Origin of the sequence: Serratia sp. EWG9, from assembly GCF_019913725.1 — a bacterium.
In the GTDB taxonomy this organism is placed as follows: domain Bacteria; phylum Pseudomonadota; class Gammaproteobacteria; order Enterobacterales; family Enterobacteriaceae; genus Serratia; species Serratia ureilytica.
The window spans coordinates 1,018,628-1,109,589 of the sequence record NZ_JADNRO010000001.1 but is presented as its reverse complement, the minus strand read 5'-3'; the positions used below and the strand labels follow the sequence as shown (position 1 = coordinate 1,109,589).

Annotated in this window: 90 protein-coding genes, 6 tRNA genes and 2 pseudogenes (1 of these 98 cut by a window edge); 46 read left to right on the top strand and 52 right to left on the bottom strand. The window is 57.5% G+C overall.

Features of this window, described 5'->3' with window-relative positions; all coding sequences use genetic code 11:
- Both ITX55_RS05455 and rmf read left to right on the top strand, forming a co-directional pair.
- Nucleotides 1–160, top strand: a 160-nt coding sequence (locus ITX55_RS05455) for an ABC-type transport auxiliary lipoprotein family protein (RefSeq protein WP_223084872.1), incomplete at its 5' end; no start/stop codon positions are given.
- Between the two features lie 270 nt (nt 161–430).
- Nucleotides 431–601 (top strand): ribosome modulation factor, encoded by a 171-nt coding sequence (gene rmf, locus ITX55_RS05450; RefSeq protein ID WP_004928150.1) that lies wholly within the window; start codon nt 431–433, stop codon nt 599–601.
- 64 nt (nt 602–665) lie between these two features.
- Here rmf and fabF read toward each other — a convergent pair whose 3' ends face one another.
- The 4 genes from fabF to ITX55_RS05430 form a co-directional block, all read right to left on the bottom strand.
- Complete coding sequence (fabF, locus tag ITX55_RS05445) at nt 666–1,943, bottom strand: beta-ketoacyl-ACP synthase II (protein WP_182073915.1); 1,278 nt, start codon at nt 1,941–1,943, stop codon at nt 666–668.
- Nucleotides 1,940–2,467 carry a helix-turn-helix domain-containing protein gene (locus ITX55_RS05440; RefSeq protein ID WP_033650691.1) on the bottom strand — a complete coding sequence of 176 codons (528 nt, stop codon included), beginning with the start codon at nt 2,465–2,467 and terminating at the stop codon, nt 1,940–1,942. Before ITX55_RS05440 ends, fabF begins: the two co-directional genes overlap by 4 nt.
- Before the next feature lie 466 nt (nt 2,468–2,933).
- Nucleotides 2,934–3,452 (bottom strand): bifunctional 3-hydroxydecanoyl-ACP dehydratase/trans-2-decenoyl-ACP isomerase, encoded by a 519-nt coding sequence (fabA, locus tag ITX55_RS05435; protein WP_004928144.1) that lies wholly within the window; start codon nt 3,450–3,452, stop codon nt 2,934–2,936.
- A gap of 68 nt (nt 3,453–3,520) precedes the next feature.
- Nucleotides 3,521–5,269, bottom strand: a complete 1,749-nt coding sequence (locus tag ITX55_RS05430) for a Lon protease family protein (RefSeq protein WP_182073916.1) — start codon at nt 5,267–5,269, stop codon at nt 3,521–3,523.
- A gap of 210 nt (nt 5,270–5,479) precedes the next feature.
- Between ITX55_RS05430 and matP the strand changes: the two genes are divergently transcribed.
- Entirely contained in the window at nt 5,480–5,938 is a 459-nt protein-coding gene (matP, locus tag ITX55_RS05425) for a macrodomain Ter protein MatP (RefSeq protein WP_033642591.1), read from the top strand.
- A 101-nt stretch (nt 5,939–6,039) separates the two neighbouring features.
- Here the strand turns inward: matP and ompA are convergent, their stop codons facing one another.
- Both ompA and sulA read right to left on the bottom strand, forming a co-directional pair.
- Nucleotides 6,040–7,119: a porin OmpA gene (gene ompA, locus ITX55_RS05420; RefSeq protein WP_046899347.1), complete on the bottom strand. Its 1,080-nt coding sequence runs from the start codon at nt 7,117–7,119 to the stop codon at nt 6,040–6,042.
- Between the two features lie 357 nt (nt 7,120–7,476).
- On the bottom strand, nt 7,477–7,983 hold the full coding sequence (gene sulA, locus ITX55_RS05415) for an SOS-induced cell division inhibitor SulA (RefSeq protein ID WP_033642592.1): 507 nt from the start codon (nt 7,981–7,983) through the stop codon (nt 7,477–7,479).
- A 243-nt stretch (nt 7,984–8,226) separates the two neighbouring features.
- Between sulA and ITX55_RS05410 the strand changes: the two are divergent.
- A pseudogene (locus ITX55_RS05410) lies at nt 8,227–8,882 on the top strand (TfoX/Sxy family DNA transformation protein).
- 4 nt (nt 8,883–8,886) lie between these two features.
- On the opposite strand, the gene yccS reads toward ITX55_RS05410, so the two are convergent.
- Together yccS and ITX55_RS05400 are read right to left on the bottom strand one after the other, a co-directional pair.
- On the bottom strand, nt 8,887–11,022 hold the full coding sequence (gene yccS, locus ITX55_RS05405; protein WP_042784133.1) for a YccS family putative transporter: 2,136 nt from the start codon (nt 11,020–11,022) through the stop codon (nt 8,887–8,889).
- Between the two features lie 26 nt (nt 11,023–11,048).
- A complete protein-coding gene (locus ITX55_RS05400) occupies nt 11,049–11,501 on the bottom strand; it encodes a YccF domain-containing protein (protein WP_025302313.1) in 453 nt (150 codons plus the stop codon).
- A 166-nt stretch (nt 11,502–11,667) separates the two neighbouring features.
- Here ITX55_RS05400 and helD point away from each other — a divergent pair, with 166 nt between their 5' ends.
- Nucleotides 11,668–13,722 carry a DNA helicase IV gene (gene helD / locus ITX55_RS05395; protein ID WP_108680408.1) on the top strand — a complete coding sequence of 685 codons (2,055 nt, stop codon included), beginning with the start codon at nt 11,668–11,670 and terminating at the stop codon, nt 13,720–13,722.
- A gap of 33 nt (nt 13,723–13,755) precedes the next feature.
- Here helD and ITX55_RS05390 read toward each other — a convergent pair whose 3' ends face one another.
- Nucleotides 13,756–14,214 carry a methylglyoxal synthase gene (locus tag ITX55_RS05390; protein WP_042784134.1) on the bottom strand — a complete coding sequence of 153 codons (459 nt, stop codon included), beginning with the start codon at nt 14,212–14,214 and terminating at the stop codon, nt 13,756–13,758.
- Nucleotides 14,215–14,335: 121 nt separating this feature from the next.
- Complete coding sequence (locus ITX55_RS05385; protein WP_108680409.1) at nt 14,336–15,001, bottom strand: DUF2057 family protein; 666 nt, start codon at nt 14,999–15,001, stop codon at nt 14,336–14,338.
- A gap of 256 nt (nt 15,002–15,257) precedes the next feature.
- Between ITX55_RS05385 and ITX55_RS05380 the strand changes: the two genes are divergently transcribed.
- Nucleotides 15,258–15,671, top strand: coding sequence for a CoA-binding protein (locus tag ITX55_RS05380; RefSeq protein WP_033642598.1), 414 nt, complete (start codon nt 15,258–15,260; stop codon nt 15,669–15,671).
- 58 nt (nt 15,672–15,729) lie between these two features.
- Here ITX55_RS05380 and hspQ read toward each other — a convergent pair whose 3' ends face one another.
- Together hspQ and rlmI are read right to left on the bottom strand one after the other, a co-directional pair.
- The gene (gene hspQ / locus ITX55_RS05375) at nt 15,730–16,047 is read right to left on the bottom strand and encodes a heat shock protein HspQ (protein WP_004928104.1); all 318 of its coding nucleotides are present in this window, start codon (nt 16,045–16,047) and stop codon (nt 15,730–15,732) included.
- Nucleotides 16,048–16,107: 60 nt separating this feature from the next.
- Nucleotides 16,108–17,298, bottom strand: a complete 1,191-nt coding sequence (gene rlmI, locus ITX55_RS05370; protein ID WP_072627929.1) for a 23S rRNA (cytosine(1962)-C(5))-methyltransferase RlmI — start codon at nt 17,296–17,298, stop codon at nt 16,108–16,110.
- 93 nt (nt 17,299–17,391) lie between these two features.
- On the opposite strand from rlmI, the gene yccX reads away from it, so the two are divergent.
- The gene (gene yccX / locus ITX55_RS05365) at nt 17,392–17,670 is read left to right on the top strand and encodes an acylphosphatase (RefSeq protein WP_042784138.1); all 279 of its coding nucleotides are present in this window, start codon (nt 17,392–17,394) and stop codon (nt 17,668–17,670) included.
- Nucleotides 17,671–17,704: 34 nt separating this feature from the next.
- Here yccX and tusE read toward each other — a convergent pair whose 3' ends face one another.
- A complete protein-coding gene (gene tusE / locus ITX55_RS05360) occupies nt 17,705–18,034 on the bottom strand; it encodes a sulfurtransferase TusE (RefSeq protein ID WP_033642601.1) in 330 nt (109 codons plus the stop codon).
- Between the two features lie 110 nt (nt 18,035–18,144).
- Nucleotides 18,145–18,804 carry an FtsH protease modulator YccA gene (gene yccA, locus ITX55_RS05355; protein ID WP_033642602.1) on the bottom strand — a complete coding sequence of 220 codons (660 nt, stop codon included), beginning with the start codon at nt 18,802–18,804 and terminating at the stop codon, nt 18,145–18,147.
- 229 nt (nt 18,805–19,033) lie between these two features.
- On the opposite strand from yccA, the gene ITX55_RS05350 reads away from it, so the two are divergent.
- From ITX55_RS05350 to ITX55_RS05315, 8 genes are all read left to right on the top strand, one after another.
- Nucleotides 19,034–19,120, top strand: a tRNA-OTHER gene (locus ITX55_RS05350).
- A 227-nt stretch (nt 19,121–19,347) separates the two neighbouring features.
- Entirely contained in the window at nt 19,348–19,560 is a 213-nt protein-coding gene (locus tag ITX55_RS05345) for a hypothetical protein (protein WP_004928089.1), read from the top strand.
- A gap of 820 nt (nt 19,561–20,380) precedes the next feature.
- Nucleotides 20,381–20,977, top strand: a complete 597-nt coding sequence (locus ITX55_RS05340) for a fimbrial protein (protein WP_369795919.1) — start codon at nt 20,381–20,383, stop codon at nt 20,975–20,977.
- Between the two features lie 54 nt (nt 20,978–21,031).
- A complete protein-coding gene (locus ITX55_RS05335) occupies nt 21,032–21,727 on the top strand; it encodes a molecular chaperone (protein WP_042785679.1) in 696 nt (231 codons plus the stop codon).
- 14 nt (nt 21,728–21,741) lie between these two features.
- Nucleotides 21,742–24,237, top strand: a complete 2,496-nt coding sequence (locus tag ITX55_RS05330) for a fimbria/pilus outer membrane usher protein (RefSeq protein WP_042784141.1) — start codon at nt 21,742–21,744, stop codon at nt 24,235–24,237.
- A gap of 15 nt (nt 24,238–24,252) precedes the next feature.
- Nucleotides 24,253–25,317, top strand: coding sequence for a fimbrial protein (locus ITX55_RS05325; RefSeq protein WP_089191480.1), 1,065 nt, complete (start codon nt 24,253–24,255; stop codon nt 25,315–25,317).
- A 136-nt stretch (nt 25,318–25,453) separates the two neighbouring features.
- Nucleotides 25,454–25,978, top strand: coding sequence for a hypothetical protein (locus ITX55_RS05320; protein WP_049866670.1), 525 nt, complete (start codon nt 25,454–25,456; stop codon nt 25,976–25,978).
- 169 nt (nt 25,979–26,147) lie between these two features.
- Nucleotides 26,148–26,585: a helix-turn-helix transcriptional regulator gene (locus ITX55_RS05315; RefSeq protein ID WP_197751833.1), complete on the top strand. Its 438-nt coding sequence runs from the start codon at nt 26,148–26,150 to the stop codon at nt 26,583–26,585.
- Nucleotides 26,586–26,658: 73 nt separating this feature from the next.
- Here the strand turns inward: ITX55_RS05315 and ITX55_RS05310 are convergent, their stop codons facing one another.
- The 4 genes from ITX55_RS05310 to ITX55_RS05295 form a co-directional block, all read right to left on the bottom strand.
- A complete protein-coding gene (locus ITX55_RS05310; RefSeq protein ID WP_033650698.1) occupies nt 26,659–27,459 on the bottom strand; it encodes a DNA/RNA non-specific endonuclease in 801 nt (266 codons plus the stop codon).
- A gap of 187 nt (nt 27,460–27,646) precedes the next feature.
- Nucleotides 27,647–27,961, bottom strand: a complete 315-nt coding sequence (locus ITX55_RS05305; protein WP_016928271.1) for a hypothetical protein — start codon at nt 27,959–27,961, stop codon at nt 27,647–27,649.
- A 236-nt stretch (nt 27,962–28,197) separates the two neighbouring features.
- A complete protein-coding gene (gene wrbA, locus ITX55_RS05300) occupies nt 28,198–28,797 on the bottom strand; it encodes an NAD(P)H:quinone oxidoreductase (RefSeq protein WP_033650699.1) in 600 nt (199 codons plus the stop codon).
- A 78-nt stretch (nt 28,798–28,875) separates the two neighbouring features.
- Nucleotides 28,876–29,493: a LysE family translocator gene (locus tag ITX55_RS05295; protein WP_047024927.1), complete on the bottom strand. Its 618-nt coding sequence runs from the start codon at nt 29,491–29,493 to the stop codon at nt 28,876–28,878.
- A gap of 68 nt (nt 29,494–29,561) precedes the next feature.
- On the opposite strand from ITX55_RS05295, the gene ITX55_RS05290 reads away from it, so the two are divergent.
- Nucleotides 29,562–30,485, top strand: coding sequence for a LysR family transcriptional regulator (locus tag ITX55_RS05290; protein WP_108680410.1), 924 nt, complete (start codon nt 29,562–29,564; stop codon nt 30,483–30,485).
- Here the strand turns inward: ITX55_RS05290 and ITX55_RS05285 are convergent.
- The gene (locus ITX55_RS05285) at nt 30,469–30,936 is read right to left on the bottom strand and encodes a helix-turn-helix domain-containing protein (RefSeq protein WP_033650701.1); all 468 of its coding nucleotides are present in this window, start codon (nt 30,934–30,936) and stop codon (nt 30,469–30,471) included. The genes ITX55_RS05290 and ITX55_RS05285 overlap by 17 nt on opposite strands.
- Before the next feature lie 117 nt (nt 30,937–31,053).
- A complete protein-coding gene (locus ITX55_RS05280; protein ID WP_033642611.1) occupies nt 31,054–31,629 on the bottom strand; it encodes a helix-turn-helix domain-containing protein in 576 nt (191 codons plus the stop codon).
- A 67-nt stretch (nt 31,630–31,696) separates the two neighbouring features.
- Here ITX55_RS05280 and ITX55_RS05275 point away from each other — a divergent pair, with 67 nt between their 5' ends.
- On the top strand, nt 31,697–32,620 hold the full coding sequence (locus ITX55_RS05275; RefSeq protein ID WP_046686797.1) for a DMT family transporter: 924 nt from the start codon (nt 31,697–31,699) through the stop codon (nt 32,618–32,620).
- A gap of 50 nt (nt 32,621–32,670) precedes the next feature.
- On the opposite strand, the gene cycA is transcribed toward ITX55_RS05275, so the two are convergent.
- Entirely contained in the window at nt 32,671–34,071 is a 1,401-nt protein-coding gene (cycA, locus tag ITX55_RS05270; protein ID WP_033642613.1) for a D-serine/D-alanine/glycine transporter, read from the bottom strand.
- Nucleotides 34,072–34,421: 350 nt separating this feature from the next.
- Here cycA and ITX55_RS05265 point away from each other — a divergent pair.
- Nucleotides 34,422–34,497, top strand: a tRNA-Arg gene (locus ITX55_RS05265).
- 220 nt (nt 34,498–34,717) lie between these two features.
- Here ITX55_RS05265 and ITX55_RS05260 read toward each other — a convergent pair.
- Together ITX55_RS05260 and ITX55_RS05255 are read right to left on the bottom strand one after the other, a co-directional pair.
- Entirely contained in the window at nt 34,718–35,221 is a 504-nt protein-coding gene (locus tag ITX55_RS05260; RefSeq protein WP_108680411.1) for a DedA family protein, read from the bottom strand.
- A gap of 74 nt (nt 35,222–35,295) precedes the next feature.
- Nucleotides 35,296–36,609, bottom strand: coding sequence for an MFS transporter (locus ITX55_RS05255; protein ID WP_108680412.1), 1,314 nt, complete (start codon nt 36,607–36,609; stop codon nt 35,296–35,298).
- 384 nt (nt 36,610–36,993) lie between these two features.
- On the opposite strand from ITX55_RS05255, the gene ITX55_RS05250 reads away from it, so the two are divergent.
- A complete protein-coding gene (locus ITX55_RS05250) occupies nt 36,994–37,296 on the top strand; it encodes a putative quinol monooxygenase (RefSeq protein ID WP_033633403.1) in 303 nt (100 codons plus the stop codon).
- Between the two features lie 111 nt (nt 37,297–37,407).
- On the opposite strand, the gene ITX55_RS05245 is transcribed toward ITX55_RS05250, so the two are convergent.
- The 7 genes from ITX55_RS05245 to ITX55_RS05215 form a co-directional block, all read right to left on the bottom strand.
- Complete coding sequence (locus ITX55_RS05245) at nt 37,408–37,977, bottom strand: hypothetical protein (protein WP_226772991.1); 570 nt, start codon at nt 37,975–37,977, stop codon at nt 37,408–37,410.
- Nucleotides 37,952–38,518 (bottom strand): GNAT family N-acetyltransferase, encoded by a 567-nt coding sequence (locus ITX55_RS05240; RefSeq protein ID WP_108680413.1) that lies wholly within the window; start codon nt 38,516–38,518, stop codon nt 37,952–37,954. The genes ITX55_RS05245 and ITX55_RS05240 overlap by 26 nt, the downstream gene beginning before the upstream one ends.
- Before the next feature lie 135 nt (nt 38,519–38,653).
- Nucleotides 38,654–39,373 (bottom strand): enoyl-CoA hydratase-related protein, encoded by a 720-nt coding sequence (locus ITX55_RS05235; RefSeq protein ID WP_108680414.1) that lies wholly within the window; start codon nt 39,371–39,373, stop codon nt 38,654–38,656.
- Nucleotides 39,366–40,538, bottom strand: a complete 1,173-nt coding sequence (locus tag ITX55_RS05230; RefSeq protein WP_223084856.1) for an MFS transporter — start codon at nt 40,536–40,538, stop codon at nt 39,366–39,368. The genes ITX55_RS05235 and ITX55_RS05230 overlap by 8 nt, the downstream gene beginning before the upstream one ends.
- Nucleotides 40,535–41,746 carry a 5-aminolevulinate synthase gene (hemA, locus tag ITX55_RS05225; protein WP_042784152.1) on the bottom strand — a complete coding sequence of 404 codons (1,212 nt, stop codon included), beginning with the start codon at nt 41,744–41,746 and terminating at the stop codon, nt 40,535–40,537. The genes ITX55_RS05230 and hemA overlap by 4 nt, the downstream gene beginning before the upstream one ends.
- A gap of 15 nt (nt 41,747–41,761) precedes the next feature.
- A complete protein-coding gene (locus ITX55_RS05220; RefSeq protein WP_108680416.1) occupies nt 41,762–42,973 on the bottom strand; it encodes an acetyl-CoA C-acyltransferase in 1,212 nt (403 codons plus the stop codon).
- A 9-nt stretch (nt 42,974–42,982) separates the two neighbouring features.
- Nucleotides 42,983–44,512, bottom strand: a complete 1,530-nt coding sequence (locus tag ITX55_RS05215) for a 3-hydroxyacyl-CoA dehydrogenase NAD-binding domain-containing protein (protein ID WP_108680417.1) — start codon at nt 44,510–44,512, stop codon at nt 42,983–42,985.
- Nucleotides 44,513–44,859: 347 nt separating this feature from the next.
- Between ITX55_RS05215 and ITX55_RS05210 the strand changes: the two genes are divergently transcribed.
- The 3 genes from ITX55_RS05210 (at nt 44,860) to ITX55_RS05200 (ending at nt 47,042) form a co-directional block, all read left to right on the top strand.
- On the top strand, nt 44,860–45,576 hold the full coding sequence (locus ITX55_RS05210) for an autoinducer binding domain-containing protein (protein WP_033642622.1): 717 nt from the start codon (nt 44,860–44,862) through the stop codon (nt 45,574–45,576).
- Between the two features lie 179 nt (nt 45,577–45,755).
- On the top strand, nt 45,756–46,184 hold the full coding sequence (locus tag ITX55_RS05205; RefSeq protein WP_033642623.1) for a universal stress protein: 429 nt from the start codon (nt 45,756–45,758) through the stop codon (nt 46,182–46,184).
- A gap of 177 nt (nt 46,185–46,361) precedes the next feature.
- Nucleotides 46,362–47,042 carry a hypothetical protein gene (locus tag ITX55_RS05200; protein ID WP_033642624.1) on the top strand — a complete coding sequence of 227 codons (681 nt, stop codon included), beginning with the start codon at nt 46,362–46,364 and terminating at the stop codon, nt 47,040–47,042.
- Nucleotides 47,043–47,088: 46 nt separating this feature from the next.
- Here ITX55_RS05200 and ITX55_RS05195 read toward each other — a convergent pair whose 3' ends face one another.
- The 5 genes from ITX55_RS05195 to ITX55_RS05175 form a co-directional block, all read right to left on the bottom strand.
- Nucleotides 47,089–48,102, bottom strand: a complete 1,014-nt coding sequence (locus ITX55_RS05195) for an Ldh family oxidoreductase (protein WP_033642625.1) — start codon at nt 48,100–48,102, stop codon at nt 47,089–47,091.
- A gap of 18 nt (nt 48,103–48,120) precedes the next feature.
- On the bottom strand, nt 48,121–49,686 hold the full coding sequence (locus ITX55_RS05190) for an APC family permease (protein ID WP_033642626.1): 1,566 nt from the start codon (nt 49,684–49,686) through the stop codon (nt 48,121–48,123).
- A gap of 44 nt (nt 49,687–49,730) precedes the next feature.
- On the bottom strand, nt 49,731–51,347 hold the full coding sequence (locus ITX55_RS05185) for an aldehyde dehydrogenase (NADP(+)) (protein WP_108680418.1): 1,617 nt from the start codon (nt 51,345–51,347) through the stop codon (nt 49,731–49,733).
- A 54-nt stretch (nt 51,348–51,401) separates the two neighbouring features.
- Nucleotides 51,402–52,322 (bottom strand): dihydrodipicolinate synthase family protein, encoded by a 921-nt coding sequence (locus ITX55_RS05180; RefSeq protein WP_103101166.1) that lies wholly within the window; start codon nt 52,320–52,322, stop codon nt 51,402–51,404.
- A 207-nt stretch (nt 52,323–52,529) separates the two neighbouring features.
- Entirely contained in the window at nt 52,530–53,384 is an 855-nt protein-coding gene (locus ITX55_RS05175) for an AraC family transcriptional regulator (RefSeq protein WP_033642629.1), read from the bottom strand.
- A gap of 386 nt (nt 53,385–53,770) precedes the next feature.
- Between ITX55_RS05175 and ITX55_RS05170 the strand changes: the two genes are divergently transcribed.
- The 4 genes from ITX55_RS05170 to ITX55_RS05155 are packed head-to-tail and all read left to right on the top strand — an operon-like array spanning nt 53,771 to nt 57,360.
- Nucleotides 53,771–54,718: a 4-hydroxyproline epimerase gene (locus ITX55_RS05170; RefSeq protein ID WP_108680419.1), complete on the top strand. Its 948-nt coding sequence runs from the start codon at nt 53,771–53,773 to the stop codon at nt 54,716–54,718.
- Complete coding sequence (locus tag ITX55_RS05165; RefSeq protein ID WP_108680420.1) at nt 54,718–55,842, top strand: FAD-binding oxidoreductase; 1,125 nt, start codon at nt 54,718–54,720, stop codon at nt 55,840–55,842. Before ITX55_RS05170 ends, ITX55_RS05165 begins: the two co-directional genes overlap by 1 nt.
- On the top strand, nt 55,839–56,099 hold the full coding sequence (locus ITX55_RS05160; protein ID WP_197756014.1) for a (2Fe-2S)-binding protein: 261 nt from the start codon (nt 55,839–55,841) through the stop codon (nt 56,097–56,099). The genes ITX55_RS05165 and ITX55_RS05160 overlap by 4 nt, the downstream gene beginning before the upstream one ends.
- Complete coding sequence (locus tag ITX55_RS05155) at nt 56,092–57,360, top strand: FAD/NAD(P)-binding oxidoreductase (protein WP_197756013.1); 1,269 nt, start codon at nt 56,092–56,094, stop codon at nt 57,358–57,360. The genes ITX55_RS05160 and ITX55_RS05155 overlap by 8 nt, the downstream gene beginning before the upstream one ends.
- A gap of 47 nt (nt 57,361–57,407) precedes the next feature.
- Here the strand turns inward: ITX55_RS05155 and ITX55_RS05150 are convergent, their stop codons facing one another.
- Nucleotides 57,408–57,767: a hypothetical protein gene (locus tag ITX55_RS05150; protein ID WP_033642634.1), complete on the bottom strand. Its 360-nt coding sequence runs from the start codon at nt 57,765–57,767 to the stop codon at nt 57,408–57,410.
- 542 nt (nt 57,768–58,309) lie between these two features.
- Here ITX55_RS05150 and ITX55_RS05145 point away from each other — a divergent pair.
- Nucleotides 58,310–58,624, top strand: coding sequence for a hypothetical protein (locus ITX55_RS05145; RefSeq protein WP_033642635.1), 315 nt, complete (start codon nt 58,310–58,312; stop codon nt 58,622–58,624).
- A gap of 174 nt (nt 58,625–58,798) precedes the next feature.
- Nucleotides 58,799–59,230, top strand: coding sequence for a hypothetical protein (locus tag ITX55_RS05140; protein WP_033642636.1), 432 nt, complete (start codon nt 58,799–58,801; stop codon nt 59,228–59,230).
- A 17-nt stretch (nt 59,231–59,247) separates the two neighbouring features.
- Here the strand turns inward: ITX55_RS05140 and ITX55_RS05135 are convergent, their stop codons facing one another.
- Nucleotides 59,248–59,589, bottom strand: a complete 342-nt coding sequence (locus ITX55_RS05135; protein ID WP_025302360.1) for a GlpM family protein — start codon at nt 59,587–59,589, stop codon at nt 59,248–59,250.
- Between the two features lie 136 nt (nt 59,590–59,725).
- Nucleotides 59,726–59,950: a DUF2594 family protein gene (locus ITX55_RS05130; protein WP_004927950.1), complete on the bottom strand. Its 225-nt coding sequence runs from the start codon at nt 59,948–59,950 to the stop codon at nt 59,726–59,728.
- Nucleotides 59,951–60,644: 694 nt separating this feature from the next.
- Here ITX55_RS05130 and uvrY point away from each other — a divergent pair.
- From uvrY to ITX55_RS05095, 7 genes are all read left to right on the top strand, one after another.
- Nucleotides 60,645–61,301: a UvrY/SirA/GacA family response regulator transcription factor gene (gene uvrY / locus ITX55_RS05125; RefSeq protein WP_004927947.1), complete on the top strand. Its 657-nt coding sequence runs from the start codon at nt 60,645–60,647 to the stop codon at nt 61,299–61,301.
- A complete protein-coding gene (gene uvrC / locus ITX55_RS05120) occupies nt 61,294–63,126 on the top strand; it encodes an excinuclease ABC subunit UvrC (RefSeq protein ID WP_071845073.1) in 1,833 nt (610 codons plus the stop codon). The genes uvrY and uvrC overlap by 8 nt, the downstream gene beginning before the upstream one ends.
- A 58-nt stretch (nt 63,127–63,184) precedes the next feature.
- Nucleotides 63,185–63,733: a CDP-diacylglycerol--glycerol-3-phosphate 3-phosphatidyltransferase gene (pgsA, locus tag ITX55_RS05115; RefSeq protein WP_033642639.1), complete on the top strand. Its 549-nt coding sequence runs from the start codon at nt 63,185–63,187 to the stop codon at nt 63,731–63,733.
- Nucleotides 63,734–63,877: 144 nt separating this feature from the next.
- Nucleotides 63,878–63,953 (top strand) — tRNA-Gly (locus tag ITX55_RS05110).
- A gap of 359 nt (nt 63,954–64,312) precedes the next feature.
- On the top strand, nt 64,313–64,765 hold the full coding sequence (locus tag ITX55_RS05105; protein ID WP_197756012.1) for a hypothetical protein: 453 nt from the start codon (nt 64,313–64,315) through the stop codon (nt 64,763–64,765).
- 351 nt (nt 64,766–65,116) lie between these two features.
- Nucleotides 65,117–65,190: transfer RNA gene (locus ITX55_RS05100), tRNA-Cys, on the top strand.
- A 10-nt stretch (nt 65,191–65,200) separates the two neighbouring features.
- Nucleotides 65,201–65,286, top strand: a tRNA-Leu gene (locus tag ITX55_RS05095).
- A gap of 164 nt (nt 65,287–65,450) precedes the next feature.
- Here the strand turns inward: ITX55_RS05095 and ITX55_RS05090 are convergent.
- Nucleotides 65,451–66,791, bottom strand: a complete 1,341-nt coding sequence (locus ITX55_RS05090) for an anaerobic C4-dicarboxylate transporter (protein ID WP_033642641.1) — start codon at nt 66,789–66,791, stop codon at nt 65,451–65,453.
- A gap of 120 nt (nt 66,792–66,911) precedes the next feature.
- Between ITX55_RS05090 and ITX55_RS05085 the strand changes: the two genes are divergently transcribed.
- The 3 genes from ITX55_RS05085 to ITX55_RS05075 all read left to right on the top strand — a co-directional run bounded on the left by ITX55_RS05085 (nt 66,912) and on the right by ITX55_RS05075 (nt 68,422).
- Nucleotides 66,912–67,481 carry a PaaI family thioesterase gene (locus ITX55_RS05085; RefSeq protein ID WP_232094299.1) on the top strand — a complete coding sequence of 190 codons (570 nt, stop codon included), beginning with the start codon at nt 66,912–66,914 and terminating at the stop codon, nt 67,479–67,481.
- Between the two features lie 142 nt (nt 67,482–67,623).
- Nucleotides 67,624–67,905 carry a hypothetical protein gene (locus ITX55_RS05080; protein ID WP_033642643.1) on the top strand — a complete coding sequence of 94 codons (282 nt, stop codon included), beginning with the start codon at nt 67,624–67,626 and terminating at the stop codon, nt 67,903–67,905.
- Nucleotides 67,871–68,422 carry a hypothetical protein gene (locus ITX55_RS05075; protein WP_033642644.1) on the top strand — a complete coding sequence of 184 codons (552 nt, stop codon included), beginning with the start codon at nt 67,871–67,873 and terminating at the stop codon, nt 68,420–68,422. Before ITX55_RS05080 ends, ITX55_RS05075 begins: the two co-directional genes overlap by 35 nt.
- A gap of 57 nt (nt 68,423–68,479) precedes the next feature.
- Here the strand turns inward: ITX55_RS05075 and ITX55_RS05070 are convergent, their stop codons facing one another.
- The 8 genes and pseudogenes from ITX55_RS05070 to ITX55_RS05035 all read right to left on the bottom strand — a co-directional run bounded on the left by ITX55_RS05070 (nt 68,480) and on the right by ITX55_RS05035 (nt 78,332).
- The gene (locus tag ITX55_RS05070; protein WP_033642645.1) at nt 68,480–68,749 is read right to left on the bottom strand and encodes a hypothetical protein; all 270 of its coding nucleotides are present in this window, start codon (nt 68,747–68,749) and stop codon (nt 68,480–68,482) included.
- A gap of 102 nt (nt 68,750–68,851) precedes the next feature.
- Nucleotides 68,852–69,019, bottom strand: coding sequence for a hypothetical protein (locus ITX55_RS05065; protein ID WP_159085273.1), 168 nt, complete (start codon nt 69,017–69,019; stop codon nt 68,852–68,854).
- 129 nt (nt 69,020–69,148) lie between these two features.
- Entirely contained in the window at nt 69,149–70,774 is a 1,626-nt protein-coding gene (locus ITX55_RS05060; RefSeq protein WP_108680429.1) for a GMC family oxidoreductase, read from the bottom strand.
- A gap of 108 nt (nt 70,775–70,882) precedes the next feature.
- Nucleotides 70,883–71,809: a LysR family transcriptional regulator gene (locus tag ITX55_RS05055; protein ID WP_108680431.1), complete on the bottom strand. Its 927-nt coding sequence runs from the start codon at nt 71,807–71,809 to the stop codon at nt 70,883–70,885.
- A gap of 96 nt (nt 71,810–71,905) precedes the next feature.
- Nucleotides 71,906–73,408, bottom strand: coding sequence for a glycine betaine/L-proline transporter ProP (gene proP / locus ITX55_RS05050; protein WP_025302375.1), 1,503 nt, complete (start codon nt 73,406–73,408; stop codon nt 71,906–71,908).
- Between the two features lie 414 nt (nt 73,409–73,822).
- Nucleotides 73,823–75,190, bottom strand: coding sequence for a TolC family protein (locus ITX55_RS05045; RefSeq protein ID WP_108680433.1), 1,368 nt, complete (start codon nt 75,188–75,190; stop codon nt 73,823–73,825).
- A gap of 3 nt (nt 75,191–75,193) precedes the next feature.
- Nucleotides 75,194–77,130: pseudogene (locus ITX55_RS05040) on the bottom strand (MacB family efflux pump subunit).
- On the bottom strand, nt 77,127–78,332 hold the full coding sequence (locus tag ITX55_RS05035) for an efflux RND transporter periplasmic adaptor subunit (protein WP_080280844.1): 1,206 nt from the start codon (nt 78,330–78,332) through the stop codon (nt 77,127–77,129). The pseudogene ITX55_RS05040 and the gene ITX55_RS05035 overlap by 4 nt, the downstream one beginning before the upstream one ends.
- A gap of 216 nt (nt 78,333–78,548) precedes the next feature.
- Between ITX55_RS05035 and cho the strand changes: the two genes are divergently transcribed.
- The 5 genes from cho (at nt 78,549) to ITX55_RS24005 (ending at nt 80,920) form a co-directional block, all read left to right on the top strand.
- Nucleotides 78,549–79,397 carry an excinuclease Cho gene (gene cho, locus ITX55_RS05030; protein ID WP_072627902.1) on the top strand — a complete coding sequence of 283 codons (849 nt, stop codon included), beginning with the start codon at nt 78,549–78,551 and terminating at the stop codon, nt 79,395–79,397.
- Nucleotides 79,398–79,509: 112 nt separating this feature from the next.
- A tRNA-OTHER gene (locus ITX55_RS05025) sits at nt 79,510–79,606 on the top strand.
- A gap of 186 nt (nt 79,607–79,792) precedes the next feature.
- A complete protein-coding gene (locus ITX55_RS05020; RefSeq protein WP_033642650.1) occupies nt 79,793–80,092 on the top strand; it encodes a sigma-S stabilization anti-adapter protein IraP in 300 nt (99 codons plus the stop codon).
- A gap of 123 nt (nt 80,093–80,215) precedes the next feature.
- On the top strand, nt 80,216–80,719 hold the full coding sequence (locus tag ITX55_RS05015; RefSeq protein ID WP_108680435.1) for a YlaC family protein: 504 nt from the start codon (nt 80,216–80,218) through the stop codon (nt 80,717–80,719).
- Between the two features lie 69 nt (nt 80,720–80,788).
- Complete coding sequence (locus ITX55_RS24005; protein ID WP_015377413.1) at nt 80,789–80,920, top strand: hypothetical protein; 132 nt, start codon at nt 80,789–80,791, stop codon at nt 80,918–80,920.
- Between the two features lie 59 nt (nt 80,921–80,979).
- Here ITX55_RS24005 and ITX55_RS24000 read toward each other — a convergent pair whose 3' ends face one another.
- From ITX55_RS24000 to mdoC, 5 genes are all read right to left on the bottom strand, one after another.
- On the bottom strand, nt 80,980–81,108 hold the full coding sequence (locus ITX55_RS24000; protein ID WP_033642652.1) for a hypothetical protein: 129 nt from the start codon (nt 81,106–81,108) through the stop codon (nt 80,980–80,982).
- A 242-nt stretch (nt 81,109–81,350) separates the two neighbouring features.
- Complete coding sequence (locus tag ITX55_RS05010; RefSeq protein ID WP_108680437.1) at nt 81,351–83,072, bottom strand: potassium/proton antiporter; 1,722 nt, start codon at nt 83,070–83,072, stop codon at nt 81,351–81,353.
- 283 nt (nt 83,073–83,355) lie between these two features.
- Entirely contained in the window at nt 83,356–83,580 is a 225-nt protein-coding gene (locus tag ITX55_RS05005; protein ID WP_216473516.1) for a hypothetical protein, read from the bottom strand.
- 302 nt (nt 83,581–83,882) lie between these two features.
- Nucleotides 83,883–84,899, bottom strand: coding sequence for an acyltransferase (locus tag ITX55_RS05000; RefSeq protein WP_108680439.1), 1,017 nt, complete (start codon nt 84,897–84,899; stop codon nt 83,883–83,885).
- 217 nt (nt 84,900–85,116) lie between these two features.
- Nucleotides 85,117–86,247, bottom strand: a complete 1,131-nt coding sequence (gene mdoC, locus ITX55_RS04995; RefSeq protein WP_042784177.1) for a glucans biosynthesis protein MdoC — start codon at nt 86,245–86,247, stop codon at nt 85,117–85,119.
- Nucleotides 86,248–86,506: 259 nt separating this feature from the next.
- Between mdoC and mdoG the strand changes: the two genes are divergently transcribed.
- From mdoG to ITX55_RS04980, 3 genes are all read left to right on the top strand, one after another.
- Nucleotides 86,507–88,075: a glucans biosynthesis protein MdoG gene (gene mdoG / locus ITX55_RS04990; RefSeq protein WP_169539530.1), complete on the top strand. Its 1,569-nt coding sequence runs from the start codon at nt 86,507–86,509 to the stop codon at nt 88,073–88,075.
- Entirely contained in the window at nt 88,068–90,626 is a 2,559-nt protein-coding gene (gene mdoH / locus ITX55_RS04985; RefSeq protein WP_033650723.1) for a glucans biosynthesis glucosyltransferase MdoH, read from the top strand. The genes mdoG and mdoH overlap by 8 nt, the downstream gene beginning before the upstream one ends.
- A gap of 164 nt (nt 90,627–90,790) precedes the next feature.
- Nucleotides 90,791–90,962, top strand: partial view of a YceK/YidQ family lipoprotein gene (locus ITX55_RS04980; RefSeq protein ID WP_033642658.1) — the 5' portion only. 74 nt of this gene lie beyond the right edge of the window; 172 of the gene's 246 nt are visible here — the first part of the coding sequence; its start codon is at nt 90,791–90,793; its stop codon lies off the right edge, out of view.

The following is a 90,962-nucleotide window of genomic DNA, read 5'->3' as shown; positions in this document are numbered from 1 at the left end:
CGGCGAGTGGGTGCTGAACCGCCAGGGGCGTTTGATCAAAAGGCCTTTCAACCTGGAGCTGAAACAGGGTGAAGACGGCTATGATGCCCTGGTGCGCACTCTGGCGCAGGGGTGGCAGCAGGAAGCCCAGGCTATCGCAGCACAGATGGGCGGCATTTAGTCATAATTTGGTCTAAAATCGTCTAATCCCTGTCGGCGTGAAAAGTCGTTTTTTCTCGCTGGCAGGGATTTCTATTTTATTTCAATTGGTTAACCCCTTCCCCTGCAGATCAGCCACTTAGCATTTTCCTCGGGCGTAGCTCACAAATATGACATTGGCGTGAATTTTGCGCATTGATCTTCTCTTCTTTTAGCGCTATTGATTACTCGTGGCTGCGCAAAAAGCAGCCATTGTTTTCTTTCCACCAGACCAAAATGAGGGAAACGAGGCATGAAGAGACAGAAACGCGATCGTCTGGAAAGGGCGCATTCGAGAGGGTATCAGGCAGGTATTTTAGGGCGTTCCAGGGAACATTGTCCCTACCAATCATCAGTGGACGCCCGGTCTCAATGGCTGGGAGGTTGGCGAGAAGCCATGGAAGACAGGGCTGTGACCGCTTAAGCGGCTCCCTGTCAAATAAAAGGAATAACCTCCGCCCCTTGGCGGAGGTTTTTGTTTCAGGCGCTTATTCATCCCGCCAGCGTTTCAACAAAATACTCGCATTCACGCCGCCAAAGCCGAAGCCGTTTGATAAGGCGTAGATCATGTTCATCGATTCCGCCTGTTTCGCGACCAGATGCAAACCTGCCGCCGCCGGGTCGGGGTTATCCAGATTTAGCGTGGCAGGGGCTATCTGATCGCGCAGAGCCAAGGCGGTAAAGATGGTTTCCAGCCCGCCGGCGGCGCCCAGCAGGTGCCCGGTCGCTGATTTTGTTGAGGTCACGGCGACAGTCCCGGCCGTGCCAAACAGGTGTTTGATGGCGTTGATTTCGCCCAAATCCCCTACGGGTGTCGACGTCGCGTGAGCATTTAAATGCTGTACCTCCTCGGGAACGACGTTCGCCTGCTTCAACGCGATTTTCATCGCCCGATAGGCGCCGTTACCGTCTTCAGCGCCGGATGTCATATGGTAGGCGTCGGCGCTGGTGCCATAGCCGACGATTTCCGCGAGCGGGGTGGCGCCGCGCGCCAGCGCGTGTTCCAGCGTTTCAATGACCAGCATGCCGGCGCCTTCCCCCATGACAAATCCGTCCCGGGCGCTGTCGAAGGGCCGAGAGGCCTGTTGCGCCAATTCGGCCGGAGCGGTGGACATGGCGCGCGCGGCGGCGAACCCGCCCAGGCTGACGGTATCTATCGCGGCTTCGGTACCGCCGCACACGGCGATATCGGCTTCATCATTGCGGATCATACGCACTGCGTCGCCAATGGCTTGCACGCCGGCGGCACAGGCGGTGACCGGCGCGCCAATCGGCCCCTTGAAGTGGTGTTTGATTGAAACGTGGCCGGCCGCCAGATTGACTAGGAATGAGGGGATGGTGAACGGCGACAGCCGCTTGGCGCCGCGGCTGTCGGTTGTGCGCACCGCCTGGGCAATCGCCGGGAAACCGCCAATACCCGAGGCAATGACGGTGGCTGTGCGCTCTTGTTTTTCGTCCGTATCGGCTATCCAGCCGGCCTGACGAATGGCTTCGTCCGCCGCCGCCATAGCAAACAGGATAAAGCGGTCCATTTTCTTTTGGTCCTTGGGGGCGACGGAGGCGTCGGGGTTGAAGCCCGCTTCAGCATCTTGCGCCAGCGCCGGGACCTGCCCTCCGACCTTGACCGGTAAATCTGCAACGATCTCGTCAGGCAACGCTCGAATGCCGGATTCTCCTCTTAACAAACGCTGCCAGATGGCTTCAACACCGCACCCTAGCGGTGAAACGGCGCCCATGCCGGTAATGACGATACGACGATTGCTCATGATGGCTCCTTGGTAAATTCGGGTAAATCGGCGAGGCGCCGCTGCCGCATCAGTTCGGCGCGTTGATGTATGCCGTCGCTTGCCGCCGGCCCTGGCGCCAGCGTAATGAACTGCGGCGGCACCGGCTGTTGGGTATCACGATTGACCAACTGGACTTGGATCGGCCGATCGTTGCGTCCGTCGACCAACAGGGCGCTGACGTCCCCGTCGGTCAGATGATTGTTGCCCCATTGTGAGAGCGCCGCCAACACCGGGAGAAAATCGTTGCCGCGCTCAGTAAGCAGGTAGTGATAGCGCGCCGGCCGCGTTTGATAACGTTCTTTATACAGAATGCCGTGGGCCACCAAATCCTTCAGGCGACGCGCCAGTAGCGTGGGTGACATCCCCAGACTTTGTTGGAATTCGTCGAACCGGGACAACCCCTGAAAAGCATCGCGAAGGATCAGGATGCTCCACCATTCCCCCACGCGATCCAATGCACGCGCTACGGGGCAAGGCGCGTCGCTAAAGCGGGTTTTTTGCATACCTTTCTCACTAAGTACAATAATTGTAGTTACTATGCTAGTCATGTTAGAGGATCTTGAGGGGCAAGAGAATAACCGGACGCAAAAAAACCGCTATCGCACTGATGCGGGTATTGAGGGAGGCCGCCTTTCAGGCTGCCTGTTGCTTTGGCCGCTTCGGGTAAGCATAGGGCAGAGAGCGGTGGGGGAAGACATTTCGGTGTCGGGCGATGAAATAAGGAGCACCCAGCGTCAATGCCAGCGTGATGCGATATTTCATATCGCCCGATAGCGCATCTTTGCTATCGGCCCTAATCCTCTTTGATGAGAACTGAATAATAAGATGATGCTAACGGCGGCTAAAAAGAGGGGCGGGAGTCTTTGAAAGGCCGGGAAAAGATAAGAGAAAGAAATGCCATCACGTCGAACATGACGGCATGCGAAGAACGTTAGAGAGAAGGCAGTGGCCGCCTTCTCGTCAGCGTGATTAGAACGCGGTGGTATCTTTGAACAGGCCCACTTTCAGATCGGTGGCGGTATAGATCACTTCACCGTCAACCAGCACTTCGCCATCGGCGACGCCCATGATCAGCTTGCGGGTGATGACGCGTTTGAAGTTAATACGATAGGTTACCTTCTTCGCGGTTGGCAGCACCTGGCCGGTGAACTTGACTTCACCGACGCCCAGCGCGCGGCCTTTGCCTTCGCCACCCAGCCAACCGAGGTAGAAACCGACCAGTTGCCACATCGCATCCAGGCCCAGGCAGCCCGGCATGACCGGATCGCCGATAAAGTGGCAACCGAAGAACCATAGGTCCGGATTAATATCCAGCTCCGCTTCCACATAACCTTTGTTGTGAGTCCCGCCGTCTTCGGTCATTTTGACCACGCGGTCCATCATCAACATGTTACCCGCCGGCAACGGTGGGCCACCGGCGCCGAACAGCTCGCCGCGGCCGGATGCTTCGAGGTCTTCTTTCGTATAGGAATCGCGTTTATCTACCATGTTCTCAGTAAGCCTTATTTTAATGAAGGACGCAGGTTAGCTAACACGTGTACGCTGAACAAGTCCGATCAGCCGTGGTTGAACCAGTTGAGCCAGCGTAGCGGCCATGGACGGCGGCGTTCCTGCAGGCTCACCTGCGCAATCCGTTCCTGAATGGCCGCCAACAAATTCGGCTGTTGTTCGTCAGAGTAGAGGCAACCGGTGAGCAAAGGCAAGGCTTCCGCCGCGCTCTCTACCGCCCACAGGTGGAATTGCCCCTCGCGCACTGCGTCAACGACATCCTGACGCAGGCACAGGTGGCGCACGTTGGTCACGGGCAGTATGACGCCCTGTTTGCCCGTCAGGCCGCGGCGTAAACAAACCTCGAAGAAACCTTCGACCTTTTCGTTAACGCCCCCTATCGGCTGTACGTTGCCGAATTGGTCAACGGAGCCGGTGACGGCGATCTGTTGTGTGATCGGCTGCTGTGACAGGGCGCTGATCAGGGCGCACAGTTCAGCCAGCGAGGCGCTGTCGCCGTCCACTTCACCGTAAGATTGTTCAAAGACGATCGAGGCGGAGAAGGGCAGCTGCTGATCCAGGTCCAGTTCGGCGATCACGAACGCTTGCATGATCATCATGCCTTTAGCGTGCAGGTTGCCGCCCAGCTCGGCCTTGCGTTCGACGTCGGTAAATTCGCCGTCGCCGAGATGCACAACGCAACTGATGCGCGACGGTTCGCCGAAGCTGCGTGGGTGGCCGGGATAATCCAGGACTGACAGGCCGTTGATTTGCCCAACCACTTCACCCTCGGTCTCGATCAGGATCTGACCCAGTTCGATCTCATCCTGCATACGCTCGGCGAGATAGCTTTCACGCCATTCGCGGGCATTCAATGCCGCTTCAAACGCTTTGGCCGTAATGCGGTCTTCTTCGGCATACAGTGCCGCTTCGGACAACTGCTGCCCAAGCCAAACCGGCGAGAGTGGCAGGATGCCCTGATCGCCACTATAACGCACCGCCTGAACGATCAGCGGCAGCCAGGCATCGGCCGCCAACATCGGTAACTGCCGCTCGGCGATCACACCGTTGACGTAGCCGCACCACTGCGCCATATCATCAACTTCAGTCAGTTGCAGATCGTCTTCATATTCGCCATAGACCGCTTGTTCACTCAGTTCTGGCTCGATATCGTGGAAATCGGCCAGGCCGTGGCGGTCGCCGACTACAATCAGCCGCAGATCCAGCGGCATCGGCGGAATAGCGACCGGCAGCGGGCGGGTTTCGTCAGGCGAAACCCAATGGAACTGACGCTGGCCGATCATTTGCTTCAACCGCAGCCATAGCAACGGCTGGGCCAGCAGCGCCCGGGCTGACAGGATCAGAATACCGCCGTTGGCCTGGTGCACCAGGCCGGGCTGCAGAGTGATGTCGCCATTGTGGATCCGCACGCAACCAAACAGCTGCTCCGGTTCAATCCACTCTTCGAACACGCAGGCACCGCCGGCAGCGAAAGGTTCATCGCCATGGCTGGCAGGCTCTACGCTGACCTTGCCATCCTGAATGACATAGTGGCTGCCGAGGCATGCCGTGTTTTGCGGCAGCAGTGGTTTGACGGCGTTAGCGATCAGTTCCAGGTATTCTCGCGTTTCTTGCGCTTTCAACAGCATGAATCGCGGTGGCGATTGGGGGTGACAAAATAGCGTCAGGGCATTTTCCAGCCGAGGCTGAATGGCGGAAAAGGGCACGGGTGCCAACTGAGCGGCGGTATCAAATATCGCCTGATAAGGCGTTACGTCCGGCAATAAAGATTGCCATTCAAGTCGGTTATTGGTCAAAGTGTTAGATGCAATCGTTAAAAAGGGAAAGGGCGATTATACAAGAATAACGGCAGCTTGATACATGTGGAGTGCCAGTTGGCATCAGGGAGTTTGACATCGCGCGATGACTGTGCAAAAAACAGTCTAAAAGACGGCTTAATTGCCGGGGAAATTCGGCGTAAAGCTGTTATGCTTATTTGAAGTTACGCGGTCACTGAAGAGCTCAAGATGAAATATCAGCAACTGGAAAATCTGGAGAGCGGTTGGAAATGGAAGTACCTGGTGAAGAAGCACCGGGAAGGGGAACTCATTACCCGCTACATTGAAAACAGCGCTGCTCAGGAAGCGGTTAACGAGCTGCTGAAGCTGGAAAATGAGCCGGTAAAGGTACTTGCATGGATTGCCGCTCATATGAATCCGGATCTGGATAACCGGATGAAACAAACGATCCGCGCCCGCCGCAAACGTCATTTTAACGCAGAACACCAGCATACGCGTAAAAAATCTATCGATCTGGAGTTTTTGGTTTGGCAACGCTTGGCTGCCCTGGCGCGTCGTCGCGGTGTGACGCTGTCGGAAACCGTCGTGCAGCTTATCGAAGATGCTGAGCGCAAAGAGAAGTATGCGAATCAGATGTCGTCGTTGAAAGAAGACCTGAAGGCGATTCTCGGCAAAGAACCTAAGTAAACGGGGCAGAGCGCCTTCGTTGCACCAGGTCTTGAATGCTCTGACAAAAAAAGGACGAAAAAAAACCCCGCATTGCGGGGTTTTTTATTAGGCGAGTAAACTTAGCCCTGAGGCTGAGTTACAACGTCTTTGATACCTTTAACTTCGATCTCTACGCGACGATCTGGTGCCAGGCATTCGATCTGAGCTTTGGTAGCGCGACCAGCTTTGTAGCCACAGGTGTTGCCAGTAACTGGATCAGCTTTGCCCATGCCACGTGCAGAGATTTTGTCTGACGGGATGCCTTTGGAGACCAGGTAGTCAACAACGCTTTGTGCGCGTTTTTCAGACAGTTTCTGGTTGTACTGAGCGGAACCTACTGCATCGGTGTAACCCAGAACAACTACGGAACCGTCTTTAGGATCCATGGAGCTCAGCTGGGTGTACAGCTGATCCAGAGCCTGCTGACCTTGTGGCTTCAGAGTTGCTTTGTTGAAGTTGAACAGCACGTCAGACTTCAGAGTGAAACGCTTGGTTTCAACAACTGGAGCCGGAGCTGGAGCTGGAGCAACTGGAGCAACTACGTCATCCTGACCGAAGCGGTAAGAAACGCCCAGGCTCAGCATGGTGTTGTCTGGACGCGCGCCAACGGTACCTGCGTCACCGATGTTGCTTACGAACTGGTAGTCCAGGCGAGTAGCCCAGTTTTTGGTCAGTGCGTATTCAACACCAACAGCAGCCAGCGGAGAAACGCCGGTGTCGTGGTCGCTCAGGCGAGTGCCGTTGCCGTAGTTAGCTTTGGAGTCTGCGCGCCATACCATACCACCCAGACGAGTGTAGATGTCCAGATCGTCAGCAATTGGGTAGCTCAGTTTAGCGGCCAGTTGAACGCCCTGCGCTTTGAAAGCACCGTTGTTCACGCTGCCTTTGTAAGGCATACGGCCAAGCCAGTCATAGCCCAGTTCGAAGCCCAGGTATTGGTTTGCCTGGTAGCCCAGGAACGCGCCTGCACCCAGCTGATCTTTGTGGGTTGGGCCGTTGCCGATACCGTTCTGGTAACCGTTGCCGTAGAAGCCAACGTCATGGTACTGGGACCAACCCAGTTTAGCACCGGTGTACCAGGTGTTATCTTTTGGAGCGGCTTGCGCTACGGTAGCGAAACCTGCCAGTGCCACTGCTAATGCGATAGCTGTCTTTTTCATTTTGCGCCTCGTTATCATCCAAATAGGCAATGAGCTTTAAAGCTGTTTTAAGCCCTTGGTTAAATTCCTTCGCCAAGGTTTAAGCCCTCGTTTGTTACTCGCCAGTTTTTCTGACGTTATAGAGCAACCTTGGCGATGTAAAGTCTACAACGTGGCGCGAAAGTTACAAGTGTGATGTGATAAGGCTCTAAAAAAAAACGCAGAATCGTACATATTTGCTAACATTCTCAGCTCAAAAAAACGGCGATCAACAGGGCATTTTCCCTTGCCAAACCGCGGCTGGACTAGCTTTTTGCCTTATCCCGCAAAGGTTCCCTTTACGGGGTGCGAAAATGATGGGAAAAATCCTAAATTTACTTAATGATACAAAGAAGAGTGAATTTTTAGGGTAGAACACTGTCCGTGAGTCGGGCTAATGTCACGTTGTGGACGCATGATAAACCCGTATGCGTTACCCAATTCTGCCGCACGTCTTAATTTTAGACGATCCTCCTCCGTTAGCTCGGGCAACCAGCCGAGAACCACGCTGTAATTCCCCGTTTGCAGCGCTTTTTCCATTGCCTCAACCGTATTCACCGGGCTGATCTGGCTCAATTGCACCACTTTATCCACCGGCAGGCCGGATTGCTGCAGCCATTGTTTGCTTAATTTTTGCTGCGGCGTGAGCCACAGAAGCCAGCGAGACTGCTTGCCCAGTTGCTGCAGCAGGGGCAACAGCAGTTGAGCCACTGCGGGTTGGCGTTCGTTGTAAACAAGTTCACTGATCAAGCCATTCTCTTTGCCGACATCCGTGTTCTTCGCAACATTGCGCGTTGTATAAGAGCCATGGCCGAAATGAGGTTGGTAGAGTGATTGAGTACGCATAAAGTTCCCGCCCGTCGTGTTACTGTATGTTTATACAGTATCCCTGATTTAGGATAAGATCAACCCAAATTTTCGTAGCGGCTCGCATAATTGCGATCATTTTTTGTACCGGCGGTTTTTGTGATTGGCAGGCGGACGGATAGTGCGTATTTTTCTAATTAGTTGTTCACGTTACTTTTTTCATTGATGAGAGAAATAATACGGCCAGAACCTAAAGGCCAGAACCTAAAAAGGAGGAACGCTATGAAAAGGATGTCGACGAGAAGAATCGCGCAGGCTAAAAATTGCTTTGCGGCATTGGGGGCCATCACGACTCGGTCGCAGTTCGGCGGTTACGGTCTGCTGGCTGAGGGCGTCATGTTTGCGGTGATAGCGGAGGGTGAGCTGTATTTGCGAGCTACGGCAAGCATGGAACCCGCCTTTCGCGCCCGCGGAATGGTCAATATGGTCTATTCCAAACGCGGTGTGCCCATTACCTTGCGTTATTACTGGGTTGACGAGTCGCTGTGGCGGGAACGCAACGAGCTGGTGGGGCTGGCCTGGCAAGCTGTCAGGGAGCGCGCCGGGAGCAGCGGCTTAAGGCTGGCGATCACGGCCGACTGAAGGCATTGCCGAATATTGACGTCAATATGGAACGTCTGCTGTGGCGAGCGGGCATTCGCAACGCTTATGACCTGCGGCTGCATGGCGCCAAACGCAGCTATCTCCGTTTATTGAAACAGCAGACTAATTTGGGGCTACGAGTGCTGCTGTCGTTGGGCGGGGCGATAGCCGGTTATCATCAGGCGGCGTTGCCGGCCGAATTACGCAGCGAGTTAGTGCGTTGGTTCGATCATACGATGGCGATGCGCCGTCATGGGCATGAGCCGGTTATTCAGGGCCCATCGAACGGGCCCTGAATAGTTAGGCTGCCTTATTGATTTGGGCATGCAGCGCGGTGAGCTCCGGCAGCAGTTCGAGCACCAATCCCACCTGCTGCAAGACCAATTGTTCTTTGCTTTCAGGTTCCGGAACGGCTTTGCTGATGCGCTCCGCCAGCTGTTCCAACGCCTGCGCAATGCGCTGGCTGTTCCGTTCTTCCTGATGCAGGGCGCCGTCCACGTAACACACGGCGTCATTGAGCAGATCGAGCGTGGCCGGGGTGTTCAGCCGCTCGCGGTGCGCCCCCAATGCGGAGATATAGCTCAGGAGCGTGTGGTTCAGACAGAGCAAGCGGAAGGCGGCTTCCTGCAGCGCTTTGTCGGCCTTGGGATCGGCTGACATGTTGGAGATGACCGAAGCCAGTTCCGCATCGCTGTTATGGGCATCTCGTCGTGCGATGCGGTAAGCGAGGCCGTTATCCTTACCTTGATGATATTGCACCAAAATGGCGTCCAGATAGCGGCAGTTGGCATTCAGCGTTTTATCCACCACCGCCGGCAGTTGGCGGAACTTCCAGTCTGGCCAGATGAAGCTGACGGCCGCCCAGGCGATGGCGCAGCCCAGCAAGGTATCGTAAACGCGCGGGGCGGCCACTTCGAATCCTTCACCCAACAGGTTGAAGCACAGCAACACCAGCAGCGTGATGAACATCGTCGCGTGGGCATATTGCACGGTGCGGAAAGCGAAGAACAGGACGCCGGTGATGACGATCAACACCAGTTGCCCTTCTACGGAAGGCACGAAATAGAGGATTGGCAGGCCGATCAGGATACCTGCCAGAGTGCCGATGATGCGCAGTGCCAGGCGCCGGCGGGTGGCGTTGTAGTTCGGTTGGCAGACGAACAGGCTGGTCAGCAGGATCCAGTAACCGTGCTGCATACCGGTGAACTGGATAAAGGCGTAACCGACGCACAGCACCGCCGACATGCGGATCGCATGGCGGAACAGGGCCGACTGCGGCGTTAAATGGCGGCTGATGCGCAGCCGGATGTCGCTCCAACCGGTCAAACGATCGTCGGCCAGGCTGTTCTCTTCCGCTTGTCCGCTCGCCAGCGTTTGCTCGGACTCGATATTGGCCAACTGCGCATCTATCGCATGCAGGTTTTTCAGCAGATGCGCCAGCGCCTTGGTCTGTTCGCTATTGCCCTGGGTTTCGGCGATGCGCGCCAACGCCTCCTGAATGCGGCTGAAAGCCGGCTCAAAACGCGGGTTGTGCTGGTACTTTTGCCGCAGCAGGATAGATTGCGCCAGCTGGCGGCAGGCGCGCGCCTGCATACTCAGCAAACGCTGGAAGCGGAACAAAATGTCGCTGTGACGGAATTGCCGGCTGAGCGCAGGGTATTGAACGTGAGAAGAACTGGCGCGTTCGTGGATATCCTGCGCGACAAAATAGTAGTGCAAGGTGCGACGGGTGCCGCGCTGGCCGCGATCGCCTTTCAGGCGTGTCAATAACGAGGCTTTGGTCTGGTTGAGTAACGCGACCAACGCGCTGTTGGCCATTGCGACGTCCATCCATGGCAGATCGGCGTCGCGTTCGGCGTCGGGATCGAACAGGTTGGCTTTGGCGTCCAGATAATTGGCCAGTTGATCGTAACAGCGCGCCAGGTTTTCTTGCAGCGGTCGGATCGGGAACAGCAGGTGGCCCGCCAGCGTCAGCAGGTTGTACCACAATGCACCGATCACCAGCAGCAGCGGTTGCTGATACCAGGCATCGTACATGGAAGTGCCGAGCATGGTGTAAACCGCGATCAGCAGCGCACCGAAGGCGATGGTGGCGTAACGTTGCCCCAAGGCGCCCAGCAGGATAAAACCGCAGGTCGAGGTGGTTAAGCCAAGCGCGAACAACCAAGGGTAGGGAAACAGCAGCTCAATCGAGGCGGAAGCAATAAAGAAGCATACCAACGTGATCAGCAGATTGCGTAATCTGCCGGCCAGGCGGTCGTCCAAATCAGTCAGGGCGGCTGCCACCACGCCCAGCGTTAACGGGATAGTCAGCTTGGGAATGCCGAGCCACCAGGGAACGGCGGTGGTGCCGATCAGCGCAATGAGGATGCGCAAGTGATACAGCAGGTTGCTGTTGTAAGTATAACGACGAACTGCGGGTGCAAAAGAGAGCACGAAAAACTCCTCAAACGGAGAAAAAATTAACGCTGTTGATAGTGGCGGCGAGCATTCTCAATACGGGCTTGCTGAGCCATTTCTACCGAGACGACGCGGCGTCCCACCGGCCACAGCGCGATGGCGGCTATTTTGAAATTGGCGATGCCGACCGGAATGCCGATGATTGAAACGCATTGCACGATACCGGCGGCGATGTGTGACAGACACAGCCACCAGCCGAACAGCACCAGCCAGATAATGTTGAGCAGTGAGCCGCCGGCGGAGAGCAGCGCATTGCTTTTTTCCGGATACAGTTCATCGACGTGTATCGCTTCGTTGCCGAACGGCACCAGCGACAGCTTAGTGATTTCCCAACAGGAGCGGGTAAGCGGCAGTGTGATGACAAGCAGCACGCTGAACACCGTAGCAATAAGCCAGCCTAGCGTGGTGAAGAAACCGCCCAACACAAAATTAAGAATATTCAGTACAGTACGCATAGACGTCATTCTGCTCTAATGATAGCCAAACCGCGATGCGGGCGTATTCACGATAAAAACGCAAAATCTATTCTACCCTTTTTTTAGCGCTAGAGTGCCACTGCTTATCGCAGGTAAACTGGCAGATATCCGTTATTTAATCTCAACATAGTCATGGCGCGACGATATGGAACTTAAAGCGACATCGCTGGGGAAACACCTGGCTCAGCACCCTTATAACCGCGTGCGGTTGCTGCACGCCGGCGTTGAGGTGAGCGGGGAAAAACATGAATATCTGATCCCCTTCAATCAACTGATTCAGGTCAGGTGCAAGCGTGGCATCGTCTGGGGCGAGCTGGAATTTGAATTACCGGACGAAAAAGTGGTGCGGCTGCACGGCACCGAATGGCAGGAAACGCAGCGTTTTTATCACTTTCTGCAGCAGGCGTGGCAGCAGTGGAGCGCCGAAATGAGTGACGTCAGCGCCGGCGTGTTGCAACAGCAGGTGGCGCAGATTAAGCGCATTGAGCAACAAGATAAATGGTTCAAAAAGTCTGAGCTGGGCAAGCTGCAGCAGCAAATTCGCGAGGCTTTCTCCGCGCTACCGATGCCGGTGGCGCGCCTGGAGGAATTCGATAACTGCCGGGCTGATTACCATCTGTGTTTGCAATGGTTGCAGCAGGGGGCGCGCAGCATCGAGCAACGCAACCGGCAGTGGACCGAGCGCATGCTGGAGCAACACCATGATTTCTTCCAGACCGTCGAGAGTTCGCCGCTCAACGACGCCCAGAGCCGGGCGGTGGTCAATGGCGAGGATTCCGTGCTGGTGTTGGCCGGCGCCGGCAGCGGCAAAACGTCGGTGCTGGTGGCGCGCGCCGGCTGGCTGCTGCGTCGTCAGGAGGCTGAGCCGGGTCAAATCTTGCTGTTGGCGTTCGGCCGTCAGGCCGCCGGCGAGATGAACGACCGCATCAAAGAACGTTTGGGGGATGTCGGCATTCAGGCCAAGACCTTCCATGCCTTGGCGCTGCAAATCATTCAACAAGGCAGCCGCAAAGCGCCGGCCATCAGCCGGTTGGAAACCGATGCCAAAGCGCGCAAAGAGCTGCTGATCACCCATTGGCGCCAACAGTGCGCGGAGAAGAAAGCGCAGGCCAAGGGGTGGCGTCAATGGTTGACCGAAGAGCTGGAATGGGAAGTGCCGGAAGGCGACTTCTGGCAGGATAAGCGCCTGGCGGATCGCCTGGCAAGCCGGTTGGAACGCTGGTTGGGGCTGATGCGCATGCATGGCGGCAGCCAGGCGGAAATGATCGAGCAGGCGGATGAAGAAATCCGCGATCTGTTTTCAAAACGCATCAGGCTGATGGTGCCGCTGCTGAAAGCCTGGAAAAGCGCCTTGAAAGAGGAAGGGGCGGTGGACTTCTCCGGCCTTATCCATCAGGCGGTCAACATTCTCGACAAGGGGCGCTTCGTCAGCCCGTGGAAACATATTCTGGTCGACGAGTTTCAGGATATCTCACCGCAGCGTGCACTGTTGCTGGCGGCATTGCGCCGACAGAACAAGCAGACCTGCCTGTTTGCTGTAGGGGATGACTGGCAGGCGATTTATCGCTTCAGCGGCGCAGAACTGACGTTAACCACGGCCTTCGCCACGAACTTCGGCGAAGGCGCGCAGTGCGCACTGGATACCACCTATCGTTTCAATGAACGTATCGGCGAGGTGGCCAACCGGTTCGTGCAGCAGAACCCGCACCAGCTGAAAAAACCGCTCAATAGCCTGAGCAAGGGCAATAAAAAGTCGGTGACGATCCTGCCGCACGAGCAGTTGGAGCCGCTACTGGACAAGCTGAGCGGCTACGCCAAGCCGGATGAGCGCATCCTGGTGCTGGCGCGTTACCACCATCTGAAACCGGAAGCGCTGGCGAAAGCGGCCACCCGCTGGCCAAAGCTGGATCTGGAGTTTATGACCATCCACGCCAGCAAGGGGCAGCAGGCGGAATACGTCATCATCGCCGGTTTGCATGAGGGGCGCGACGGCTTCCCCGCCGTGGCGCGCGAGTCGGTGTTGGAAGAGGTGTTACTGCCGCAGCCGGAGGACTTTCCGGATGCTGAAGAGCGCCGTCTGCTGTATGTCGCGTTGACTCGCGCCAAACATCAGGTATGGCTGTTGCAGGATCGTGAACGTCCTTCGGTGTTTGTCGACCACCTGCGTGAGCTTGGCGTTCCGGTGCAGAAAAAACCGTAAGCAGCTGGCCTGGCGGTAGCCAGGCCGAAAGGACTATTTCAGGCGGTCTTGCAGGTAACGCTGATAGTCGGGGATGGCGATCTCCACCTCGCTTTTGAACAGCGGAGAGTCAATCAGAAAATCAGCGGTCGAACGGTTGGTCGCTACCGGAATATTCCAGACGGTCGCCAGCCGCAGCAGGGCCTTCACGTCCGGATCGTGCGGAACCGCGTTCAGCGGATCCCAGAAGAAGATCAGCATGTCTATCTTGCCTTCCGCAATCAGTGCGCCGACTTGCTGATCGCCCCCCATTGGGCCGCTCAGCATGCTGGTGACGGGAATGCCGCTGGCACGCTGGATCAGGTTGCCGGTGGTGCCGGTGGCGTACAACTGGTGCTGCGCCAGAATGGTCTTGTGGCTTTCAACCCACTCCAGCAGGGCCTGTTTGCGGTGATCGTGCGCCACCAGCGCAATGTGTTTGCGCTCGGCGATAGTGCGGGTGGTCAATTCCATCTCAGTGTCCTTCGCTAATCGGTGATGTGCGACAGATTACTGAAACTGTTTTTCACTGCCTAGCGTTTGCAGCTGAAAATGCGAAGAAAAGGCGCCTTCGCGGCTAAGGCGCCGGGAGGGATCAGCGAACCGGTTGTTTGTTGGCCCAGTGCAGGAAGCGCTTCTGGGTTTCCTTGTCCGCCTGTTGGAACCAGTATTGCAGCATCTGTTCCGACACGTTTTCACCTTTCAGCGTCACCGTCGGGGCATTCACCGGTGCGCCGGCCGGCAGGGAGGCTGTTGTGTTGCCTGCGTTCGGCTGGACGAAAAGCGGGACGGAAGCCGGGCGGCTTTGGCGATTGTAATCCGTCATCACCTTTTCCAAATCGGCATTGAAGGTGACGCTGTCGGGATGCAGCACATCATGCTGGAACGGCAGGGCATTACCCTCTTTATCCACCACCCGATAGTTCAGCGTTTTATCGAAGCGTTGCGCGTCACGATCGTTCTCGATGCGCGGCAGTTCGATCGCCACCTGACTGATCTTTTGCGTATTGAAGGTGGCAACCAGCGGCAGGGACGCATAGGCCTGCGTATGCTGGCCGGAACGTACGGTTTTGGTCACTTTAAACAGCAGCTGGTGCTGTCCGCCATCCAGTTCAAGGCTGTCGGCGCCTTTTAACAACGAACCTGTCATTTTCTTGCCGTCGACCACCAGCAGATCGATGTCCGGGGAGAGTTTCAGGGTCGTAGCCGCGGCAGGCATGCTGATGCTGAGCAACGCCGCAACCACCAGACCAAATTTCATCATTATCTCCTTATAAAGTGACGTAGCTCTAAGTGTTGAACATGGCATAGGTTGTGTCAAAATTTTTCAATTGGGTATTTTATTTACATTTTTACATATTTATTTGTAATTAGACACGTCTGTGCGTGGCTGAACCGCGACAGCCTCAGACCATAAGATTACGCTGAAGTTTCCTGCGCGTAGCGTTTAGCCGCGCGAATGCCGATCGGTTACACTCGAAACGGAAGAGTGACGCAGTGATAAACGGGAGTTGAAGATGCAAGATCAAGAGATTGTTGAGTTATTGCAGCAGGTGAAAACCATCGCGCTGGTGGGCGCCAGCGATAACCCGTCGCGGCCCAGCTATGGGGTGATGGCTTATCTGTTGTCGCAGGGATATCAGGTGATCCCGGTGAGCCCAAAACTGGCGGGGCAGACGCTGTTGGGGCAGCCGGTTTATGCCACGCTGGCCGCCATCCCGCAGCCGGTCGATATGGTCGACGTTTTTCGCAATTCGGAGGCAGCCTACGGCGTGGCGCAAGAGGCGATAGCGATCGGCGCCAAGGCGCTGTGGTTGCAGATCGGCGTGATTAATGATCAGGCGGCAGTGCTGGCGCAACAGGCCGGGCTGCAGGTGGTGATGGATCGCTGCCCGAAAATCGAAATCCCGCGTTTGGGGCTGGAACGCTAAATAAAAAGAGCCCGGCGCGATGCCGGGCCCTTTCAGGGTTTCTCAGGTCTTGGCGCGGTCAATTGCGCAAGCGTGGCGCCTGTAACTGGTGACGGATGGATTCCGCCAGTTCATCCAGCGATGGTTGCTCGGGATGCGCTTCCTGGGGCTCGCCATCCAGCTGCGCTTCCGCCAGATAGGTATGCACCGGTTGGCCTTCCTCGTCTTCCATCACCACGTGGTACCAAGGAGCGGAACGCAGTTCATCGTTCGCCGCTATCTCGTCAGCTTTGGGTTGTTCCAAAGAGTATTCAGGGTCGATATCGATAACGACGCCCAAATACCCCAGCAGTTTATGCCTAACCTGTTGTCCGATACCGAATTTGCTGGCAATCATGATGACCTCCTGAGAAACAATGCCTTGCTCATATATGGGGGCAAGGCAGCGCATTTCAAGTTACATCACCCGACAAGCGAAGCCTTTCAGATACAGCCCCTCAGGGTACGTGGCGATCACCGGGTGATCGGCAGCCTGGCGGAACTGTTCTATAAATTGTACATCACGTCCGGCATCTACAGCGGCGTCGGCCAAAATTTTCTGGAACAGATCGGTCGGCATCAGCCCGGAGCAAGAGAAGCTGAGCAGAATGCCGCCCGGGTTCAGCAGCTGCAGCGCCAGCATGTTGATGTCTTTGTAGCCACGGCAGGCGCTGGCCAGCTGGTTTTTGTTCTCGACGAACTTCGGCGGATCCATGATGATCAGATCGAATTTCTCGCCCTGGGCGCGGTAGTTGCGCAGCAGTTGGAACACGTCATCGCGAACGAACTCTGCCTTGTTCAGCTCCAACTTGTTGAGCTCGACGTTCTGTCTGGCGATATCCAGCGCCGCCTGCGAGGTATCCACACTGATCACCTGCGCGCAGCCGCCCATCAGAGCGGAAACGGCGAAGGCGCCGGTGTAGGAGAAGCAGTTCAGCACCCGGCGGCCGGCAGAGTAGTTACGCGCCGCCAGGCGGCTGTCGCGCTGATCGAGATAGAAACCGGTCTTGTGCCCTTGCTGAATGTCCACCAGCAGTTTCATGCCGTGTTCGGTGATCGGCAGCAGCTCCGGCGGCAGATCGCCCAGCACCGGGCCTTGCGCCAGCGGCAGGCCTTCTTTTTTACGCACCGCCACGTCGGAACGGTCGTAAATTGAACATTCCGGGTAACAATGCTGCAGAGCGGAAAGCAGAGCCGGGCGCTGATATTCGGCGCCGGCGGACAGCAGCTGCAGCACCAGGAAATTCTGGAAGCGATCGATAGTGATGCCCGGTAGGCCGTCGGACTCGCCGGCGATCAGGCGGTATCCGTCCAGGCCGTCGCGCTGCGCGACCCAATCACGCCAGCTTTGCGCTTGCTGCAGGCGGCGAATGAAGAAATCGATGTTAATCTCTTCATCCTGCTGGAAAGTCCAGACGCGTGCGCGGATCTGCGACTCGGGCGAATAGGCGCCGCGAGCCAGCCATTTGCCCTGGCTGTCGAGAATATCGATGGTTTCACCGGAGAGCGCTTTGCCCTCGACGCGTTGAACGGCGCCGGAGAATACCCAAGGGTGACGACGGAGTAAGGACTTTTCACGTCCTTTGGCGAGAAACAGGCGTACGGTCATAATTAATAATGCTGCCAGCTAGGATAGAAAGAGTGACACGGCGGTGCAAAGGCACGGCAATGCCATAACGAAAACTGAATTAAGGGGGCGATTATGACACAAGTTTGCATTGCTGCGTATGTGTATGGCGTGGTGCAGGGGGTAGGGTTTCGCTATTCCACTCAGCGGCAGGCTGAGGCGCTGGGGGTGACGGGCTATGCGCGCAACCTTGATGACGGCAGCGTTCAGGTGGTGGCCTGCGGCACACAGGCGCAGGTGGACTCGCTGGTCGCATGGCTGAAGCAGGGCGGCCCGCGCAGCGCGCGCGTCGAACGCGTGCTGGTGGAGCCGCAGGGCGTGACCGACTACGACGGGTTCGGCATTCGCTATTAAGTGCTCGCCTGCAGCGGCGCTGCGGGCGGAGCGGTCAGATGCATTTTACCGGTTTGGGCAATCCGGCGATCTTGGTGGCCTGTTTGGCCGGCCCTTTCGGGAACAGGCGGTACAGATAGCGGCTGTTGCCTTTTTCTTCGCCGTATTTCTGCGCCATGGCTTTGACCAGCATGCGAATAGCCGGTGAGGTATTGAATTCCTGATAGAAGTCGCGCACAAAGCGCACCACTTCCCAGTGTGCTTCGGTGAGCACGATCTCTTCCTGCGCGGCCAGCAGCGGCGCCAGGCCTTCATGCCAGTCGGCGCTGTTTTTCAGATAGCCCTGCGCGTCAGTGTCGATAACCCGACCTTCAAACTCCAACATACTGCCTCGATAACGGATAATTCGGAACGGCCGCCAGTTTAGCAAATTTTTTCAGCCGCAAAAAATAAAGCCCCGCCGGAGCGGGGCCTGGAAGGCGGGGTAACACGCGATCAGTTGCTGCGGGCGAAGCCCAGGATGCTCAACAGGCTGATGAACATGTTGTACAGCGATACGTACAGGCTGACGGTGGCGCGAATGTAGTTGGTCTCGCCGCCGTGAATGATGTTGCTGGTTTCCCACAAGATCGCGCCGGCGGAGAACAGAATGAACAGCGCGCTGATCGCCAGGTGCAGAGCAGGGATCTGCAGGAACAGGTTGGCGATCACCGCCACCAGCAGCACCACAAAACCGGCCATCATCATGCCGGACAGGAACGACATGTCTTTACGGGTGGTCAGCACATACGCCGAGCAGCAGAAGAACACCGCGGCGGTGCCGCCCAGCGCCAGCATGATCAGATCGCCCGCGCCGGCGTTCAGGAACGAGCTGAGGATCGGGCCGAGGGCATACCCCATGAAACCGGTCAACGCGAACGCCGCCAGAATGCCTGCCGGGCTGTTGGCCAGTTTATGCGTCAGGAACATCAGGCCGTAGAAGCCAACCAGCATCAGCAGCAAGCCCGGCGCAGGCAGGCCCAGCAGGGTACTGGCGGTTGCGGTCAGCGCCGAGAAAGCCAGCGTCAGGGATAACAGGAAATAGGTGTTGCGCAGGACTTTATGCGTGCTGAGCAGGGAGTCGCGCGAGGAAGACGAGACGACAATGCGGTCCATAATGATCTCTCTTATCAGGCCATCACAAAATAATCCCGATGATAGGCAGCGCAAGCGCTTGATTAAAGTTTGTTTACCAATCTTTACCCTTAGTTATCATTGTTGCAACAGCGGGGGGAGCGGCCACGCGTTTGTTCGCCGGCTTGCATCATTCCGTCGATTTTTCGCGCGGTTGAACGCGCCTGGGCTTTACAAGCGAATAAGCTCTGTTTATAGTGCGCGTCGTTGCGGAGGGGTGGCCGAGTGGCTGAAGGCAACGGTCTTGAAAACGTCGACGGGAAACCGTTCCAGAGTTCGAATCTCTGCTCCTCCGCCATACATTCTGACCCCGCGCTCTTAGAGCGCGGGGTTTTTTGCTTTTGCGTGCTGAGAACTTGACGGTCGCCCGCAGGAAACGCGAACGGCTATTGATAAGGGCTACGCATCGGTGAGATTATGCGGTCATCAAGGCAGGCTGCTCGGATGCCTGCTGCTGTCAGGCGTGACCGGCACGATAATTAACGCCGCCTTATCGATTTTGCTTAATACTCTTAGGAGACAGAGATGAACTGGTATCAAGTCGCCCTATGGACCATGATTTTTCTCAAGTCCGGCGCTTTCCTGGTGTTCGTATGGTGGTGGATGTTCAAACGTGCGACCAAACCCTATGAGCGTCCGAAAGACGTTGTGGTCGACGAGACGCCGTATGACGATAGCCTTACGATGGAAGAGGTGATGAAGAATCACGGCATCGTACGGACTGAAAAGCCGCTCTGATCGTCGAATGTCTGTGTTGCTATCAACCCGAGCCTGTGGCGCTCGGGTTTTTTATTCCCGCCGTTACTCGCGATGCATCCCTTTTCCCCAATCTTGTTTGACCCCTGTAGCGATTTATTTAAATGAATTATCTTTCAGTATATTTTTTAATATACTTTAAAGGTGGGTTTTATATTGATAGGGAAAGATATATTTTTCTCTGAAAAATTCATCCTTATCGACTGAGTAAAGAAAAATTCGCACGCTGTTTCTTGTGTGTCTGAATATTCATGTGCAGAGAGTATCGCATTTCCGGGCTACTCCTATAGCGGTAGGTCGGATAATTTTTAAGGTAGGGGAAAAGTAAACCTTACGTGGAGGGATGAGGAGGGTTAAGGAATCTAAGATTTTTCTTTGTGTGTTTTTTCTTTTTATATCAATGGCTTTTTGTTTTTTATGCCACAAGCGCTTTTATGAGGAAATGGCGGCCCTCATTTGACCCGCGCAGTAAGCAGCCTGCCGTACTCACTCTTTTAAGGCACACATCCTTCCGGTCATTGCTCGATTCATTTTTTTTATTGTCATGAAAATTATTTGATTCGATGTTGCAATTTTTTTGTCTTTGGAATTAATATGTCCTGCATCTGGCGGTGAATGAGATTTTTCCCATTGTCGGATATCTTTTAGAATACACTTGGATATATATAAATATATACCGTCGCATATAAACTTTTAGATGGCAGGATGCTGTCAATACTCTGCTATTGCCTAAGCTTCGTTAGCCTCTAAACGGTTTAATGGTGTAGGTCATTTTATATATGCTCTCTCAGCGAAGAAAGTAATGGGGTTTATTATGATTAAGCAAGGCATCTCTTTGGCGGTATTGGCTGCCGCGTTAACATCTGTGGGCGCAACGGCGGCAGATAATTCCGCCGGTGGCGTTATTTCGTTTAGCGGTGCCGTTACGGATACCACTTGTACCATCAATGGCGGGAAAAGCGCCGATTTTACCGTTGCGCTCAGCCCGATTTCCGTGACTGATGCGGGCACCGTGGTCGGCCCCATCACCAAAAACAAGAAATCTTTCTCGCTGACGTTCTCCGGCTGCACGCCGGCGGCGGGAACGGCCGGTACGCCGCTGAAGATCTACTTCTCTTCGGCGAATAATATCTCTACCGACGGGAAATATCTGCTGAACAGCTCCGTGAATGAAAGCGACGCCGCCGTAGCGAAAAACGTCGGTTTTTCTCTGGCTGAGCCGGGTTCATCCACGCCGATTCCGTTGAACGTGCCTTATGTCACCAAGATCAAAGGCGATAAAACGGCGCCGGATGCCGAAACGCTGACGCTGGACGCCTATTACTACAAGACCAATGCATTGGCGGCAAAAGTGGGGGAATTGAGTTCCAACGTGACTTACACCATTTCTTACCTGTAATTGCAATTAAGCCAGGCCTGCGCCCAAGGCAAAGGCCTGGCTTCTGGGGTGACTATGAAACAGTGCTTAATCTTTGCTGGATTGTTTCTCAGCAGCTTTTGCGCCGATGCCAATATTGTAATTAATGGAACGCGCGTTATTTATCCGGAAAAAAACAAGGATGTTATCGTTCAGTTAGTCAACAATGGTGACGATCCGGCACTGGTGCAGGCATGGATTGATGACGGTGATATAAATTCGACGCCTGAAACGGCAACCGTGCCGTTCTTGTTATCCCCGCCGGTTGTGAAAGTTGCCGGAAATAATGGCCAGCAATTACGCATACAAAAAATGAACGCGGCGCTTCCCGGCGATCGTGAGTCGGTATTTTATTTGAATGTGCTGGATATCCCGCCTACGCCGGAGAATTTGCAGGGCGTCAATACGCTGCAATTAGCCATCAAATCACGCATCAAGCTATTTTATCGCCCGGCAGGGTTAACCGGCAGTGTCAATAACATCACCGACTTCATTGAACTCCAGGCGGCGGGGAAGGGATTTAAGGTTATCAACAAAGGCCCTTACTATTTTACGTTGGCCAATGTTGATCAGAAAGGCAAAAAGAATCTGTTGGTCGATTCAGTGATGGTCGGGCCATATTCCAGCCTCTTTGCCCCGACCAAAGTTGGCGTGAGCCGGAATATTCCCTACACCCTGCTCTATATCGACGACCTGGGGGCTTATAAATCTAAAGCCATTACAGCCCGCTAACGTGAAGAACGGCCATGAAGCTTAAACTAAAATTGCTTTCGATACTGACCGCATCTGTATTCATACCGTTAAATAAAGCATCGGCGATGAAATTCGACACTTCTCTATTGGCCGGTGCGTCCAGCGAATCCGATCTGTCGCGTTTTTACCTCAATAATGACATGCCGGCAGGCACGCAAACGGTCGACGTGTATGTCAACCAGAGTTGGAAAGGGCGGTTCTCGTTGCAGTTCGGCGAACATAAAGGCGATATTCGCATCGCCCATCGTGACGCCGCCCTGTTGGGCATCGATATGAGTCGTTTGTCCATCGGGGTGGACAAGGGGCCGATCCCCGTCCAAACGTTAGTGCAAGGAGGAAGGGCGGACTTCGATGTGGGGACGTTGAGCCTTAAGCTGACGGTGCCCCAGTCGCGAGTGATTCGCGCAGAGGCCGGCTATGTTGACGCCAAATTTTGGGATCGCGGCGTGCCTGCGTTGCTGCTGGCCTATAACGCCACCTATTACCACGTGCAGTCGTTGCAGGGCGACAAGGCGTCAAACGACGATTTCTATACCGGTTTGGAATCGGGGATCAATCTGGCGGGTTGGCAATTCAGAGACAGCAGCAATTTCCGCAGCAGTTCGCGGCAAGGCAGCGATTGGCAAAATAATACTCGCTATGTGCAGCGTGGCTTCGCCGCCATCAAATCGAACCTGACGATGGGCGATTTCTATTCGCCGGGTGATTTGTTCGACTCGATTCGGGTGCGGGGCGGCGCTTTAGCCTCGGATATCAACATGCGGCCCAATTCGCAGCAGGGCTTTTCGCCGATAGTACGGGGCGTGGCGCAGAGCAATGCCCTGGTGAAAGTATTGCAAAACGGCAACCTCATCTATCAGGAGAACGTGCCGCCGGGCGCCTTTACGCTGGACAATATATTGCCGACCGGTTCTGCGGGGGATCTGTTGGTCGTGGTCAGGGAAGCCGACGGGCGGGAACAATCCTTTACCGTGCCGTTTTCCGCCGTTCCCAACATGTTGAAGCAGGGCGTCAGCAAATATGGCCTGGTGGCCGGTAAGGTCAATCAGGCGGATACCGACTATGCGCCCGCTTTCGTGCAGGGCACGCTGCAGTACGGCTTCAATAATCTGGTCACCGGTTATGCCGGTACGATCCTCAGCGAGGACTATCGCGCCTGGCTGCTGGGCAGTGGCTGGAATCTGCCGTTCGGCGCGGTATCCGTCGATGTGACTCAGGCCTCGACGCATTTGCAGGATCGCAACGAGAATGGGCAAAGTTTTCGGATCGCCTACAGCAAGTTTTTGGACGCTACCGCAACCAACTTCACGCTGGCGGCTTACCGTTATTCGACCAAAGGTTATTACAGTTTCAACGATGCCATCTACACCCATCAAGGCTACCGCGAGCGTGACAAGCGCTTTCACGATTATTGGAACGATCGGGATGACGATGAGCTTGCCCCGCTGGATTTGAATACCTGGGACGCCGTTCGCGCCGCTCGTCCGCGCAATACCTTCAATTTGAACCTGAATCAGAGGCTCGCAGACGGGTGGGGCACGCTCTATTTCTCCGGCACCCAGCGCGACTATTGGTCGGATACGAATAAAAGCCGGGAATACCAGCTCGGGTATTCAAACGCCTTCGCGCGCGTCAGTTACAACATTTCCGCGAGTCGCGTGAGAAATTCCGATCGCAAAGAAGAGACGCGGTTTTATCTCTCTTTGAGCGTGCCGTTGTCGATGTTCGACAACAATGCCTATCTCAGCACCAGCTTATCCGCCACCGATTCGCACTATCAGCAAAGCTCGCTGAGCCTGAGCGGCAATGCGCTGGAATCAAACCGTCTGAGTTATGCGCTTGCCGGCAGCAATCAAAGCGGCGGCAACAGCATGGCGAGCGTGAATGCCGCCTATCGCGCCAACGCGACGACCGTCGGCGGCTCCTACAGTGAATCATCAGACTATCGACAGTTGGGCATGAGCGCCCGCGGCAGCCTGGTGGCGATCCCTTGGCATTTGCTGGCGTCCAACGAAATGGGCAACACCATGATGGTGGTGGACGCGCCCAAGGCCAAAGGGCTGATGGTGAACGGCGACGAGAGCATCGTCACTAACGACGAAGGGCTGGCTTTGGTGCCTTACGCCACACCTTACCGGCAAAACTCCGTGACATTGTCGGATACCGGCAACAGTTCCGGCGCCGAGATCGTCGGCAATATCGCCAACAGCGTGCCCTATGCCGGCGCCGTCAACTATTTGAGATTCGAAACCGATCGGCGTCGGCCTTATACGCTGCGCGCCTTTAAGCGCGGCAATAAGCCCCTGCCATTTGGTGCGGAGGTGGCGGATCAAAGCGGGCATGCCATTGGCTTCGTCGGGCAGGCCAGCGTCCTGTATCTGCGGGTGGAGCAGCAGCCAACGTCGCTGGAGGTCAGGCTGAATGACGGTGTCTGCAAGATTGAACGCCCGAAAATCTCGATGGACAGCGCAGCCAACACATGTCGATAAAAGGATAATTACACCATGCTCAGGATACTCGCACTGACCCTGTCCCTGTTGTTCAGCGGTTACAGTTACGCTTCATGCTACGGCAACGGCATCCAATATGCGCCGCCTATCTACGTCGATTTGTCGGATAAGCTCAGCGATAAAACCCCGGTCTGGGAAGGCAGTTTTTATACGCAATACAGCGGTTCATTCAGTTGTTCAACCTCGAGCAGCGAATTCGGCTATACGCGCATCCTGTCAACCGACAGCACAAAGGCGACCATTCTGGGATTCAACAACGGTAAATATTGGATACGCGCGGAAATAACCAACGACATCGCCAACAAAAAACTTAGCGGTTGGGGATCGCACTCCGCTTCGGAATTGAATCAGCCGATGAATATTCGTTTCAGTCTGGTCAGCAAGACGGGCACATCGATACCCGGCGACACGGTTAGCCTTAAGGACGTGATGTTCGTGACCGATCTGAGCGGGATGTCCTTGCTGGAGATCATTTTGTGGCCCGCCAAGCAGTTGGTGAAGATTTTGACCTGGCTGCTCAACGGTTTCAATTGGCCTTACGATCAGCGCGACATGTACGGGCAGCCGATGACCATCAAGTATGCGCCCAAGATGACGACCTGCACTTTCGACAATGCCGGCCTGGCGGTGAAGTTGCCGACGCTGGGGATATCGCAGATTACTCAGGGGGCGCAAAATGGCCTGACGCCCTTTACGCTGAATTTCAGCTGCCAGAATCGGCAAAGTGGCGGCACGGCCGATCGGGATATCAATATGTTTTTATCCAGCAATAATCTGTTGTCTTCGGATAATACGGTTTTGATTGATAAAAGCCCTGAGGCGGCAAAAGGCATTGGCATCCGGCTGGTCAAGACGGCTTCGCCGAATAATCCCGTCACGCTGTCGCTTTCCAGCGTGACGCCAGGCGCGGCGACTTCATTATTTCACGTGGGAACCGGCAATGCCTTGGATGCGCAATTTTCCATCGGCATGGCGGCCTATTATTATCCTTACAGCCCCACCGCAATGAGCAGCGGGGGAATTAACACATCGGCTACGCTTAACATTATATATAAATAATTCTTTTGTTATTTTTAATAATAAAAAACAGGTTGCCACATATAAGAAAAATCTTAACATGGTAATTGGTGGCGAATATTATTTGCTTGAATAATATTGGTGTTTAATCCGGATCTCTATGTTGAGGATGAATTGTATGACGGAACAAATCCAGATCGGTGTCAAAGTGGAAAAATCGCTAAAAGATGAGGTTGACGTCATTCTTCGCGGTTTGGATATTAAGCCGACGACGGCGATAAATGGGCTTTATCAATATATCTCGCAGCATGGAGAGCTCCCTTTTGTCATATCAACCAGCGTGAAAACACCGAAGGATATCGCCGGCGGGTTGTTCAAGAACCTGTTTTCCTTACAAAGCACGCTCAGCGTTTTCCTGGATAAAGTGCAAATGAAGCGGTGTGTCAGCAGGGAGGAAGTATTGATTGTGCTCGATATATTGCGCGATTTTATCGTTGGTTTTCGCCAAAGCGCGCAATATCTCGGCGCTTCGCCTTTCGGTCGGCGCGTAGTTTGGAAGGATGCCGTATGCGCCGTCGAGAGTATTCATGAAATTCTAGATAATAACGTGAAATACAGTGAAGATGGCATTATGAATTTGGATGAAAAATATCTTTCATCGCTGTCCGCATTGCTGATCTCATTATGTTCTTCACTTAAGTAAGTCGAGCCAATAAATTTAATTGACATGACTGCCATGGGGGCGTTGTTAAAAACGCGCCCATGATAAATAGCAATGGGGTGATCCTGTGCGAGTGGCTATATTTTCTGATGATTACTATTTATTCTATGGCATATCGCAGATCTTAATGTCGTTGGAGGGCGTTGAAGTTATGGGTCTGCATTCATCTGCACGCCGTGGATTACATGCCATGTATTGTCATGCAGAAGTGGTCATCGTCTCTTTCTCGTCTATCTGTCGGGTTATGAATTTCTTATCGCATATTATCGACAGGCCTGACAATACGATCGTCTTAACCGGCGTGGAAACGCCGCGACTGGCGAATTTTAACTGTCTGAAAAAAAACATCGGTCTTACGACGTTCGTTGAGGCAATAAAAATGTTCACCGCGAGCTGCAAAGGGCAGAGCCTGTCGCCGCGCGAGCTTTCGGTGTTGGCCATGCTGCTGGCGGGAAAACCGAATACCGGCGTCGCTAAGGCGTTGGGCATTTCCGAGAAAACCGTCAGCCAGCATAAAATGAACGCCATGCGTAAATTGGAAATCGAACGTTTTCACCAATTTATTGTTGCGGCGGATGAGCGAGTGTAAGCGTGATGCCGTTGGCGGAGTGAGCGCCGTCTGATGCCCGAGTAAAATAAACCCGCCGAAGCGGGTTTTTCCGTCAGTTTTTGCAGCCCATCAACTCCGGCAGAACGCCGGGCTTGTTCTTCAGCGAAGCCTGTACGTCGTCAGGCAGACCAGCCCAGATGATCAGGCCGGTGCGTTTCTCGATCTCGTCCACCGTCACGCGGAATTGGCAAAAATCGGCGCCCTTCGGCGTGTTTTGATCGAACAGGAAAGCGGCATAGTGGTTCACCGCCGGGCTGTTGTTGATGAAAATCACCTTCCAGTAGGCACTGGGGATGGTGTGCGCTTTCTGGGTGCCCGGCAGTTTGCCCATATCGCGTTCATACAGCGGCCCGGTCACGGTATAGACCGAAGAGATGTCCGCGCGATCGATAAGCTTGCGCTCCTGATCTTCCAACCGCGCCCAGGCGCCCTGGTTCAGGTCGGACTTTTGCGGCGTGATGTTGGACAGGTAGTTCAGCGATTCCCAGTCGGAAACGCCGGCCAACGAGGCCAGCGGCGCCTGATGGCCGCGATCGACCTTCAACGCCGCGTTGGCGCCGGTGTAATCGGCAGGGGCCAGGGTATCTGCCGGATTGAGCGCCGGGTCGGTTTTCCAGTTGCGCGTCTTGCCGCTGGCCGGCGTGTCTTTGGTGATGTGATAGGCCACCCAGTTGGCGAATTTGGTGGTGCTGTTATTGTTCAACGTATAAGCATGACGCACGATCGACACATTGCTGCTGCCGCCGGTCGGGCAGCCAACCGCGCAGTTGTCGATAGATTCGAGCGTCTCGGCCGACGCCTGTGCGGCGAACAGCAGGGCGGCCAGGGCCAACATCTTGTTGTTAAAGCGCATATTCATATCCTCAATAAGTTAAAAAATACTGTATATATTTACAGTAAATTAAACTTATCGCAGTGAAACGAATACAACAATGCAACACATTCATGTTGTGAATGTGTCAGTCATGGTACAGCGATACCGCACGTTAAAGTCGGTAGAAATAAAAACGGCGTCCAACAGACGCCGTTTCAAAAGGGGGTTATTCCAGCAGGTCGTTGACCGTGCGGCGAACGTAGTGCGTCATCTGCGCCAGATCGTCCGGTGATACCGGCCCGCCGCCGGCGCGCACCACCTGCTGCTCAATTTGGGCGATCTCTTGCTCGACCTTGTTGGCGATCTGCACTTTGACTATCTTGTCCACCGAAGACAGCAGCACCTTCAATACCACTTTCAACGCGATGTTTTCGCAGAACGAGTCGTAGTGATGAACCGGCGGCGGCGGGGCCGGAGCCGGCTCGGGCGCGCGCGGAGCCAGAGCTTTGAAGCTGTCTACATTTTCAATAATAAGATCCATGTCTCTTATTAGTTCATCAAAATCTTTAGACACTGACTTATTCCCTTCGCTGTGCGCAAAAAACAGAACGCCCGTCCTCGGGCTGAAAGCCGATGAGCGACGGGCAGAACGAATTCGGGCCTGGCCTTCAGACGCTGAATGGCCGGGGGAGGGGCATTCTAACCTTGCGGCGGGTCGGCAACAAGATGGGGCCGTGCGAATGCGCGGCCCTTTGAATCACGGGTGCAGGAGGGCGATTAACTTTTCAGCTTGGCGGTGATTTTCGCCACGTGCTCGCCCTGATAGCGGGCAATGGTCAGCTCTTCGTTGCTCGGCTGTCGCGAACCGTCGGCGCCGGCGATGGTGGTCGCGCCATAGGGGGTGCCCCCGCGCACCTGCGAAACGTCAAACAGCTCCGGCGTCGCATAGCCGATCGGCACGATGATGAAGCCGTGGTGCGCCAGCGTGGTCCAGGTCGAACTGATGGTTTGCTCCTGGCCGCCGCCGGTGCCGGTGGAGGAGAAGACGCTGCCCACCTTGCCGTACAGCGCGCCGGAAGCCCACAGGCCGCCGGTCTGATCGAGGAAGGTGCGCATCTGTCCGGCCATGTTGCCGAAGCGGGTCGGCGTACCGAAGATAATGCCATCATAGTCCGCCAGCTCTTGCGGGGTGGCGACCGGCGCCTGCTGGTGTTGCTTGCCCCCGGCTTTGGCGAAGGCTTCCGGCGTCATGGTTTCCGGCACGCGTTTGACCGTTACGTCCACGTTATCGACCCGATTCGCCCCTTCGGCCACCGCCTGCGCCAGGCGTTCGATGTGGCCGTACATTGAGTAATAAAGCACCAACAGTTTCGTCATGTTTCGTACTCCCGCTCAGATGATTAACAAAAACCCCTGATAAGCATAGAAGCGAATGACGAACTTGGCGTCGTGGCGTTACCTGATGCCGGCGATCGCCAACAGGGCGCCAAAGACAATCAGCAGCCCGCCAAAGGTGCGATCGATGCCGCGGCGCAAACGCAAAAAGCGCGCATTGACGCCCGGCGCGGAAAACAGCAGCGCGACGGCGGCGAACCAGAATACATGGACGGCGGCGATAAAGAGGCCATAGCCGATCTGTACGCCGAGCACGGTGTGGGGAGAGACCACCTGCATGAACAGACTGACGATAAAGATGGTGGTTTTCGGATTTAACGCGTTGGTGAGAAAGCCGGTTTTCAGGGCGGCGAGATCGCTGATGGCGGCCGGCGTCGTGGTGGGCGCGGCGTCGTGATGGGTTGCGTTGCGCAGCAGCGTAAAGCCGAGGTAGATCAGGTAGGCGGCGCCGATGCCTTTGAGCAGGTTAAACAACCAGGGCGACTGTTGGATCAACATGCCGACGCCAATCAGCGTATAGCTGACATGGATCAGTACGCCGGCGCCAATGCCGCAGGCGGTGAAGATGCCGGCGCGGCGGGAGAGCAGCAGGCTGTTGCGCGAGACCATGGCGAAATCCGGCCCGGGGCTGATTACAGCGAGTAAAGTAATGGTGACGACAGCGATGAGTTCAGTCATAGTTATCCTTGCGATGTTTATCAATAGAGTGACTGATTTATAAGAGTAATTTTTCTCGGTGACAAACGATGAATAGTGACGATATCGGTGAGAAAAACTCACGCAATAGAGCCAGGCCATTGCCGTTGGGCGGGCTGCGCTGCTTCGAGGCCGCCGCACGGCTGGAAAGTTTCACCCAGGCGGCGCAGGGGCTGAATTTGACGCATGGCGCCATCAGCCGGGCGGTGAGGGCGCTGGAAGAGGAATTGGGCGTGGCGTTGTTTGAGCGCCGCCATAGGCGAGTACTGCTCACGGCGGCGGGCCGCAAGCTGTTTCAGGCGACACAGCAGGCCTTCGGCATTCTGGACCATACCGCGCTGGAGCTGCGCCAGCAGGCGCTCAATGCGCCGCTGATCTTGTCCTGTGAACCGACCTTATTGATGCGTTGGCTGATCCCGCGTTTGCCGGCTTTTCAGCGGGCGCACCCGGACATCAACTTACAGCTGGTGGCGGGCGGCGGTCCGTTTTCGTTCCATGACGGCATCACGGCGGCGATCCGGCGCAATGACTTCGATTGGGGAAAGCAGGCGCATAGCCTGGCGCTGTTCAATGAAAAGGTCGGGCCGGTGTGCCAACCCGAGGCGCTGACGAGGCTGACGGCCTCTGTGGACGGACGGCGGCTTTTGCTGCCGGGCGCCAAACTGCTGCATGCCGCGACCCGGCCGGATGCCTGGCGGCACTGGGCGCATCAGCAGGGGGTGATATTGGCGGGGCATCCGGAACAGCGCTTTGACCATTTCTATTTCAGCCTGCAGGCCGCGGTAGCCGGCCTTGGTATCGCAATCGGCCCATGGCTGCAGGTGCGAGACGATCTGGCCGCCGGCTTGTTGAGCGCGCCGTTCGGTTTTACGCCCGACGGCAGCGGCTATTACCTGCTGTCGCCGCAGCCTATCGTGCCGGGCAGCGCGTTGGCCCGGCTGGCCGAGTGGCTAACGCTCACGGCAGGCGCCTGAGTTTTTGCGCCAGCCGCTGTTCCTGCCAACGGCTGAAGACGTTGCGCAGCAGCAGGGTGCGCACCGCCCGCATGATCAGCGCGAGGCTCATGCCGCCGATCGCCCATAGCGCCCAGAGATAGTGCGGGTGGGTAAAGACGTTGACAGCGAGCAATATCGCGCCGATGACGGCGAAACGCACCGCCATGCTCAGCAGTTTACCCTCTGCCGCAACCTGGCGACGAAGGCGCTGCGCCTCAGGCGTCTCCTCCTGCGGTGCCTGCGGCGGCGCGTTGAGATCGCTGACCTGCACGCCCAGCGCGGCGGCGATTGCGGTCAAGGTTTCCAGGCTGGCCTGTTCGCCGTTTTCAATCCGCTGTACGGTGCGGGTGCTGAGGCCGGCGATGGCCGCCAACTGCTCCTGCGACCAGCCTTTTTCCAGGCGTAATGGTCTGATGCGGTACTTTTGCATGGTGCACTCCCGAGTTCGCTGTCACTGTCATCCAGTGTAGGAGGCGCGGGGTAGCGGCGCCACGACAGCGGCACGACAGCGACACGACATCCGCCGCCGGTGCGGGCCGGCGGGCAGTCAGAAGGCGACGTTGCGGATAAAGCGCAGCGGGAGATCGCCGTGGTTGGCGTAAGCGTAGCGCTGATCGCTGTTGAAGGTTTGCGTGGCGCCGGCGCTGAGCGTCAGCGTGCCTTGTTCCAGTTCCAGCGTCAGGGTGCCGGCAATCACGTAGATCATTTCGCTCCAGCCTTCGGCGTCCGGCGCCGAGTCGTAGCGCTCGCCCGGCATCAGCGTCCATTCCCACAGCTCGGCCCGTTGGCGTGCCGGCACGCTGGCGGCAAACAGCGCCTGGCTGCCCGGCTGTGCGCCTTGCCAGGCCAACTCGCCTACCAGATGGCTGCCGCGAGCCTCTGGCGCCTGAATCAGATCGGTGAACGAAATCGCCAGGGCGGCGGCGATCTTGTCGAGCACCGCCAGACTGACGTTGCGATCGCCGGCCTCGATGCCCGCCAGCATGCGGCGGCTGACGCCGGAAAGTTCGGCCAGCGCCATCTGGCTCAGGCCCGCCTGTTGGCGGTAGCCGCGCAGATTGCTGCTCAGGTACTGCAGCACTTTGGGGGGATCGGTTTTCGCGTTATGCGCCGTATTGCTCATCGCCGGACTTTATCTCATACTGGCAGGATCTGTGCATTATATTGCACTCAGCAGGAAGGGCAAGCCGGTGTCAGCAGCAAAAAAATCCTTTATTTCCGCCGTGGTTCCGCAAATCAGGTTGCCGGAAGCGGTGTTGATTTTCATCACCATGATCTGGGGCGGCACCTTTTTGGCCGTGCATCACGCGATGCAAGTCAGCGGGCCGTTCTTTTTCGTCGGTCTGCGTTTCGCCACCGCCACGCTGGCGTTGACGCTGTTTTCGCTGCGCGTGCTGCGCGGCCTGACCCTGTATGAACTGAAGGCGGGCGTACTTATCGGGCTGGCGATCATGTTCGGCTACAGCATGCAAACCGTCGGTCTGCAGACGATTACCAGCAGCCAATCGGCGTTCATCACCGCCATGTACGTGCCGATCGTGCCGCTGTTGCAATGGCTGGTGCTGGGGCGGTTCCCCGGCATCATGTCGTGGATCGGTATTCTGCTGGCCTTTACCGGCCTGATGCTGCTGGCGGCGCCGAGCAGCACGGACATGTCGCTGAGCCTCGGCGAAATTCTGACGCTGGCCGGCACGCTGGGCATGGCGGCAGAGATCATTCTAATCGGCGCCTTTGCCGGCAAGGTGAATATCCGCCGGGTGACCATTGTGCAGCTGGCGACCGCCTCGCTGGCCTCATTTTTGATGATGGTGCCGACCGGCGAATCGCCGCCGCCGTATTCGGATTACCTGCTGTACAGCGCCATTGGGCTGGGGCTGGCCAGCGCGTTGATTCAGCTGACCATGAACTGGGCGCAGCGCAGCGTTTCACCCACGCGCGCTACGGTGATCTACGCCGGCGAACCGGTCTGGGCGGGCATCGTCGGGCGGCTCGCCGGTGAGCGTTTGCCGGGCGTGGCGTTGTTGGGGGGCGCGTTGATTGTGATCGGGGTGGTGGTCAGCGAGCTGCGCGTACGGCGCAAGGGGAAAGCGGCGGTGGCGACGGAAGCGGATTAGCGCAGAGGCAAAAAAGAGCAAAGGGGCGGAGATATCCGCCCCTTTTTGCATCACGCGGTTTTCTTCTTGCGCAGGAACACGTAAGACAGGCCGAGCAGGATGAACCACAGCGGGGTAACGATCAGCGCCTGGCGGGTGTCTTCGCGCAGCGACAACAGCACCAACACGAACACGAAGAACGCCATGCACACCCAGCACATCAGTTTGCCGGCCGGCATTTTGTAGATCGATTTCTGGTGCAGCGCCGGGCGCCGTTTGCGGTAGACCAGATACGAACACAGGATGATGGTCCAGACGAACATGAACAGAATCGCCGACACGGTGGTCACCAGGGTGAAGACCGTCATCACGTTCGGGATCAGGTAAATCAGCACCACGCCGCCCAGCAGGCAGATGCAGGAGAAGGTGAGGCCGTTGGCCGGCACCGCGCGCTTGGACAGGTTGGCGAACGATTTCGGCGCGTCGCCTTCCTGCGCCAGCCCGAACAGCATGCGGCTGGTGGAGAACACCCCACTGTTGGCGGAGGAGGCGGCGGAGGTCAGCACCACGAAGTTGATCACGCTGGCCGCGGCCGGCAGGCCAATCAGCACGAACAATTCAACGAACGGGCTCTTGTCCGGCACTACGGAGCTCCACGGCGTCACCGACATGATGACGATCAGGGCGAACACGTAGAACATGATGATGCGGATCGGAATCGAGTTGATGGCGCGCGGCAGTGACTTCTCCGGATCCTTGGTTTCCGCCGCGGTGGTGCCCACCAGTTCAATGCCGACGAAGGCGAATACCGCGATCTGGAAGCCGGCGAAGAAACCGCTGATGCCTTTCGGGAACATGCCGCCGTCATTCCACAGATGGGTGAACGAAGCTACGGTACCGGTCGGCGACTGGAACTGCATGGCGATCATCACCAACCCGGCGACGATCAGCCCGACGATGGCGACGATTTTGATCATCGCAAACCAAAACTCCATTTCGCCGAACATCTTCACCGTCGCCAGATTAAGGCCGAGCAGCAACAGCACGCACAGCAGCGAAGCGATCCACTGCGACAGTTCAGGGAACCAGAACTGGGCGTAGGCGGTGATCGCCACGACGTCGGCGATGCCGGTGACCACCCAGCAGAACCAGTAGGTCCAGCCGGTGAAGAAGCCGGCCCACGGGCCGAGCAGATCCGCGGCGAAATCGCTGAACGATTTGTATTCCAGGTTGGACAGCAGCAGCTCGCCCATGGCGCGCATCACGAAGAACAGCATAAAGCCGATGATCATGTACACGAAGATGATCGAAGGGCCTGCCAGGCTGATGGTTTTACCGGAACCCATAAACAGACCGGTGCCGATGGCGCCGCCGATGGCGATCAGTTGAATATGTCGGTTAGTGAGGTTTCGCCGTAGATGATCTTCTGAAGCGGGCGTCGCGTCAGTCGCTATTTTAGAGTGATCTACCATCTGATGATGTCCTGTTTTACCTGTCATTAGTGAAGTCGTGAGCTCTGAAGTGGCTCTTTTTTATACATTTATCCGGTTGGTCCGGCTTTAGTAAGGTAGTGCAATAACGCCACCTTTGTGCAACATGTTTACAACATTTATACGCGGGATAAAAGTCGATCAATCTTTACACGAGAGGAGGCAAATCGGACGTTCAGGGAGCGGAAGATTACTCTTCAAACGGTGGGATTAACAGACCTTATGCGGCTTATCTCGTTGATTAAACAAAGGGTTGTAAAATTCGCATGAGAAAAAGTAATGGGTGTAAACGTTCGACAGCGAGGCTGACAAGAAGGGCGATTTATCTCGTTGGGCCGTTAGCTCAGGCGGATGAGCCGTTGACGCCTAATCAACGAGACAGAGGTTCGCCCCCTGTACGGCCCGCCAACCAAATCAGCGTGTTACGCTCAGACATTTCTTTGATTGTGCCCTCATGGCGCCGTTTTAAGCGCGTATTCTGCAAAAAAATTCGCATTTTTCGACTGATGTTCAGAAAGGTGATCTGGCGCAAACTGCGATGTTGCACCGTACTTTATACGGCAAGGGAGGCTGTGCGCTGGCGCAACGTCGGCGCAGGGATGGGGCATTTGCCCAAGAATCTTTCAGGTCAAGAAACGGGGAACACATGCGCGGCCGACATCAAGAGCAGTGCCCAAACGGCGGCTGAGAGTGCGGCGGTGGCATAGACGTGCCTCGCCGGCAGTTGCAGCATGCCGGCCATCAGCGGCACGGTGTAACGCATCACCGCCAGAAAACGCGAGGCGAACAGCAGCGGCAGCCCGCGCTTTTGCAAGGAACGTTGCGCTTTGCGCAGTGGGGCGTGAAAGCGTGCCGGCAGCCGGCGGGCAAGATCGCGACGGCAGAGCAGTGCGCCGCAGTGGAAAGACAGGATTGAGCCCAACGCCGCGCCAAGGGCGATGGCCGCCCAAACCGCGCCGATCGGCAGCGCATGTTTGCCCGCAAGGATGCCCATCAGCAGCGTCACCGAGGCAGGCGGCAGGACGGAGGACACCACGATCACGGATTTTCCCAGCGCGAACAGGAAAATCAGCAGCAGCAACATCTCCGGTTCCGGGCTGTATTTGGCGATAATGTGCGTTAATTCATCCATTTAACACCTGTGGGCGAGAGGGCTGACTGTCAGTGTCCCATCCGCAGGTTCAATAATGGCTAAATAACGCGTCGCTATCCGGTTATCTCTGCGTCTTGCTTGCGTACCTCAGCATGCCGATGTCTGAGCGCCCCTAACAGCACGGCGCACAGCAGCGAAAAGGCGGCCAGCACCAGCGGCCCGGCATGCGGGCTGTGAAAACGCTGTTCCGCCTCAGTGCGGATCAGCGGGGCTAAAAAGCTGAATGCGGCGCCGAGCGTGGTGCAAAAACCGATGCCGGCCGCCAGCGCCGGACCGGTGAGCAGCTGAGCGGGAAACGTCCAGAAAATGGGTTGTACCGCCAGAAAACTGACTGCGCAACAGCTCAGGGCGACGATAGCGAGCAACGGGCCGGCATAGGAAGAGACGACCAACCCCAGCGCTGCCGCGACCATGCAGCCAACGGCGATCGGCAATCTTCTGGCGGTTTTTCTGTCGGCATAGCGCGGCAGGAAATAGACGCCAAGCGCGGAGCATGCCCAGGGAATGGCGGCCACCAACGAGGCCTTGAAGCCGAGATGGGTGCCCATCAGCGAGGCGATCTGCGACGGCAGAAAAAACATCAGGCCGTATACGCCGATTTGCAGGGTGCCGTAGATCAACGCCAGATGCCAAACTTTGCCGCTTCTCATCGCCGCTTTAACGCTGCTGGTTTCGGTACCCTGCTGTTCAGCGGCCAGCTGTGTGACCAGCGCATTACGTTCTTCCTCGGTCAGAAATCGGGCCTGCCCTGGGCTATCGTCGAGATAGAAAAAGGCGAAGACGCCGAGGACGACGGCCGGCAACCCTTCCAGCACGAACATCCAGAACCAGCCGGGCTTGCCCAACACGCCGTGCATCTCCAGCAATGCCCCCGACAGCGGTGAGCCGAGCGTCAGGGCCGCCGGTACGCCAAGCACGAAAATGCCAATGACCGAGGCGCGCACCTTATTGGGAAAATAGATCGACGCCAGCAGCAGGATGCCGGGGTAAAAGCCGGCTTCGGCGATCCCCAGCAGAAAGCGCAGGACAATAAATTGCTGCTCGTTGGCCACCAGCCCGGTACAGGCCGACAATGCCCCCCACAGCGCGGTGGTGGCGCTGAGCCAGCGTTTGGCGCCCCAGTGATTCATCAACAGGTTGGCCGGAATGCCGAACAGCGCATAGGCGGCAAAGAATATCCCCGCGCCCAGCGCAAAGGCGGATTGCGACAGCGCGATATCGATGGCCATCGCGTCTTTGGCAAAGCCGACGTTGACCCTGTCGATAAACGCAATGAAGTACATGGCGAACATCAATGGCACCAGTCTGCGCCAGGTTTTGCGGATGGCGGCGTTGAGCGCTGGAGCGGCATAGGTGGCGTGATTCACTGGCGGTAACCTCTCTTCTGAGAATGATAAACGTCGGTCATAAGGACCGTCCTGGCGCCGTGGCCCATCATGCGGCGATGACATGGCTTTTCTGCGTGAGCCGTAAAGGTCTAAAGGACTAATGGTCAGGCCTTTAGGGGCGAAAAAAACGCCGCGTATTGCGTCGGCATATCGGTACAGATATCACCATGGTGAATGGTGTGTTGCTTTTTTGTTAATTGAAAGTTCACACAGGGCCAGGACGCGTTCAAGCGCTTTGATCGAGATCTGTGTGCGCTATCACCGAATTGGGAACCCGATGACAGACACGGGAGAGTGGCACTTTCATCTCGCGAGGGAGGGCGATAAGGTGAAGCGCGGCACAACAGAACGCAGGAGCGCAACATGCTGAAGGTCATTGCTGAAGATTTCATTCACCCGGAACACATTGACACCGTTATGCCGTGGTATCGCGAGCTGGTGGAGAAAACCCGGCAGGAGCCGCTGTGCATCAGTTATGAACTGTGCATCGACCAGCAGGATCCCGGGCACTTTATTTTTATCGAAAGCTGGCCGGATCGCGCGGCTCTCGAAGTGCATTGTCAGACCGAGCATTTCACCCGGCTGGTGCCGCAGATCAATCAGTATCAGCGCAAGCCTTGCACCTTCCTGTTTATGCAGGCGTTCCCTGAAACAGGCGATAAATAGGCGAAAAAATCCCCGCAGGGGGCGGGGTTAATGGCTTCTCAACACTATCTTGTTGTGATTAAAAAATAGGCTGATAATGATTTTCATTCCCTAGGAATGCTCTTAAATTAATCAATCTGGTGAATGATTTGCCGTCTGCTTTTCGCTGGCGGTTTTAATGGCGCGCAGCATGCGGCGTCTTATCAACCCACTGACCAGGCGAATTGCATACCAGTAGGGGGTAAACCGCCGCCGGCTGGCGCTGTCGGGGCAGAAGATGCGCGTTTCCGTTACCAAGCGGCAGCGCCCACCCTCCAGCGGGCTCGCGGCATACCCCAGCGCCAGTTTGGCGACGCCGGGCTGAGCGAAGGCCTGAAAGTCCGCCCCGTCAGCGACCTTCACCAAACCGTATTCGGCCTGCCAAAACCGGCCGATCAGGCCATAGACCAACGCGGTTTCATCCTGCTCAAGCAGGCAAAAGTTATGCAGGCCAAACGGCGGAGGACGAGGCTTATCGCGTGGCATCAGCCGCGCGGGCAATTCGCGCAGCGCTATCATGCTGCGGAAAAAACGATCGCGCTTGGGATCGTAAGCGGCCACGGCGTCCAACACCCGCGATTGCGGCGCGGTGATGACGATCGTATGCCGCTCAGAGAACTGGTATTGCCCAAGGTATTTATTCAACAGCGTCATGTTGTTCATGCTCCCGCCATTCACTTTGCAGCAGGGCGAAACCGAATTCATCACCCCATGCGCCTTTGAAAAACACGTTTTGCCGCCAACAGGCCTCACGGCGAAAGCCCAGCTTGCTGAACAACGCGGCGGCGCGAAGATTACGCGCGTCTACCACGGCGGTAATGCGGTGTTTCGCCAGCGGCCCGAACAGCAGGGCGATGACGGCGCTTAGCGCCTCGCGCGCCTGTCCTTGCCGCTGATGAACCGGATCGAAGGTCACGCCCAGTTCAGCCTGACGCCCTTCATCGAAAAAATGCACCGCGACATCGCCCAGCAACGCGCCGTCCTCGCGGCGCTCGACCGCCAGTTGAAACCAGCTGTCATTACGGTTAAACGCGAGCCGCTGTTGCTGTGCGAAAAAGGCCTGCGCCTGTGCGGCGCTGTAGTCGCTCCAGCTCTGGTAGCGCGCAACGTCAGGATGGTTGCGGTAGGCGGTAAAGTGGGGCAGATCGTCGGCGGTGAACGGGCGCAAGATCAGTCTGGGGGTCAGCAGAGGCAAGTGGCGCATTATTTTTCCTTATCAGCGCATGAGGGCTACCGGCAGTGTAGCCCAGCGCCGAGAGGCGGGCTGCGTAAAATGAGCTGTGGCGGGGAGGCGCAGCGGGAAATGCCGGCTCAGGCAAGCCGGCAAGCAATAAGGGGGTTAACGACGAGCGGCCGCCTGACGCAGGCGTTCGACCGGCGCCTGCTGAAAATCGAACGATGGCGCCTCGCGCTGCGTCAGCCCCTGGCGCACGATGGCCTTCACGGCCAGGCTGGCGGCGAGATCCTTCCCGGCGATCTGCTCGGCGATGCGCAGCGCTTCCTCGCGGGCCGAGCCCTCGCTGATACGGGAAATGGCGCCGTGTGACAGGGCCTCCCGCGCACCGACGGTTCTGCCGGTCAGCAGCCAGTCAAGGGCGACATAGGGAGAAACTCGCGCCGGCAAGCGCGCACATCCGCCTTGCGCGGCGACCAATCCGAGCCCGGTTTCGGGGAAGCTGAAGCGTGCGTTCTGGCCGGCGACGATCAGATCGCAAGCCAGGGCGAGCTCAAAGCCGCCCCCGTAAGCGATGCCGTCAACGGCGGCGATGATCACCTTGGCGATCTGCGCATGGATCAGTCCCCCGAATCCCTCTGGCGTGACGATGGGCAGTTCGCCCTGTCGGAACGCGTTAATATCCATGCCGGCGGAAAATACCGCCGGCTGACCGGCCAGGACGATCGCGCGTATCGTATCGTCATTATCCGCCTGCCGCAGGTAACTGCGGATCAACTCGGCCATCTGCAGGTTGATGGCGTTCTTTTTCTCCGGCCGATTGAGGGTGATGACCGCAACCTGCGCGCCATAACGTTCGTAAAGCACCGGCGGTGATTCACTCATCGCTGGCCTCCCCGCGGAAAAAGATCAGCGTCAGCAGCAGGGCGATGGCGCCGAGCGGCAGCGAAAACAGCGGTAAATAGTGGGCCGGCAACGCGTAGAGCGTCAGGCCGCCCAGCATGCCGCCCGCCGCGATGCCGGCGTACAGCACCGAGCTGTTGAGCGACACGGTCAGCGCGCCAAAACGCTTCGACAGCGACAACAGGTGATGTTGGATTGGCACCAGATACATCCAGCCGGTGATGCCCCAGATAATAAAGATGGCCAATACCCACCACGGCGAGGTGACGTAAAAGGCCAGCAGGAACAGGGACAGCGTCTGGATCGCCACCGAAAACAGCAGCACGAATTTGCTGCCCAGGGCGTCGGTCAGCGCGCCGGAGGCAAAATTGCCGATCACCGCGCCAATGCCGAACACCAGCAGCGCCAAAGGCAGAATGGCCTCCGGGCCGAACTGGGTGTTTTTCAACAGCACGCTGACGTAGCTGTAAACAATGTGTTCCGAGCACACGGCGAAAAAGGTGATCAGCAGCGTGGTCAGCACCGCCTTTTGCCGCAGCGGGGCGAGCCGTTCTTTCAACGAATGTTTGCCTGGCGCCGCAATAGCGCGCAGCGCCAGCGACAGGCCGAGCAGCGCCACCGCCCCCAGCAGGGCGATGAACAGAAAGATGTCGCGCCAGCCGATCAGTTTGGCCAGAAAGGTGCCGAACGGAATGCCGAGCGCGATGGCCAGCGTCATGCCGCCATAGACGATGGAAATAGCCAGGCCGCGGCGTTTTTCCGCCACCAGCCCCACCGCGGCGGCGGCGGCCTGCGGGGTGTAACAGGCCGCGCCCAATGCCGCCAGCACTCGGCCGAACGATATCTGCAGATAGCTGGTGGCCCAGGCGCAGGCCAGGTTGCCGGCGATGAACAGCACCAGCGCCAACTGCAGGATGTGCTTGCGGTTGACGTTGCCCAGCAGCCAGGCGGTCAGAGGCGCAAACAGCATGTAGGCCAGCGCGAATACCGATATCAACTGCCCCGCTTGCGCGGGGCTGACGGCAAATGTCGCGGAAATGTCGCTGAGCACGCCGGCGACGATAAAGGCGTCGGTGCCGATGGCGAAGGTGCCGGTCGCCATCAGACACAGCGTGACCAGATGGCCGTTATAATCCGCTAACTTCATCCCGCCCTCCGCAGATCGTTTACCGCCCAGACCCGGCTCAACGCCGCCAGGAAGGTCTCCACGTCGGCATGGGAATGCGCCGAGGTCGGCGTCACCCGCAGCCGCTCGCTGCCCGCAGGCACCGTCGGGGCATTGACCGGTTGCACGTAAATATCGTGCTCATCGAGCAGCACTTTACTGATGTGTTTGTTGCGATGGGGATCGCCGACCCGCAGCGGCAGGATATGGCTATCTGCCGACACCAGCGGGATGCCGGCGGCGCGCAGACCGGTCTTCAGGTGATCGACGATCGCCAGCAGGTGCTTGCGTTGGGTGTCGTGCTCGAGGTTGTATTTAAAGCTGGCCAACGCGGCGGCCACCACCGGCGCCGGCGACGAGGTGCTGAAGACGAATGCCGGCGCCCAGCTGCGCACGGCTTCCACCACCGAACGGGGCGCGGCGATATAGCCGCCCGCCGCACCGTAAGACTTGCCGAACCCGCCCTGGATAATGGTGATTTTATCCAACAGGCCCAGCTGTTCGGCATAGCCCAGCCCCCGTTCGCCATACACGCCGGCCGAATGAATTTCGTCGAGATAGGTCAGCGCCTGATACTGTTCCGCCAGCGCCACAATCTGCGCCAGGGGAGCAAAGTCACCGTCCATGGAATACAGCGACTCAAAGGCGATCAGCTTTGGCCGCGCCGGATCGGCGGCCTGCAGCAGCTCGGCGAGGTGCGCCACGTCGTTATGGCGGAAGATTTTTTTCTCCGCCTTGCTGTAGCGAATCCCGTAAATCATCGAGGCGTGATTCAGTTCGTCAGAGAACACGATCAGATCGGGAATGGCGTCGCACAGGGTGGACAAGGTGGCGTCGTTGGCGCCGAAGCCGGTGGTGAACAGCAGCGCCGACTCTTTGCCGTAGGCGCTGGCCAGCAGCGTTTCCAGTTCAGTGTGATAGACCGAGGTGCCGGAAATGCTGCGGGCGCCGCAGGTACCTAACCCGACTCGGTTAACCGCGTCGGTGGTGGCCAGCAGCACTTTGGGGTGGTGGCTCATGGCCAGATAGTCGTTTGAGCACCAGACGTTGAGACGGCGCTCGCCTTGCTGCCCGTGGCTGGTGGCCCAGGGTTTGTCCTGCACGCCGCGTTCAAGGTTGAGGAACTCGCGAAAACGCCCCTGTTTTTTGGTTTCCGCCAACTTTTCTTCAAGAATGTTCAGTACGCTCATAGCATGTTCCTTGTGTTAAACGGCTTTAAGGTTTAATGACAGCCCCTGACCGACGCCGACGCACATTGTGACCAATGCGTTGCCGGCCTGCCGATCGCGTAATTCCAGCGCCGCCGACAGCACCAGGCGCGCGCCGGACATTCCCAGCGGATGGCCGAGCGCGATGGCGCCGCCGTTTGGGTTGACGCGCGCGTCGCCGGCGTCGATGCGCCAGTGTTTCAGCGCCGCCAGAACCTGCGCGGCGAAGGCTTCGTTAATCTCGATGATGTCAAAATCATTCAGCGTGAAACCGCCGCGCTGCAGTAAGCGCTCGGTGGAGGCGATTGGCCCCAGTCCCATCAGCGCCGGCGCGACGCCGGCGGCCGCGCTGTCGCCGATCTCCGCCAGCGGTTGCCAGCCCTGGCGTTTCACGTAGCGCCCGGAGGCCAGCAGCAGCGCGGCGGCGCCGTCATTGATGCCGGAAGCATTGCCGGCGGTGACCGAACCACCGGCGGCGAAGGCCGGTTTCAGCGCCTGCAACTGCTGCAGCGTGCTGAGCCGGGGGAATTCGTCCTGTGCGAATATGCGGGTGGTTTTACGATCCGCCGGCACATCCACGGGCGTGATTTCCCGCGCCAATCGACCACTGTCGATCGCCCGGCGGGCTTTTTGCTGCGAGCCCAACGCGAACAGATCCTGTTCCTCGCGTGAGATACCCTGCTGTTGGGCCACGTTTTCCGCCGTGATGCCCAGCGGATCGCTGCCGTAGCGTTCCGCCAGGCGCGGGTTGACAAAGCGCCATCCCAGCGTGGTGTCGTACAGCTTTACCCCCTTGTCGAACGGCGTTTCGCCCTTGCTCAGCACATAGGGCGCGCGGCTCATGCTTTCCACGCCGCCGGCCAGAATCAGTTCGCTGAGGCCGCTGCGGATTTTCGCCGCGGCGTAGATCACCGCATCCAACCCGGAGGCGCAAAGGCGGTTGAGGGTGATGGCCGGCACCGACTGATCCAACCCGGAAAGCAGCGTCGCCATGCGGGCGACGTTGCGGTTGTCTTCGCCGGACTGGTTGGCGCAGCCCAGCACTACTTCATCCAGATCCTGCTGCACCACCGGATGGCGCTGAAACAGGCTGCGAATAATCGTCGCCGCCATATCATCGGGGCGGGTATGCGCCAGGCTGCCGCCATAGGCGCCGATCGCCGTGCGCGTGCCGTCGATCAGATAAACACCGTCATCTTTAATGCTCATCATGGATCCTTAAGGCGTGGTGGTCAGCGCCGGTTGGGCGGCGTGCAGAAGGGTGTAATGCGGCGCATAGCGCGCCGCGTGCAGCAATTGCGCCAGGTTGCTCAGCGTCGTCCTGACATTTTCCTCCCCGAGGCGAGTGAGCCAGCCGAAAATACCGTCGGCGTAGTTCACGCCGGCGACGGCGGCGACATCAATGTCTTCCCGGCTGCAGACGCCGCTTTCCACCATGATCACCGACTCGTTGATCAGGCTGCTGAGCACGCGGGCGACGATCAGGGCCGGGGAATCCTTGATAAATTCCACCTGCGGGATCGCGGTGTGCAGCAGGCGTAAAAACAGCGCCTTATTGGCTGCAGAGGCGTGGCGGCTATGCGCCGCCACCAGGTACGCCGTATCGCCGTAGTTCAGGGCGACATCGACGACAAAGGCGTCCGCCGCGGTCTGTTCGGCAAGCTGGTTTGCCGTGCGGCCATCGGTAACGCTGACGGTGAAAGCGTCATTGACCTGAATGGCGGCGCCCAGGCCCGGTAATGTCGGCCGTTGTTCCACGCGCAGCCGCGGCCATTGCAGGGCGGCCCGCTGCTGTAGCAGGGTAAAGAGAGGATGTTCACCGTAAATGCGTAGCGTCTCGACCTCCGCATCGACGGCGGCCGCAAGCGGCGGGGGAGATTCTTCGGTGGAAAAATAGGAGCGGCCGTTCTTTTTGCCCAACAGACCGGCATCGACCAGCGAGCGCTGCAGATGGCCCGGGGTATAGCGCGGATCGTACTGCATGTCCTGCCAAATTTGCCGGCTGACCTGATAGTTGATGTCCTGACCGATAAAATCGGTCAGCTCGAGCGGCCCCATGCGAAAGTGTCCGCCGGCTTTGAGGGCGCGGTCGATCTGCGGCGCACGCGCCACGTGTTCTTCCAACAGGCGGAACCCTTCCAGATAGTAGGGGCGGGCCATACGGTTGACGATAAATCCCGGCGTGGCCTGACAGACGACATCGCGTTTCCCCAACGCCGCCACCAGTTGACGGCAACGTTCGGTGGTAACCTGTGCGGTAAAATAGGCCGGAATGATTTCAATCAGCTTCATCAGCGGCGCGGGGTTGAAAAAGTGCAAACCGATAAAGCGTTCGCTGTGCGTTACCGCCGTCGCCAGCTTATTAAGCGACAGTGAGGAGGTATTGGTGGCGATCAGCGTGTCGGGCTTGACCGTCGCGGCGATGGCCGCCAGCACCTCGAGTTTGGCTTGCTCATGTTCTGCGATGGTTTCGAGCACCAGATCGCTGTCGGCGATGGCCCCAAATTCCGCGGAGAACGTCAGATTAGCCAGCACCGCGTCTTTGTCCTGCAGCGCGAGCTTGCCCTGTTCCACCTTTTTGTTCAGGTCTTGCACGATAGCGTCGCGAGCTTGATTGAGGGTATTGCCGTTGCGATTATAAAGCACCGTACGAATGCTTTTTTGCGCCAAAAGATAAGCGATGCCTCTGCCCATCGTTCCCGCGCCGATAATCGCAGCCGATTGAATTGCCGCATTACTTTCTGCCATAGAAAATCCCCGTCACTGTATGCCATGCGAAATTCGCAAATGCTTATTATCTCTTTGGATTTACGGCGGCACCGGGTGCCTGTGAGGAAAGTAATTGGCGGTGTCTTGGCTGTCTAACGGTAGAAATGACAGGTTTATCTGCAGACGGGGTTATGCTATTCGCGTAGTTTTGCGGCTCAACCCAATAAAAAGGCTTATTCTGAGGGAAATAAACCGGGGAATAGCTTTTTTCGTTATAGCGTTCGTATTTTTTATTATATGAAACGGCTATTGGCGCCGGGCGGCGATATCCTATAGTGAGTCTGACCTATCGATAAATCGACATCGCTATTTGGAGAACCTGCGTTATGGATACCCGCACTCAACGGCTCATGGCGGAGGTGATTGGCAGTTTGACCGATCGTGAACGTTTTCTGACCCAACTGGGGCGCTGCGTCGAGGCGCTGGGTTTTGATTATTTCTCCTACATCGTTTTTTCCTGTTATCCGGCGAGCCGGCCAAAAATGCGGGTTGAAGGAACGTTTCCGGCGCGCTATCTCGAGGATTATCGGCGGCAGCGGGCGTATTTGCAGGATCCTGTCATCGAGCGAGCCCACCATTCCACGCTGCAATTCCAGTGGGACGAAAGTTTTTATCACGAGCGGCCGGCGCTTTGGCAGCGCATGTCGCAGTTTGGTCTGCACACCGGGTGGTCGCAATCGGTCAAGGATTGCTATGGCCGCCTGGGGATCCTGACTTTTGCCGGCAAGACGCTGCCGCAGCAAACGCCGCAGGCCGGCGCGGTGAATGAACTCTTTTTCCTTTGGCTGGCGCAAACCGCCCACAAAACGCTGCGTGAAGCGTTGATATCGGTGAACGACGAAGCGATAAAAGATGTGCTGACGCTGCGCGAGAAAGATATCTTGCGCTGGTGCAGCGAAGGCAAAACGGCGGAAGAGATCGCGCTGCTGATGGGGGTGAGTGAACGTACGATCAATTTCCATATCGGTAACTCGATTAAAAAACTTTCGGTCGCCAATAAGACCGCAGCCACCGCCAAAGCCGTTTATTTACAGCTGATTTAATTGCGAGAAATAAATAATTAATCGCCTATCAGTTAGCGGCGCGATGTTTATATTTTGTTAAATTAAGCATTGTCCTTATCAGTATTTACCTCCGATCACAAAAGCGTGATAAAGCGGTTCACCGCGCCCGTGCGCGGCAGTACTCTGTAGGCACCCGGTTTACATAGAAAGGATGTGATATGTACAAGACTATTTTAGTGCCGATAGATATTGAAGAGGATCTGTTGACCGAGCATGCGCTGAAGCATGTGGAATATTTGGCGAAGATGTCCGGCGCTAAAGTGCATTTTTTCCATGCGCTGCCGGATGCCTCGGCTTTTGTTACTGCCTATTCGTTCGGTCTCAAGGAGTTTGAGAATCAGGCGGAAGTGAAGGCGGTGGAGAAGCTGAAGAAAATCATGTCGGAAATCGATCTGCCGTTAGATCGCCTCAATTACACCGTCAGCTTTGGCTCTGCGCGCGATCAGGCGCTGGAACTGGCGGAAGAGATCGACGCCGATCTGATCATCATCGGTTCGCGTCGCCCGAGCGTGAAAACTTATCTGTTGGGCTCCAACGCCGCCGCCATCGTTCGCCATGCCAATATATCGGTGATGGTGGTTCGATAATCCTCCTTTAAGCCCGCCGTTTTCATGCGCGTTCTGCGGTCGCCGGTCGGCCGCAGAACGCAGGCCGCTTTATTGCCATCTCAGCCTGAGCTGCTACGATTTTAGCTGACGTTTTTTATGCCGACCGGGCCAGCGGCCTTGCGCATATTCTTTATTTCAGCCAGAAGAGGGGCAGCCATGCCATTAGAAGTCGATGGGATCATCAGAGGCGATCGAGGCAGTGAACCGAGCCATTGGCAACATACGCCAACCAAACCGCTTATCACGCTGACCTGGCATCACACCATCCCCTGGAACTGTTTACGCAATGTCTGGAATGGTCTGGTGGCTGGCGAGCACTGGAACGCGCTCGACGAGTTTATGAATCTGATCGGTGTGCCTAACCGCGCCGAGGTGCTCAAACAGATCAAGAATGAAAATCTGCAGGATCGCGATGGGTTACATACCCTGGTGACCTGGCAAGGCTGGAATATCGTCGAGGGTCCGGGTAACGAATATCGCGCGCAGGGTGACGATCCCGGTGAAAATTTCGACGACTGGTCCGGCAAAGGCATGAGCACGAATCAGCAAGCGACGCTACAGCAGGTCAAAGTGTTGTATCAGGTGATGGCACCGCTGGGAAGCCGCGCGCTGGACGCCGCCAGACAGGCGCCGAACATTACTGCGGAAGAAGCGAGCGTCTTGCAACGAACGATTAAACAGACCCGCCCAACGTTGCGCGGAAAGGAACCGATCCGGTGGCAAGAGGGTATGTGGCACAAAGTGCAACCTGGTAAAGAGGCGAAACATTTCGCCCAATGGGACAGCAAACCCGTGTGGCGCAAGCGCCTGCACAGCGACTTGGCTCAGGCAGGCTAAACTTCGCCCCGCGCCGGATTGGCGGCGCGGGGGCATCAATTCGGCGCTAATCGCACAGCGCCGCTATCTCGTCGTACAGCGTCCTGGGGATTTCCACGCCGTATTGTTCGCTGTGGCGTCGTTGCCGATAGCGCCGCTCGCCGGGAATGCGGGCGCCTTGCGCTTGCATGTCGGCAAACATCGCCTCCGCGCTGGCGAAATACCGCTCCTTATCCGCGCCGAGAAAACGCTCGGGATCCAACGCGATGATCAGTTCACCGCCGTAGGGCGATGAACCCGTGCCGTCGTCATAGGCCAGCGATTCTTTGCTGGTCATGTCGCCGATCAGCGGCCCAGCCAACAATTCAACCATGGCCGCCAGCGCCGAGCCTTTATGGCCGCCGAAAGTCAGCATCGCGCCCTCCAACACGCTGGCGGCGTCGGTGGAGGGGTTGCCTGCCTTATCAATGCCCCAGCCTTCCGGCAGCGGGGTGCCGGCGCGGCGATGCAATTCGATTTCGCCGCGCGCCGCCGCGCTGGTGGCCATATCGAACAAAAACGGCGGCCGAGCCGGGCGCGGCCAGCCGAAGGCGATGGGGTTGGTGCCGAATAGCGGGCGTGAACCGCCGGCCGGCGTCACCCAGGCGTGGCTGGGCGTGCAGGCTAAGGCCACTAAACCCTGTTCGGTCAGCGGTTCGATGTCGGCCCACAGCGCGGAGAAATGCACGCAGCGGTTGATCGCCAGGGCGGCGATGCCGTTGGCGCGCACCTTATCGATAAAGGCCGGCAGAGCGGTGCGGTAGGCGAGCAGGGAAAAGGCGCCGCCGGCATCGGCGCGCAAGATGGCCGGCGCCTGGTCGAAGAGCCTGGGTTTCGCATCGGCAGAGACTTTGCCCGCCCGTAATGAGCGGACGCAGCCCAACAGCCGGTACAACCCGTGCGAAGCACAGCCGTCGCGCTCGCCCTGAATGACATTTTGCGCCACTGTCTCGGCATGCGCCTGATTGAAGCCGTTGCAGCGCAGTGCGCGTAGCGCCAGTTGATAAGCGTGTTCCAGCGACAAAACGTGCATGGTTGTCATTTCGATGTCCTCCCTGGGTCATTCTTCTTCATCGCCGATAAAATTGGCCTGGGGTAAACAGGTATAGGCGCCCCAGTAGTAAATCGCCAGCGCAATCACCGCCATGGTGAGGGTGTCCCACGGATGAGCAATAGCGCCGATGCCGCCGAAACTGCTAAGGTAGGAAAGCGCGATCGTCAGCGCATAGAAGACGATTAGCCACAGCGAGGACCAAATTTGCTGCCTGAGGCTAACGGCGTGGGTCGGCACCTGATTCTTGAACAGGATGTAGATGAAGAACATCAGTATCTGCAAGCCGAGCAACCAGGAGACGGTGTCCCAGCCGGACCAGAAGACGATCAGCGCCGAAATGATAAATGACAGCGGGCCGAGCACGCAGAAACCGCGCACCCGGAACGGACGCGGCATATCGGGCGCATTGCGCCGCAGCCCGGCGGCGGTGACCGGGGCGATGGCGTAACTCAGCACCAGCGCGGCGGACACCACGCCGATCAGCTTTTCCCACGATGGGAACGGCAGCGTCCAGAAGACCGAGAGGGCGAAGGTCAGCCACAACGCCGGGCGCGGGATACCGGATTCACCATCCACCCGGGTGAACAGTTTGAAGAAGGTGCCGGCGCGCGCCCACCCGTAGATCACGCGAGGCGTGGCGTTCATGTAGATGTTGCCGGTGCCGCTGGGCGAAACGATCGCGTCGCTGACCACCAGAAACGCCAGCCATCCCATGCCGAGCGTGATGGCGATATCGCGGAAAGGCAGGGAAAACTGTTGGCTGATGCCGGCCCAGCCGCCGCTCAGCATCTCGCTGGGGATACTGCCGAGAAACGCTATCTGCAGCAGCACATAGATGATGGTGGACAGCACTACCGACAGGATCAGCGCGATGGGAATGGTGCGCTGCGGTTTTTGCACCTCGCTGGCGACCGAAATGATCGGCGTCAGGCCGAGGTAGGCGAAGATGATGCCGCCGGCGGAAATGGCGGCTTCAACCCCGGCGGAGCCGAAGGGGGCAAAGCCCTGGCTGTGCAGGTTTTCCGGTTTGAAAAAGCTGAACAGCACCACGATCACCAACAGCGGCACCAGAAACTTCAGCACGCTGATGAGATTATTGGATTTGGCGAAGGTTTTGACGCTGTAGTAGTTGAGCGCGAAGAAAAAGCACAGCAGCGCCAACTGCACCAGCCAGCCGAGCGCTGTCGGATCGCCGGAACCCGGCTGGCTGAGGAGCGGGAACCAGGCGGCGGCGTACTGACGGGCGGCGACGACCTCGATAGCGATCAGGCTGGAGAAGGCGATCAGCGTGATAAACCCCAGCAGATAGCCCATCAATTCGCCGTGCGAGAACACCGGATAGCGAATGATGCCGCCGGCGCGCGGCAGGGCGGCGCCCAGCTCGCAGTAGACGATGCCCAGCAGCAGCACCGCCAGGCCGCCGATCAGCCAGGAATAGATGCCGGCGGGGCCGGCGATGGAGGAGACATGGCTGGCGGCGAACAGCCAGCCTGAGCCGAATATGGCGCCCAGACCGATGAACGTCAGATCGGTGAGCGTAAGCTGCTTCTTGAATTTGCCTTGGGTTGTCATGGTATTACCCTTTTGTTATTGAGTGGCAGGCAGATGCGGCCGGGCTAATGTTGGGCAGGTGAAACTATGGGATCTCGGGTGTAAACGCCGTTCACCAGCCGCAGCAGGTTGAGCGGGTTGGCGTCCTGCAGCGGCGGCGGCAGCAGCGCCGCTGGGGTGTTTTGCAGGCAGACCGGCCGCAGGAAACGCTCGATGGCCAGCGTGCCTACCGAGGTGCCGCGTGCGTCGCTGGTCGCCGGATAAGGGCCCCCGTGCACCATGGCGTCGCACACCTCTACCCCGGTTGGATACCCGTTGAACAGCACCCGGCCGGCTTTGCGCGTCAGCAATGCCGTCAGCCCGGCGGCCATATCGAGATCGCCGTCTTCCGCCAGCAGCGTGACGGTCAGCTGGCCTTGCAACGCCGCCAGCGCCGCATGCAGCTGCGCTTCGTTATCTACCGCCACCAGCACGCTGGCCGGGCCGAAGACCTCTGTTTGCAGCAGCGGATCGGCCTGCAGCAGCAATGTTTCCTCCGCCTGATAAAGCTGCGCCGCTGCCCGGTGGGGCAGAATCTCGTGCCCCCCCGCCAGATGCCGTATGTGCGGATGGGCATCGAGCGCGGCCAGCCCGCGCCGGTAGTGCTCCAGCGTGCCGGCATTCAGCATCGGCTGTGGGGGGGCGGCGTCGACCAATGCGCTCATCGTCGCGGCCAACCGTTCGAAGGCGACGCCGCGCAGCGCGACGATCACGCCGGGCTTGGTGCAAAACTGGCCACAGCCGAGCGTGAAGGAGGAGACCAGTTCCTGCGCGATGTGCTGCCCGCGCCGAGCCAACGCCTGCGGCAGGATCACGACCGGGTTAATGCTCGACATCTCGGCGAAGACCGGGATCGGCTGGGGACGCTGCGCGGCCAGATCGAACAGCGCCCGGCCGCCTTGCAGTGAGCCGGTAAACCCCACGGCCTGAATCGCCGGATGCTGCACCAGCTCGGCTCCTACACGGTTGCCGAAGATCATGTTGAAGACGCCGGTGGGCATGCCCATACGTTCCCTTGCGCGCTCGATCGCCTGAGCGGTCAGCTCGGCGGTGATCATATGGCCGCTGTGTGCCTTGAACACGACCGGGCAGCCGGCGGCGAGCGCGGCGGCGGTATCACCGCCCGCGGTGGAAAACGCCAGCGGAAAGTTGCTGGCGCCGAACACCGCCACCGGACCGAGCGCCGTGCGATATTGACGCAGATCGGGACGCGGCAGAGGAGAACGCAGCGGCAACGCGCAGTCGATGCGCACGCCCTCGACGTCGCCGCGTCGCAGCAGCGTGGCGAACAGCCGCATCTGGCCGCTGGTTCTGGCGCGTTCGCCGCTTAACCGCGCCGGCGGCAGAGCGGTTTCCTGCATGGCGAAGGCGAAGAAGGTCTCATCCAACGCGTCCAGCTCCTCGGCGATGGCGTCGAGAAAACTCGCGCGTTGTTCGGCGCTGCATTGCGAATAGGGATCAAAGGCCGCCGCGGCGGCTTCGGCGGCGGCGGCGGTTTCTGCCGCCGTAGCCTGGTGGAAGCGGTAGCCGGTCGGCTGACCGTCGTCGGCGCGCAGGCTGAGCAGCGCCGCTTCTCCCGTAGCACGGCGCTGGCCGCCGATAAATTGTTGGCCGCTGATGGCGGCATCGCGAGCGTTGGGCATGGGTCCCCCCGGTAGAGAAAGTGCGACGCCCGGCGTGGCCGGGCGGTGAAGGCGTTACAGGCCGACGTTCGGCAGCGCGGGACGAGTGGCCAGCGCTTTATCGATCACGGCGTTGATTTCGGAGAGCGTTTCACCCTGCAGCGCCAGACGCGGCGGGCGAGTGATGGCGCTGCCGCGGCCGACCCGCTGTTCGCACAGCTTGATGCATTGCACCAGATCGGGGCGGGCATCGAGATGCAGCAGCGGCATGAACCAGCTGTACAGCGCCAGCGCTTCCTCATAGCGTTTTTCCTTCGCCAGACGGAACAGGGTTTCCCCTTCGCGCGGGAAAGCGTTGGACATGCCAGAGATCCAGCCTTGCGCGCCGACGGCGATGCTCTCCAGCACCACATCATCCAATCCGGCGAACAGTACGAAGCGATCGCCGACTTCGTTGCGCAGATCGATAAAGCGGCGGGTGTCGCCCGACGAGTCTTTGAAACACACGATGTTCTCGCAGTCGACCAGTGAGGTCAGGATGTCGGGCGTGACGTCATTTTTGTAAATGGGAGGGTTGTTGTAGACCATGATCGGCAGATCGGTAGCGCCGGCGACGCTGCGAAAGTGCGCGGCGGTTTCGTGCGGCTTGGCGGAGTAGACCAGCGCCGGCATCACCATAATGCCGTCGACGCCTGCCTTTTGCGCTTCACGCGCCATGTTTTGCGCGAAGGCGGTGGTGAATTCGGCGATGCCGGCGATCACCGGCACTTGGCCGTCGGCGGCGTCCTTTGCCACTTCGATCACCGCCAGCTTTTCCTGTACCGTCATCGAGGTGTTTTCACCGACGGTGCCGCAGACGACCAGGCCGGAGACGCCGTCGCGCACCAGGTTTTTGATCACCGTATGCGTGGCGTCGAGGTCCAGAGAAAAATCGTTGCGGAACTGGGTCGTCACCGCCGGGAATACGCCGCTCCAGCTTAGGGTTTTATGGCTCATCGTGTTTGTCCTGTCATTCGAAAGTGTTAATAAAAAGTGAATCTTTGGTGAGGCTCACCGACAGATTGACCGGTATTGCACAGGGAGGCTTGACGCTTTTCGCCGATTGCTGCGACGAAATTGGCACAATGGCGCCGGAAAGCGGGCATGCAGAAATCGGGCGCCGGTGCGCCATAAAGAATGATTTTAATTTGGTAAATCAGCGTATTAAGCGGAAAGTGTCAGGCGGAAATCGCGCGGCGTGGAACCGGTCATCGCTTTGAACTGACGGCTGAAGGCGCTGTGATCGGTATAGCCGCACTGCAGCGCGATGTCGGTGATCGGCAGCTCGCCCGCCAGCAGTTCCGTGGCCTTTTCCAGCCGCACTTTGTGGATCATCTGGCGCGGAGTGAGGTGGAAGATACGTTTGCAGTAGCGTTCTATCTGCGCCACCGATAACCCGGTCAACGCCGTCAGCTCCTCGAGCGCGATCGGCCGGGCGTAGTGGCGGCGGATGTATACGTCGATCGCGGCCAGCCGTTGGTAAGCCGGATGATTGGCTTTGGCCTCTTGCAGATCGTGTGAAATGCCCGCCATTCCGATGATTTTTCCCTGCGCGTCGTACAGCGCCAGCTTTTGCGTCAGGCACCAGCCGGTTTCACGGCCGTTGTACAGGTGCATTTCCAGCTGATCCTGGATCAGCACGCCGTGGCGCAATACCCGCAGATCTTGCTCGGTGTAGCCTGATCCGAGCTGCGCGGGGAAAACGTCGGCGGACGTCTTGCCCAGCAGCGGCGCGACGGTCTTGAAGCCGCAGCGCCTGGCCAGCGTCAGGTTGGCCAACAGGTAGCGCGCCTGGGCGTCTTTGATAAAGAACACCACATTGGGAATCGCGTTCAGCAACGGCGCGATCAGCGCCAGCGTATTGAGCAGATCGCGCAGGTTGTTCGGACGCTGCTGCGCCAGCCCGTCGCACAGGCGCGACAAATGTTCGACGGCGAAAACGTCCTCCTGATCCGGCAGCTCCACCAGGGCAGGCGGTGAGGGAGAAATCTGATGTTGATGGTCTGAAATGGATCGCATAGCAGTCCCTTTTCGGTCGTTAGCCGGAAAAACAGGCGGCTAGGTTGGCGCTTTCGCATCAATATTAACTTTTTTGTAACGAATCAAGCGCTATTTCCGGCTGGCTACCAAATATGCGGATCGCCGCATACTTTTGCCGGACGCGCGCGCCGGTTGCTTGAAAACTGCGGTATTTCTCGCTACGCGGTGGTCTAGCATGAAAGTAACGTCATGATAAATAAGTTATTGTTATGGTTGCGTTAAACGTATGCCCGTGATGGGCCAGGCTAGCCTGGCCTCATTGTGCTGATTTCTTCATTCGCCACGCCGAAACGCATCAAGCCGTCATGCGCGCATTCGTTCAGGCTAACGCCATTGGTAACATCTCATTAACCCTGGAGACGCCGATGGCACTTTCTGCGCATATCACCGCTTTGCGGGCGATCGATTCTCATACCGGCGGGGAGCCGACCCGGCTGATCGTCGAAGGCTTCCCCGATCTTGGCGAAGGCAGCATGGCGGAACGGCGGGCGCATTTCGCGCAACATTATGACGATTGGCGCTGCGCGGTGATGCTCGAACCCCGCGGCAATGACGTGTTGGTGGGGGCGTTGTTGTGTCGGCCTTGTTCGCCGCAGGCTACCGCCGGGGTGATCTTTTTCAACAACACCGGCTATCTGGGCATGTGCGGCCACGGCACTATCGGGCTGATTGCTTCGTTGGCGCATCTCGGGCGCATCCGCGCCGGGCGTCATCTGATCGAGACCCCGGTCGGCCCGGTGAACGCCACGCTGCATGATGACGGCAGCGTTACCGTAGAGAACGTGGCGGCTTATCGTTATCGCCACCAGGTGCGAGTTGAGGTGGCCGGTTACGGCCCGGTGACGGGGGACATTGCCTGGGGGGGAAACTGGTTTTTCCTCATCGGCGAGTCGCCGTTGACCATCGATAAACATAATCTGGAGGCGCTGACCGCGTTCACCTGGGCGGTCCGGCAGGCGCTTGAACAGGCGGGCATTCGTGGCGAAGACGGCGAGGCGATCGACCATATCGAGCTGTTCGGTGACGATCCGCAGGCCGACAGCCGCAGCTTCGTGCTGTGCCCCGGCAAGGCCTACGATCGATCGCCGTGCGGCACCGGCACCAGCGCCAAGCTGGCGTGTCTGGCGGCGGACGGCAAACTGGCGCCCGATATGCACTGGCGCCAGGCCAGCGTCATCGGCAGCGAATTCCTGGCTTATTACCGCTGGAACGGCGAGCGCATCACCCCCTTTATTCGTGGGCAGGCTTATGTATGCGCCGATAGCCAACTGCTGCTCGACGAACGCGATCCTTTTGTCTGGGGCATACGCTGATGGGCGGCGGACGGGGAGTTGATGCCATCGTGGTGGGTGCCGGCATCATCGGCGCCGCCTGCGCCTGGCGGTTGGCGAGGGAGGGGTACCGCGTCTCGGTGGTGGACGACTGTCGCGCCGGCGCCACCGCCGCCAGCATGGGGCACCTGGTATGCATGGACGACAACCCGGCCGAGCTGGCGTTGAGCGCTTATTCGCTGCGGTTATGGCGTGAAGTGACGGGCCGGATGCCGCAAGCCTGCGCCTGGCGCGGCTGCGGAACGCTGTGGTTGGCGGAACAAGCGAATGAAATGGCCATCGCCGAACAGAAGCGGGCACGGCTGGCGGAGCAGGGCGTGGCGGCGGAACTGCTGACGGCGGAGCAGGTTGCCGCCATGGAGCCGATGCTGCGGCAGGGGCTTGCCGGTGGGCTGCGGGTGCCGGGCGACGGCATTTTGTATGCGCCGCACGCGGCGCGTTGGCTGTTGGCCGACGCTGGCGCGGCGATCGATGTGGTGCAGGGTGAAGCGATCGCGCTGGACGAGGCGGCGGTGCGGTTGGCGGACGGCAGAGAGCTGGCGGCGCCGGTGGTCGTCTTGGCCTGCGGCCTGCGGGCCAATGATTTGTTGTCGCAGCCGTTGCTGCGTGCCAAGAAGGGCCACCTGGCGATCACCGATCGTTATCCGCCGCGGGTGCGGCATCAGTTGGTGGAGCTGGGGTATGGCGCCAGCGCGCATGCCAGCGACGGCGCCTCCGTAGCGTTCAATGTGCAGGCGCGGCCCACCGGGCAATGGCTGATCGGTTCTTCCCGCCAGTTCGATTCCGTCGATTCGTCATTGGATATGCCGCTGCTGGCGGCGATGCTCATGCGCGCGCAGCATTTCTTGCCCGCACTGGCGCAGCTGAACATCATTCGCTGTTGGACCGGGCTGCGCGCCGCCTCTGCCGATGGATTGCCGCTGTTGGGCGCGCATCCGCAGCATACCTGGTTGTGGTTGGCGTTGGGGCACGAGGGGCTGGGCGTCACGACCGCCCTCGGCAGCGCCGCGCTGCTTGCTGCGCAGATCGGCCGGCAGGCGCCGGAGATTGATGATTTCCCGTATTTGGCGTCGCGGGCGTTTGCCGCCGAGGAGCTGTCCGTATGAAAGAGAGGCAAAACACGCTCGCGTTGAGCATCGACGGTAAACCTTACCGGGTGCCGGTTGGCATCAGCGTTGCCGCGGCGCTCAGTTTGTGCGGCGGGGATCATTGCCGGTTGTCGATTTCACGCCAGCCGCGCGCACCATTTTGCGGCATGGGCGTTTGTCAGGAGTGCCGGGTAACCATTAACGGTCTGCGCCGCCTGGCGTGCCAGACGTTGTGCCAATCCGACATGCGAATTGAGAGGAGCTATGATGAGTGACTTCGATTGCGAGGTGCTGATCGTCGGCGCCGGGCCGGCCGGCATGGCGGCAGCGCAGGCGGCGGCGGAAAACGGAGGGCAGATACGGGTGATCGATGATAATCCGCACCCCGGTGGGCAAATCTGGCGTGATGGGCCGCAGGTGGCTTTGCCTGAAGCGGCGAGACGATATCGGCAGGCGATGGCGGCGCGGGAAAATATTGTGCTGCACTCCGGCTGCAAGCTGGTGGCGCAGTGTGGCGCTAACCGATTGGCGTATGAAGACGCCGAAGGCTGCGGCGTGATTCGCTATCAAAAGCTGATTCTATGCAATGGCGCCCGTGAACTGCTGTTGCCATTTCCTGGCTGGACGTTGCCGGGAGTGAGCGGCGCCGGTGGTCTACAGGCGCAAATCAAGCAGGGGCTGGCGATCCGCGGCGAGCGGGTGGTGATAGCCGGCAGCGGTCCGTTGCTGTTAGCGGTGGCGAAAAGTGTGAAACAGGCCGGTGGCGAGGTCGTGCTGGTAGCGGAACAGGCAGTGCTGCGGCGATTGGCGGCATTCGCCGGCGGCCTGTGGCGTTGGCCGTCCAAGCTGCGTCAGTCGTTTTCTCTGATTCAGCCTCATTACCGTGCCGATAGCCGAGTATTGGCGGCATTGGGGCAAGAGCGCTTGACGTCAGTGCGCGTCGGCAACGGCGGGCGGGAAAGTACGGTGGCCTGCGACAGGCTGGCCTGCGGCTTCGGTCTGGTGGCGAATATTGAACTGGCGATGCTGCTGGGATGCCGGATCGCACACGACGCCGTCGCGGTGGATTATTGGCAGCAAACCAGCCAGGCGCAAATTTATGCCGCCGGGGAGTGTACCGGTATCGGCGGCAGTGAACTGGCGCTCACCACCGGCGCCATCGCCGGTTATGCCGCCACCGGGCAAAAGGCAAAAGCCGAATCCCTGACGGCGCAGCGGCGGCGATGGCGGCGTTTCGCCACGTCGACAGCGGCCGCTTTTGCGCTTGATGAACGCATGAGTTATCTGGCCAAACCGCAGACGCTGCTGTGCCGCTGCGAAGACGTCACGCTGGAACAGGTATGCCATCAACCTGACTGGAACACGGCCAAGCTGAGCAGCCGCTGTGGTATGGGAGCCTGTCAGGGCAAGGTTTGCGCGACGGCGGCGCGGCACCTGTTGGGGTGGCCTTTGCCGCCGCCACGCGCCCCTTTAACGCCGGTGCGGACGGAAACGCTGGTTGCTCTGGGAAGGCATTGCAGCGACGACGATAATTGATGGGGCATCGCGGCAGTGGCGTTTCAGTCCAAATCGATTTCGCTGCATCACCACTGCGGCCAATAGTAGGTTTTCTCTCGCCAGCCCTTGCCGTACATACAAGCCTCGATGGTGGCGTTTCGGGCTGACTGATTGCGATCGGTCTGTACCGTTTTGATCGACGGCTCTTTGTCATAGCGATATCCCGATGGACAATCTTTCTTATTCTTCTCGCAAGGGATGTATTTGTTTTCGTAGCTGAACTCTACGTCCCGCACGACGTCTGGCGGGAAGCGATCGTAGCCCCGACTGCGGCATTCGGCATATTCGGCATTTCGGGTGCTCTCAACTGCGCCGGGTCTTTCCCATTGGGTACAGGCAGTCATCATCAATAACGGCAAAACAATCAAACAACGGTAATTCTTCATGGTGTCCCTAACTCTTCCTCTATCCTGGTGATCACTGACTAGGAATCTTCCCAACCAGCGATGCGAAAAAGTGTAATCAACTGACGACACAATTGGAAATGATAATGGTTATTGTTTAGGTGTGATTGAGGCAACGGCACCCTGAAATGCGCCGTCGGCGATAGGGGAGAGGCTTACAAGGGGCAGATCTGACGATGAGAGTGTGTGGGCAGAGCGATTTTATATCTTTTCTCTTTTTGCTGCATGGCCTGGTCATTATCTCAGCGTTATGAGAGGGAAGAACAGTATGCAAGCTAAGTATTTTCTTATCCTGTTTAAATGGAATTTTGAATTAAGATATTTACCCATGGCCAAGTTTTAATGCACGGTATTAATGCTCTATTTTTTTATTTCTGTTTTTTTATTGTGCCTTTATTTTCGGAATTCTTCCATTAAATACTTTTTAGTTACAGGGAATTCATTTGCATTTTAAATTTGGATTTTTTAAATTCAGCTCAGATGAGGGATAACCGTTAGCGACAGGTTCAAAAAAGGAGTTTATTTTGTCTGGGATAAAGAAAACGCCTGAAAGCCATGGCGGTTTGCCTTCACCATCAGGGGATTATGATAATTTTAAGCACCTTTCCGATGTTGGCACCGTGTTGGGATATGGGCGAACTCGCTTTTATCAGTGGTGCCGCGGACGCGGATTTCTAACGCCGATGAATGTTCCTTCGCATGAAATGCTCAGTCTGGGATATATGGTGGCGGTGCTGTCAGAGACCGGTCATACCCGGGTTTACGTCACGCCGGATGGCTTCAGCTATGTCAGTGATGCGTTTGCGGCAGATATCCAACGCGGCATGGTAAAGTTTTAAATTTGTAAAAATCGCCTTTATTTCAAGGTCTTTAATGCAGAATCTTCTTATCATGAAAGACGCGCTGGGCGATGAGTGGGAAGTTATCCGATTTTTTCGTCTTTGCGACATGAAGGCTACTGACAGCAGCTATTCTCTTGTTACGATAAGCATTATTTTTTTCAGGAGCCAAGGATGAAGCATTACGCCGCGTTGTTGTTCGCCTCTGCACTGTTGACGGGATGTGCGACCCAAGCCGTACCACCGCAACAGGCTGAATTACCGCCCCCAAGCCGTCTGATGCTTTATCAGAATATCCCGGATACGCCATACGCCACGGTGGTGGTGGTGCGCGACAGTGGAATGCTGGCGGGTAGCTGCCGCACCGGCGTTTATGTGAATGGGGAGTTCGCCGCTTCGCTGGGCGCGAAAGAAAAAGCGGAGTTTCGCGTGCCGCCGGGCAATACTTCGGTGAGCATCGGGCAAGATATGATAGAGAACTCTCTGTGTATTTGGCGAGATACCAGCGGCAGCGTGCCGATGACGCTGCGCGCCGGTGAAAGCCGCTATCTGCGGATCGCCGGCGATCGGCAGCGAGGCTTCGTTTTGCAGGCTGGGCGGCCGTAACCGCCCAGGCAAGGGCGTTAACGCCCTTGCCACCATCCCCACAGCGTAATTAATAGCCACGCCGCCGCAATCCAGCACAGTACCGCCGCCCCCAGCGCTAACGACAGCCGCAGACTGTTAATCAGGAAATACAGCGAAATCAAATACACCAGATAGGGCAACACCGCCCACATGCCGAAAATCAGCGTCGTTTTCAGCGCCGCTATTGAACGTTCGCTGCCGACAACATAATGCGCAATCAAAGCGAAAGTGGGGAAGAGCGGGACTAAACCGGCGATATAATAGTTGCGCGTTTTGGCCAGCAGGCCGATCAGAACCACGACCAGCGCGCCTATCAGCGCTTTGACAAGGATGCCCATAACGGTCTCGGGTGTCGGGGGAAAGCCAACACACTGCCCGAAAGCCTGAGCAGAATCAATGGCGTATTGCGTATTGCGTATTGCGTAGTGCGGGGAAAAACAGACCCGCATGAATCGCGGGTCTGAGCGGCAACGTTTACTGGCGGTAAGCGTGCTTGATTTGCTGAATGCTGTTCTTGAAGATTTCCGCCTGAGTCGGATCTTCAATCTGGGCGATGAAACGTTCCATGTTGATGATGACTTTCCCGGCATCGGCCTGGCCGATCGACTTCAGGATCAGCGTCAGCGTGGCTTTGAGGCAGGCAACCTCGGTCGCCAAGATCTCCGGGTTTGCAGACGTAGTGAAATCAACGTTGCTCATTTTCTCTCCTGATTTTTGAGGCCGTAGCCTGATACAAGCTGCTTTAGCGCACCGCGCGCGGACTATAGGCAAGTTGCCCACGCACGGCGGCGAATTTAACTGGGCGCGGAGTATAGCATAGCATGCGTCAGCCATCTGCACCGGGCTTGCTCTGGCGGCGCTGGTGGGTGAAGTTTGCTCATTGCACGTCCGGGTCATCCATTGTCGGCCAGTTATTTCGAGGCGGTTAACAAGTATTTGCCCGGCTCGTTATTGTTGAACAATCGGGGTTATTATAATTATTAGGGGCGGGTGGCACTGATTTTGCCGGCGTTGGTCGGTAATAATAGTTTTGTACGCTGGCTGTCAGGCTCGCGTTGGCCGCGGCTTTAAATATCAAATGATTACAAACAGCCAACAGCCGTGTTAATATTATTCATGTCGTGATTGCTTACACAGATTTCTCCCTCGCGGCATGATTGTCGCGCTATCCTGTGTCTGACGCAGCGCGACGAAATTATTTTCGTCGCTCGATCTTTTCCGACGTGACGATTTATCGGCGGCATAGACGGCTAAAATTGAAAAATCAGCTATGCTCCGCAAAGTTATTCGGAAGTATGTATTAATCTGTGTTCATTCTTGTCTGAAAAACAAGTAATATCTCTGGCGAAAACAGAGGCTGATTGCGTTACTCCCTTTTTTTGGAGAATTTTCCTTGATTAGCGTTCTTCTTGTTGATGACCACGAACTGGTGCGCGCAGGGATACGACGCATTCTTGAAGATATCAAAGGTATAAAAGTTGTCGGTGAGGCCCAGTGCGGTGAAGACGCCGTAAAATGGTGCCGTGGCAACGCTGTCGATATCGTGCTGATGGACATGAATATGCCGGGCATTGGCGGGCTGGAAGCCACGCGCAAGATTGTGCGTTATGCACCCGACGTCAAAGTCATCATGCTGACTATCCATACCGAAAATCCCTTGCCCGCGAAGGTGATGCAGGCGGGTGCCGCCGGCTACCTGAGCAAGGGCGCCGCGCCGCAGGAAGTGATTAACGCCTTGCGTTCCGTGCATGCGGGGCAGCGCTACATCGCGTCTGACATCGCCCAGCAAATGGCTCTGAGCCAGCTGGAGCCGCAGGCCGAAACGCCGTTCAGCTGCCTGTCTGAGCGCGAGCTGCAGATCATGTTGATGATCACCAAAGGCAAAAAAGTGAATGAGATCTCGGAGCAACTGAGTCTCAGCCCGAAAACGGTGAACAGTTACCGTTACCGTATGTTCAGCAAATTGAATATCAGCGGCGACGTCGAACTGACCCACCTGGCCATCCGACATGGATTGTTCAATGCGGAGACGTTGTTAAGCAGTGAATGACCGTTTTGATGCCAAAGCTTTCCTGAGTACCGTCACCAGCCAACCTGGCGTCTATCGTATGTATGACGCCACTGGCACGGTGATCTACGTCGGTAAAGCCAAAGACCTGAAAAAACGTCTCGCCAGCTATTTTCGGCAGCAGGTCAGCAGCCGTAAAACCGAAACGCTGGTTAAAAATATCGCGCAAATAGACGTAACGGTTACCCATACCGAAACAGAAGCGCTGTTGTTGGAACATAACTACATTAAATTGTACCAACCGCGATATAATGTTCTTTTGCGAGACGATAAATCTTATCCGCTGATTTTTCTCAGCGCCGATACCCATCCCCGTTTAGCGGTGCATCGCGGCGCCAAACACGCCAAGGGCGAATATTTCGGTCCTTTTCCCAACTCTTACGCCGTGCGCGAAACGCTGGCGCTGCTGCAGAAGCTGTTCCCGATCCGCCAGTGCGAAAACAGCGTGTACCGCAACCGTTCGCGCCCGTGTCTGCAGTATCAGATCGGCCGCTGCCTGGGCCCTTGCGTCGCCGGCCTGGTGAGTGAAGAAGAGTACCGGCAACAGGTGGACTATGTGCGGCTGTTTCTTTCGGGCAAAGATCAACAGGTGTTGCACCAGCTGATTGCCCGCATGGAAGAAGCCAGCAAGCTGCTCAATTTCGAAGAGGCGGCGCGCATACGCGATCAAATTCAGGCCGTGCGCCGTGTTACCGAGCGGCAGTTCGTCTCGGGCGACAGTGACGATCTGGATGTCATCGGCGTGGCGTTCGACGCCGGTATGGCATGCCTGCACGTGCTGTTCATCCGTCAGGGCAAGGTGTTGGGCAGCCGCAGCTATTTCCCTAAGGTGCCGGGCGGTACGGATATGAGCGAAGTGGTGCAGACTTTCGTCGGCCAGTTTTACCTGCAGGGCAGCCAGGCGCGCACGCTGCCCGGCGAGATCCTGTTGGATTTCAGCTTGCCGGAAAAGGACCTGCTCGCAGAATCGCTCTCCGAGTTGGCGGGGCGCAAGATCCAAATTCAAAGCAAGCCGCGCGGCGACCGCGCCCGTTATCTGAAGCTGGCCCGCACCAACGCGGCAACGGCGTTGACCACCAAGCTTTCGCAACAGTCGACGATCCATCAGCGGCTGGCGGAATTGGCCAAGGTGCTGAATCTGGCGGAAATCAATCGTATGGAGTGCTTCGATATCAGCCATACCATGGGCGAACAGACCGTAGCTTCGTGCGTGGTGTTCGACGGAAACGGCCCGGTGCGTTCGGAGTATCGGCGCTACAATATTAGCGGCATCACCCCCGGCGATGACTACGCGGCGATGACGCAGGTGCTGAAACGCCGTTACGGCAAAGCGCTGGAAGAGAAAAAAATCCCGGATGTCATTTTCATCGACGGCGGCAAAGGGCAGCTCGGCATGGCGATCGACGTGTTCAACTCGCTGAACGTCACCTGGGACAAGAATAAACCGTTGCTGATCGGCATCGCCAAAGGCGCCGATCGCAAGGCCGGGTTAGAAACGTTGTTCTTCGTGCCGGAAGGCGAAGGGATTTCGTTGCCGCCGGATTCGCCGGCGCTGCATGTGATCCAACACATCCGCGATGATTCACATAATCATGCGATTACCGGTCACCGGCAGAGAAGGGCGAAAGTCAGAAATACCAGCGCACTGGAACTGATTGAGGGCGTAGGGCCGAAACGGCGCCAGGTGCTGTTGAAGTATATGGGCGGACTGCAACCTTTGTTGAACGCCAGCGTGGAGGAAATTGCAAAAGTGCCGGGTATTTCACAAGCATTGGCAGAAAAGATCTACAATGCATTGAAACACTGAGGGCAATGTAGCAACATACTCTTAATTTCCACTTTAGCCAGATAGTTACCGTAGCATTATGCAATTGAATATACCGACTTGGCTTACCCTGTTTCGCGTAGTTCTGATCCCATTCTTTGTGCTGGCGTTTTACCTGCCGTTCAGCTGGGCTCCGATGGTTTGCGCCGTTATCTTTGTGTTTGCCGCTGTCACCGACTGGTTTGACGGTTTCCTGGCGCGCCGCTGGAAACAAACGACGCGCTTCGGGGCGTTTTTGGATCCGGTCGCGGACAAAGTGATGGTGGCGGTAGCGCTGGTGCTGGTGGCGGAGCACTACCACAGCTGGTGGATCACGCTGCCGGCGGCCACCATGATCGCCCGCGAAATCATCATTTCGTCGCTGCGCGAGTGGATGGCGGAAATTGGCAAACGCAGCAGCGTGGCGGTGTCCTGGATCGGCAAAGTGAAGACCATGGCGCAGATGATGTCGCTGGTGGGCTTGCTGTGGCGCCCGGATCGCTCTGTGGAATATGTGGCGATCGGCTTGCTGTATATTGCGGCGGTGCTGACTTTCTGGTCGATGTTCCAATATTTGAACGCGGCGCGTAACGATTTGCTGGAACCGTGATCGATACGCTGCAAAAAGCGGCAAACGATCGTGATGGGCCAACAATTTTATTGACTCATCACGTCAGGTAAGTAGAATGCATCGCATCAGACGACAACGATGAATTGCCGAAAGATAGCAAAGAAATCAGTCAGTTCTGGTAATGCGGGAATAGCTCAGTTGGTAGAGCGCAACCTTGCCAAGGTTGAGGTCGCGAGTTCGAGCCTCGTTTCCCGCTCCAAACATTAGCCTGTTGAATCCCCCGTGATTCGGCAGGTAAGGAAAAGGGGCTTCGGCCCCTTTTTCGTTTTCTGCTTCTGCGCCATTCGGCGAAACCTTTCTTCATCTTCCCATATCGATTATTGACTCTTCTCACGTATCTTTCCTGTCGTTGTCATACTGCTGGATGCAGCCGTTAAACGGTGAAACAATAATTTGATACGTCGGGCGGTTCGCCATGCAAGAAGAAAATAATGCGGCGTATGACGCCATCCGAGCTCTCAGGCACAGCCAGGCTGCGCTGTCGCCTCGCCAAATCGCTGGGTTATCGGCAAAGTGAAGCTGTAGGTCGGTCTTTTGAAACCGGGCATAGGAGGATGTATGGAATCTGGTGCTTTAAAGCATCCGATAAGAACGGCGGCGGGATGTGCGCTGTTCTTCGGCCTGGTCGCCCCGCCGTTGGGGGGCGTGCTCATGTTTCTGCTGATGGCGTTCGGCAGCGGTGAGTGGGTGGGAATAAGTCTTCTCGATGCCGGCGACTTGCTGGGCATGGCCGGGTTTATCGGCATTTTTTCTTATGCGCTCGGTTTTTTGCCGGCATGTTTGGCGGGGGCTATTGCCGGTATCGCCCATTCAGGCATTCGCCAATTGCGGTGGTTTCTGCTGTTGTGTGCGGTGGTGTCCGCCATTGCTCCCGGTTTGCTGAATGCCGATCAGCGTATTTTTGGCGCGATCGCGGTCTTACCGGGAATGTTCGCCGGGTTTTTATGGTGGCGTCGAAGATTGCGTGATGCCCCGACCGATGAGGTTTTGCACGATAGCCCTTCGCCATAAGCAAGCGAAAAGCCGGGGAGAGCTATTCCTGTCGAGAAAAAGAACCGTTTTGCCCGTGAATTTCTGAGCCGATGCATATAATATCAACATTGCGCTTGCCTTTTCGTTGGCATTGTGAACAGTGCGCCCACAAAATAAGCAGTTGAAAGCGTTAGAGAACTTTTTGCTATTTCGGGGGGTTGCCAAGGTGGGGGGTTTAGTCCATAATGCAGTCCATCGATTCGGCAGTAACGAAATAAATTACTTAAGAATCAGATGATTAGGATAAGCGATTTTATCATCGCAATCCCGAAGAACAAAACGAAGTGGGTGATTCACCGGCTTTGGCCTGAAAAGGCAAAACAGAATAAAGGCGCGTTAACAAAGCGGTTATGTAGCGGATTGCAAATCCGTCCAGTCCGGTTCGACTCCGGAACGCGCCTCCAACTTTCCCGAGCCCGGGTGGTGAAATCGGTAGACACAAGGGATTTAAAATCCCTCGGCTTATGGCTGTGCGGGTTCAAGTCCCGCCCCGGGTACCAGGGAACGAAAATACCGAATAATCAAAGCAATAAGTAGTAATGTCGTAGACCGCCGAGAGGCGGTTTTTTTGTGTCTGAAATTCGCATTACGCCTGCATTTTTTTCCTTTCTTGTCATGCCGCCACCCTGCCTGCAAGGAGCCCCGCAGGGCTCCACACTACAGATCATAAGAAACCGAACGCCGCGGCGAGGATCCAGCCGAAGACGCAGGAGACGCTGACGCCGATCAGGCCCGGTAGAATGAAGCTGTGATTGATCACGAAGCGGCCGATGCGGGTGGTGCCGGAGCGGTCGAACTGAATTGCCGCCAAATCGCTGGGGTAGGTCGGTAAAATATAATAACCGTAGCAGGCCGGCGCCGAAGCGACGATATAGGCCGGGTTGACGCCGATCGCCAGCGCCACCGGCACCAGCGCCGCCAGCGCGGCGGCCTGCGAATTGACGAATTTCGACACCAGCAGCAGGATCAGCGCATAGGCCCAGGGGTACTCTTTCACCAGCACGCCCAGCGTGGCTTCTATCTGCGTCAGGTGCGCGCCGAACATGGTTTCCGCCATCCAGGCGACGCCATACACCGCCACGATGGCAATCATGCCGGAACGGAACACCTCGTTTTTAGAGATAGACGCCGGGTTGGTGCGGGTAATGATGACGATCAGCGCCCCGGCCATCAGCATGCACATCTGGATCACCAGAACCATGGAAAGTGGCTTGCCACCGAAGCTGGGCCGCAGGTCGGAAAAAGCCCCCAGCACCGCCACCAGGGCGATCGTGGCGAGGAAAATCCACATGGCGATCCAGTTGCTGCGCGGCAATACCCGGTCCAGCAGGGTGGCGGCGTCGCCATAGACGTAGCGATGGTTCTCCGGCACCGAGATGAATTTCTGGAACTCGGGATCTTTGTCCAGGTCTTTGCCACGGAACCAGCTGAAGATACCGATCGCCAGAATGCCGCACAGGGTGGAAGGAATGGTGATCGACAGCAGATCGAGGAATTCCAGATGGCGGCCATTGAAGGTGTAGCTGCTGAGCATCGCCACCAGTGAAACGACCGCCACCGAGACCGGGCTGGCGATAATGCCCATCTGCGCGCCGATCGAGCTGGCTGCCATTGGCCGTTCCGGGCGGATGTTATTTTTGATCGCCACGTCATAGATGATCGGCAAGATGGTGTACACCACATGGCCGGTGCCGCACAGAATAGTGAGAATGCAGGTGACGAACGGCGCGATGATTGAGACATACCGCGGGTTGCGCCGCAGCATCCGCTCGGCGATCTGGAGCATGACGTCCAACCCGCCTGAGGCCTGCAGAGTGGCGGAGGCCGCCACCACCGCGATGATCACCAGCATCACGTCTACCGGCGGTTTGCCGGGCTGCAGGTGAAAGCCGAACACCAGAATCATCAAACCGATACCGCCCAGCAACCCCAGCGCAATGCCGCCTTTACGCGCCCCATACAGCAGGCATGCCAATATAACCGCTAATTGCAGAAAGAAATCCATGATAGATACGCCTTAATAATGTTGAACTTAACTGCGTTCAGTTTCCGGCGGCGTTTACAGCAGAAAGTTGTTTTAAATCTAAAGGCATTAATAAATTGTGGTTATTAACCTTAAAGAGTGATGTCGGTCACATTCAAAGAACATAGAGAGCGTGCGGAAAGCGGCATCAGCACGAAAAAGCAAGCCAAGAGGTCAGACCTCTCCTATATGACGGATTTACCACCAGAGGAGAGAGTTATGGATCCGACAAAAATGACGGGGCTGGCGTTATTACAGGCAGCGATGGCCGGCAAAATTCCACCGGCTTCGATCGCTGAAACGGTGCCCATGAAACCGGCCGCGGTTGAAGAGGGATATATCCGCATCATGGCGCGGGCCGACGAACGCCACCTTAACCCGCTGGGCGGCGTTCATGGAGGCTTCGCCGCCACGGTTTTGGACTCGGTGACCGGTTGCGCGGTGCACAGTACGCTGGACGCAGGGACGGGTTATGGCACCGTCGATCTGCAGGTGAAAATGTTGCGCCCGGTGCCGAAGGAGATTGATCTGATCGCCGAGGGGCGTCTGGTCTATGCGTCGAAAAACGTCGCTTTCGCGGAAGGCACACTCAAAACGGCGGAAGGAAAACTGCTGGCTTCGGCAACCGCCACTTGCTTCATCATTCGCCCTACCGAACAGCCGCCGCAATAACCTGCCATTTATCAGGCCCCGGTTCTTCCATCCGGGCCCTGATGCATTTCTCTGTCGGCTGCACCGATCGCCGCGATACGGCCGCAGGCGCGATGCGTCATTGTGGTCTAGTATTCTTGGGTAAAAATTTATCGGGGTGAGTATGCAGCCGTATAAAGAGGTTGAGTTTGATCATGAGCTTTGTCTGGCGATCGGCAGAGCCGTATTGGACGTGGTAGCGCAAGGGGAAGAAACCAGCGCGACGTCGGTGATGAGCGCCATTGAGCGGGCGGTGGAACAGGGGCTGAACGACGACGACACCGCCGTTGCCGACGACGCGCTGGATTTGATGGCTCGTCTTATTCACGGCTGCGGATTTATTAATCTATCGGGTGAAGAGGAGACTTCCCATGCATTGGTTGAATTTCAAGCGCTACAAGAGTGACGTCGCCAAACAGGCCGTGCCGCCGCATCTGAATGCCGCTGAATTTGCGCGGCATTATGCCGATAAGCCGCAGGAGAATACGGAAGAGTATCTTTCGCTCAGCGGGGAGATGTGCTGGGATGCGGTAGTGCTGTGCGCCCACCGTTCCGGCGCGCTCAGTAAGGCGAAATACAAGCAACTGTGGCTGACGGTGTTCGATAAGCAGTACAAACATTTCGTCAGCCCCGACGATACCGAGATCCGCACCATGGCGGATATGCTGCGCGCCCCGCAGGGATGTTTTATCGGGATATTCTCCATGCGCGACGCGGCCTCGCCCCGATTGCTGCATGCCATGATCGGCACCGGCGCGGGATTTGCCGCAGGCAATAAAAATCTTTGCATCGGCGTGGGAGGCGCGGTCGGCTGGGAGAATCTCAATCTGGCGCGCGATCTGCGCTGGCAGCCGGAAGGCGGTTTTCTACGCCAGGGCGACAGTGAAGTGCTGCGTATTTTTTATCGGCCTTTCCCCGCCTGAAAAGGTCCGGACGCTTTTTAGGGTAAAAAAAACCGCCGTTGGGCGGTTTTTTGCGTCTTATTTGAACCCGCCGCTGCGGATGAAGTCGAGACCGGCGGCGGTGATCCGCGTTTGGTGCGGATCGATATCATAGTTGTTCTCGTCGATGTCGCTCATCACGTAGGCCTGTATCAGCCCCTTGGTTTTGAGATAAGCGAAGGGATCCGCGAAGGCGTGCGGGCTGGTGGCGTCCTGCTTCCACAATTCGTAAGTTTTCTCATCCAGCGTGCCGGGATGATTGGCGGCCAGTCGGGTCAGGATCTGATTGTAGAACACATAGTCGGTCATGATGCGGTCCTCTTTATCGCGAGCGACAGTCTCGGAAAATGACGTAACATCTATCAATCATAGCCGATGTTTGCTCGCCGCCTGCGTTATCGCGAATCCAGGTTATCCACGCTGGCTTTCGAACCAGTGAAACAGGCGCGAAATGGTGAGGCTGAGATCGCCGATGTTGAAGAGCGCGCCGAGCCACAGGGTTAGCATAACCAGGATGCCGATGATGACGGGAAGATCCATTTTGCCCATGATAATGTTTTGCAGAGGTGACGGTGCCACAAGGGTAACACCGTTTTCCGGCAGGATAAAATGTGCCGCCGTTATTTCGATTGTGCCGCTGCGGAATGGCGAAGGCCGGCCATCAGGATGACCGGCCGGGTTTCAACAGCCTATCTTGCCGCCAAACGGTCAGGCATAGTGGCGGGCGATATGCTCGGCGGTGGCGATCGTCGTCACATTAGTGGCGACGGAGGGCACGTCGGGGAAAATGGATGCGTCGACAACCCGAAGCCCGTGCACGCCGTGCACGCGGCCCTGAAGGTCAACGACCGCCTTCGGGTCGCCGGCATTCCCCATTGGCGCGGAGGAGGTCGGGTGATGATAGGTATCCAACGTCGCCGCCATCGAGGCCAGAATGGCCTCGTCGCTGTCTGCGGCGGGCGCAAGCTCGCTGTGGATAAGCGTAGACAGCGGAGCGGTTTGCCCTATTTTTCGCGCCAGTTTAACCCCCTCCAGCAAGCGAACACGGTCACTCTCTTGCGCCAGGAAGTTAAGGTCAATGTGAGGGGCTGCCATCGGATCGCGGCTTTCCAGCCAGATGCGTCCGGTGGATTGCGGCCGAGTCAGCGCCACCGCCAGGACAAAACCGACGCCGGTGGGGCTTTGGTCATGTGGGAACAGATGCGTTGCGGTAATGTGCAGATCGAGCTCCTCCGGTTCCGCCCGGCTGCTGCGGGTCCACAGCTTGGCGCCGATAACCGGCGATTGGCTGCCGATGACGTCGGGGCGGGCTGCGTAGGCATTGTAATAAAAGGGGTGATCGACCAGGTTTTCACCGACGGGCAAATCGGCGACGACGGGGATCCCCAGACGCTTCGACTGTTGCGCAGGCGCAATGCCGGATCGCATCAAAACGGCGGCGCTGCCGTAGGTTCCCGCGCTCAGGATCACTTCAGCGGCTTGGATTTCTTCGCCACTGGCCAGGCGAACGCCGATCGCGCGCTGCCCGTCAAATATCACGCGGTCGACCAGCGTATCGGCACGCAGGGTGAGATTGTCTCTGGCGCGCGTTTTCTCATCCAGATAGGCCATGCCGGTGTTAACGCGCACACCGTTGACGATATTCATCGGGTAGGGGCCGACGCCATTCGCTGAAGGGCCGTCAAAATCGTCGATGGCGTCATAGCCGTTGGCGCGCGTGGCGGCGACGAAAGCGCGTTGCATTGGCGTGATGTCATCCAATGTGAGTTGCACGACGGGGAAAGGACCGCTATTGCCATGGATTGCGCGGTCGTGCAGGCCATGACGAGTCTCCAGTTTTTTGAAGGAGGGCAGCAGATCCTGATAGCGCCATCCCGGCAGATCCCAGCGTTTGAAATCTTCCGGGCGGGCGCGGATCGCCACGGCGCCGTTGACGCCTGAACTGCCGCCCAGGACTTTACCGCGGATGGCGCCGATCGCGTGGCTGACATAGCCGGGTTCTGTCCGGTATCCCCATTCGAATTCCGGGTCGCCATTGGCGCCGAGCACGTCGCTGTTCGCGATGAGGCGCGGATAATCGTAGGGCGCGTAACTGTGTCCGGCCTCTATCAGCAGGACCCGGCGCGCCGGGTTTTCGCTGAGGCGAGCCGCCATCACCGCGCCGGCGGAACCGCCGCCGACGATGATCACGTCGAAGGTGGATGGCTCGCTGGCGCGTTGGGCCGGTTGTGTTTGCGCCGCCGACGCGGAACTCGATGCGCAAGCGCTGAGCGTGGCGTCGGCTGAAACGGCCAGCGTTTGGGATATCAGCTGACGGCGTGACAGGTCTTTCATGGCGTAGTCTCCAGAGCGGGCGGAAGGTGTGTTCTGCAGACTAAAACCCGGAGATAAAAGCGACAAGCGGGCGAAATTCGAACCTGCTGTTCGCGTTCTGCGAACCTTTCAGGTTGACGTCAGGAAAGGGGACAGCGCGGTTTCCCAACTGGGCGTATGGCCAATGTGCTCACTCAGAAAGTCCACCAGCGCCTTGATCTTGGGGGATGCGCGTTTTGAACGGCGATAGACGGCGGAAATGTCGCCGCCGTCGGGTGAATAGGCGGCCAGCACAATGCGCAGTTCCCCTGCGCGTATCGCATCGGCGGCGATAAATGCGGGCAGGATGGCGAGGCCCAAACCGGCTTTCGCCGCCGCCAGCAGGTGAAAAGCATTATCGGTGCGCAGGCGTTTGCCGATACGAAACGATCGGATCTCGCCTTCGATGGGGAGTTGCAGCATGCCGGTCGGCTCGCGGTGAATATACAGCAACCCCTGATGCTGTTGCAGGTGTTGCGGGTGCGTCGGTGTGCCTTGACGCGCAAGATAGGCTGGGCTGGCGCAAATCAAGTGACGGTTGGCGCAGATGCGCTGCGCGATTAGGTCGGAATCCGCCAAGGCGCCGATACGGATGGCGACGTCGAAATTTTCCTGATTCAGATTGGCCAGGCGATCGCTGTACTCCACGTCCAGATTGAGGTTCGGGTATTGTTCCATAAAGGCGGATAACAGCGGCGCCAGATAGCGGATGCTGAACGCCATCGGCGCGGTTAACCGCAATGGGCCCTGCAGTTGGCCGTGCAGTGTTCGCACCGACTCTTCGGCATCGCTCACTTCGCTTAATATGAGAACGGCGCGCTGATAGAACAGATGGCCGGCGTCGGTCAACCCAAGCGTTTTCCCGCGTTCGAACAGCACAGTCCCAAGGCGCGTCTCCAACTGCTGGATGCGTTTGCTGACCACCGACTTGGTGGTGCCCAAGCGGCGGGCGGCGGCGCTGATGTTGGCGGCCTCGACCACGGCGATATAGGTCGCCATCTCCTGAAACTGATTCATTCATCTCTCCTTCGGTATCCGCCGGGTCAAGTTACCACTCTGTGCACGCCAGGCAAAAAAACCACCCGGGCGGGTGTTTTTGCTTGTCAGTGCGAATCAGTCCAGTTTGGGGTGCTGGTCGATCAGGATCTGTTTTTTCTTTTCCAGTTCGGCGATCTGCGCGTTGATGTCCTCGACTTTCTGTTCGATGTTGTCGTAGGTTTCCTGCAGCAGCTCTTTTGCCTCGGAGCGGTCAGAGGCGGCCGGCGTCGCGCCGCGTAGCGGCTTGTTGGCGGTTTCTTTCATGTACAGACCGGTGATAAGACCGATCACCGCAACAACCATCAGGTAGTAGGCCGGCATGTACAGGTTGCCGGTCGCTTCCACCAGCCAGGCGGCAACGGTCGGCGTCGCACCGGCGATCAGTACCGAAATGTTGAACGAAATCGCCAGCGCGCTGTAGCGAATGTGCGTCGGGAACATCGCCGGCAGGATGGAGGCCATCACCCCGGTGAAGGAGTTGAGCAGCACCGCCAGCACCAGCAGGCCGACGAAAATCAGGCCGATGACGTTGCTGTTGATCAGAATGAAGCACGGGATCGCCAACGCCAACAGGCCGATGCTGCCGCCGATGATAAACGGCTTACGGCCGATGCGGTCACTGGTCAGGCCGATCACCGGCTGCACGAACAGCATGCCGATCATGATGGCGATGATGATCAGAACGCCGTGATCTTCCGAGTAGTGCAGGTTATGCGACAGGTAGCTCGGCATGTAAGTCAGCAGCATGTAATAGGTCACGTTGGTGGAAATCACGATACCCACGCACACCAGCAAACTTTTCCAGTGTTTGGCCGCGATCTCTTTGAACGAGGTCTTTGGCGGATTCTCGATGGCGTTGCGATCCTCTTTCTCCATCTTGTCCACGTGCTGCTGGAACGCCGGGGTTTCTTCCAGCGCATGGCGCAGGTAGAGACCGATCAGGCCCAGCGGCGCGGCGATGAAGAACGGGATACGCCAGCCCCAGTCGAGGAAGTTGGCTTCGCCGACGATACTGGAGATCAGCACCACTACGCCTGCGCCCATCACAAAGCCGGCGATGGAGCCGAAGTCCAGCCAACTGCCCATAAAGCCGCGTTTGCGGTCCGGTGAGTATTCGGCGACGAAGATCGCCGCCCCGGAATATTCACCGCCGACGGAGAAGCCTTGCGCCAGTTTGGCCAGCAGCAGCAGGATCGGCGCCCAGATGCCGATCGACGCATAGGACGGGATCAGGCCGATACAGAAGGTGCTGACCGCCATGATGATAATGGTGACTGAGAGCACTTTTTGACGGCCGAACTTGTCGCCCATGGCGCCGAAGAACAGACCGCCGAGCGGACGCACCAGGAAGGGGACGGAGAAGGTCGCCAGCGCGGCGATCATTTGTACACCGGGAGAGGCGCCGGGGAAGAAGACCTGGCCAAGCGCATAGGCGACAAAGCCGTATACGCCGAAGTCGAACCACTCCATTGCGTTGCCGAGGGCCGCGGCGGTAATGGCCTTCTTGAGTTTGCTGTCATCGATGATGGTGATGTCGTTAATGTGCATCGGTTTATGTCGTTTTTTTCTTAACTTCATATAATCATCCCTTAATGAATTATTCGTTGTTCGTGAAAGCGTAATCTCCGTTCACTGTTGTTTTCGAGTTATCAAATCGGCTAATCGAATCGCGGTTCAAGACGATTCATTATCCACATTTAAGTTGAGATGTGGATCACAAAATAGCGTCGCTCATGCCGATGTTATGTCATTTAGGTGACTAATTATTTTGCATCTATAGCTTAACGTTATATCTTGCGGCGATCAAATCCAGCAGTTTAACTTAAGTATTTGCACCGATTTGGTGCGAGAATGGTCTGATAATTGTGCGATATGACGATTTTTTGGCTGATTGATGGTGTTTCCAGTATAGAGAATACGGGAGATAAAACAGGGAAAATTGATGTGTTCGCCGCTAAAAAAACGCCTGGCCGGGTGGCCAGGCCGCTGAGATTACGGCGCCGATGAACCGCCGAATTCGAGATAGATTTTCGCCAGATTCTGGTACTGCGCGAAGCGGTTCTCATCCACCGCCAGTTCCGCCTGACGGCGTTGATCCTGAGCGTTCAGCCAGTCGGTAATGGTGACGGCGCCCTGTCGGTAACGCACCTCGTTCAACCGCTCCGATTTACGCGCCAACGCCAGTGAGGCGCGCAACTGCGTCTCCTGCGCCAGCAGCTGCGTGCGCAGTGACAGCGCGTTGTTCACATCGCCCATCGCTTTGTACAGCGCCTGCTTGAAGGCCAGAACTTGCTGTTCATAGTCGTTGCGGGCGATTTTGATCTCCACGCCCATTTGCCGCCACTGCAGGAACGGCAGCGTCAGGCCGGCGCCGAGGCTGCCCGTCGGGTTGCGCAGGAATTCCAGTAGCGCGCTGCTGCTGGCGCCCAGTGAACCGGTCAGGCTGAACGCGGGATAGTATTGCAGACGTTTTTCATCGACGTTGGCCAGGGCGGCGCGCAACCGCAGCTCTTGAGCGCTGAGATCCGGGCGACGGCTCAGGACGCTGGCGGGAATGCCGGTGTTGATCTGCGGCATCGCCGTCGTCGGCAGGCGCGCGGGCGCGATGGTGGCCTGGCCTGATGGCGCGCCCAGCAGCACCGCCTGTTCGTTCAGCGCCTGTTGACGATCGTGTTGTAACGCCACCAGGCTGCGTTCCTGCGTCAGCAAGTTTTGTTCCGCATTCACTACGTCCAGCGCCGAGATGCTGCCGGCCTGATAACGGGCGTTGGCCAGCCGCAGCGTCGTTTTGGCATAGGCGATGCTCGCCTGGCTGACGCTGATTTGTTGATTGAGAAAACCGATGCGCCAGTAGTTGGTGGCGGCGTCGGCCAACAGCTTCAGGCGCGCCGCCTGCAGATCCTGCACGGAAGCCTGGCTGCTCCACTCGGCCGCGTCGCGTTGGCGCGCCAGCTTGCCCCACAGATCGACCTCATAGCTGGTGGTGAGCGACGCGTTGCTGGTTTTATTCCACGCGGAGGACTCGGACAGCGGGCGATTAATGCTGCTGCCTAATGAGGCGCTGACGCCGGGCGCGGTGCTGATGCCGACGCGTTCCGCCTCGAGCCGTGCGCGGTAAACGCGCAGCACGGCGGCGGCCAGATCGTTATTGCTCGCCATCACCTGTTGCAGCCAACGGTCGAGCTCGGGATCGTGGAAATCGCGCCAGTCGAACGGCGTCGGCGCGGCGTTGTCGGCAGCGTATTGCCACCCCGCAGGATAGTTGACCTGCGGCGCCCGGTAGTCGCTTTTCAGGGCATTGCCGCAGCCGGCGGTGAGCAGGGCGGCGAGGCTTAACGCCAGGGGAGATAAAATTTTCATGGGTTACTCGCTGGCCAATGAAACGACCGGATCCATCCTTGCCGCTTTGCGGGCGGGGAGATAACCGAAGATCATGCCGATTAAGGTTGAACAGAAAAATGCCGTGGCGGCGGCTTGCCAGGAATAGATGGCGGTGAACATGCCGCCCGCCAGCGAGGTGAACAGCGACCCGGCGGCGAACGACAGCGCGATGCCCAAAGCGCCGCCGATCAGACAGACCAGCACCGCCTCTATCATGAACTGTTGCATGATGTCGCTGCGCCGCGCGCCGACCGCCATGCGCACGCCGATTTCGTGGGTGCGTTCGGTCACCGAGACCAGCATGATGTTCATCACGCCCAGGCTGCCGATCACCAGCGCGATGGACGCCACCATCAGGATCAGCAGGCTGAAAGTCATTGACGTGCGTTCGATGGACTTTCGGATTTTATCGAAGTTGTACAAACGGAAATCTTTTACGCCATGGCGTTGGGTCAACAGCTGTGTGATAGCGGTGACGGCCGATTCGCTGGCGACATTGTCCTTTAGCCGAACGGTGATGCCGCTGAGCGTCGGTTTGCCTACCATGCGATACATCACCGTGCTGTAGGGCATCCAAACAGTAATGCGATTGGGCGCGTAGTTGCGATTGCTTTTCGCCACACCGATCACTCGGGCCGCACCGAGCCGAGAAACACGATCTGGCCGAGCGGCTCGACGCCGAAATCGCCGAACAGCGCCTGGCGCGCATTGTCGTCGATGATCACTTCCTGCAGCGCATTACGATCGTCGCGGAAAGTCACGCCTTGTAACAGCTCGACGCCGTTAACGCGGAAATAGTCGCGCCCGACGCCGGTGATCGAGGCGGTGGCGGATTTGCTGCGAAAACGGATGCTGTCGGAAGCGTCTACTTCCGGGCTGACGCTGTCGACGAAGCTTTGCTGCGCCAGCGCGTCGGCATCGGCCGGCACCAGGGTGCGGATGCTGTCGATGGCGTCGTCGAAGAAATCGCGGCCCGGATAGATGCTTACCACGTTAGTGCCGAGATCTTTGAGGTTTTCCAGCGTGCGCTGTTTGGCGCCTTCGCCCAGCGCCACTACCGTGACCACGGCGGCGATGCCGAAGATGATGCCGGTCATGGTCAGCGCGGTGCGCAGACGATGAGCGTTCATCGCTTTCAGCGCCATGTGCAGCGATTCACGGGTGCGGTCGATCAGGCGTTGCCAGCCGCTTTGCCGGCTGCGGTTCGGCGGCGGCAACGATGGGCCGGACGCCGACTTGCGGCCGCTGTCAGCGATGATCTTGCCGTCTTGCAGTTCGATGACGCGCTGCGCATGTTGCGCCACTTTCATATCGTGGGTGACGATCACCACGGTATGGCCGCGCTGATTCAGTTCGCTCAGGATCGCCAGCACTTCCTGGCCGGATTGGGTGTCCAGCGCGCCGGTCGGTTCGTCCGCCAGGATGATCTCACCGCCGTTGATCAGGGAGCGGGCGATGCTGACGCGCTGCTGTTGGCCGCCGGAAAGCTGGCCGGGCTTGTGGTCTTCTCGTCCCTCAAGCCCCAACCGCGCCAGCAATTGCGCCGCCCGCTGCCGACGCTGATCGCGCCGGGCGTTGGCGTAGATGGCCGGGATTTCGACGTTGCCCAGCGCGCTGAGATCGGGCATCAGGTGATAGCGCTGGAAGATAAAACCGATATGTTCGCGGCGCAGGCGGGCCAATTCGTCCGGCGACAGGTGGGCGGCGTTCTGGCCGCTGATGTAGTAATCGCCGCGATCCGGCACGTCGAGGCAGCCCATGATGTTCATCAGCGTCGATTTGCCGGAGCCGGAGGCGCCGATGATCGCCACCAGCTCGCCGGCGGCGATGGTCAGATCGATGTCTTTCAACACCGTTAACGCTTGACCGCCGTTGGTGTACGTTCGGCTGATGCCTTTTAGTTCGATGATCGCGTTCACAGGAAGATGCCATCCTCAGCCGATTTGGCGGCAGGCTGCGACAGCACCACGGTTTCACCGGCTTTCAGGCCGCTGAGGATCTGAATGTCGACATTGTTGGTGATGCCGGTGGTCACTTTGCGCGTTTCCAACCGCTGGTCCTGGGTCAGCACCTGCACCTGCTGCTCTTTGCCATCGATTTTATGCACCGCCTGGATCGGCACCAGCAGGGTGTTCTTCGCGTCGCCGAGCAGCAAGGACACCTGCGCGGTCATGGCGATACGCAGGCGGTTTTCCGGGTTTGGCACGTCCAGCAGCGCGTTGTAATAGACCGAGGCGTTCGAGGTGCCGGAGCCGGAAGCGGAGCTGGTGCCGGCGAGCGAGTCGTCTTTCATCACCGATTCCGGTGCCAGCTCGATGGTGCGCAGCGTGGCGTCGTAGCGCTTATCCGGATCGGAAAAAATAGTGAAGTAAGCCTTTTGTCCCGGCGAAATGCGGGTGATGTCGGCTTCGGAGATCTGCGCCTTAATGGTCATCATATCCAGCCGCGCCAGCTTGACGATGGTCGGCGCACTTTGGCTGGAGTTGACCGTTTGTCCCTGCTGCGTGACCACGGCGATAACAATGCCGTCCATTGGCGCAACCACGCGGGTATAGCCCAGATCGATTTTTTTCTTCTCGACTTCGATCTGCGATTGCACCAACTGCGCATTGAGCGCCTGCAGATCGGCGCGAGTGGTGGCGAGCGAGGCTTCGGCGGTCTCGAAGTCTTCCCGGGAACTGGCTTCGTCGTTCAGCATGCGGCGCTGACGTTTGAAACGCGACTCCGCCTGTTTCAGCAAGGCCTGTTTGGCTAACATATTGGCTTTGACTACGTTCAGCGCCGCTTCGGCGTTGCGCAGATCGTTGCGCTGTTGCAGATCGTCGATGTCGGCGATCGGTTGCCCTTTGGTGACGCGATCGCCCAGCTTGACCTTCAGCGATTTGACTTCGCCGGAGACGCGGGCGCCGACGTTGACGCGTTCGATGGCATCCAGCCGCCCGGTGGCCAGCACGGCGTTTTCGATATCGCCCAGACGGGCCGGCGCGGTAACGTAATCCTGCTGCGGCGGACGTTGCCAAAAGATGGCCAGCGCGACAGCGACGGCGATGAAAACGATGGCGGCGATCAACGCCAGACGGCGGGAGGGGAGTTTCAGTGATGACATACCCAGGTTTTCCATAACGATAAAAGCGGCGGTTCCAGTCTGCCATCATGGCAGCGCCAGCTTGAACTGGCGCTAAACGTGAGGCGCTTTCCCGCTGGAAAGGGGATAGTAAAGGCTTTCCCGTTAAAGATCACGGTGAGTTATTATCCGCTAGGTGTGCAACCGGCTGCGTTGGGCGTTATACTGGGTAAAAAACCAGTATTCATTCATCAGCAGGATAATGCCACCGCCATGATGCCAAACCGCCTCGAGCCAGAACTCGACATTTATCAATACCCGGAGCACCTGCGCGCCTGCCTGACGCCGTTGCCTAAAGGGCCGGGCGTGTATGTGTTTCACGGTCAAAGCGAGAGCCTGCCGCTTTACATCGGTAAAAGCGTCAATATACGCAGCCGGGTGATGGCGCACTTCCGCGCGCAGGACGAGGCTAAAATGCTGCGCCAAACCCGACGCATCAGCTTTATCGAGACCGCCGGCGAGTTGGGCGCATTGCTGCTGGAGGCGCAGTTGATCAAACAACAACAGCCGCTGTTCAACAAACGTCTGCGGCGCTCGAAACAGCTGTGCGCGCTGCGCTTGCAGGCAGATGCGGTGACGATTGCTCACGCCAAAGAGATCGACTTCGCCGTCACGCCCCATCTCTACGGGCTGTTTGCCAATCGCCACGCCGCGCTGGAAAAGCTGCGCGCCATCGCCGACGAGCATCGTTTATGTTACGGCAAGCTGGGGATCGACAAGCTGCCGGCGGGGCGAGCCTGTTTCCGCTACAGCCTGCGCAAGTGCGCGGGCGCCTGCTGTGGCGTGGAGTCGGCGCAGGAGCATGCGCTGCGGCTCAGCGCGGCGCTTGAGCAGCTGCGCATCGCCTGTTGGCCGTTCGCCGGGCGCGTGGCGCTGGAGGAGCAGGGCGAGACGCTGCGTCAGTACCATGTGATCCACAATTGGTTTTATCTGGGCTCGGTCGGCAATCTGGCGCAGGCGGAGCGGCTACAGAGCGCGGCCAGCCATTTCGACAGCGATGGCTACAAGATTTTGTGCAAGCCGCTTATCGCCGGCGATTACCCGATTATTGAGCTGCCGTAAGGCCATAACGCTGGCGATAACCTAAGACTTATCCGTAAAATCAGGGCATTATGCTAAAAAAGCTTGAGTCCATAATGTTGTTATGGATAATAACGCCCCGAAGCGAAGGAACGCGCTATTAACTCAGTTGGCAGAGTGATTGGTTTTATAATGGCTTGTTTTGGCTTGAAAATTGATAGACGCGGGTTCGAGTCCTGCATAGCGCGCCAGCTTTCTTTCACTTCATCTCATCGCGCTTACCGTAAAGCGCACCCGGGTTGATTTGCACTATCGGCTCCTCGTTGGGATTTTCGGGTGTGCTTTACCGTAACCGCTGGCTTTCCTTCCTCTTTCTCTCTCGATCCTTTGCTAAACTGTAATCAGGCAGGTTTGCTGCCCGGCAACAGGAGGTCGATATGTCCCACTCCGAGCAACTGCAGGAACTCTTGCAACGCGTCGCCGCCCTCGAGGCGAGAGAGAAGGCGCTGACCGCCGCGTCCAACGCTTACCAGGCGATTATCACCACCATGTTGGGCAATATGGAGAAGACTGAACGGGATCGCATCATCGCGATGATCGATCAGGCCCATGAAATCGCCTACGCCCGCGCCATTCAACGCAGCAACGAACCGCAAAAGCAGAAAATCAAACAGGCCGACGACGTCGCCCAGCGCATGTTCATGTTTGCGCAAGGCAAAGCCGCTCAACCGCGCTGAATCCGAACTATAACAGTTGCCGCCATTAAGTTGGTTAACTGATCTACCCGGCAAAACTGTACTTGTGTTACTTTTAGCGGTGAGATTTGATGGCAATGCTGTTTCCAGCATAAGGTTGTAACGATGGACGCGATTAAAAGCATCTTGGTTAAAGAGATTGAACAGATCAATCGGCGCGAAGGGCGCGACGGCAAGCCGCGCTTCAACAGCGAATTCGCCCGCACTCACCGCTATTTGTGCCTTGCCATGTTCGCCGGTTACTTCGCGGTGATCGCCGTGATGTATCAGGTGCCGTACATGGGGATGTATGCCTTCCTCGGCTTCACCGCCTTTGTGCTGTTCATGTTCGCCATGCTGCTGATAGAGATCCGGCCGGTCTACCGCTTTGAAGACATCGGGGTGCTGGATCTGCGGGTGTGCTATAACGGCGAGTGGTACTTCACCCGCGCGCTGTCGCCTTATGCGGTGCAGCAGCTGCTGGATGAGCCGTCCATCGGCGCCGCGCTGAAACAGAAGATGCGGGTGATCATCGGCAACAAGGGCGAAATCGACTTCTACGACGTGTACGACATGGCCTACGGAAAAAAGCCTCAGGGTGAGCCACCGCAGCTGGCGGCGGCAAACTGAAAGGTTTCCGGCCGGCGGCTTGTCGATTATACTCAGCGTTTGAACGCGAAGCAGAATGAGGACCAAGCGATGAGTGATGATATTTTCGATTTTGATATCGATGCCGAACTGGCGAAAGCCGAAGAAAAAGCGGCGCAGAAGGTAAAAGAGGTCCCTGAATTCCTCGAAGACGAAGCGGACTGCGAAGGTTGCAAGATCTGATCGCCTGACCCATAAAAAAACCGCCGCGGCGGTTTTTTTATCTCTGAGCGTCCTCGGCATCAGTCCAGCATGAATCCCCAGATGAGGAACGCCGCCACCAGAATCAGGCAAAGCGCGGACACCGTCACCAGTATTTTCCCCAGAATGTCTTTTTCTTGTTCCCGCTGCGTCACGTTGAAATTATCCAATTAAAAGTCTATGGACCAAACCGGCGATGCTGAGATCGAGCGCCGCTACGCCCAGCGCCATGATCATCATCACCGAAAGAAATCGAGTCTTGCCGTTCACATCCCTAATCCCCGTTGCGCCGCTGTTAAATTGTTTTTATATCAAACGGATATAATTCAGCGACGCCGTACTTCATACATCATGATAGTGATTAAGAACGTTCTTAAGGCCAGAAGTTCCCTCATCTGATAACGCGGCCGCGTTAGTCGGTCACGATCCTAACGCCTATCTTGCTGACCTGATTGCCCTCCATTTCGGCAATGGTCCAGGTCAGGCCGTCCCATTCCACCTGGTCGCCGATCACCGGTTCACCGCCGATCAGCTGAATGACGAACTGCCCCAGCGTCTGTTGCTCGTCGACATCGTCTTGCAGATTGAGGCCATAAACCTGCGAGATGTCGCTTAAACGGGCGTCGGATTGCAGGATAAAGTCGCCGAAGAAGCGTTCGTCGAGCGTCACGGCCGGCGCTTGGCTAAACAGTTTGCCGAGGATCGGCAGATCGTGCTCATGGCCGATAACGCACAGGATATCGTTCTCGCGCAGCCGGGTACTGCCGCTAGGGTGCAGCAGCTCTTTGCCGCGGAACAGGGCGGCGATGCGGGTATTGGGCGGCATTTTCAGCTCGCGCAGCACGGCACCGACGCACCAGTTTTCCGCCGAAAGCTGATACACAAACTGTTCCCACTGGTTTTCCGGGTGCACGTCCAGCCCAACGCGGGAGATCGGCGTCAGCGCCGGCGGCACGATCACCTTGGCCTTTTTGGCGGCGAACGACAGCGTGGTGCCTTGCAGCAGCAGGGAGACCAGCACCACGAAGAACGCCACGTTAAAGAACAGCTGGGCGTTGGGCAGCCCGGCCATCATCGGGAACACCGCCAGGATCACCGGTACCGCGCCGCGCAGGCCAACCCAGGAAATAAAGCCGCGTTCGCGCAGGGTAAAGCTGCGGAACGGCAGCAGGCCGATAAACACCGACAGCGGGCGTGCGAACAGGATCATCCACAGCGACAGCAGCAGGGCAGGGATGGCGATCGGCAGCAGCTCATGCGGGTTGAGCAGCAGGCCGAGCACCAGGAACATGCCGATCTGGCTGAGCCATGCCAGGCCATCGAAGGTTTGCACGATGCCGTGACGGTTGCGAATTGGACGGTTGCCCAGCAGCAGGCCGCACAGGTACACCGCCAGAATGCCGCTGCCGTCCAGCGCGGTGGTCAGCGCGAAAATAAGAATGCCGCCGCTTACCGCCAGCAGTGGGTAGAGGCCGTCCGCCAGCTTGATGTGGTTAATCAGCGTCAGCAGCAGCCAGCCGCCGCCGAGACCGAAGACGATGCCCATGCCGAACTGCTGCATCAGATGCAGCGGGAAGGTCCAGCTCAGCGCGGTTTCCCCGGCGGCGATCATCGCAATCAGCGTGATGGTGAGAAATACCGCCATAGGATCGTTGCTACCGGACTCGATCTCCAGCGTGGCGCTGACGCGTTCGTTCAGGCCTTTGCCGCCCAGCAGCGAAAATACCGCGGCGGCGTCGGTAGAACCGATGATGGCGCCGATCAGCAACCCCTGCAGCAGATCGAGATTGAACAGCCAGGCGGCGGCCATGCCGGTCAGGCCGGCGGTGATCACCACGCCGACGGTGGCGAGAGACAGTGCCGGCCACAGCGCCACGCGGAATGAGCTGACCCGGGTGCGCATGCCGCCGTCGAGCAGGATCACCGCCAACGCGAGGTTGCTGACCAGATAAGCGACCGGATAATTGCTGAAGACGATGCCACCGGGGCCGTCAACGCCGGCCAGCATGCCGATCGCGAGGAAGATCACCAGGATCGGAATGCCGAGCCGGGAAGAAAATGAGCTGAGCAGAATGCTTGCCCCCACCAGCACGGCACCGATGACGAACAAGCTGTTAATGGTGCTGGCATCCAAAATATCGTTCTCCTGAGGCTGGGGGATAGGGGGCACTGCGCGTGTTTCGATGATAACGTGTTTAGTGGGTAAAACGCCAAGGCTGATTGCGAAAACAATCGATCAATTATTACCCTTTGGTGCGATTAAACTAAGAAAGTGAGGGGAAGAGGTGAAGTTCTGCCTTTTATCCAACATTATCAGGCTGCTGTATTTCGGTTTTGGCAATAATGCCGGGTTTGCACGGCGGGAAAAACCATTAAGCCCGCGCAGGCAGGCTTAATGGTTTGCAGGCGCGGTAGGGTTAATGGTCGAGCGATTCCAGCGACCGTTTGATCAGCTCGGTGGCCAGTTTGCGTTCCGCTTCGGAAATGCCGTCGAGATTGAAGTTGGAGAGATCAGCGACCAAAACGCTGCGTTCTTTACCGCTGATCGAAGCATCCAGCGCGGACAGCAACCTGCTGAGGATCTTCAGCAGGGTGGCGTTTTCCGCTACGGCTTCCTGAGCCTGGGTGTTTTTATCGGTCATTCAAAATCCTCTCTGTCGTGACGGAAGGGAGAGACAGGTAACGCCATCGAATCAATCAAGCGATCGCGCAGCCCTTCGGGGGTTGAGCCCAATCACTACCGTAAGGCAGGGATCCGGATTTCTACTTATGCATTACAGTTATAACGGCCAGGTTATCTATGCCGCCGTATCACTTTGCCTTAACGGACGACGTCAAGCTGAACAATGTGTGCTCTGTGTGACATGGGGAAGAAGACGCAACCGGCAGGTTGCGCCATCAAGTATAGTGTCAGGAACAGCGGGCAGGGGCGGCGAAACCGCCCTCAGGAGATTTTTTCTTTTTGCAGATGGCTATTGAAGCGAGGACGCTCCAACAGAAAATTGAGATGCAGGCGCTGTATCAGCAGATAAGCGATAATGGGCGCGATCAAGCCAACCAGAGTGCCGAGGATCGCATGCGCCGGCCAATTGCTGACGTGCAGAAACTTGGTCAGTATGATGCGTAAACCGCTGGTGGCGAGGATATGCATCAGATAGATCACCATGCTCAATTCACCGAGTCGGCGCAGCCAGGAAAGCTTCGTTTTAGCCAACATAACCGATAGGGTGACGATGAAGAAGATGGCTTCAACCGCCAGTATCAGGGAGAAACTTCCTGCATCGGTATACAGCAAGCCGGAATAGCCGTGGAATCCCCATTGCAGCGCGATAAACGCGAACAGGGAAGCCAACAGCGAGCCAAAGCCCAGATTGGCGATGTGAGAAGCGTAACGAACGGCCAAAGCGCCAAGCAGGAAGAAGATCAAGAACCGGGTGATGTAATCGAAATGGAAGGCTTTGGTGAGGTTATCTTGGTAGAGATACAGCCCCATGCTGATGACGATCAACACCGGCAGAAGATAACGGTATGCATCTTTGCTATACAGTAAAGTTGCTAACACAAAGACCATAAACAAGGCATACAAGAACCAAAACTGCGCGCGAGGATGCGTAAACAGCGCCAGGACATCGCCGAGGCTCGAAGGATTATTGGTGTAACGTGACAATAAGACCTCCACCAAGCCTTGCAGCAGCGACCAGATCACGTAGGGGTAGACGATGGTATCGATCTTGCTGATGACGAAGCGAGTTTTGCCCTTTCTCTCCAGCGACTGCGTAAAAAACAAACCTGAAAGGAAGAAAAACAGCGGCATATGGAAGCTGTAGATAACGCTGTCTGTCAGTTGATAGAACGAGCCGGGAAGTTGAATGCCTGCGCTGTATAGACCGCGGTTGACGTGGCCGAAAACCACGAGAATGATGCCGATCCCTTTTGCATAATCGACCCATGCTTCTCTCATATGTGTACCTTGCCCAGAAAGTAACGCAACTAATTTATAAGTATCAATAGTGAGCGTAACAGGCAGTTGCCGTTTTGCAATGCGTCCCAGGGATTAGGATTAATATTAGGAAAATGCTCAGGGTGCTGCCGATGCCGCAGCGGTAATGGAAGGGATCATAACATTGATGCGGTTAATTTCTGGGCGATAATTCATCACCCAGAAATGGCGTAAGGCCTTATTGCGGCTTGCCGGAGAACAGGAAGCGCAGCACCGGGATGCGTTTGTGCAGCTCATATAAAGCGAAGGCCAGCGAGAACACAAACAGCAGGCCCAGCAAGAACCCCAACAGGTTGTTGCCGATATAAGGCGTCACGAAAGCGCCATATATCAGGGTCAACGGATGGTGCACCAGATATATAAACAGCGAGGCGTTGACCAGATAGGTGATGCGCGGCGAGTGATAATTCAGCAGGTTATGCCCGAAAGAGAACACCACATTGGTCATCAGGATCCCCATTAGGGTTTTGATCACCACTTCCAGCTCGAACATATAGCTGCTGTGCGCCAACAGTTTCTGGTTCAGCATATATGCGATAAACAGCAGCAGCGAACCGAGCAGCGCCAGCGGCGAACGGCGCAGAAAAATCTCTTTAAGCCACACATACTTAAACGCATAGGCGCCGAGGATGAAGAACGGCAGGTAGAACATCGTCTCCATCACCACGAAATTGAACAGGCCATTGGATAATAGCTGTGGCGCGAAAATTAAAATAATACGGTGCGCGGCCGAATAGCATACCGCATAAATAAAGAAACACAGTGAGATGTTTCCTAATCCACGCATTCTGTTGATTAACGCTGGAATAGGCTCGCGGGTTTGACGCTTGATTTTGCGGAACAGATAAAAGCAGGCGAAGGTTAACAATGACAGGGTCAATAAGAACCACAGATGAGACACCAATTCCCAAACTGTTACATTTATTTTCTGATAGAGAGAAAACTCGTCCCAGCCGTTTAATTTATCGGTGAAATATTTCAGCATGAAAAATTGCGGCACCGTAATTAGCGGGATGGAGCTCAACAGCGGGATCGCCACTCGCTCCAGCCTGACCTTCAGCCACTGATGGCGCTCGTAACGCTCGTAGAGCATGTAGGAGAAGTAGCCGGAAATCACGAAGAACACCTGCATGCGGAAGGCGTGGATGAAGTCGTTCAGCACCGTGAGCGAGAAGGAGGGCGACGCGCTGTTCACCGCCCAGGCGTGGCTGGAATAAATCAGAGAAAGGTGAAACGGAATGCCGAGCAGCATCAAATAGGCTCGGATCGAATCGAGGAAAAACTCGCGCTGTTTGCTGCCTTTAGTCATAGATTACCGCTGGTGATTTAATCGGGTGCTCATTAACACGCTTAATAAGTCGTCAAACGTTAAATTGTTATCCGGAACCCTACTATAGCCCCTCGCATTTTTCCATAGCGTCTTGTTGCGCGGCTTGCTACGCTGGTGCTCCATCAGCTGCTTAAACAATGAGCCGTAAACATGAACCATCCATTTATCATGTTGTCGGAAAGCTGAGTAATCCATTAATATGGATTTAAATGATTTGAGCACACGAATAGGGGGGGATGTGCTAGTTAATATATTATCCGGACAACCACGCGCCGCGAGCGTTCGTTGGTTAGGTGCTACCGTATTGTTCACGCTGTTCAGTTCGCCGGCATGGGCCTTTTCTATTGATGATGTGGCCAAGCAGGCGCAGGATCTGGCTGCGAAAGGTTTCGAAGCCCCGAAGAGCAACCTTCCTTCTCAGTTCCGCGAGATGAAGTTCGCAGACTATCAGCAGATTCAGTTCAATCACGATAAAGCCTATTGGAGCAAGCTGAAAACCCCTTTCAAGCTTGAGTTTTATCATCAGGGGATGTATTTCGATACGCCGGTGAAAATCAACGAAGTCACCTCTACCAGCGTAAAACAGATCAAGTACAGCCCGGATTACTTCAATTTCGGCTCGGTCAAACACGATCCTGAATCAGTGAAGAACCTCGGCTTTGCCGGCTTCAAGGTGCTCTACCCGATCAACAGCGCCGACAAAAACGATGAGATTATGAGCCTGCTGGGCGCGAGCTATTTCCGCGTGGTGGGTAAAGGGCAGGTTTACGGGCTTTCCGCTCGTGGTCTGGCTATCGATACCGCTTTGCCTTCCGGCGAAGAGTTCCCGCGTTTCCGCGAATTCTGGGTTGAGCGTCCGAAGCAGGGCGACAAACACCTGGTGATCTACGCGCTGCTGGATTCCCCGCGCGCCACCGGCGCTTACCGTTTCACGGTGATCCCGGGCCGTGACACCACCGTGGACGTCGAGTCCAAAGTGTTCCTGCGCGATAAGGTGGGCAAATTGGGCCTGGCGCCGCTGACCAGCATGTTCCTGTTCGGCCCGAACCAGCCGTCGCCGACGCTGAACTACCGCCCGGCGCTGCACGATTCCAACGGTCTGTCTATCCATGCCGGCAACGGCGAGTGGATCTGGCGTCCGCTGAACAATCCTAAACACCTGTCCGTCAGCACCTATACCGTTGAGAATCCGAAAGGCTTCGGTCTGCTGCAGCGCGGTCGCAACTTCAAAGAGTACGAAGATCTGGACGATCGTTACGATCTGCGCCCGAGCGCCTGGATCGAACCGAAAGGCGACTGGGGCAAAGGCAAGGTCGAGCTGGTGGAGATCCCAACGGCGGATGAAACCAACGACAACATCGTCGCGTTCTGGACGCCGGATACCTTGCCGGAAGCCAAAAAACCGCTGACGCTGAGCTACCGTCTGAACTTCACCCGCGATGAAGACAAACTGCATTCGCAAGACATCGCCTATGTGGCGCGGACCATGCGTTCGACCGGTGACGTGAAGCAGTCCAACCTGATCCGCGAGCCTGACGGCAGCGTCGCCTTCCTGGTCGATTTCGTCGGCCCGGTGCTGAAAGCGCTGGACGCCAATACGCCGGTCGCTTCTCAGATCAGCATCGGCGACAACGGTGAAATGGTAGAAAACAACGTCCGCTATAACCCAGTGACCAAAGGCTGGCGCCTGACGGTGCGTCTGAAAGTGAAAGACGACAAGAAGCCGGTAGAAATGCGCGCGGCGCTGGTCAATGGCGATAAGACACTGTCGGAAACCTGGAGCTATCAGCTACCTGCCAATGAATAAGCCTACTCAACCCGCCCAGGATTATCTTGCGGCGCTGCCTCTGACCGCCGAGCGGTCGGAGGCGCTTACCCCTAAAACGGCGGATGACGCTCAGGCTCTGGAGGCGCTCCATCGGCAGATGGGCGCCGCCGACGCCAACGTCAATAGCCTGTCGGCGGATGACGTTGCGCTGGCCTCGGTCAAACCGCGCATCGAAAGCGCCTGGCCGGATGCGGTCAGCGATGACGACTTCGATACCGACGCCGAAGGGCGCGCCATTCTGAAGGCGACGCCGCCGATCAAACGCACCACCATGTTCCCGGAAGCCTGGCGCACCAACCCGGTGGCGCGCTTCTGGGATTCTCTGCTGGGGCGGTCGCCGCACAATCGGCACGCCACCAAAGAGGAGGCCGAGGCCGAGAACCGCTGGCGTACCGTCGGCTCCATGCGCCGCTATGTGCTGCTGGTGCTGATGCTGGTGCAAACCGGCATCGCCACCTGGTACATGAAAACCATCTTGCCTTACCAGGGCTGGGCGCTGATCGATCCTATCGCCATGCTGGACCAGGATCTGATGCAGTCGGTGCTGCAGCTGCTGCCATATGTGCTGCAAACCGGCATTCTGATCCTGTTCGCCGTGCTGTTCTGCTGGGTCTCGGCCGGTTTCTGGACCGCGCTGATGGGCTTCCTGCAGCTGCTGATCGGCAAGGACAAATACAGCATTTCCTCCACCATCAAGGGCGATGAGCCGATCAACCCGGCGCACCGCACCGCGCTGATCATGCCGATCTGCAACGAAGACGTCGAACGCGTGTTCGCCGGCCTGCGCGCGACCTATGAGTCCGTCGCCGCGACCGGTCAGCTTGAACACTTCGATATCTACGTGCTGAGCGACAGCTACGATCCGGACATCTGCGTGGCGGAGCAAAAGGCGTGGATGGAGCTGTGCCGCGATGTCGACGGCCACGGCCGCATCTTCTATCGTCGCCGCCGCCGCCGCGTCAAACGCAAGAGCGGCAACATCGACGACTTCTGCCGTCGCTGGGGCGGTGAGTACAGCTACATGGTGATCCTGGATGCTGACAGCGTGATGAGCGGCGAATGCCTCACCGGGCTGGTTCGCCTGATGGAAGCCAACCCGAACGCCGGCATCATCCAGTCCGCGCCGAAGGCGTCCGGCATGGATACCCTGTACGCGCGCGTGCAGCAGTTCGCTACTCGCGTTTACGGGCCACTGTTTACCGCCGGTCTGCATTTCTGGCAGCTGGGCGAGTCGCACTACTGGGGCCATAACGCCATCATCCGCGTGAAGCCGTTTATCGAGCACTGTGCGCTGGCGCCGCTGCCGGGCGAGGGCTCCTTCGCCGGTTCTATCTTGTCGCACGACTTCGTTGAAGCGGCGCTGATGCGCCGCGCCGGCTGGGGTGTGTGGATCGCTTACGATCTGCCGGGCAGTTACGAAGAGCTGCCGCCGAACCTGCTGGACGAGCTGAAACGCGACCGTCGCTGGTGCCACGGCAACCTGATGAACTTCCGCCTGTTCCTGGTGAAGGGCATGCACCCGGTGCACCGCGCGGTGTTCCTCACCGGCGTGATGTCCTACCTGTCGGCGCCGCTGTGGTTCATGTTCCTGGCGCTCTCCACCGCATTGCAGGTGGTGCATACCCTGATGGAGCCGCAATACTTCCTGCAGCCGCGGCAGCTGTTCCCGGTCTGGCCGCAGTGGCGGCCCGAGCTGGCGATAGCGCTGTTCTCCACCACGCTGGTGCTGCTGTTCCTGCCGAAGCTGCTCAGCATCGTGCTGATCTGGGCCAAGGGCGCGAAAGAGTACGGCGGCGCGTTCCGTTTGTTCATTTCGATGCTGATGGAAATGCTGTTCTCGGTGCTGTTGGCGCCGGTGCGCATGCTGTTCCATACCGTGTTCGTGGTGAGCGCCTTCCTCGGTTGGGAAGTGGTGTGGAATTCGCCACAGCGTGACGACGACGACACGCCGTGGGGCGAAGCGTTCCGCCGCCATGGCTCGCAGATGTTGCTGGGCCTGGTGTGGGCCGGCGGCATGGCGTGGCTGGATCTGCGTTTCCTGTGGTGGCTGTCGCCAATCGTGTTCTCGCTGATCCTGTCGCCGTTCGTGTCGGTGCTGTCGAGCCGCGCGACGCTGGGCATGAAAAGCAAACGCGCCAAGCTGTTCCTGATCCCGGAAGAGTACAATCCGCCGCGTGAGCTGCTGGCGACGGAAGAGTACCTGCATCTCAACCGCAACCGCGCGTTGACCAACGGCTTTATGCACGCGGTGGTCAACCCGTCCTTCAACGCGTTGGCGACGGCGCTGGCGACGGCGCGTCACCACCTGCGCGCGACGCTCGATCGCAATCGCGAGGAGCGGGTGAACGAAGCGCTGCAGCTGGGGCCGGAGAAGCTGGTGAAGGGCAAGCGTCTGGAACTGCTGAGCGATCCGGTCACGCTGGCTCGTCTGCACCAGCGCGTCTGGCTGCTGCCGGAAGGCGCCGCCTGGCGTGAACACTACCAGCAGTTGCCGCACAACCCGCTGGCGCACCCAACGGGCCGGCGTTAATCGCTTAGCGGCAACGCTTAGACGGGGAATGCGCACGGCGCGTTCCCCGTTTTTTTTTACCTTTTGCCTGAGCGCGCCGGTGCCGGTGAAAAAAGGGAACTGTGATAGACTGCGGCCGATGCGTTGTTCACTCGCGAAACAACCCCTTTCTCAGAGTCAATGTCGTGAAGCTCTCTTCCTACTTTCGCCTGGCCTGCGTGACGGCCGGCGTGATGGCCCTAACCGGCTGCGGCAGCATCATCAGCCGCACCGTGCCCGGCGCCGGGCACGGTCACCAGTATTATCCCGGCGTGCAGTGGGATCTGCGCGATACGCCCTGGCGCTACGTCACGGTGA

Bases quoted from the DNA above. Each gene is read 5' to 3' on its own strand.
- rmf (WP_004928150.1), top strand. From the start codon at position 431: ATGAAGAGACAGAAACGCGATCGTCTGGAAAGGGCGCATTCGAGAGGG.
- fabF (WP_182073915.1), bottom strand. From the start codon at position 1,943: ATGAGCAATCGTCGTATCGTCATTACCGGCATGGGCGCCGTTTCACCG.
- ITX55_RS05440 (WP_033650691.1), bottom strand. From the start codon at position 2,467: ATGCAAAAAACCCGCTTTAGCGACGCGCCTTGCCCCGTAGCGCGTGCA.
- fabA (WP_004928144.1), bottom strand. From the start codon at position 3,452: ATGGTAGATAAACGCGATTCCTATACGAAAGAAGACCTCGAAGCATCC.
- matP (WP_033642591.1), top strand. From the start codon at position 5,480: ATGAAATATCAGCAACTGGAAAATCTGGAGAGCGGTTGGAAATGGAAG.
- ompA (WP_046899347.1), bottom strand. From the start codon at position 7,119: ATGAAAAAGACAGCTATCGCATTAGCAGTGGCACTGGCAGGTTTCGCT.
- sulA (WP_033642592.1), bottom strand. From the start codon at position 7,983: ATGCGTACTCAATCACTCTACCAACCTCATTTCGGCCATGGCTCTTAT.
- ITX55_RS05400 (WP_025302313.1), bottom strand. From the start codon at position 11,501: ATGCGTACTGTACTGAATATTCTTAATTTTGTGTTGGGCGGTTTCTTC.
- helD (WP_108680408.1), top strand. From the start codon at position 11,668: ATGGAACTTAAAGCGACATCGCTGGGGAAACACCTGGCTCAGCACCCT.
- ITX55_RS05390 (WP_042784134.1), bottom strand. From the start codon at position 14,214: ATGGAATTGACCACCCGCACTATCGCCGAGCGCAAACACATTGCGCTG.
- ITX55_RS05385 (WP_108680409.1), bottom strand. From the start codon at position 15,001: ATGAAATTTGGTCTGGTGGTTGCGGCGTTGCTCAGCATCAGCATGCCT.
- ITX55_RS05380 (WP_033642598.1), top strand. From the start codon at position 15,258: ATGCAAGATCAAGAGATTGTTGAGTTATTGCAGCAGGTGAAAACCATC.
- hspQ (WP_004928104.1), bottom strand. From the start codon at position 16,047: ATGATTGCCAGCAAATTCGGTATCGGACAACAGGTTAGGCATAAACTG.
- rlmI (WP_072627929.1), bottom strand. From the start codon at position 17,298: ATGACCGTACGCCTGTTTCTCGCCAAAGGACGTGAAAAGTCCTTACTC.
- yccX (WP_042784138.1), top strand. From the start codon at position 17,392: ATGACACAAGTTTGCATTGCTGCGTATGTGTATGGCGTGGTGCAGGGG.
- tusE (WP_033642601.1), bottom strand. From the start codon at position 18,034: ATGTTGGAGTTTGAAGGTCGGGTTATCGACACTGACGCGCAGGGCTAT.
- yccA (WP_033642602.1), bottom strand. From the start codon at position 18,804: ATGGACCGCATTGTCGTCTCGTCTTCCTCGCGCGACTCCCTGCTCAGC.
- ITX55_RS05345 (WP_004928089.1), top strand. From the start codon at position 19,348: ATGAACTGGTATCAAGTCGCCCTATGGACCATGATTTTTCTCAAGTCC.
- ITX55_RS05340 (WP_369795919.1), top strand. From the start codon at position 20,381: ATGGGGTTTATTATGATTAAGCAAGGCATCTCTTTGGCGGTATTGGCT.
- ITX55_RS05335 (WP_042785679.1), top strand. From the start codon at position 21,032: ATGAAACAGTGCTTAATCTTTGCTGGATTGTTTCTCAGCAGCTTTTGC.
- ITX55_RS05330 (WP_042784141.1), top strand. From the start codon at position 21,742: ATGAAGCTTAAACTAAAATTGCTTTCGATACTGACCGCATCTGTATTC.
- ITX55_RS05325 (WP_089191480.1), top strand. From the start codon at position 24,253: ATGCTCAGGATACTCGCACTGACCCTGTCCCTGTTGTTCAGCGGTTAC.
- ITX55_RS05320 (WP_049866670.1), top strand. From the start codon at position 25,454: ATGACGGAACAAATCCAGATCGGTGTCAAAGTGGAAAAATCGCTAAAA.
- ITX55_RS05315 (WP_197751833.1), top strand. From the start codon at position 26,148: ATGGGTCTGCATTCATCTGCACGCCGTGGATTACATGCCATGTATTGT.
- ITX55_RS05310 (WP_033650698.1), bottom strand. From the start codon at position 27,459: ATGCGCTTTAACAACAAGATGTTGGCCCTGGCCGCCCTGCTGTTCGCC.
- ITX55_RS05305 (WP_016928271.1), bottom strand. From the start codon at position 27,961: ATGGATCTTATTATTGAAAATGTAGACAGCTTCAAAGCTCTGGCTCCG.
- wrbA (WP_033650699.1), bottom strand. From the start codon at position 28,797: ATGACGAAACTGTTGGTGCTTTATTACTCAATGTACGGCCACATCGAA.
- ITX55_RS05295 (WP_047024927.1), bottom strand. From the start codon at position 29,493: ATGACTGAACTCATCGCTGTCGTCACCATTACTTTACTCGCTGTAATC.
- ITX55_RS05290 (WP_108680410.1), top strand. From the start codon at position 29,562: ATGAATAGTGACGATATCGGTGAGAAAAACTCACGCAATAGAGCCAGG.
- ITX55_RS05285 (WP_033650701.1), bottom strand. From the start codon at position 30,936: ATGCAAAAGTACCGCATCAGACCATTACGCCTGGAAAAAGGCTGGTCG.
- ITX55_RS05280 (WP_033642611.1), bottom strand. From the start codon at position 31,629: ATGAGCAATACGGCGCATAACGCGAAAACCGATCCCCCCAAAGTGCTG.
- cycA (WP_033642613.1), bottom strand. From the start codon at position 34,071: ATGGTAGATCACTCTAAAATAGCGACTGACGCGACGCCCGCTTCAGAA.
- ITX55_RS05260 (WP_108680411.1), bottom strand. From the start codon at position 35,221: ATGGATGAATTAACGCACATTATCGCCAAATACAGCCCGGAACCGGAG.
- ITX55_RS05250 (WP_033633403.1), top strand. From the start codon at position 36,994: ATGCTGAAGGTCATTGCTGAAGATTTCATTCACCCGGAACACATTGAC.
- ITX55_RS05245 (WP_226772991.1), bottom strand. From the start codon at position 37,977: ATGAACAACATGACGCTGTTGAATAAATACCTTGGGCAATACCAGTTC.
- ITX55_RS05240 (WP_108680413.1), bottom strand. From the start codon at position 38,518: ATGCGCCACTTGCCTCTGCTGACCCCCAGACTGATCTTGCGCCCGTTC.
- ITX55_RS05235 (WP_108680414.1), bottom strand. From the start codon at position 39,373: ATGAGTGAATCACCGCCGGTGCTTTACGAACGTTATGGCGCGCAGGTT.
- ITX55_RS05230 (WP_223084856.1), bottom strand. From the start codon at position 40,538: ATGAAGTTAGCGGATTATAACGGCCATCTGGTCACGCTGTGTCTGATG.
- hemA (WP_042784152.1), bottom strand. From the start codon at position 41,746: ATGAGCGTACTGAACATTCTTGAAGAAAAGTTGGCGGAAACCAAAAAA.
- ITX55_RS05220 (WP_108680416.1), bottom strand. From the start codon at position 42,973: ATGAGCATTAAAGATGACGGTGTTTATCTGATCGACGGCACGCGCACG.
- ITX55_RS05215 (WP_108680417.1), bottom strand. From the start codon at position 44,512: ATGGCAGAAAGTAATGCGGCAATTCAATCGGCTGCGATTATCGGCGCG.
- ITX55_RS05210 (WP_033642622.1), top strand. From the start codon at position 44,860: ATGGATACCCGCACTCAACGGCTCATGGCGGAGGTGATTGGCAGTTTG.
- ITX55_RS05205 (WP_033642623.1), top strand. From the start codon at position 45,756: ATGTACAAGACTATTTTAGTGCCGATAGATATTGAAGAGGATCTGTTG.
- ITX55_RS05200 (WP_033642624.1), top strand. From the start codon at position 46,362: ATGCCATTAGAAGTCGATGGGATCATCAGAGGCGATCGAGGCAGTGAA.
- ITX55_RS05195 (WP_033642625.1), bottom strand. From the start codon at position 48,102: ATGACAACCATGCACGTTTTGTCGCTGGAACACGCTTATCAACTGGCG.
- ITX55_RS05190 (WP_033642626.1), bottom strand. From the start codon at position 49,686: ATGACAACCCAAGGCAAATTCAAGAAGCAGCTTACGCTCACCGATCTG.
- ITX55_RS05185 (WP_108680418.1), bottom strand. From the start codon at position 51,347: ATGCCCAACGCTCGCGATGCCGCCATCAGCGGCCAACAATTTATCGGC.
- ITX55_RS05180 (WP_103101166.1), bottom strand. From the start codon at position 52,322: ATGAGCCATAAAACCCTAAGCTGGAGCGGCGTATTCCCGGCGGTGACG.
- ITX55_RS05175 (WP_033642629.1), bottom strand. From the start codon at position 53,384: ATGCGATCCATTTCAGACCATCAACATCAGATTTCTCCCTCACCGCCT.
- ITX55_RS05170 (WP_108680419.1), top strand. From the start codon at position 53,771: ATGGCACTTTCTGCGCATATCACCGCTTTGCGGGCGATCGATTCTCAT.
- ITX55_RS05165 (WP_108680420.1), top strand. From the start codon at position 54,718: ATGGGCGGCGGACGGGGAGTTGATGCCATCGTGGTGGGTGCCGGCATC.
- ITX55_RS05160 (WP_197756014.1), top strand. From the start codon at position 55,839: ATGAAAGAGAGGCAAAACACGCTCGCGTTGAGCATCGACGGTAAACCT.
- ITX55_RS05155 (WP_197756013.1), top strand. From the start codon at position 56,092: ATGAGTGACTTCGATTGCGAGGTGCTGATCGTCGGCGCCGGGCCGGCC.
- ITX55_RS05150 (WP_033642634.1), bottom strand. From the start codon at position 57,767: ATGAAGAATTACCGTTGTTTGATTGTTTTGCCGTTATTGATGATGACT.
- ITX55_RS05140 (WP_033642636.1), top strand. From the start codon at position 58,799: ATGAAGCATTACGCCGCGTTGTTGTTCGCCTCTGCACTGTTGACGGGA.
- ITX55_RS05135 (WP_025302360.1), bottom strand. From the start codon at position 59,589: ATGGGCATCCTTGTCAAAGCGCTGATAGGCGCGCTGGTCGTGGTTCTG.
- ITX55_RS05130 (WP_004927950.1), bottom strand. From the start codon at position 59,950: ATGAGCAACGTTGATTTCACTACGTCTGCAAACCCGGAGATCTTGGCG.
- pgsA (WP_033642639.1), top strand. From the start codon at position 63,185: ATGCAATTGAATATACCGACTTGGCTTACCCTGTTTCGCGTAGTTCTG.
- ITX55_RS05105 (WP_197756012.1), top strand. From the start codon at position 64,313: ATGGAATCTGGTGCTTTAAAGCATCCGATAAGAACGGCGGCGGGATGT.
- ITX55_RS05090 (WP_033642641.1), bottom strand. From the start codon at position 66,791: ATGGATTTCTTTCTGCAATTAGCGGTTATATTGGCATGCCTGCTGTAT.
- ITX55_RS05085 (WP_232094299.1), top strand. From the start codon at position 66,912: ATGTCGGTCACATTCAAAGAACATAGAGAGCGTGCGGAAAGCGGCATC.
- ITX55_RS05080 (WP_033642643.1), top strand. From the start codon at position 67,624: ATGCAGCCGTATAAAGAGGTTGAGTTTGATCATGAGCTTTGTCTGGCG.
- ITX55_RS05075 (WP_033642644.1), top strand. From the start codon at position 67,871: ATGCATTGGTTGAATTTCAAGCGCTACAAGAGTGACGTCGCCAAACAG.
- ITX55_RS05070 (WP_033642645.1), bottom strand. From the start codon at position 68,749: ATGACCGACTATGTGTTCTACAATCAGATCCTGACCCGACTGGCCGCC.
- ITX55_RS05060 (WP_108680429.1), bottom strand. From the start codon at position 70,774: ATGAAAGACCTGTCACGCCGTCAGCTGATATCCCAAACGCTGGCCGTT.
- ITX55_RS05055 (WP_108680431.1), bottom strand. From the start codon at position 71,809: ATGAATCAGTTTCAGGAGATGGCGACCTATATCGCCGTGGTCGAGGCC.
- proP (WP_025302375.1), bottom strand. From the start codon at position 73,408: ATGAAGTTAAGAAAAAAACGACATAAACCGATGCACATTAACGACATC.
- ITX55_RS05045 (WP_108680433.1), bottom strand. From the start codon at position 75,190: ATGAAAATTTTATCTCCCCTGGCGTTAAGCCTCGCCGCCCTGCTCACC.
- ITX55_RS05035 (WP_080280844.1), bottom strand. From the start codon at position 78,332: ATGGAAAACCTGGGTATGTCATCACTGAAACTCCCCTCCCGCCGTCTG.
- cho (WP_072627902.1), top strand. From the start codon at position 78,549: ATGATGCCAAACCGCCTCGAGCCAGAACTCGACATTTATCAATACCCG.
- ITX55_RS05020 (WP_033642650.1), top strand. From the start codon at position 79,793: ATGTCCCACTCCGAGCAACTGCAGGAACTCTTGCAACGCGTCGCCGCC.
- ITX55_RS05015 (WP_108680435.1), top strand. From the start codon at position 80,216: ATGGACGCGATTAAAAGCATCTTGGTTAAAGAGATTGAACAGATCAAT.
- ITX55_RS24005 (WP_015377413.1), top strand. From the start codon at position 80,789: ATGAGTGATGATATTTTCGATTTTGATATCGATGCCGAACTGGCGAAA.
- ITX55_RS05005 (WP_216473516.1), bottom strand. From the start codon at position 83,580: ATGACCGATAAAAACACCCAGGCTCAGGAAGCCGTAGCGGAAAACGCC.
- ITX55_RS05000 (WP_108680439.1), bottom strand. From the start codon at position 84,899: ATGAGAGAAGCATGGGTCGATTATGCAAAAGGGATCGGCATCATTCTC.
- mdoC (WP_042784177.1), bottom strand. From the start codon at position 86,247: ATGACTAAAGGCAGCAAACAGCGCGAGTTTTTCCTCGATTCGATCCGA.
- mdoH (WP_033650723.1), top strand. From the start codon at position 88,068: ATGAATAAGCCTACTCAACCCGCCCAGGATTATCTTGCGGCGCTGCCT.